Here is a 115,343-nt window from a genome sequence, read left to right as displayed (position 1 = left end):
TCGTTTTATGGTACCACTGACAGAGGTGCTAGCACTAAACCTTTTAAGTCATTTATCTCATGTTTTACCACTGCCTCACTTAATACACCATGTCCCACGATATCATTATCTATAAGAGCCACGATTTCCAATTCTTGATTGTCACTTGGTAGGTCTCTCATTCTTTCGACTGATATTACTTCACCATTATGACCATGATCACTTTGCTCAAAAGCCTTAATAATCACTTCTTTAACGTGTTTATCATCTTCAGTTTGGATTGTTCTTAACTTCATTGGTTTAACACCTTGATTTAAAAACAAATCTTTTTTGAAATGATGCCATTCATTTTATTTGCTGACGAATTTGACCACAAAAATACAACTTTAGTTGGATATCCTCACATAAATTTAAGTATAAAATAGATAATGTAAGAACAATATAACCAAAGGAGATTGATCACATGCTTATTACAACAACAGAAAATATCCCTGGAAAAAACTATGAAATCATTGGCGAAGTATTTGGTTTAACAACAAATTCTAAAAACGTGGTTCGCAATATCGGTGCCGGCCTTAAAAATATTGTCGGTGGAGAAATCAAAGCCTACACTGAAATGCAAGAAGAATCTCGTGAATTAGCAATTCAACGATTAAAAGAGAACGCAAAAAATATGGGAGCTGATGCGATTGTGATGATGCGTTTTGATTCAGGCTCTATTGGAACTGATATGCAATCAGTTGCTGCTTATGGTACAGCGGTCAAATTTATATAACCATTCCCACTATGACAATAAACACAAAAAAACTTGCAACCAGTTTGGCTGCAAGTTTTCTTTTTTTAATACATTTCTAAATATTGCTCGCGTTCCCATTCAGAAACTGATTGACGGTAAGCATCCCACTCCATACGTTTTGCTTCAATAAAGTTATTGAAGATATGACTTCCTAATGCTTCTTTAACCATTTCATCGTCTTTCATTGCCTTAATAGCATTATGTAAAGTAGATGGTAAGTCAGTGATATGTGCGGCTTCGCGTTCTTCTTCCGTCATCACATAAATATTACGATCCACAGCTTTAGGTGGATTAAGTTTACGTTTAATCCCATCTAAACCAGCTTGTAATAACACTGCCATTGCTAAATAGGGATTAGCCGTTGGATCAACTGAACGTAATTCTAAACGGGTTGATAAGCCACGAGAACTTGGGACACGTACTAATGGCGAACGGTTTTTACCACTCCATGCCACATAAACAGGTGCTTCATAACCAGGTACGAGACGTTTGTATGAGTTAACAATTGGGTTACATACGGCTGTATACCCTCTAGCATGTTCTAACAAACCACCTAAGAAATGATAAGCAGTTTCACTTAATTGATCGTCACCATTTTCGTCAAAGAAGGCATTTCCTTGCTCGTTAAATAAAGACATGTTGATGTGCATGCCACTACCAGCAATGCCATGCAATGGTTTTGGCATAAATGTAGCGTGTAAGCCATGTTTTCTAGCAATGGTGCGAACAACTAATTCAAATGTTTGGATATTGTCACACGCTTCCACTGCATCAGCGTATTTAAAATCAATTTCATGTTGTCCTGGTCCACATTCATGGTGAGACGCTTCTACTTCAAATCCTAAACTTTCTAATTCTAATACAATATCACGACGACAATTTTCACCTAAGTCAACTGGCGCATAGTCAAAGTAGCCACCTTGGTCATTTAATTTTTTCGTCGGGTTACCATTTTCATCTAATTTAAATAAGAAAAATTCAGGTTCAGGTCCAATATTAAATCCAGTAAAACCTAATTCTTTCATTTCTTTCATAATACGTTTTAAGTTACTACGAGGATCTCCAGCAAAAGGTTTGCCGTCTGTTCCATAAACATCACAAATCACACGGGCTACTTTTCCTTTTTCACTTTCCCATGGAAAAACCATCCATGTGGCAAGATCAGGATATAAATACATGTCACTTTCTTCGATACGCACAAATCCTTCGATGGAAGATCCGTCAAACATCATTTTGTTGTCTAAAACTTTATCTAATTGGCTAATTGGAACTTCTACGTTTTTAATTCTACCTAAAATGTCAGTAAACATTAGTCTTAAGAATCGAACATTTTCTTTTTCTACAACTGCTTTGATTTCTTCTTTTGTTGAATAATTTGCCATTGTTTTCCACCCTTTTAATTAAAGTTTTAACACCTAGTATCTGTTAAAGCGACTTTCTTTCATTAAATCATTGTATAAAGCAATCCGGATTTTTTCTTCTGATAATTTTTCCTGTTTTCTTTTTTCCTTATCAAAAGATGCTTTAATGTCTTTAATGGTATACCCATCGTCTAACATGTCTTTTATGTCCAGTAGAAGATCAATATCATTGAGAGAAAATAATCGATTGTTTCCTTCATTTCTTTCAGGATGAATTAATTGTTGTTCTTCATAGTAACGAATTTGCCTTGCAGTCAGTTCTGTTAGTAACATCACCGAGCCAATCGGAAACACAGATTTACTACGTTTTAAGTCTCTTTTATTCATTTTTCTTCTCCTTTCATAAAAGGTTAAAAACAGGATAACAATAAAAAAAAAGAAAGTCAATTAATCATGTTAGATTATCTCACACAATTAACTAACTTTCTAAAAACTTTAGAAATAGATACTATTGACTGCTTCACAGACGGCAATTTTAACATGTTCATACGTTAATCCACCTTGAACATACAATTGGTATGGTTCTCTTATTGGCCCATCAGCTGTTAGTTCCAAGCTACCACCTTGCACAAATGTTCCAGCAGCCATAATCACATCATCCTCGTATCCCGGCATATATGAAGGGATTGGCAAAACATGTGCGTCAATTGGTGAACATGTTTGAATGGATTGACAAAAGGCAATCATTTTTTCCTTATCATTTAATTCAATCATTTGAATTAAATCCGTGCGTTTATCGTTCCATTTTGGTGTTGACTCCACATCAAACTTTTCTAATAATCGCGCGGTAAAAATCGCCCCCTGAATGGCTTGACTGACGGCATGTGGTGCTAAGAAAAATCCTTGTAGCATCTCATGTGTGCTATAAATCATCGCACCACCCTCACCACCAACTCCAGGCGTGGTTAAACGATACGATACCTTATCAACTAAGTCTTCTTTTCCGACAATGTATCCACCCGTTTTGGCAATACCACCACCAGGATTTTTTATTAGAGAACCTGCCATAATATCTGCCCCAACATCAGTTGGCTCGATTTCTTCAGCAAATTCGCCGTAACAATTATCAACAAATACCACCAAATTCTCATCAATTTGCTTAACAAATCGAATCATCTCACCAATTTGTTCGACAGTAAATGATGGACGAGAATCATAACCACGTGAGCGTTGAATGGCGATAACTTTTGTTTTATCAGAAATAGCTTCTTTTATTTTTTCAAAGTCCACCAAGCCATTTTCTTTTAATGCCACTTCTTTATACTCAATGTTGTATTCTTTTAACGACCCAATGCCATCTCCAGCGACCCCTATCACTTCAAGCAATGTGTCATAAGGTGTGCCAGTAATGTAAATCAATTCATCATTTGGACGAAGCAAACCAAATAGAGTCGTCGAAATCGCGTGCGTGCCTGAGACGATATGTGGTCTCACTAACGCTTTTTCTGCATGAAATACTGACGCGTAAACTGCTTCTAATGCATCTCTTCCAATATCATCATATCCATACCCCGTTGATGGGACAAAATGACTTTCTGATACGTGATGTTCTCTAAACGCATCTAACACTTTTGCTTGATTAGCTAATGCAACATCTTGCATTTTTTGACGTTCTTCTAATATATCTTTATCCACCTCTTCGATGGTTTCTACTAACTCTGGATGTAACTTACCACTCCAACTCATCTTCACTATCCCCTTTTTTCCATCGATCAACATTTTTTGCGTACCCGATTAATTCATATTCATTCAAAGATTCATCATATTCATAACTTTCCAATAACGTCGCATCTTTTAATTGATTAAAATCTTTCATTTCTGCTGGTGAATAAAACAAATGGTACTTGGTTAAGTTTTCTTTTAAAAATGTCATAATATCTTGTGTTAATTTCTCTTTATCCTCTAAGCGTCTAGCTGATACTAAACAATTTGGAAAGAGTGTTGGCACAAATTCTGTTTCCAATAAATCCGCCTTATTGTAGACAGTCAGCACTGGAATATGGTCCATATCCAACTCATGCAACAATTTTAGTACGGTTTTTTCTTGCTGGTCACGATTAGTTGACGTCACATCGACTACATGAAGTAAAAAGTCCATGGCTTTACTTTCTTCAAGAGTTGATTGAAAAGCTTCAATTAATTGTGTCGGTAAATCTTGAATAAACCCAACTGTATCAGTCAATGTCACCTGTGTTCCTGTTGGCAATTCCCATTTTTTCGTTAATGGGTCAAGAGTCGCAAATAATTGATCTTCTGAATACGTATTTGCTTTCGTCAACAAATTCATAATAGTAGATTTCCCGGCATTGGTGTAGCCAATCAAGCCCACTTGCATGGTGTCAGATTCTTGACGTTTTTTACGACTTCTTTCGCGATGTTTTTCAATTTCTTTTAACTCTTGTTTAATCTGTGTCATTTTAAATCGGATGTGACGTCGATCTGTTTCAAGTTTTGTCTCCCCTGGTCCACGTGTCCCAATACCCCCACCAAGACGTGACATACTGGCTCCTTGTCCACTTAATCTTGGTAAAAGATATGACAACTGCGCCAGTTCAACTTGCAACTGACCTTCTTTTGATTTTGCTCTTAAGGCAAAAATATCTAAAATTAATTGCACACGGTCAATCACTTTTACTTTCACGGCTTCTTCAATCACAGCTGTCTGTCTAGCAGTTAACTCATGATTAAAAATCACCATGTCCGCATCGGTTGATGCCACAAGTGCTTCAAGTTCGACTAATTTTCCTTTTCCAATAATCGTCCGGCGATCAATCGTTGGTCTTTTTTGTGTCATTGTCCCAACGACTTCACCTTGTGCCGTCTGTGTTAGATTTTCTAATTCCTTCATTGATTCGTCAAAATAATAAAAATTTTCTTGGGTTTCAACCCCCACGGTTACAACGCGTTCTATCATGCCATTCCTTCTTTCTTATCCAACCACTTAGAAACATCCTCTTCTAGTTTACTCATATTGGTCTCCTCTAAAACAATATCCCACCACTCAACAGGCATTCGATTTCTAAACCAAGTCAATTGGCGTTTAGCATACTGTCTTGAATGTTGTTTCACTTCCTCCACTGATTTTTCCAGTGAACACTTTCCTTCAAAATAAGGAAAAAATTCTTTGTAGCCAATGCCTTGACTTGCTTGTGGGCAATCTAACTCGTAGACCATCTTGGCTTCATCTAACAAGCCTTCATCCATCATGATGTCAACTCGCTGATTGATTCTATTATACAAAACTTCTCGATCAGTGGTTAACCCAATCAGTTTCACATCAAACGAACTTTTTGACAGATCCATTAAATCAATCTGTTGTTGCTCACTGATACTTTTTCCCGTTAAATCAAACACTTCCAACGCACGTATCACCCGTTTTCGGTTATTCGGGTGAATCGTGTTGGCCCCTTTTGGGTCGATTGTTTCTAGTTCGTGCCATAATGCTTCATTAGATAAGTTTTCAGCAAACTCTTCCCATTTTTTACGACTTTTCTTTTCATCATCACTTAACTCAGATGAACCTAAATGAAAATCATAAAGAAGTGACTGAATGTATAGACCTGTGCCACCTACTATAATAGGCAATTTATTTTGTAAGGCTAATTCATTTATACACTCTGTTGCATGACATTTAAATTCATGAGCCGAATAGGTTTCTGTTGGTTCCTTAATGTCAATTAAATGATGTGGCACGCCTTGCATCTCTTCTGTCGTTACTTTCGCTGTGCCAATATCTAATTGTTTGTAAACTTGTAGTGAATCCCCACTAATAACCTCGCCATTAAAGCGTTGACTTAGTTTGACTCCTAGAGCCGTTTTTCCAACTGCAGTCGGCCCAACGATAACAAGAACTTTTTGTTTATCCATTATCTCTTACCTCTAATGCTTTTTTAGGAAAATCTGTGAACATCCCTGCCAAATGGTGCTTCATACAAAATTGCATATCGGCTTCTTTATTCACTGTCCACGGTCTAATCGTTTCAATGTCTGTCGTTTGATCCATATGTCGTTTCAACCATCGAATATCTGGATGAAAACTATTTATCCCTCGTTGTTTATCTAACCATGCAACATCTCTTTGATTTCCAAATGAAATAAAGGCTGTTTCATAAGTATCATCCAGTGCTTTAAGTCGTCTCACTGTATCACGATTAAAACTAGATAACACAACTGTACAAGACAAGTCAGCTTGTTCCAAAGCTCGCAACACTTTTTGTTCGATACCTAAGTATTCTACTCTATCTGTTTTTAATTCGATATTCAACAACCCACTAAACCGATTATGTTTTAATAAATTCAAAACTTCTTCTAATGTTGGGATTCTTGTATCTTTGTATTCTTCAGCAAACCAAGATCCTGCATCTAGTTCTTTAATTTCTGCTAAAGTTAAATCCTTTACCCACCCTTTTGCATTCGTGGTTCGGTTTAATTTTTCATCATGAATCACAACCAACTTACCATCACATGTTAACTGAACATCTAATTCGATTCCATCTGCCTTTACATCAATGGCTTCTTGAAACGCCGATAGTGTGTTTTCCGGATGCGTTCCTTTACTTCCTCTATGTGCGATTACTTTTATCATTTTATCACTTCCATTCACTTCCAATTTTACCATTTTAAAATGAAATTAATAGATGTTGTATGCCTTATCACTAGATTTTTATTATAAAATGCGTATAATAAAGGTATAAATTCAGATAAGGACGTGAGGTACTATGAAGAAATTTTCAAAAGGATTTTTAGCAGGAACTGCAACCACTTTAGCCGCTTTAACAGGTATGGCTTTAGGCGTTAAAAAAGTTCTAATTGAACCAATCGAAGAAAAAGAAGAATTAATTGAAGGTAACCGTAAAAAAGCAATGAGAAAAAGTAGAGCAAGATAGTATTATTTGACCAAAAAATAGCTAATGTTATTTTTTGGTTTTTTTATTACCACCGAAAGGAGTTTTTTACATGACTATTGAAGAAATCAAACAAGAAATCATCTCAGACCCAGAGAATAAAGAATTTACCGATAAAGGATGGCAACCCATCTTTATGGCTTATCCTGAAGCAAAAATTTTAATAATTGGACAAGCGCCTGGTATTAGAACGCAAGAAAAAGGACAAGTCTTTCACGATAAAAGTGGTGCAAAACTACGTGAATGGATGGGTGTAACAGACGACATATTTTATAATTCAAAACAAATTGCCGTATTGCCACTTGATTTTTATTTTCCAGGAAAAGCAACTCATGGTGACTTACCACCTAGAAAGAATTTTACTGCAAAATGGCACCCATCTTTAATTGACTGCATGCCAAACATTGAGTTAACTATTCTTATGGGGACATATGCTCAAAAGTATTATTTAAAAGATAAAGCGAAAAAAACATTAACCGAAACAGTTTTTGCTTATGAAGAATACTTACCAACCTATTTCCCTATTGTCCACTCATCTCCACTAAATTTTCGTTGGTTTGCCAAACATCCAGAATTTCAATCAGATATTGTTCCCGTTTTTAAAGAACACGTCCAACAATTAATAAAATAGTTAATAAATCTTCATAAAAAATTCATTGTTATAAATATTTTTAGCATTATACTCATAGTATATTTTATTTAGGAGATAACAATATGTGTACATCAGTTAGTTTTAATGGAAACCATCATTATTTTGGACGAAACCTTGATTTAGATTATACATTTAATCAAGAAGTCGTCATTACACCTAGAAATGTCGTGTTTGAATTAAGAAACGGGCAAACTTTATCCTCTCATTTTGCGATGATTGGCATGGCTGTAATTTCAGATAACTACCCACTTTATTTTGATGCGACCAATGAAAAAGGCTTGAGTATCGCTGGATTGAACTATCCTAAAAACGCTTTTTATCAACCAGATAAAAAGACAGAAAAAAGTATCGCATCTTTTGAGTTGATTCCTTATGTGTTGTCTCAATGTACCACCATTGATGAGGTTAAATCACTTTTAGATGATCTCATTATCACCGATGTGGCTTTCAGTCCTGAGTTTCCAAACTCTCCACTGCATTGGATCATTGCTGATAAACATGCTGCTATAACAGTTGAGTCTGATAGAGATGGTTTACATGTCTATGACAATCCTGTCGGTGTTTTGACAAACAATCCACCATTTCCCACTCAACTATTTAATTTAAACAACTACAGACATTTATCTTCTAAAACAAGTGCGAACTTATTTGCACCAGAACTAGATTTAGATATCTACAGTAATGGTATGGGAGCAATTGGTTTGCCAGGAGATTTATCCTCTATGTCACGTTTTGTTCGTGCAACCTTCACTAAAGACCACAGTCTAAAGTTTCAAACTGTGGAAGAAGATATTAATCAGTTTTTCCATATTTTATCTTCTGTGTGGCAAACAAAAGGGTTATGCGACGTTGGCGAGGAACACTATGAATATACTATCTATTCTTCTTGTTGTGATACAGATACAGGCATTTATTACTATAAAACCTATAATAATAGCCAAATTAGTGCCGTTTACTTGCATCATGAAGACCTTGACGCCTCAGATTTAATCCATTATCCATTAGTAACCAAAACAAGTATTCATTCAGTCAATTAAAAAAGATGTCGGACCTTTCCGACATCTTTTTTTAATTATTTTTTCTTTGTCTTACCTGTCCAATTCATATAGCCACCTTTTAAGATATAGATATCTTTGTATCCTTCTTTTTTTAGTAAACCAGCCATATAAATTGCCATACTAGTACGATTGTCATATAAATACACAGGAGCGTCTTTACGAATAGCCAATAAATATTCTTTATGAGCTCTAGCAATTGTATAAGGAACACTTCTTGCTCCTAAAATATGCCCACGATTGTAATCTTCTTTTTCTCTGACGTCAATCACTTGAGCTGTTCTCATCGTTTCTTGAAACTTGTCTTGTTCAATCCACTCAGCTGCTCTCTTTCGTTTAATAAAAAAGAATAATTTATATAAACCATAACCAATAATAACAATAAGTAATATAATATTTAACGTTGCAAAAAAACTCACAGGGCATTTACCTTTCTTTAATTAATTATTTTTCTTCTTTAAATTTTAACGCAAGAGATGCTGCACCAATCACACCAGCTGAATTTCCTAACTCTGCTAATTTTATTGAAGTACTTTTTGTGACTTGTGGGAATGTAAACTCTTCAAAATAATCTTGAACTTTTTCTAATAAGAAATCTCCAGCTGCGGATACACCACCACCAATGACAATCTCTTGTGGGTTAAGCATATTTCCAATATTACCACAGGCTAAACCTAGATAGAAGCACACTTTATCCACAACTAATAAAGCAAAGTGATCATTGTCTTTAGCTAAGTCAAATACATCTTTACTTGTCACTTCTTGTCCATCATCAATCATTGTTTTTAATTTTGAATCACCAGAGTATTCTTCACTTAACTCTCTGGCTAAACGAACCACACCTGTAGCTGATGCCACAGTTTCAAGGCATCCTTTTTTTCCACATGTGCAATCAAATCCTGTTGGATCTACTGTTAAATGACCAATTTCTCCAGCTGCCCCTGCTACGCCATGTAATAATTGCCCTTCTGCGATAATCCCGCCACCTACACCTGTTCCAAGCGTAATGAATGTCACATCAGGTGCATTGTTTCCAGCACCTTTCCATCGTTCACCAAGTGCTGCAACGTTTGCATCATTGTCTAAATCAAACGGAATACCAAATGTTTCTTCCATTGGTTTTTTTATTTCTTGAAGCGTTGACCAGTTTAAATTATAGGCGCCAATCACCGTTCCTTTTTCTTTATCGACTGTTCCTGGTGTTCCCATACCAATTCCGATAAAATCAGATGCTGTCATGTTATATAAATCTAGTCTGTGTTTGATGGACTCAATAATATTTGGAACAATATGAGCTCCATCATCTTCAATATTTGTTTCCACACTCCATCGTTGTTGGATGTCACCATCTTCAGTTAAAATCGCTAATTTTGCTGTTGTTCCACCCAAATCAATTCCAATTAATTTATTTTTCATTATTGTCCCTCCTGATAATCTTCTTCAAGATGATGTTCATGTTTTAAAACAAGCATCGCCTTTACGTATTCCTGTTTATCAATTAATCCGGCTTCTTCAAGTTGTTTTAATTCAATCATCATTAATTCAATATCCCATAATCTATTTCCAACATAAATAAAGATACCAAATCGTTTAAATAACTGTTGTACATCATACATTGTTCTCAATTTTCACTACCGACCTTATTATACAGATAAGTACCAGATATTCCTAGTCTCGTCTGAATTTATTTTTATTTTATCTACTAAATCCTTTATAAAAACATCCTACGAACAATACGACGAAGAAAACAAGTGCTATCACACGCTTTTTCCAATCAATGTTTTCATTAAAACCTAATCGACTAGACGGTACGCCAACGACCATCATCACAAGTAATCCACCTAATGCACCACCAAAATGCCCCATAATATCCACACCTGAATCAAATAAATTCATAACTAAATTCATGAGTATAAGAAGAGTCATATTGCGTGACATGTATTTAATACCAGGATGATGTTTATAAATCTGACCTAGAATAATAAATGCCGCAAAAATTCCAAAAAGTGACGTACTCGCTCCTGCTGAAATAGAATTAGATGAACCAAAGGCAAAACTCCATAAATTACCAAAAATTCCACTTAACATATAAACAAGGAAAAATCGAGTGTGACCAATTAAAGGCTCTAAAATACGGCCTACAAAATATAGTCCCAACGAATTTAATAATAAATGGAAAAAACCAATGTGGACAAAAATAGGCGTCACAAGTCGCCAAAACTCGCCATCTAAAATAATGGCTGCATGGGTCATAGCACCAAATTGATATAATATTCCCACATCTTCTGATCCAGAATAAATCCCTTGTTTTATACCAACAAGTTCCATCAAAATAAACACCACTATTTGAATGGCTAAAAACGTATACGTAAAGTATGGGCCTCTTTTGAAATGCATCCAATAACTTGTATTATATTCCCTCATAAAGTTCCCCCTTATGTGCACAAATTAATGCATCAACTAACTTATCATGTTCTTCTATTTCTAATTCTTCTAATAACTGTTCATCAAAAACCAAACTAATGGTATGACCTTTAAAATCAGTTAAATATCGGTCATAAAATCCGCCGCCATAACCTATACGTTTGCCTTCTTGTGTAAATCCCACCCCTGGAACAATCATCAAATCAATTGATTTTTTATCATAAAATTGACTGTCAACTGGCTCATACACGCCAAATGGTGTTAATTCTAACGCAACGTCATCATGATAGGCATAAAAATCCATCTCACCACGCTTTTTTGTTTTCGGAATAACAATCGTTTTTCCTTCTAAAAAAGCTTGATTCATCAATTTTATTGTATTAAATTCATGCGTCATTGGGTAAGTCGTGGCAATCACATTTGCTTGTCTCCACTGGTCAGTTTCATATAAACGAGACAGCATATCCTCTTCTAAGGCATGTTTTTTATCTTCTTGTGTTGCTAGATGCTTTAATTTAGCCAATATACCTTGTCTAATCGCTTGTTTCATCTCAACACCCCCTTAAACAATATACCAAAATATTATAACACAAGTTATTTGTAAACTTTATCTAAATAGTCTATTAAAAATATTTTGATGCAAACATTATAATTTTTTAAAAATTTTTAGTAAGACATCAAGACTCTCATTAAATTCTTTCATATCTTTTTGAGTTAAACGACGAGACAAGTCCTCTTTTAAATCTGTGGTATCAAATGGATTTTTTTTCAAATACATTCTACCGTTTTCTGTAATTGAAACATGCGTAACACGCTTATCTTGTTGGCTCACTACTTTTTCAACAAATCCGTGTTCGAGTAATTGATTAATAATACGCGTGGTTTGTTGTTTCCCAAAATAAAAATCCGTCGCTATTTCTTTCATCGTAAGAGAGTTGACTTTTGTGAGTCCTAATAAACAATAATAACTTTCATACGTAATATTCAGTTCATTTTTTTGTTTGATTCGTCTTTCGACATTAAAATGCCAATATGGTAATAGTTTTAGTAATTTATTTGAAATATCATCCATTTTTCATCCTCCTAAATTGACTTTTTTATCCTCTTCATGATACCTTATTAGTACATATTTATGTACTAATAAAATGGAGATGACTGATTCATGCTAACTAAACTAACCACACATATACAAAAAAATTTTCATAACAATTTGATTGATTATACGAGTAATTTACTTTTTATCTTACTATTTACACTGATTTTCGGTCAAGAAAATCTCCTTCCCATTGTTGCGTTAAGTGTTGGATTTTTAATGTTTCCAAAAATTAATTTTGGTGTAAAAGATAGCGTTCTGACACTCACCAACTTATTACTCTTTCCTTTAGGTGGGATCGTATCCCAATTGCCACATGATAGGCCACTTGGTTTATGTGTTATTTACGCTGGGTTTACGTTTCTGATTTTATTATTAACTGCTGAACCCATTGTTTTTCAGTATTCAATCCCTTATTTAATAAATTTTTTATTCTGTCAGGCAACACCTGTAGAGTCATCAAATGCACTAAACCGAATCATTTGTTTACTTGTAGGAAGTATTGTACTAAGTGTATTAGCTACTAAATCAACTAAAAAACAACCTTTAAGCAACTCACAACTTACACTAAAAGAACAAATCACTCGCTCACTAACACATCCTTTTTATTTGTTCAAGATGACGTTAAGTGTCTCAATAGCGATGACAATTGCGATTTTACTCCATGCACCTAAGCCACTTTGGATTAGTATTGTGGCGATGTCATTGACTGAAATTCATTTCAGTGAAACGGTCAAAAAAACACGCGAACGCATTATTGGAACAACGTTTGGCGTGATTGTCTTTTATTTGTTTTTAGTTAAACTAATTCCAACACCTTATGCCATTGTCTTTATTTTAACAGTAGGATTCATCAGTTACTTTTTAGTTGACTATCAACACAAAACGGTTGTTAATTCGATTGCTGCCATGAATGCAGCACTCGTTATTTTCCCAAGTGGTATCTCGATTGCTAACCGATTTATCGGATTATTTATTGGAATCGTAATTGCTATGATAGTCGCAATGATAGGTCACGTGCTTCAAAAACTAATCATAAGATAGAGAAAAGCTACAGTCATTATCAAAATGGCGTAGCTTTTTTAGTTTATTTACTCTTCTCTTTTCTCATTTGCTTACTTCTAAGTTGACCACATGCTGCATCAATATCAGAGCCAAATTCTTGTCTGACCACACAATTAATGCCATTTTTCTTTAAGATATCATAAAAAGCCAATGTATCTTTTTTTGTACTTCGTTGATACAAGTCATGTTCTTCCACTGTATTATAAGGAATCAAGTTGACATAAGTGAGTTTTTTCTTATCTTTCAATAAGTCTGCCAATTGTTGGGCATGCTCTGGTGTGTCATTAACCCCTTGAAGCATAATGTATTCAAACGTGATACGACGATTGGTTTCTTTTAAGTAATAATCCACTGCATCCATTAAACGCTCTAATGGATACGCTCGATTAATTTGCATGATAGATGTGCGTGTGTCATTATTTGGCGCATGAAGTGAGATAGCCAAATTAACTTGTAAGCCATTTGTCGCAAACTCCTTGATTTTTGGTACAAGACCACTCGTTGAAACGGTCATATGTCTTGCTCCTATTTGTAACCCTTTTGGATCATTCATAATGTGTAAGAAGTTCATAACATTGTTATAATTATCAAACGGCTCACCAATTCCCATGACCACAATATGACTCACCCTCTCGCCTTGCCCTTGTTTGTCTAGGTAGTGCTGCACTTTCATAATTTGAGCAACAATTTCGCCTGTTGTTAAGTTACGTTGTTTTTTTAGTAACCCACTCGCACAAAACGTACAACCAATGTTGCACCCAATTTGTGTCGTCACACAGACAGACAAACCATACGCTTGACGCATCAACACTGTTTCAATCATATGATGGTCTGGTAACTCAAATAAATATTTTATCGTTCCATCTTGACCTTCTTGAACGACTACTTCTTTTAAAGGATCTAATACAAAATGTTCTTTTAATAATTCAATTGTTTGTTTTGATAGATTACTCATCTCTGAAAAATCAGTCACTCGTTTTTCATATAACCATTGCCACACTTGGGCTGCTCTAAATTTCTTTTCACCATTTTTCACAAACCAGTCAACAAGTTGAGGTTGTGTAAAATCATAGATTGATGGTTTCATTATTTATTCCTCTTTTCTACTTTGTACACTTAATCACTATATAGGATTTAAGTCTAATTTGCAATGACAAACTCACTATCCATGCACAACAAAAAAAGCAAAAGAACGAATTGTTCTCTTGCTTTTACTTTATTGATTTATAGCATGTAATGCTTGTTTACTTAATTGTTCTAATCTCTCTGATAATGCTTGAGCCGTTTCTTGTGAATACACAATCGTTTCAACTGGTGTTGAAACAAAATCAAGTAATTTCACAGCTTGCCATGTATCTCCTTGCTTTTCGATTGTGATCTGTGGGTGTACACTTGTTGCCCCACACGCATCCGCAACTAAAAAAGCAACCTCATAAGTAGTCTCATCTAATTTTCTTAAACGATAATACCCATCATGAATAAACTGTTTGTCTGCTGATAAATGTTGTGTCAACACATCCATTTCTTCTTGTGTCATATTCACACGCCTCCTTTATTAGCCTTGATTAGTTAGTAAAGTTATCAAAGTAGCCTTGAATAAAGACAATCGGTGTTCCTTTGTCTCCACTACCTGACGTTAAATCTGATAATGAACCGATTAAGTCAGTTAATTTTCTAGGTGTTGTTCCTTGTGCTTCCATTAATCCTGTTAAGTCATCTGCTTTTGAATCAATGTGTTTTTTGATGGCTTCTTCTAATGCTGCTCCACGTAAGTCAGAGAAGTTGTTGTCTGCAAGATATTTTAACTTCACTTCATTTGGTGTGCCTTCTAAACCTGATGTGTATGCAGGAGACACAACTGGGTCAGCTAATTCCCAAATTTTTCCAACTGGATCTTTAAACGCGCCATCACCATAAACCATGACTTCCACTTGTTTACCAGTCAACTCTTTTAGTTTACGTTGGATATTATCCACTGTTTCTTGCGAGTTTCTTGGAAATAATTTCACACCATCGTCTGTTGATTTGTTTGAACCAAGTAAGCCATATTGCTCGTTAAAGCCACTTCCATCAACCGATTCAGATAAGACATCGTCCAATGTGTACACTTTTTCCGCACCATTTTGTTCTAAGATGCGTTTTGTACGGTAACGTGTGTGAATATCACATGTTAAGATATTTTTTGTATAAGATAAAATCGTTTTAGGCTTTTGAGAGAAAATGACTTCACACTCAGCACCTTCTGCTGCGATTAATTCTTTATAGTATTCAATATAGTCAACACCTGTAAAGGTATGTTTTTGATAACCAAATAGCTCTCTAAATTCTGTTTCAGTTAACGTATCTGTCCAAGGATTCACTCCTTTTTCATCTAATGCGTCAAGTGAAATCAAATGATTTCCCACTTCATCTGATGGATAACTTAACATTAAGACAATTTTTTTGCTTCCTCTAGCAATACCACGTAAACAGTTTGAAAAACGATTACGGCTAAAGATTGGGAAGATAACCCCAACTGTCTCATCATTAAATTTTTGACGAATATCTTCTGCAATTTGATCAATCGATGCATAATTTCCTTGAGCTCTAGCAACAATCGATTCTGTTACAGCCACAATATCTTTGTCTTGAATTGAGAAGTTTCCTTCTTTAGATGCTTCAATGACACTGTCAATAACGATTGATTCTAAATCATCACCTTCATTAATAATTGGACAACGTAATCCCCTTGATACAGTTCCAATGATTCTTGACATAATTTTACTCTCCCTCATGAATACAACTCATTTTTAATTTAGTTCCATAAGTACTATACAGTGTTTTAAGCGACAAGTAAAATTTAGACGCTAGAAAAAATAAAAAAAGATGATTAAACGGGTATTTAATCATCTTTTTTACTTTTAATTGATTAAGTCTTTAGCCAATACAAAAGTATAATCTTGGCTTTTTAAAAACTTAATGACATTTTCCAAACTATCTGCTGAGTCTTGATGGATGTCATGCATCAACACAATACTATGAGGCTGTAATTCTTTTTTAACTTCCCCTAGAATAGCTGTAGGATTATGTGTTTTCCAATCTAATGTATCGATATTCCACAACGCAATGGACATATTTGGCTCAACTTTTGTCACACGCTCATTATATGCCCCATATGGTGGACGAAGAAGCGTTGGTTTTTCACCTGTTAGTTTTTCTATTTTTTGATTGGTTGAATCAATTTCTTGCTTGATACTTGCTTCATCTAATTTCGTTAAATCCTTATGATCATAAGTATGGTTCCCAATATCATGTCCTGCTTCATGAATTTTTTTGACAACATCTGGGTAAGTGTCAACCATTGAACCCAACATAAAGAACGTAGCCTTAATATTGTATTTTTTTAACGTATCTAATATTTGCAATGAACTGGTATTGTTTGGTCCATCATCAAACGTTAACGCCACTTTTTTATCATCGTTTAAAAGAGTTGGATCATTTTTAATAACCTCTTGCTCTAGAAGTGATAACTGACTAGCATACGTTTTTTTGAGTTTATCATTTTTTAACTCGCTAACTGCTTTATCTAACTTTTTATATTCATCAGATGACGGAACAGTTTTAATCTTATCTTTTTGAATATAAGTTGCCATCTCTTTATCAAGGGTTGCTAACGCTTGATTTTGAGTCGTCACTTCTTTCAGTCCTTCTTCAAGAGCTGACTTTTGCTCATCTTTTGGTAAAGCACTTACCTGTGATGTTAAATCATCCTGTAGAGTAGAAGAAACACTTTTTGTCATGGCTAGATTTTTAACCAACGTATTTTTTCTAAAGGGTGTTGTACCAAAGATATCCCTCATCTCTTGAGAGACTTTGATTTTATGTTGAACCAATTGAATCGCTTTTGAATCTTTTTGCAATTCAGTTAACAACTGACTTTTTTGATGCTTTACTTTTCCAGAGATATTAGAAATCTCATCCACTTTTTTGATACTTGTTTCAACCTGTTCTTGCGCTTTATTGGATGTGATTAATAAATCTTTGCTAGTAACATAGTTTTCTAACGTATTATGAGCAAGCGAATTTAGTGACTCATCAATCATCTTTTTTTCACTTGTCACACTAGCCAATGTTTGTGATGCTTTTTTATCTAACGTCATACGTCGAACTAAAAAAACGACCTCTACAACCAAAATAAGTAATAAAAAAATTAATATGAATTGCTTTTTTCTCTTTTCAGCCAATTTTAAAATCTACACCTTTCTAAATATACCAGTTCTATTCTAACAGTAATTCTAAAAATTGTTTATTATTTTCCCGACTTTCTTACAACAAAATACGTAGGTTTACTTTATTTTATCAAAATTACATAACATTTTATTACTTTTTGTTCATTTATTTAAATATTATCACTTTTCATTTTTTAATATTAACAATCAAGTGACCAGTTAAACAGTTATGTTTCTGGTTAAGATAACATGAATTATCCAACTATCAATACAAATAACGGCACTTTTTTTAAATAACTATGATAGAATAGTGAGGCATAAACTATCATGAGTAGGAGGAATTTATAATGGACATTCAAGATTATATGAAAGAATTTATTGATACTTTTTATGACAATATACATACCATCCAACAAGGAAAACCAATCGATATTATTCCAGAAAAAACAATCAAACAATTACAAACTTTAAACTTTACTGAAGAAGGACGAGACCTATCTAGTTTACTCACAACTTTAGAAGAAAGTGTCTATCCTTTTAGAAATGTTAGTGAACATAAACGAAATTTTGCTTTTATTCCTGCACCCGTTGTTGATATTTCAAAATTAGGTGACTTATTTGAATCATTTTATAACCCAAATGCTGCAGGATTTTATTCTAGCTCTGGAACAGCTGTCATCGAAGAAGAAATGATGGCTTATTTATGTGAAAAAGCTGGATATAATCCCAAAAAAGCAAGTGGCACATTTTTATCAGGTGGTTCAATGGCCAATCTAAATGCCACTATAGCTGCCAGAGATAAATATTTATCGTTAGATGACATCACAAGAGGTGTGGTTTATATTTCTGATCAGGCACATCATAGTGTCCATAAAGCACTTCACGTGATTGGTATTCCAGATGAAAGAATTCGTCGTGTAAAAACAGATGACCAATTAAAAATTGACCCAACAGTACTACAAGAAACAATCAAAGCTGATAAAAAGAATGCATTACATCCATTTATCGTCATTGCGACAGCTGGAACAACAAATGCGGGGGTGATTGATCCATTACCTGAATTGGCTAAAATTTGTAAAGAAGAAGATATATGGCTGCACGTGGACGGAGCATTTGGCGCATCGGTTTTATTATCAACAAGTCACACTCACTTACTTAAAGGGATTGAACAGGCTGATAGTATCACGTGGGACGCGCATAAATGGCTCTTCCAAAGTTACTCTTGTGCGATGTTATTAGTAAAAGATAAAACCGATTTATTGCGAAGTTTTAGTGAAACGCCTGAGTATTTAGAAGATGCTTCTGAAAACGAGCACATCAATACATGGGATTTAGGACTTGATTTATCTCGTCCAGCTCGTGGCGTGAAGCTATGGTTATCTATACAAGCACTTGGAACGAAAAAATTAGGTGACACGATTGATTACGGAATCAAACTAGCTGAATACACTGAGTCTGTCGTGCGAAACACACCAAAACTAGAGATTATCACACCAGCTCAAACAGCGATTCTGAACTTTAGATATCACCGTGAAGGCTTAAGTGAAGAAGAATTAAATTCATTCAATACAGCCCTTTCAAATATGATTGCTAATCAAGGTTTTGCTCAAATTTTGACAACAAAACTTCAAGGGAAAACGGTATTACGTATGTGTACCATATCGCCTGAAACGACACAAGAAGACATTGATAAAACAATCGAACACATTTCTTCTTGTATAGAAAAATTAGAAACTAACTAAAAAATAAGCCGAACACGATAACTTAAAACGTCGTGTCCGGCTTTTATTATTCAATTGATAAGAGTTGTAGATGATTGACTCCTGTTAATTTTTCTAGTTCTGCTAAGAGTTCATTCACTGACACTGATAGTTCTTTAATATCAATCCCCATCACAACGGTTGCTGTATCTTGAATGGGAATATTTTGATTAATGGTTAACACATTTCCACCTAACTCTGACAGACGGTTTAATACAGAAGACAACAAGCCTTTTTTATCGGTTAAGTTAAATGAAATGAGTGTTTTTCTGATTTGTGCCGTTTTATCAGCGACAAACACATGGTCTTTGTACTTGTAAAACGCACTTCGAGATAGGCCAACTTCATTGACAACCTCACTCACATGTTTAAAATCTCCTGAATTTAATAATTTTTTTGCTTCGATTACCTTTGAGAAAACCTCAGGTAATACGTCTTGATTGACGATTAAATAGTTCTGTGACATACTTCTGCTCCTTTATAGTCCACTGATAAATCAAGAGCCTTCCATTTATGTTTCAACGTGCTGAGTGATATGTTTAATCCTTTCAAGTCAACTTGTGACGTGAAAACGCCCATTAATGTTGAGCCACTACCAGAAATATAAAACCCTTTTGCTCCTGATTCTTTTGCGATATTTTCTACTATATCATATTCGTCAATTAATGTTTTGCGGTATGGCTGATGAATGCCATCATCTAAAAATTTATCCAAATTAGCCGCATCTCCTGTTTTTAATGCGTCTAATAAAAACAATAATTTTGCTTGATTGGCTACCACCGTTTTTAGTGGATAACTTTCAGGTAACGCTCCTCGTGCGACTGATGTTTCCAACGTAAAATCGGGAACAAAAGCTACAAATTGATACGACTCATCAACTGGATAATGTTGGAAAAAAATATCGTCATTCATTTGATAAGAGGCACTTAATCCACCTAATAAAGCAGGTACCACATTATCAGGGTGCCCTTCAATTTGAGTACAATACTTCACCAACTCATCTTGGCTTAAATGAAGCTGATGCAACTCATTGGCTGCTAACACACCTGACACGATACACACTGCACTACTACCCAAACCGCGTGCAAATGGAATATCACTATCTATCTGTAATTTAATTGGTGTCACAGGTCGTTTTAAGTCATCTAGCACGTATTTGTATGACTGATAAATTAAATTATCTTCTGTCTGAAACGCCACAGGACACCCTGTAATCTCCAACTTGTCTGATAATTCAACCTCGCACTCACCATAAAACGTCACAGCTAGCCCTAATGTGTCAAACCCGACACCGACATTGGCAGATGTTGCCGGAACTTTAATACGAACCATTATGACTCACCTACCTGTTTAATAATAATATCCTTCATCTCATCAATATCAATGACTTGATTATGTAAAATTGGCGCATTTTTTAAGTCTTTCAACTGACGTGGCGCATAGACGTTTGTTTTTTCTTCTAACTCATCAATTAGTTTGAATTCATCTTGTGAGCTATCAATCGCAAGTTCTGGAATGTCTTTACTCACTTCTTGAACAAATTTGTATGGAGAGGCAGTTGATAAAATCACGGTTTTTTCTTTCTTTTCAGGGCTATTTTCTAATACGTAAGATGCCACTGCTGTATGTGGATCAAGTAAATAACCTTTTTCGTTATACACTTTGTCAATTTGCTCAGCCACTTGTTTATCCGTTGCATATCCCGTTCCAAATGTTTCTTGGATCGTGTGTAATAAATTATCAGAAATTTTGAATTTCCCTGTCGTTTTTAATTGAGTCATCAAGTCAGCAACGTAATTTGCATCCCCTCCACTTAAATGAAACAGCATTCTTTCTAAGTTTGATGAAATTAAAATATCCATACTTGGTGAGCTGGTCTTTTTAAACTCACGATTGGTGTCATATTCACCTGTTTTTAAGAAATCATATAACACGTTGTTTTCGTTTGAGGCACAAATGAGTTTATTGATTGGTATCCCTATTTGTTGTGCGTAATATCCGGCTAAAATATTACCAAAGTTTCCTGTCGGCACAATGTAGTCGATCTTTTCACCTAGTTTAATCTCACCTATATTAACAAGTTCTACGTATGACGCAAAATAGTAAACCACTTGTGGAATCAAACGACCAATGTTTACTGAGTTCGCACTAGAGAATTCAATGTGATGCTCTTTTAGTAACGCCACTAATTCTTCATCATGAAATAAACGTTTCACATTACTTTGCGCATCATCAAAGTTTCCGTTAATTGACACAACTGACACGTTTCCTCCATCTTGTGTTTGCATTTGTTTTTCTTGAATGGTTGATACCCCGTTATTGGGGTAATACACAATCATATCAACTAACGTATCATTTTTAAATCCTTCCAAAGCAGCTTTACCAGTGTCACCACTTGTGGCGGTTAAAATTAATCGTTTGTTGGTATTATTTTGTGTTTTTGCTGATAAGTTTACTAGTTTTGGTAACAGTGATAAGGCAACATCCTTAAATGAACACGTTGGCCCGTGGAATAATTCTAAAACATAATCATCGCCTACTTTTTGTAGTGGCGTGATTTTTTCATCACTAAATATGTTTGTATAAGCCTCTTTCACACATTTTTTGATATCATTTTCTGAAAATTCATTGAAAAACTGATTGATAACCAGTGAGGCAATCTCTTGATAGTCCTTATCTAAAACAGTCGATACATCTAAATTCACATCATCTAAGTTAGGCAAGACAAACAATCCTCCATCAGGACTTAACCCTGCTAAGATCGCTTGACTAGCGGAATAGTTAATTGTTTCGTTTCTTGTACTTTGATATTTTTTTTCCATCGTAACACTCCTTGTCTTTCATTTTAGTCTATGATACAATGTTCACCATATAAAAACAAGTGTATTTTACAGGAGGACTTATTATGAAAATTGCAATCCTTGGTTTTGGAACAGTTGGTTCAGGTGTTTATGAAATTTTACAGCAAAAAAATTTAGCAAAAAAATTTAGCGTGGAAAAAGTATGGTGTCGTCCAAATGACACAATTGACATTCCAAAATTTTGTTCTAATATCGAAGACATTATAAACGATAAAGACATTGAACTGGTTGTCGAGGTATTAGGTGGCATTGATGTGCCGTTTGATTTAATCTCTCGCATGTTAAAAAGTAAAAAACATGTGGTCACTGCAAATAAAGCCGTTATCGCAAGACATTATGACGCATTAACTGATTTAGCAAAAGAAAATGGTGTGTCACTTAACTTTGAAGCAAGTGTTGGTGGTGGGATTCCATGGATTAAAAACGTGGAATTAGCTTCCAGAATTGATGCTATTTCAAAATGCTATGGTGTTTTAAATGGCACATCAAACTTTATCTTAGATACCATGTTAAAAGAAGACCAAGATTTTGATGATGTATTAAAAGAAGCCCAAGATTTAGGTTACGCAGAATCTGACCCAAGTGCAGATATTGATGGTTTTGATGTCTTAAACAAATTAATTATTTCAGCTAGAAAAGCATTCAATAAAAAACTCGATCCAGATGATTTCTTTGTTCACTCAATGAGACAAATCACAAAAGGCGATATTCATTACTTCAAACAAAAAGGCCATATTGTAAAATACATCGGTGAAATTACGCATGACGAAGGGGTTATCTCGTTACATGCTGTACCAGAAACATTTGCAGAAGCGACGATTCCAAGTAACAATAATATCGCTAGTCTTGAAGGAAAAACAATTGGAACATTAAAATTCTACGGACAAGGTGCAGGTAAATTACCGACCGCTAATGCCGTTGTGCAAGATATTTTAGATATTTCAAAAAATATTTCTTATATTGATACTGACAACGTTGAAAATAATGATATAATTGAAAAAAAAATAAATCGCTATACATTCTTTATTCGAACAAACGAAACAATTGATGATGCGCTAATTAAAGAAAAAGATGGTGATTATTTCATTACTCATCCTATTACATTAGCTGACATCAAAAAACAAACACAATTAAATGATCCTCTGATTGTAAGAGTGATTACTCAGGAGGATTGGCATGATTAAAGTAACAAAATTTGGCGGAAGCAGTGTTGCGAATGCCACTCAGTTTAAAAAAGTTAAAAACATTATTGATAGTGACCCAACCCGTACTGTTGTGGTCACAAGTGCCAGTGGGAAAGAACAATCAGATGATCATAAAATGACTGACTTATTATATTTATGCTATGAACATAAACGATATGGGATGCCATTTGATGATTTATTTCAAATGATTCGTGATAAATTAACTAGAATTGAGAGCGAACTTGATTTAACCTCTAATATCTCTGAAGATTTAGACTTTTTATATGCTAAAATGCAAGATTCTATTGATATAGACTATTTAGTCAGTCGTGGTGAATATTTAACAGCTAAATTATTAAGCAATTATTTAGGATTTAAGTTTGTTGATGCAAAAGACATTATCATCTTTAAACCAAATGGCCAAATTGATGAAAAACGCTCATGCAAAGCCATTCAAAATCATTCTGATAAAATCGTCGTACCTGGTTTTTATGGGGCTTATCCTGATAAGTCCATTCACTTGATGTCTCGTGGTGGCAGTGATATTACGGGAAGCTTTTTAGCTAGCGCAATGGATGCTGTCTGTTATGAAAACTGGACAGATGTGTCTGGTATTTTAAAAGCCGATCCAAGAATCGTGAACAATCCAAAACAAATTGAAACCATTACCTATGAAGAATTACGTGAATTAGCCTACATGGGAGCTAATGTTATCCATGAAGAAGCGGTTAATCCTGTTAGAGAAAAAGGGATTCCTATTCATATTTTAAATACAAATGATCCTGATAATCATGGGACAGTAATTACAGCTAAAGACGAACAAGAAAAGCGTCAAGCAATCACTGGTATTACAGGTAAAAAGGATTTTTCCATTATCACAGTAGTGAAATCCCATATGTCCAATGACTTTGGTACCATCAGAAAAGCATTAGAATGCATGGAAAAATACCGTATCATTGTTGAACATATTCCAACTGGTGTGGATTCATTTTCTTTAGTGGTTGAAACAGCAAAATTAAAACCATTTTATTATGAAGTTATCTCTGATTTAAAAGCGAGTACACAAGCAGATAAAGTCAGTGTCATTCACGATTTCGCCCTTATTGCGATTGTGTCTCGTTTTATGAAAAACAAAACAGGTATGAGTGGTCGTTTATTTAGCTCTCTTGGAGAGCAACACATCAATATCTCACTGATTTCTCAAACAAGTGATGAGTTGACCATTATTATTGGGGTCAAAAATGAAGATTACAATACAACCATTCAAACTATTTATTATGAATTTGAAGGAGACGATAGTTTATGAGCGAGTTAACTGTAGCAATTTTAGGAGCCACTGGCGAAGTTGGAAAAGAGATGTTAAATTCTCTGTTAGAACGCCAGATTCCCATTAAAGAATTAAGATTATTTGCCTCTAAACGAAGTACTGGACAAAAAGTTGCGTTTGGTGACAAAGAATTAGTAATCGAAACATTAACAACAGACTGTTTTGAAGGAATTGATGTTGTCTTATGTGCGTTAGATGACGATATTGCTCGTATCTACCTGCCTGAAGCCAAAAAACAAGGTTGTTTAATTATTGATAATTCAAGTATTTATCGACTAGATGAAGACGTACCTTTAGTTGTACCAGAAGTGAACCCTGATGATATTTTTACCAATCAAGGGATCATTGCAAATCCTAACTGTTCAACAATTATTGCACTTGTTGCCATTGCCCAACTACACAAAAAAGCCACTATCAATTCAATGATTGTGTCAACTTACCAAGCTGTTTCAGGTGCTGGTAAACAAGGGATTGAAGAACTTGAAACTCAAGTCGTTGATATTTCTGAAGGAAAAAGTGTGACTCCTCATGTCTTCCCTTATCAGATTGCCTATAATTTAATTCCGCAAATTGGTGGATTTAATGCTGAAGGGCATTCAAGCGAAGAAATGAAATTACAAAATGAAGGACGTAAAATCCTCCATCATCCAACACTTGATGTAACATGTACATGTGTGCGTGTTCCTGTCGTTCGTTCGCACTCAGAAGCGATCACTCTTTTCTTAGATAATGATTTGAGCGTTGAAGAAGCCCGTCAAATCATTAGCGAAACTGATGGCGTGAAGTTAGTCGATGACTTAGACAACCAAGGTTACCCAATGCCACTTGATACATCTAACCAAGATTTAGTTTATGTTGGGCGTATCAGAAAAAGTAAAGTCGGTAATCAATCAGTCATAACTCTGTGGTGTTGTGGGGACCAAGTAAGAAAAGGTGCTGCAACAAATGCCGTACAAATTTTAGAACACTACATAAAGCATTCTAACTAAACATACTGGCTTGTGTTTGTAAAGATAAAGAGATTTGACTAATTCATGATTTTATTTTGCCGAGTTTGTACTATCATAATAAAAGAGGCTGTACACTAAATCGTGTTGATAGATTAAATTCTATCAATGCGTTTTTTTATTTGAGGCATAGAAAAGAGGCATTCTTATTGGTAAAATTAAGTCATCTATAACTAACATTACAAAGGAGAATACTCCTATGGATAATAGTACAAGAAAACTACTCAATTTAACAGATGATTCTCTTATTTTTAATGAGGATTGGTTGTCTCGCGAAGCGAGAAACAACCGCTCTGTTAACATGATGACAGGAAGATTAGTGAATAAAGATAAGCAATGCCAGAAATGTGGATGTTATCAATCCGTTAAAAACGGAACGTATCAAACCATCAGTCAATTGCCTGAAGTTGAACGTCGCCCAACTTATCTGAAACTTCACAGAGAACGTTACCTTGCTTCTACTTCTCTAGTAGATGACTATTGTCACATTTCTAAACAGCTTAAATACCAAATTGCTTTTGACTTAAAAGAGAATCAATCATGTAAAAAAATCGCAGCATGCCACAGTGTCTCTGAAGATACTGTTAAACGTGTGTTAGTCTCATTTACGAACAATCAGCAACCGAATGTTAATTTCTTGCCCACGGCTCTTTGTGTAGATGAGTTTAGCTCTACTTTTGATTGTCATGCTGGAATGAGCTTTATTTGTGCTGATGCGACACCTAAAAAAATAATCAATATCTTACCTGATAAAAGATGACATAAATTGGTTTCTTACCTTATGAAGTATTCCAAAAAATCACGTTTAAAAGTAAGATTTTTGGTCATGGATATGAATGCAAGTTACGGTCAACTATTAAAAACAGTCTTTCCAAACGCCGCAATCGTCACAGATCGATTTCATATCATTCAACAGATTAACCGCTCTTTCAACACCTTAAGAATAAAAGAAATGAATCAACTAAAACACCACAATCAAGAGGAAGGAAAGCAGTATCGAAGATTAAAGCGTTATTGGAAACTCCTTTTAAAGGACAGCTCTGAATTAAACTATAAACACTTTTATTATCGTCCTTTATTCAAGAGAAATGTGTCATCTACCGAATTGGTAGATGAGTTACTTTCTTATAGTTCTCTATAAAAAAAGCGTATCATTTTATCCAAGAATTGAAGTATGCTTATAGAATCAACGATTATGTCTTATTTTTTGAGCGATGTTCAAAGATACCTGTTGAATTACCAAAGTATGTTAAAGATAAATTCAAGATATTTGGTAAGTTCTCCCAAGGAGTCATGAATGCCTTTAAATACTCCTATTCAAATGGTTTCTTAGAAGGCATTAACAATAAAATTAACGTGATTAAACGTGTGACCTATGGCTATCGAAACTTTCTACTATTCAAACGACGTATCTTTTTGATTCAAAATAAAGTTTTTCAGGTTAATTAAAAAAGCGAGAGAATTTCTTCCCTCACTTCAATTAATTCTATTTCATTTTTGAGACTTTTTCATCAATATTATTGTCCATCAACACGATTTGACATAGAGCCGCAAAAACCACAATCTTAATTGATTGTGGTTTTCTCTTTAAAAGAAAGTTGAAACAAGTGCTAGAATGGCTAAACCACCTTGTGTTAAAATAATCTTTTTATCACTTGTTAAACTACCATATAAAGCAACTAAAATTATATAAACTAATAATACTCGACTAATTTCAAGTGAAGCCTTTGATAAAAATACACTATACAACAATCCTACACCAATTAGACCATTATATACCCCTTGATTTTTAAATAAGGTACTTACAGAATTTCTTTTCAATTCTTCTTTTGTCATATTAAAAACTCTACTCGTTACACCTGATGTAGTTGCAAAAGTCTCTAGATACATGATATAGAAAAATTCCAAAGCAACAAATACGATTAAAACAGTTGAAATTATAGACATCTCTATTCCTCATTTTCTGTGATAATTAATTCTGTTTTCTTCTCAGCATATTCTGACATTTTTCCAAATAAGTTTATTAATAGTGGATTTTGGTTATGTTTATCAATTGATTCTTGGTTTTTCCAATGTTCAATCATCACAAATTGATTTTTCTTTTCCACTGATTCATATAAATCATATAGCAAGCAGCCTCCTTCCAATCGTGTAGAAGCAATTAAAGGTACTATATCCGCTAAAAAATCTTCTCTTTTATCATTTTTTACATAAAAATTTGCTTGTATAATTTTCATTTTTCTCCCTCCTCTCATTTAAATTCAGTGATTTTTTCAGCAGCCAATCGAACAGAAGTATATCCAGCTTCTTTCTCTTTTCCGATAGATAAAATCATTACTGGTACATATCTCTCTTTATCTAACCCAAAAGCTTCTGCTAACTGGTCAGACTCGAATCCTCCAATTGGATTCGTTTCATATCCATGTGCCCGAGCAATGAGCATGAATTGCATCGCAACTAAACTTGAATCAATTTTTACTACATCATTCATTTGTTCTTTAGTAAAATTTTTGTAATATGGAATAATTGCAGCCAATTGTTGGTCTCTTACTTCAGCTGGCATTTTACCTTCTTCAACTGCTTGGTTGTAAATATCTTCCCCTAATTCATAGCATTGCATGTCACCAAAAATCAAAACCATTGCTGAGGAAGTATCATTTTGCTTTGTATTAAAACGAATTAATGGTTTTAGTTTAGATTTTTGTTCATCACTCTCAACAACGACAAAACGCCAAGGTTGCATATTCACTGATGATGGTGCAGTCGTTGCTTCTTGAATCATTTCAAGCATTTCTTCATGAGATATTTTTACTGTTTCATCATATCCACGAACAGACTTTCTTCCAAATATAATTTCTGAAAAATCATTGTTTACCAAATTTTTTGACATATTCTTTCCTCTTCCATTTCATATTTACAATTTTTAAAAACCAATTTATGCTATTACGCTTTTTATGAGTCTTCATTCTACTCATTTCTCTCTTTATTCGTAAAATCAACTACAATTTTCCTTTTCACACGTCCGCTGCTTATTTCTTTCATAGCAGTATTAATCTCTGAAATAGGGTAAATCTTTTGAATTGAAATAATCAATTTTTCCGATTCAACAAAAGAACGATTTTTTGATGCTTTTGCTATATCATTTTCACCAACAACAACGTATTCTTGGAAAGCCCCTGTCATCGGTGTTCTTCCGTATACAGAATCACCTACTCTAAATTGTGTAATTTTTGAATCCACAGCTTCTATATCGCCTGAAAAATCATGCCCCAGTGTCAAGCGCATTGAATAACGCAAAACAAATTTTGCATCACCATTGCGAATTCTGTAATCAACTGGATTCAAACTTGCTGAATGAACTTTGATTATTATACTATTCTTAGACAGTACAGGTTTTTGTATTTCATTCAAAAAAAGTTATTCTTGCTTTCCGTATTGCTTTATTTGATACGCAAACATCTGTCCTCTCCTTCATTCGCCAATCTAATTTCCTATATTTATTTCACTAATTTTGTTAATAAATTTAGTAGAGTATTTTCTTCTTCCTCATTCAATGGCGACATCATCGTTTTATTTGGATGACTAAATTCTCTTTCACAATGTTCCAGTTCTTTTGTTGCCTTCTCTGTAATTCTAACAACAACTTCTCGATTATTATTTTTGTTTCTTTCACGTATAACATAATTTTTTTCTTCTAAAATCTTTAAATGTCTAGTGACCGCAGCACTATCTATTTTCAACTCATTTTGCAAATTTGTTTGCGAACACTGTCCATTCTCTTTCAGAAACAACATTAATTCATAACGTGTAATACTAAATCCTGTTTCTTTTTCAAATTTAGTAGTCATTTCTTGATTGGCAAGTTTAAGTTGATATAATAGTTTGCTAAATTTTCTTAAATTCATCTATTACTCCTTTCATGTGTGATTAATCAATAGTTGACCAGTCAAATGTAACTCATTTTTAATACTTTGAAAAGTAGTTTGCTTAAATTAACTCTAAAATTTATTCATTATTATCAAATCAAAACCTCCAGTGTGAACTGGAGGTTTGTTCTTCGGCTGAAAGCCTCTTTTCCCGGCCTAAGCCTAAAAGGCTTACCGAAGGGTTTCCCCTCGTGCACCACGTTTACTCGCTAATCCTAAAAAGATTAGCTATTATTTCTTTTTATTTTTTTCTCCAGTAAATGGATCACATTCTTCAAATAATGTAAGCTGATCTGCTACATAATCTTCTTGAATTTGATTTCTTATGTATTCTTCAATTTGCCTTTTATTTCTTCCAACCGTATCTACATAATAACCTCGACACCAAAATTTTCTGTTTCCATCACGATATTTTAGCTCTGCATGTCTATCAAAAATCATTAAACTACTTTTTCCTTTTAAATAACCTATAAAACCAAAAACACTAAGTTTAGGTGGAATGCTTACTAACATATGTATGTAATCCTTACAGGCATTAGCTTCTATGATTTCAACACTTTTATTATATTCTCCATAAATTATTTGGCGTCTATACTTTTGTGCAAAAACTATGTGATACTTACATTTCCATGTTGTGTGTGATAAACTTTGAGTGTCCTTTTTCATAAGGAACCTCCTTGTGATTTGATAGTTTGTGGTCGGGAAAACAAGCCTATCTTATCATTTTAAGAGGATTTTTTAATGCCGCGCTGGAAGCTTTTTAGAACCACCCGCATAGCAGGTGGTTTTCAATACATATAAAAAAGATGATAAATCTGAGATTACCCTCAAATTCATCATCTTATAGATTTAACTCATCAGTCCTATTTGACAAAGAGCCGAAAAAACTGGTTGTCACGTCAAAAATAACAACCAGTTAAATAATTATTTATGTTCTTTAATCCATGATTCTACTGAATCAATTGCTGATTGTAACCCTTCTGGATTTTTACCACCCGCTTGAGCCATGTCAGGACGACCACCACCGCCACCGCCAACAAGTGGCGCGATTGCTTTGATTAAATCACCTGATTTTAATCCTTGATCATTCATCTCTTTTGTCATACTGACAAGTAAGTTAACTTTCTCGCCTTGTACTAATCCTAAGACTAAAATATCAGATAGTGATTTTTGTTTCCATTGGTCAGCTAATTGACGTAATTGGTTCATGTCTTTGACAGCGACTTTTGACGCAATATAAGTCACGCCATCTACTTCTTTGATGTCCTTAAACACATCTTCTGCTTCAGCGTTAGCTAATTTTGCACTTAATTGTTCTACTTCTTTTTGTGCTTGTTTTAATTGTTCTTGTAATTGTTCCACACGTTGAACAGTATCTTTTAGTTGAGGTGCTTTAACACATTTAGCTACTTGACGGAGTAATCCTTCTTCTTCTCTAAAGGTTTCATAGGCTTCTTTACTTGTCACAGCTTCGATACGTCGAACACCTGCACCAATTCCTGATTCAGAAACAATTTTGAAAACCCCAATATCAGAAGTGTTGCTTACATGAACCCCACCACATAATTCGATAGAGTAACCATCAACATTTACCACACGAACATTTTTACCATATTTTTCACCGAATAGTGCCATCGCGCCCATCTCTTTTGCTGAATCAATATCTGTTTCAACTGTGACAACTGGTAAGTGTGCCCAAATTTTTTCGTTCACGATTTCTTCCATTTGTTTTAACTCGTCAGGAGTCACTTGTTCAAAATGAGTAAAGTCAAAACGTAAATAACCTGGTGCAACAAGTGACCCTGCTTGATTAGCATGCTCTCCCAATACATCTTTTAACGCACGATGTAATAAGTGAGTCGCTGTATGATTTTTTGTGATGCGTTGACGTAATTCTTTATCAATCACTAATTGATATGTGTCGTCTGTTTTTAATTCACCAAACACTTCCACTTGATGTAATGATTGGCCATTTGGTGCTTTTTTAACGTTTACCACATTGGCAACCAAATCACCTGCTGCATTATAAATTGACCCTTTATCAGCCACTTGTCCACCCATCTCAGCATAGAAAGGTGTTTGACCAAAAATTAATTGCGCATTACCTTCAGTTGTCGCCTCTTTAATCTCATCATCTTGGATAATCACCATTAATTTAGCATCCACTGTGTCTTCCGTATAGCCCACAAATTCACTCACTACTTTAATATCAGTTAATAGAGAAGATTGAACAGACATTGACTCTTCTTTCGAACGAGCCGCACGAGCACGATCTCTTTGAGCCGTCATTTCGACTTCAAATCCTTCGTGATCCACACTTAATCCTTCGTCTTGAGCCATCTCTTCGGTCAATTCTACTGGGAAGCCATAGGTATCATATAATTTAAAGATATCTTTACCGGATAAAACAGTTTGATTAGCTGCTTTCATGTCTTTGATTAAGTCGCTGATAATGGATAAACCATCATTAATTGTTTCGTGGAATCTTTCTTCCTCTGTTTTGATGACTTTTTGAATAAAGTCTTGTTTTTCGACAATTTCTGGGTAATAACTTTCCATAATTTGTCCAACAACAGGCACTAAATCAACTAAAAAGGCTTTATCAATTCCTAGTTTTTTACCATGCATCACCGCACGACGAATCAATCGACGTAAGACATAACCACGCCCTTCATTTGATGGCAACGCCCCATCGCCAATTGCAAATGATACCGCACGAATATGATCAGCAATGACTTTGAAAGACGTATCTGTTGCGCTATCTTTACCATATTCTTTGCCATCAGACATTTTTTGAGTTGCTTCAATGATTGGAATAAATAAATCTGTTTCAAAGTTTGTTTTAGCATCTTGGAAAATAGACACCATACGTTCTAATCCCATCCCCGTATCAATGTTTTTATGTGGCAATGGTAAATACTCATTGTTTTCAGTATGATTAAATTCTGAGAATACTAAGTTCCAAATTTCTAAATAGCGTTCATTTTCGCCACCTGGGTAATTTTCTGGGTCATCTTCTGCCACATCATTGTATTCTTGTCCTCTATCAAAAAATATTTCAGAGTTTGGACCACATGGACCAGCCCCAATATCCCAGAAGTTTTCTTCTAATTTAACAATAGACTCTTTTGGTAAGCCGACTTCTTCATGCCAAATACGAAATGCTTCTTCATCATCAGGATGAACCGTCACATATAATTTATCTTTATCCAAACCAAACCATTTTTCACCTGTTAATAATTCCCAAGCCCAATGGATCGCTTCGTTTTTAAAGTAGTCTCCTACTGAGAAGTTTCCTAACATTTCAAACATCGTATGATGACGCGCTGTTTTCCCAACATTTTCAATATCATTAGTACGAATACTTTTTTGAGCGTTAGTAATTCTTGGATTTTCAGGTACAACAGACCCATCAAAATATTTTTTTAATGTCGCCACACCAGAGTTAATCCATAACAAGGTTGGATCATCAATTGGGACAAGAGAGGCACTTGGTTCAATTTTATGCCCTTTTGTTTCAAAAAAATCTAAAAATAATTGTCTAACCTGACTACTTGATAATTGTTTCATTCATATTCCTCCTAAAAATAATAAAAAAGCACCCATGCAGTCAAGGACGTTTACCGCGGTACCACCTTGATTGCAATGATGCTTTGACAGTCATTACCTCTTTTACTTTCTTAACGCGAAAACACGTGATAGGTTACTATCAAAGTCATAAGGGAGCATTTTTAAATTAGTTGCACTCTCTCACCAAACAAGCGCTCTCTGATTCATTTAATCATTTAAAAATATGTCCTTAAGTTGCATATAAATTATAATGAAAAAACCTCTACCTGTCAATGCGTCTTACCTATTTTGGCAGATACTTCGCTAAAAAAGTTTCGATTGTTTTTTTGTATTCTTCCGGGTGTTTTTTTAACGAATCTGCATGTTTTGCTCCTTCGAAAATAACTAATTCTTTCGGTCCTTTTGTGGCATTATATACCTCATAAACCATTTCTTTGGGAACAAAATCATCTTGATCTCCATGGATAAATAACATTGGTAATCTATTTTTTTCTAATTGTTTGACAGCACTCGCTTCACTAAATGAATACCCAGCACGAAGTTTCGTGTAACCAGAAGCTAGTGGAATCATTGGAAAAGATGGCAGATGAAACATATCGTTTAACTGAAAAGCCAATTCATTGTTTACTGAATCATACCCACAATCTTCAATGATGACCTTCACTTGCTCTGGTAACTTCTCACCACTTGTCATCATGACAGTTGCTGCTCCCATGCTTAAACCATACAGAACAATGTCAACCTGTTCACCATATTCTTTTATCACTGTGTTAATCCACTTCACATAATCGTTTCGATCTAACCAGCCAAATCCCACATATTTTCCTTCACTCTTCCCATGAGCACGATTATCTGGCACCAATACATCAAACCCATCATCATAAAACAGTTGAGCATATTGCCCCATAAGATCACTTTTCCCCATATAGCCATGTGCTACAATCGCAACTTTTTTACTTGGTGTATCATGTGTGACTTTTTTAGCGACTAACTTTAATCCATCATCACTGTTTATTGTCCATTCACTTAAATGATTTGCTGAAAACTGCCAATCTTTGTCAATTTTTTCTTGTTTTACGTCATTAATAAAATCTTTTTTCCCTGCTACAACTGCATAGTTAAATAAATAATTAACTCCTGTACCTAACCCTATAATAATTACAATAACTAGAATCACTAGTCCATAAATTAATACCTTTTTCATACTTACCTCCAACATTCAGATAGTAGTATGATACACTGAAACTATCTATTTGAAAAGGAGAGAATCATATGATTCAAATTGTCTTTAATAACGCCCCTTGGAACAAAGCTGCTGCATTTTATTTAAGAACACTGGTCTTCGTCCAGGAACAAGGCATATCCTTAAAATCTGAATTTGATGACCTCGATATCGATAGCACCTTTTATCTAGTCATCTATCATGATAAAAGTCCTGTTGGAACGATTAGATACCAACAAGATGACGAGACTACTTTACGTCCAGATAGGTTATGTGTCCACAAAATGATGCGTAAACAAGGACTTGGTAGGCGACTCATTTTAGAGCTAGAACAAATTGGTAAAAAACAACACTGTACGCTGTCTCGGGTTCATGGTGAAAAGCAAGCCATTGGTTTTTATCAAAAATTAGGTTACCAAGTGGTCTCTGATGAATTCATCGAAGATGGTATTATCTGTGTGTTACTAGAAAAAGAACTCAACTAAACACCCCTTCAGTTACTAAATAGCTGAGGACGTCGTATTATTCTTTTACTCTATGTTACTTCACATACCAGATAACTATCGCACTAATCATAAGGATAACTAATTCACTTATAAATAGTAGAATATCATTCTTTTCACCAGTGTTTGGTAGACTATTATGGGACTTATTATTTAAAGTATTGGTAATAATGATGTGACCAATATTCGTGTCATTCACACTTTTTGTATAACCTGGTACTTTCCTTATTTCTTTCACTGTATAATCAATTGTTTTTCCATTTTCTTTTTTGACGAATTTGTTCCATGTACATGTCCAACGATTGCCCTCATTCAATTCAACAGCTTCATCACTTTTCTTACCATCTGCATAGAGTTGAACTTTAATGCTCGTTGGGCGTGTATTGTGTTTATCTTGATTATCTTTCCAATATTTTGTCACACTAATATCAATATAATAAAGGTATTTGCGTGTTTTTTAATTATTTTTGCATGCATTTTTTTAGAGTTCCTTGTGAATTTAAAAACATAAAAAAGAGTTATGTCAAAGTGACATAACTCTTTAACTAAACATAATTTAATTTTATAAAAATTCTCCATAAACCTCATCAACTGATTTTTTTTCATCAATAACAATATATAAATGACCATTTTTAGATATTTTTGTTGTTTGATGAACATTATCTAATCCTTCTTGACCAGGTGTCTCTTTATCTTTATATGGGAAGTAAATTAAATCACTTGTTCCATCATCAAAAACAATATCCATTTTTTCAATATCTTGATATTTTGTCGCACGTTCAAACATACCTGACTCTAATCCACCTAAGTTAATGTCATCTGTTTGGACATGATCTGCTTCACTTAAAATCTCAATTTTAAACCCTTCACATGGTCTAATTTTTTGAAAATCACTTCCATTGATACGTCCATAACTTGTTGATACTTTACTAATCCATAAATCGCCAATGCATTCACGGTCTATTGTCCATGTTTCACCATTTCTGAAATAAAATTTAAAACCTGTCATTGTTTTTGCCATAAATGATCTCCTCTTTCCAATTAGAAACTTATCATCTTTCTTACACATTTATTGTAACATGATTAATAAAAAAAATAAACAACTTTATTAATCTTTTCACAAATTATATCTATTACTATTTAATACGTTCCATAAATGTCATGGTATTTACTTTAACACGAGTATGCTTTCCTGTAGCTATCAATCTATCTTGGTCATATGCTTTATAAGTAAAATGAAAAGATTTTTCATCAGATTCTTTCAATGTCGCAATGATTTTAATTAATGCCCCTGTTATGGAAGGTCGCATATGATTAATGTCAATTGAAGAGCCCACAGAGGTATATCCTGTTTCTAAATCTTTTTCAATAGCATTCATGCAAACATTCTCAACCATTGCAATAAGACCAGGGGTGCCTAATACATTCAATGTTCCTGATCCTAATTCTTTTGCTGTGTATCGTTTTGTGACTTCAAATATCATGTCATAATCCATCTAATCCACCACCATTTCGTTGATATTTTTTAATAACGTGGCTTTATCATTTTCCCAATGGCCATTCAACACTTGTTTTTCACTAAATGATAAAACATTTCCTAACCAAGGTCCTGGCTTTTTATTAGTAAATGATAAAATATCACGACCTGAAATACTCAAATCAGTCATTGATTTAATAGGTAATTGATCATATGTTTCTAAATACAATGTTTCATCATTTGACAAGCTAAAGAAGGCTCTTGCTTGTTCAACTAAAGAAATAACTTCTACCCCTGCATCATATAAAGATTGAGCATCCCAGTCTTTTTCCAAACGATGATTATAATACGTGACTACTTGACTAACCACGTTAGATAAGTGTTTTGATGCTTTCCATTTTGTAAAAAATGATTTAATCTTTGTCTCTTTTAATGCAATTAATAGGCAACTCCAAGCTAATTCTTCACTTGTTAACAACATCGTAGGGTTAACATCTGAAAAACTCATCAACTCATCTTTTTTATTCGATAATTCTGGGCAACATTTATAACAATTTGTTTCAACGAAAGGACGTAATCCTTTTTTCCGATGGGACCCCATTAACAATTTAACCCATTCAATATAAATGCGTTCAATGGCAATTTTTTCGAGTAATAAATGATTTTTGGCTATCGCCTCTTCTGTTTTCACTTCAATATTAAAATCTAATTGACTAGCAAATCTCAAGGCGCGCATCATTCGAAGAGCATCTTCACTAAACCGTTCATCAGGATTCCCGACTGCTTTAATCTCTTTTTCATGAATGGATTCGATGCCTTCAAATAAATCGACAATCTCTCCATCAAGTGTCATAGCTAAGGCATTCATGGTGAAATCACGTCGTTTTAAATCTTCTTCAAGAGTTCTAACAAACGTCACCTTATCGGGTCGTCGATAATCCTGATAGGTTGACTCCGTACGAAATGTGGTAATTTCATATTGATCTTGATGATATAAAACAAGGACTGTACCATGTTCAATACCAACATCAATTGTTCGTGGAAATATCTCTTTAATTTCTTCTGGAAACGCACTTGTTGCAATATCAACATCATGAATGGTCTGATGTAGAATCATATCTCTGACACTTCCACCAACAAAATAAGCTTCATAGCCATGACGATTGATTTCTTTTATGACTGGTAACGCTTGTTTAAATTCGATTGGTAACTCATTTATTTTCATTTTTATCAACTTTCTACTTCATACTTTTTCCCTCATCCACTCGTTCAAAGCGATGACTATCTCTAGCATAAAACTTTTTCATGTTATCTTCAAATACTTTTGTTAAATCAATGTCTAAAGAATTCGCCATGATTAACAGAACAATGAAAACATCGCCTAATTCTTCTTCTACTGTTTTTGGCTTCTCAGTTAATTTTTTTGGTTTTTCTCCGTAGTAATGATTAATCTCTCTAGCTAATTCTCCCATTTCTTCGGTTAATCTTGCCATTTGAGCAAGAGGGGAAAAATAGCCTGTTTTAAATTGTTGGATGTAATCATCCACTTCTTTTTGCATTTGAGTTAACTTCTCTATTTTTTCCATGACAAACTCCTTTTAAAAATATTCCAAAATACACCTAGTTTTTATTATCTGTTGCCCTTGTTGCCCTCCTTAGACAATAATGATAAGATGAAACTAAATGATGTAAATATGGTTTTTGGGGGCAAACTATGCGTATAAACAGGCAATTTTTTATTAATTGTATCATGATTTTTATTGGAGCGAGTATTTTTAGCTTTGGTTTGGTTAATTTTAATATAGCAAACAAGTTAGCTGAAGGCGGGATGACGGGAATTGCATTGATTGTCTATAATCTTTTTCATGTTGACCCTGCACTGACTACCCTTATTTTAAATATTCCGCTTATTTTGGTTGGACTAAAGTTACTCGGATTAGAACCACTTATTTTAACATTAGTCGGTTCCTTATCCTTGTCATTAAACTTGTGGGTTTGGCAAAAAATACCTTTAAACATTTCTGTTGATAACGATATTTTAATTGCCGCACTTCTTGCAGGGATTTGCGGTGGAATTGGTAGTGGAATCGTGTATAAATATGGTGGGACGACTGGTGGAACAGACATTATTGCTCGTATCATCGAGAGACGTTTAGGTATGACGATTGGACGATCGTTGTTTACATTAGATATATGTGTCTTACTGTTGTCTCTAAGCTATTTATCACTTAAAGAAATGATGTACACGCTGATTGCTGTCTTTGTATTCAGCCGAGTGGTGGATTTTGTACAAGATGCGTCCTATGGTGCTAAGGCCGTTTTTATTGTCTCAGACCATGATAGACAAATAGGCGATACCATTATGAAAGAATTAGATCGCGGTGTAACCTATATTAATAGCGAAGGTGGCTTTTCAAAAGAAAGTAGACAAATGGTTTATTGTGTTGCAAGCATTATTGAGATGAGTCGTATCAAAGAAATTTGTTATGAAATTGATCCGCGTGCCTTTATGACTTTTTTCAACATCAATGAAGTCTCAGGAGAAGGCTTTACTTATAAAGAATTGCAAGAGTTACATGAACAAGCAAAAAAACAAAAGTAAGGGAGATTATCCACCACTTTTGTTTTTTCTTTTTTGGTATTCATCTGACCAATAAATAAACTCTTGTTGATTGTTTGAGTCAATCGCATCATTTATTTTGGTTAATAAATATTCCTCTTCTTTTTCGGATTGTTTTTGTTTAAAATCGTTTTCTATACGATGAAACATCTCTGTTGGAATCAAATCAAACGCACTAAGAAACGGATTATCTTCTGTGACTGTTTGATACAATTGATTGAATTCACGATGTTCGAAATAAACTTCGATGTATAAGGTATCTTTATAATTCATTCTAATCTCATGAAATATTTGTTGGGCATCAGTAAAAGGCTGGGTTTCTTTAAATAAAACGAGTCCATCCTGATTTTCCCTTGTAGCGGCTATCACAAGACCTCTAGGCGTTTTATCTGCTTGTTCAACAAACACGACGCGATTAAGTATGGCATCATGATTAAGTAAATAATTTAAAATCCAATAAGCTTCTTTTTCTTTTAGCGTAATAGTTTCCAATAGCCAGGTGATAAAGGCTCGTTTGTCCTCTAAATTAATCATATTCTTCACTACTCTTCCAACATTGTAACAATCATCAAATCATCTGGAACCATTGTCAAATAGGCTTGTAATACCTCTTTTGATTTGTCTAATTGTCCTTCTTCTCGTAAAAAGATACCATAATCTTTTAAGAAATCAGCGTCAATATCCATATATGGATGAGCTAACTCATAATATTTTTTCGCATCTGCATACTCTTCTAAACCATTATAAGCTTGTGCTAAGTACCAATAGGCTTCACCTTGATCTAAAATATCTAATGTCGAAACTAAATGGATGGCTTCTTCATATTCTTCCTCTTTCAATAACAGTTCAGCTAGTTTTAGTTTTGAAATATCACTATCTAATTCCAATGAGATAACTTCTTCTAAATACATTTTTGCCTGGTCTTTTTGATTTAGTTGATAAGATGCTTCTGACGCTAAATGATAGACAGACACATCATAAGGATTAACATGAATTCCTTTTTCAGCTACTTCTAATGCGTCATCATATCGTCCTTCATCAAACAGGATTTGTGCCAATGGGTAATAAACTTGATTAAATTCAGGATTCATCTCGCTAACTTTTGTTAAAAGTTGAATACTGCGTTCATTTTCTCTAATTTGATAGTAACAAAGAGCCAACTGAAACAATCGCTCCACTGTTTCAGATTGTTTAATAGCAGATTCTAAAAAGGTCACTGCTTCTTCATACTCCCCAATTCTTGACAAAGATACTCCTATACGCTCATCTAAATCAATTGGCGACTCAAAGGTTGGGTACGTTTCTTTTATCATCTCATACGTTGTAATAGCATTTTGATAGCTTTCAGTTGAGAAATATAATTCTCCTAGTGCTAAATCAATCAATGGCTCATTTGGCAGTATCGTTTTAGCTTCTTTTAATTTTTGTTCGCTCACTTCAGGAATGTCCATCATTTGATAAATATCGGCTAACGTCAATAAGCTTTGTGCGTATAATTCGCTGCTTGGCTTAATTTGTTCTAACCATTCAAACGCCTCTTCTAGCTTATCTTCTTCAATCGCAATTTCTCCTAAAGATATTTTCAAACTATCTTCATTAGGATAAAGAGTCAACAAATCTTTAAACAACGTGCTCGCTTCTTCAAGAAAGCCTAGTTGATACAAATTATCTGCTAATTGTAATTTTTCTTCTGGTAAATCCTGTGACAAAGCTTCATTAAAATAAACCGTCGCTTGAGCTAAGTCTCCAGATGATAATGCTTCTAACATTTGTTTACTATATGACATATTTTTTCTCCTTCATCTGTGATGTTCTATTTTTTTTGGAAAATAGAAGCAATGGCAACAATAATAATGGCTCCTAAAATAGAAGGAACCAACGCCATACCAGCTAATTGTCCTCCCCAATCATCACCAAACATTTTTTGTCCGATTGCAGAGCCTAATAACCCTGCCACAAGGTTAAATAAGCAACCTTGTGAGTCTTTTTTTCCTGTTATTAATGTTGCAACTGCACCAATAATACTTCCTACGATTAATACTGAAATCCAATGCATCATAATCACCCTCATTCTATTTGTCTAATCCATTCTATCTGATTTCTATGTTTTTTCCTAGAAATTCGTTTAACTTTATAAAAAAAAGCAAGTATCAAAAATTCGATACTTGCTTTAACAGTTTTATTTAACTGCATCTTTTAACGCTTTACCTGGTTTAAATGCAGGTACTTTACTTGCAGCGATTTGAATTTCTTCACCTGTTTGTGGGTTACGTCCTTTACGGGCAGCTCTTTCACGTACTTCGAAGTTTCCGAATCCGATTAATTGAACTTTTTCACCTTCAGATAAAAATTCTTGAATTGAAGTAAATACAGCGTCTACTGATGCTGTCGCATCTTTTTTAGTTAATCCAGTTGCTTCTGCAACTTTTTCGATTAATTCTGCTTTATTTGCCATTATTAATTTCACCTCCTCGAAAAAGATTCGATGTTTTATGTGACATCATGTTTTCTAAATCATGCTTTTGAATCACTCAATAGGCATGAGTAGAAATATTCGATTACAATATTTCTTAAACAAAGATACCATAAGAACATTGATTTAGCAAGGTTAATCAAAGAAATGATTGATATTTTAGCTTTTTTAATTTTTTTTGCAAAAATAAAAATAGTATGTTAAAATAATCTATTTTCTTCGTCTTGTAAGGATTCGAATAGGCGTTCCTTCAAACTCGAAAGCACGTCTTATTTGATTTTCTAAAAATCTTGAGTAAGAGAAATGCATTAATTCTTCTTCATTAACAAACACAACAAAGGTGGGTGGTTTGATGGCAACTTGTGTCGCATAAAATATCTTCAAACGTTTCCCTTTGTCAGTCGGTGTTGGGTTGATTGCCACTGCATCCATAATCACATCATTTAAAATAGATGATGGAATACGTAATGTTTGATTTTGACTCACTGTCTCAATGATTTCAGGTAATTGATGCAAACGTTGTTTTGTCTTAGCTGATACATAGACTATTGGGGCATAATCAAGGTATCTGAATTCAGAGCGAATGTCTTCTTCAAATTCTTTCATCGTATGATTGTCTTTATCTAATGTATCCCATTTATTGACGACAATCACAATACCTTTCCCTGCATCATGAGCAAATCCGGCAATTCGTTTGTCATACTCACGGATTCCTTCTTCTGCGTTCAATACAACTAATACCACATCAGAGCGGTCAATCGCACGCATTGCACGCATCGCACTATATTTTTCCGTATTTTCATAGACTTTACCTTTTTTTCTCATACCAGCAGTATCAATCATGATAAACTCTTGGCCAGTATTTGAGACAAAAGACGTATCAATCGCATCACGTGTCGTTCCAGCAACGTTAGAAACAATTACTCTATCTTCACCTAGCATGGCATTAATAAGAGATGATTTTCCAACATTTGGTCGACCAATCAAACTAAAACGAATAATATCGTCTTCTTCCTCAGCTTCAACTGGTTTAAAATGTTTAATGGCTTCATCTAACACGTCCCCTAAGCCAATACCGTGACTTCCTGAAACAGGGATTGGTTCGCCTAATCCAAGTGAATAGAATTCATAAATATCACTACGCATTTCAGGATTATCTACTTTATTTACTGCTAAAATGACTGGTTTATCACTTTTATATAATATCTTAGCCACATATTCATCCGCATCAGTGACTCCTTCACGACCACTTGTCACTAAAATAATCACATCTGCTTCTTCAATAGCTATTTGAGCTTGGTGTTTAATTTGATCCATAAAAGGCTCATCACTCATCTCGATTCCACCAGTATCAATAATGCTAAATTCACGTCCCAACCATTCAGAATGGGCATAAATTCTATCACGAGTGACACCAGGAACATCTTCCACGATAGAAATTCTCTCTCCAGCCATACGATTGAACAGGGTTGATTTTCCAACGTTTGGACGTCCAACAATCGCTAGTGTAGGGATTGACATAGTCATTCCTCCTTTATCCTTTTACTTTTTTATTCTTATGTAGTTTAACCCGAAGCCACGGTTGGTGCAAGGTAAATGTCAAATAATTCATAAAAAAAGTCAGCTCGTAAGCTGACGTTTTTTTATTTACCTGTTAAATCTTCACCTAACACATCACCTAATGTAAAGCCTGTTGACTCTTCTGGCATAACATAATCGTCTTCTTCTACAACTACTTCGTCTTCTTTTTCTTGTAGGGCTTTAATACTTAGTCCAATACGTCTATTTTCTTCAGACACATCAAGTACTTTCACTTGGACTACGTCACCTTCATTTAATTCTTCATGAGGTGTTGCAATATGTTTGTGTGAGATTTGAGAAATATGAACCAATCCTTCAACGCCTGGTAATACCTCAACGAATGCCCCAAACGTTGTCAATCGTTTCACTGTTCCTTCCAAGACTGAACCAACACTTGCTTTTGATTCAATATCATCCCATGGTCCAGGCAATGTTTCTTTAATTGACAATGACACACGTTCTTTTTCTGGGTCAACGCTTAATACTTTTACGGTCACTTCTTCACCAGAAGTTAAAACATCGGATGGTTTTGACACATGAGCATGTGAAATTTCAGACACATGAACTAATCCGTCCACTCCACCTAAATCAACAAAAGCTCCAAAGTCTGTTAAACGAGCCACTTTACCAGTCACCACGTCACCGGCAACTAATTTACCAAAAACTTCTTCTTTTGCGTTTGCTTTTTCTGCTTCTAATACGGCTCTATGAGAAAGGATTAGACGGTTTTCTGATGGTTCAATTTCAACAATTTTAAACGTTAAGGTTTGACCTTTGTATTCAGAAAAATCTGATACAAAGTGATCAGATACCATTGATGCAGGAACAAATCCTCTCACTCCAACATCTACCACTAACCCACCTTTAACAACATCTGTGACAGGTCCTTCGATTAGTTCACCATCTTTAAATTTATCTTCAATTTCTTGCCATACTTTACGTGCATCTAAGCGACGTTTAGACAATAGATAACTACCATTTTCTTTGTCTTTTCCAATTTCAGAAATAACAACTAAATCCATAATATCACCAATTGAAACAACGTCTGTGACGTTTTCCACTGGAATCGTTGATAATTCTTTTAAAGGAATGACACCTTCAACTCCAGCACCGATAATGCCAACAACAGCTTGCTTATTATCATCAACGGCTAAAATTTCACCTTGTACTAAATCACCAACTCTTACATCTTGAACACTTTCAATTGCATCTAACATTGTTTCATCTGCCATAATATCCTTATCCTCCTAAGCAACACTTACTTGATTTTTACTACTTACTTATATTCTACATAAAATAAAAAGACTTTACTAGTATTATCTATTATTTTGAGATGAAATTACCTTTTTAAGTTCATTTTCTATAACTTTTACAACTTCTTCTATAGATAATCCTGTTGTATCCACTTTTATTGCGTCGTTTGCTTGAACTAAAGGAGACTCTTTCCGATGTGAGTCGTAATAATCCCTATCTTCTATTTCTTTTTGTAGTTCGTCTAGGCTTGTCATAATGCCTTTTGTTCTATTTTCTTTATAGCGACGTTCCGCTCTTTCTTTAACACTTGCAACTAAAAATATTTTTAAATCCGCATCCGGTAATACAACCGTTCCAATATCTCGACCATCCATCACAATATTTTGCGAAGCTGATATATTTTTTTGACGATTAACTAATTCGTGTCTGACTTCTTTAATAGCCGCCACTTCAGACACATGGTTTGTTACGTCTGGCATACGAATCGCATCTGTTACATCCACTCCATTAGCATAAACATGTTGAATGCCTTCAACATAATCAAAAGAAATGTTTAGATGAGATAAAGCATTCATTAATTCGTCAGTGTTTTTTAAATTAATTTTATGTTCTAAAGCATGATACGTCACAACGCGATACATTGCGCCTGTATCACAATAAATATATCCCATTTTTTTGGCTAAAATTTTTGCTACCGTACTTTTTCCAGCAGATGCTGGTCCATCAATTGCCACTTGAATCTGTTTACTCATCGACGTCTTTCCTCTTCCTTTTTACACTAATCAAAAAGCCGCCCTAAGACGACTTAAATGATTATTATTTCACTCTGATTGCTTGCCCTGGTTGGACATTTTCAGCTGTCACACCTGGATTTAATTGATAAAGTTGGTCTAAAGTAATACCAGCTTCTTGAGAAATTTTCCATAATGATCTTGTGCTATCTCCTTGACCATATGACACAGTTCCACCACCAGGGGTTTGAGATGCTGGTTGACCTTGATTTTGTGTATTAGTTTGATCATTTTGATTTTGCTCTGTTTCATTTTGAGTAACTTGACCTCTTGTTGATGGGTCATTTTTAGGTACTTCCACATCACTAAATGTTTCAGAAGTGCTTTCTACAGTAGTAGATGAAGATTCTGTCATTTCAGTACTAGATTTTGCTGACTCGGTTGATTTTGTTTCAGATTCTTTTGTAGTACTACTACTAACAACACTCGTTGAACTAGTTGGTGATGCCGTTTTCCCACTATTTAAGTTTCCACTCATTTGAGAATAAATAATGGCACCAGTAGGAATTAAGACAATCAAAAATAATATCACAATAATACTGACTACAAACCAGGTTCTTTTTTCAGATTTAGAACGTCTATTAGTTCTTGAACCATCATCTTCATATATTTCTTGATCCCAAGATTCTTGCTCGTTTAATTCTTCTTTTTTATCTTCTGTTAAATTATTCTTATCCTTACTCAAAAATACTACCTCCTCAAAATATCTGAAACCATTTTATCATAATTAGCACAATATGTCGCTCTAAAACCTTAAAAAAAACATTTTTTCTAATTTATCTTGTGAATTTATGAATGTTCCTACTTTTTTTTCTTCTGTTCTAAACACATTGATATCAGGTTGTTCATGTTGGCAATTATCACAACAATTCTGCTGTCCATTATCTTGGTATTCACCAAAATAATGTTGTATTAACTCACGCCTACAATGGTTGCTCTGACAATATTCTATCATGTTATAAAGGTTTAATTCATGTTGTCTCTTCTTTCTCATTAAGTTTTCTTTATAAAAAAGCCACCCTTGATGGGTCATGTCAATTTGATTCAACCATTTTTTTTGTCCTTCAGTCATAGCTAACTCAAATAGTTTTCGTTCTTCAACAGATTTATTTTCTAAAAATAATAAATCCTCTTTTTCTTGATATGTTTGCTCCTGCAAGAAAAAATGAATCTGTTCATCACCAGGTTGGTATAAAATTAAAGATAAACTTTGGTGACCGTCTCGACCCGCACGACCTGATTCCTGAACAAAATTTTCTAAGCTATTTGGTAAATGATAATGAATCACAAATCGAATATTCACCTTATTAATTCCCATGCCAAATGCACTCGTTGCACACAATACACGTACCTCGTCATAAATAAATTGCTCCTGAATTCGAATACGATCATCATTAGACAAATCAGCATGGTAGCTTTGTACGGTATAGGGAAGCCTTTGGTTGAGCCATTCAGCCACTCTATCTGCTTCTTTTTTACTAGAAAAATAAATGATTCCCGGTACTTGTTTATCCGCCAAAAAAGACTCTAAGTAAAGGAGTTTATCATCTGTTTCAACTACTTGGTAGTAAATATTTTCACGATTCACCGACTCACAAATCTCGACATACTGATTTTCTTCAAATAATTGCTCACAAATATCTTTTTTCACTTCAGCAGTCGCCGTAGCAGTCAATGCTAAAATCAAAGGATTTCCCAATTGATTTTTAATCGTTTTTAACGCCAAATAACTTGGTCTAAAATCATGACCCCATTGGGAAATACAATGTGCTTCATCAACAACAAGTAAACTGATATGTAATAATTTAAAATACGCGAGTATATCAGGTTGGCTTAAGGATTCTGGACTGATAAAAATAAAACGATAGTGATTGAGATGAGTTAATACATATTTTTTTGACCGTTTTTCTAATAAACTATTTATTGCTATAACTGATTTTTCACCTTGTTTTCTTAAAAGGGATACCTGATCTTCCATTAAAGAAATTAGAGGAGACACAACAATCGTTTGTCCATTATTTTGATAGTAACTTGGAAATTGATAACACAAAGATTTTCCAGCCCCTGTTGGCAAAATAGATAGAGTTGATTGTCCATTTAAGATAGACTCAATAGTTTCTTTTTGTCCCTGATGAAACAGGTCAAATCCAAATCTTTGTTTTAAAAATTTATCTAATGCCACTACTTACCCCCCTTTTTTTCCCACAAATAAAATTGATAAAACTTAAACTCATAAAATGTTAAGGTCGGTATCTTTGAGACGACTTGCGAATACTTCCAACTCTTATAATTGGGGTATTCTTTAAGATAATCTTCTAAGTGTTGACACACTTCTTTTGGTATGTAAGACATGTATTCATCAGACGGCTTACTCATATTTATTTCAATAAAATGATCCATAATAGTGCTTTCCTTCAGACGTCTCATATGTGCCACTTGTTTAATAGTATGCCCTTTTGATAGTAAATAATCCGTTAAATCAACTGTATCTTGCTCTTTTTCTTTTTCTACCATATCAACTAGCGAGTTCATCAATATATAATAATCACAAGAGTCATTTATCTGTATCAACATTTTATGAAGTGCACTTTTATAAAGTAGATACGCATATACTTTATCATAATTTTTTTGTAAAGCTAACTGGGACAGCGTATAACCAACCACCTCATGGCCAACTAATTGTCCTACCAACATATCTTGCTCCTCTTCAGTTAAGTGTTTGATTAATTGCTCCCATTCGCTAAAAAATTCTTTTACTAGCTGATCACTATTATGTTGAAATAACCATTGTTTGACTTGTAACTGGTGTATAGGATCATTATCAATTGGTAAATAATCTGCGTTCTGATAGCTTTTATAAGAAATAACCTGTGACACGAACAATAAACGTTGCCAAAAGACGTCATCATATTTATAAAAATGAAATCCTTTGATAGAAAGTTGAGACAATACGTTATATTTTAATATGTCTTTACCCTGATTCGTTATCTTAACCAATTGACTATCCATTTGCTGTAGATGACCCTTTTGAATCAGCGAATGAATACTTGAATTAAATTGCGACTTAGATAATTTAGGAAACAAACAAAAATAATCTAGTAGAGTGTATAATTTTCCGTAACTCAAAACAGAGGTTGTTTTCTTACCTTTTAAAAGATGGTACAATGTAGAGTAGCGCATCACCTCACCTGATTTAAAACAATATAATATCACATCTTCTATGAACAAAAACTATCACCTCAAAGGAGTTTTTTTATGCTATGTAAAATTATACCAGAAAAATGCATTGCTTGTGGCTTGTGTCAATTAAAAGCACCAGATGTTTTTGATTACTATGACAATGGCATCGTACGATTCAAAGACAGCGATCAATTAGACATTAATTTTAAAGATCCATTACCTGAAGAAATATTATCTGCTTATCAAAAGTGCCCTACTCGTGCTATTGAATTAAAAAAATAAACCTACCAGCTTTCTGAAATGAAAGCTGTAGGTTTTTTTAATTCGGTAATACTTTTAATACTTCTGTTGCTACTAGTTCACTAAAATATTCCCCACCATTTGGAACCAAATGAATACCATCTTCATCAAACCACTCTCTATGACCTTCTGCATAAGATTTCCAATCAATCAAATGGGCATTATCATATTTAGCAGCAGCCTTAGCTAACGTATCATTTACAGATGCTTGCCAAGGTCTATCAACTAAAGTATTGACAAAAAAGACTGGCCTATTACCAATTTGCTGCATCATTTTATCAATATCACTTTCTTTAAAACTACCATTTGTACCTAAAACGACTAATACCACGTCACCAAGCTGTTTATTTTTATTTAACTTTTCAAAAATCTCTTGACTATCAACTAATTGACGACCAACTTCTGCGTCAATATGACTCTTTGGAAAATAAGTTTGTAACTCTGGTGCAGCGCTTAGTAACACAGAATCTCCTACAGCCCCCAGAGAAACTTTAGCAATTTTCTCTTTTTGAACGGAACTAAGACCTGAAGGTGAGTTTGTTTCTGAACTATCAGACGTTTCTGTTGTACTTGTTTGTTCACTACTCGATGTATTGGTCTTTGACGCGGATTTTTTTTCACTCGATTGAGATAATTCTTTGTTATGTTGCTCAACAGCCTGTTTATTTTGCTCTAATTTCCTTTGAAGCGCAACAGCAGAATCCATTTTACCTGATGGCGAAACAGCGACGCCATATACAAAGGTTCCTAAAAATAATACTAGTACCACTAAAACAGGAACATTTTTTTTGAAAAGTGATTCAATTAACCCAATCAACTCTTTCATAGTACCAATCCGTCTTAAACGACCGACTAAACGATACGTTAATTCAGATAACATACCAATGATTACTAACTGAGTCACGCCATGCATGAGAGCATTTGTTCCATCCCATTTTAGTTGATCTGTATACACAACCATAACAGGTAATTGCCATAAATAAATTTCATAACTTCTAGAGCCTATCCAACGAATGATTGGATTAGTTAACGCGTTACTAAATCCTTCTATTTCGACAATTAATCCTAAAACAATCATTGCAATCACACTAAATAACAACATACCACCACGATAAACAAAAGCATTATTATCAGAATAAAGAACAAACGACCCTGTTATTAAAATAAGTCCAGTGATAAAAACTAATAGTTTTTTTCCAAAATGAATTGAGGTTATTCTTTCTTCTTGCGTTCTTAATAAAAAAGCTAAGGATGACCCTAACATGACCGAAAAAAGTCGCGTATCTGTTCCATAATAAATGCGATTAATGGATTCTGGTGTATAAAATGTCATCATCAACACAGCCGATAACCCAGTGATAAATAAAATAAATTGATTTATTTTTTTATAATCTTTTACTTTATACAATAAAATCGCTAAAATAATGGGCCAAAATAGATAAAACTGCCCCTCAATCGATAGAGACCACAAATGTGTAAAAGGTGACTCATTCGAAAAACGATCGAAATAAGAAAAACCATTCGCTATCTGCCAAAAATTATTAACATTAAATAAACTCGAGGCAATAATTGCTTTAAAATTTAATAAGTATTTGCGAGAAATAAATGCAAACACACTTCCTGTTACAATAAAGAGAACAATTAAGGAAGGATAAATTCGCTTGACTCGTCTAACATAAAAATCGCTAAGTTTAATTTTTTGTCTATTTTCCCACTCAAATAGGAGTATGTCTGTCATTAAATAGCCTGAAATGACAAAAAATAAAGGAACTCCTAAAAAACCTCCTGATACCGATTGGGGCATCAAATGGTATAGGATGACCCCGATGACTGCGATTGCCCTTAAGCCATCAATCCCTTTGATATATTTTCTTTTGCGCATGTTCATACTCCTCTATAAAAAAACGATATATAACATATATTAAATTAAGTTTACAAATATTTCAAACATATTTGTCTAATTTTTATATTTTCTTATAAACTATTTTAGCGATAACAAAAAAACAACCATCATCTGGTTGTTTAATAACTTAATTTCTAACTTTTTTTGCGAGTCTTTTTTCAAGTACTGGTATGACTTTTTTGTAAACAACAAAGAATGCCACCCCAACTGCTGTTCCTTTAATAAGGTTAAAAGGAATAATACCGTAAAGAATCATGGTTGCAATAGACATACCAAAATCCATTCCCAATACATTTAGATAAAATGGTGTAATAACAAAATAGTTTGCTACACTCATGAAAATTGTCATTAAAACTGTGGCATACATAATGCCTTTAATTAAATTCTTATTTGTATGTTGTTTCTTCATTAAGCCATAAATTGGCAACAAGTAGCATACTGTTGCTAAAAATCCAGCTCCGTTACCGATTAAAGCTCCTAGATTTCCACCACTTGTGATGAAATTTAGCGTTGAACGAATAAATGCTACTAAAATACCACTAACTGGACCATATAAAAATGTGCCAATTAAAATTGGAATGTCACTAAAATCTAATTTTAGCCACCCAAATACTGGTAAAATTGGTATCTCAAGAAACATTAAAAGATACGCAATCCCCGCCAATAATGACAGTGTCACCATTTTTTCTGTCTTACCTGTGTTCATAAGAAAATCCCCCTATTCAGGACCATCCCCGGAAAAGACTTGGATCAAGTACACAAAAAAACTGCTTTCTTGCCGTTTACGCGCACAAAAAAACAGTGGTTTACTTGATTGTATACTCAAATAAGCCCTATCTTCTTTACTCCAGACTCTAACTGTCGGTATTGGAATTTCACCAAATCGGCCATTCATCATAAGATAAATGGTTCGTGGACTTTAACCACCGGTCGGGAATTACACCCTGCCCGTGAAGACGACCTTTAATATTTTTATAAGTTTATTATATCTTAATTATTTAAAAAATCAATAAAAACTTACTCTTTATTAGCCAAAACATATAACTGACTCACTTCTTTTCTAGTCAGCTCTCTGTAATCACCAGGATTTAACCCAACTAAATCAAGCGTTCCAACTTTTTCACGTTTTAATTTCATAACAGGTAAATTAACTGCAGCTAACATATTTTTTACCTGATGATTACGACCTTCATGAATAATCAATTCCACAACTGACGTTCCTTTTCTATGATCAGTTGATAGCACTTTAAATCTAGCTGGCGCCGTTTTTCGCCCTTCAATACGAATACCATTGCGTAATGGTTTTAATGCCTCTTTTGTTGCAATACCCTTTACTTTTGCTACGTAAACTTTATCAATCTCATGTTTTGGATGCGTCAATAAATTGGCAAACTCGCCATCATTAGTCATTAATAATAAACCAGATGTATCATAATCTAGACGTCCTACTGGGAAAATACGTTCAGGTACTCTTGTAAAGTAGTCATTAACAACTGGGCGATCTTTATCATCTGAAACAGCTGAAATGACATTTTTTGGTTTGTAAAATAAATAATAAACTGGCTGTTCTTGATAAATTGGGACTCCATCAACTTCAATTTTATCAGATGGGGTCACTTTAATACCTAATTCTGTTACTTTCTTTCCATTAACTGTTACACGCCCTGCTTGGATTAATTCTTCTGATTTCCTTCTTGACGCCACACCACAATGTGCCATCACTTTTTGTAATCGTTCCATTCTTTTCACTCTTCTTTCTTCTCATCAAATTGCTCTTTAAATCGGTCAAAAAATAAATTGGTTGACTCATTATCTTCATCTAATTCTTCACCCAACTCATGAATATCTGGTAAATCATCCATACTTTTTAATCCAAAATAATCAAAAAAGTAAGCCGTTGTTCCGTATAAAATTGCTCGTCCAGGACCTTCTACTCGTCCCTTTTCTTCGATCAACTGTTTATGTACTAATCGTTGGATTGATCCAGAACTTTGAACCCCTCTAATCTGTTCAATTTCTGAACGAGTAATGGGTTGCTTATAAGCAATAATAGCTAACGTTTCTAAAGCTATTCTTGATAATTTTTGATTAACAGATGACTGTGCGTAATGTTTTAATAATTCTGCCATTTTCTTTTTAGTTGTCATCATAAATCGGTCGCCGACTTCTAAAATAGTCAACGCACTGCTAGTATCTATATCATATTTTTCTTTTAATTCTTCTACAGCTTGATAAACGTTTGCCGTTGTTTCTTGTGTTAGATGACTTAATTCGCTCATACGAATGCCTTCTTCACCTGAAACAAATAATAGTGCTTCAATTTTCTGAACTAACATCTGTTGTACCTTCTTTTTTATAAATCTTAATCATATCATCGCTACTTGATTGTTTCACAACCAATTCTCTATTTTTTATTAACTCTAATATAGCTAAAAATGTCATAACAATTTCTGAGCGTATATAATGAGTAAATAAATCTGTAAATAACACGGACTCTCCACTAGATAACTTCTCTATCTTAGACATCACAAAACCAATGCGATCATCAATTGTATAATCTTCCATGACTATATTTGTCTCAAGTGGTTCCATCTCTTTAGCTCGCCTCAACACATCATGTATCGCTAAAAATAAATCAATGGTTGTTATTTCATTTGGTTCAAGTGGCACTGCTTCTTTTTGATACATAGATAAATCAGTGACTTCTTTCGTAAAATAATCCCCACGTTCTGTTTCCATTTCTTTAAGCACAGTGGCAACATACTTAAATTTTTTATAATCAAGTAATTGCTGAACCAACGCTTCTCTTGGATCAACTGCTTCGAATTCACTATCTTCGTCCAGCTCTATGACTTCTTGCGGTAATAACATCTTACTTTTTATCGACATCAAAGTAGCTGCCATTACTAAAAATTCCCCTGCAATTTCCAAATCAAGCGTACGCATCGTTTGAATGTATGTCATATATTGCTCTGTAATCTCAGCAATTGGAATATCATAAATATCTATTTCCAAAGTTTTAATCAAATGAAGCAGCAAATCAAGTGGCCCTTCAAAAATATCCAATTTTACCTGTAATTCTTCCATTTTGTCCCCTCACGCTCTTGGAAAGTGCTCTTTATACACGTCTGCCAAACGTTGTTTGCTAATATGTGTATAAATTTGTGTGGTTGAAATATCTGCATGTCCCAACAATTCCTGAACAATACGTAAATCAGCTCCATTTTCTAATAAATGAGTGGCAAAACTATGACGTAACGTGTGTGGTGTTACATCTTTAGTAATACCTGCCTGACTCACGTAGACTTTTAAATTTTTCCAAATACCTTGTCTGGAAAAACCTTTCCCTTGATAATTTAAAAATAAAAAATCATTTGAAAGATCTGTTTTATTTTTAATTGACAGCTCAGGTCTAGATTCCTCTAAATACCTATTAATCCAATGAATTGCTTGATCCCCTAAAGGAACAATTCGCTCTTTATCCCCTTTTCCTAACGTTTTTAACAACCCGATAGATAAATGCAAATCACTCAATGTTAATGTAATCAACTCTGTTACACGAAGCCCAGTCGCATACATCACTTCTAAAATTGCTCTGTCTCTTATGCCTAATATCGTTGTCGTATCAGGGGATTCTATAATTTTTTCGACTTCTTCTATGGATAATGTTTTAGGCAACGTTTGTCTTTTTTTCGGCGTATCAATATATTGCATAGGATCTGATTCAGTGTAGCGTTCTTGACGAAGAAATTGATGAAATTTTCTCAAACTTGAAACCATGCGAATGATTGTCGTAGATGACTTTCCAGACTCTTTTAAATAAGTCAAAAAATCCATCATCACAAACCGATCAACCTCATCTATTGAAGAAATATTTTTTTCAATTAAGTATGCTTGATACTGGTTTAAATCCCGTTGATAACTCACAATGGTATTTTGTGACAAGCCACGTTCAATTTTTAAAAAATATAAATAGTCTTCAATGTATGTTTTCATAACGAGCCTCCAGTCAATAGTAATTATTTTAACAGTTTTTAATGGCAAATACTATCTTTAAAATATCATGCGAATTTTTTTATTTTACATAGACATTTCAATCGTTAAATTATACAATAAACATATTGGTCAAATGGAAGGAGGATCAGAGGTGTTTCCAAAGAAAGAAACATATAAAAACATTGAACTATTAGATTTTTTAAACATAAATAGTCAAAATTATACAGATGAATTTGAACTTATTTATCAACATAAAAAAACATACTTTTATCTGTCATTAATTTTTGTCATACCTGTTTCTCTCATTCTCACAATATTTGTTATGGTTGACTTCCCATTTCCTTGGTGGTCTGCTCCGATATTCCTAATCCTTTTTTCTATTATGGGATTTTTCTTTATATCAATGCCTATCTACCAATCATTTATAAAAGAATGTAAAGAGGCAGAAAAATACGTTGGTCAAAAAGTTGATGAACATTTATCTGAACTTGCTAAACAAGAATTTTTCAGTAAAGACGCTAAGGTAAAACGTTTATTAAATCAAGAGTTTGAACTTATTGCGTTAACAAGTGCCACAAGAGATGATCTCAATATCATCTTAGAAAACCAATCGCTTACTACAGCAACCTGCCCAATCATCAACAAAAACAATCCAGAATACAAACAATCTAAACGAATTTTCTATGAAAAAAGGCCATTAAATCCTGTTATTATGGTGAAACTTAATCTAATAAACAGAACAACCAAAAAACTAACAAAACAAATTATTTTACCAATAGAGTTTGAGTTAGTCAGAGGATTGGTCAGTGAGCAAATTATTTTTTTTGAAAAAGAAAATTACCTAGTTAACCCATCGATTCATATTGATGCTGACAATTTTAAATTTCTCTATGTTCCTAATAGAGAGGATTTTTTAAGAAGGGAGCATCCGCCACTTTATATAGAATAAAAAAAACAAGTGATCTATTTATTAGAATCACTTGTTTTTTTTTGGCAAGCCTGACAGATACCATGAAAGGTTAGGCGATGATCTGTTACTTTAAAAAAGTAACGATTTTCGACTATCTTTTCAACCTCACCTAATAAATCCTCTTCAATTTCATCGATATTTCCACATTCTAAACAAAGAAGATGATGATGAAAATGTTTGGCACCTTCTTTTCGCATATCATACCTTGCTAGACCATCATTAAAATTCACTTTATCTAAAATACTTAATTCTGTCAACATTTCAAGCGTACGGTAAACAGTCGCTAAACCAATATCAGGTGTTTTTAATTTCACGAGCATATAGATTTCTTCAGCCGATAAATGATCTTTCTCATTTTCTAACAACACTTGTACTGTGGCTTCACGTTGTGGTGTTAGTTTATAGTTTGCTTCATACAATTGATCTTTTATCCGTTGTAACGCAAGGCTTTGCTGTTCCATAGTAGCTTGCACATCCTTATTTATAATTATTATCATTTAAAAACCAAATGACCTTATATAGATTATAATTTATCTAATGTACAAAATCAACCTATTCTCAATTAGATGTTTCATCTTTTATTAGGTATGTCTTACCATCTTTTTGAGTAATTCTTTTTTCTTTCATCAATGAGCCTAACGCTCGTTTAAATTGACCTTTACTGATAGCAAAAGTTTGTTTGATTTCCTCTGGTGTTGATTTATCACTAAATGGAATCATGCCATCTTTAGAACGTTCTAAAAATGTTAAAATCATTTGTGCATCATCAGAAATAACTTCATACGCTCTTGGTTTTAAAGACATATTTAGCATGCCATCTGGACGAACACCAATCACTCGGCCTTCAACAATTTGTCCAAGTCTAGGTTCTTCGTATCTCTCAGATGGATGAATAAAGGCCACATAATGGTCATCTGTCAAGACAAACGTTCCCACCATTTTTAAGCGATACACCACCCCCGTAATATTTTTATTTTTCATTGTTTCTTCATCCGCTGCTTTTGACATAGCTAAAAATGTCATATCATCTGCTAAATTAGCCCAAAGTCTTGCTTTTTCATCAACTGATAATCTCACTAATAATTTATCGCCTTTTTTAGGCCATAATGGTTTCATCTCTGGTAATTCATCAAGCGACACCACGACTTCTTTATCTGGCAATCCAATATCAACAAACACGCCTAAGTCACGTCTTGAATCAACTACTTCAGCAAATCCAAATTTATGTTGTTGAATATCTGGAATATTAGTCGTAAAAATTCGATCATGTTTTTGATTTTCATATCCAAACCCTTCTACTATGTCTCCTATTTTAAACTCGCCTTCAGATTTATTTAAATGAAATGTCACACCATTTTTTTGCACAAAAAACAACTGATCGTTTTCATCAATAATTAATCCGCTCCACACACTACCTATTAATTCTTTCATGTATTCTGTTCATCCTTTCGTTGTTCTCACATTATATCATAATTTATTCATTAGTTTATTAAAAATTCCAATCAAACTTTTTCTTCAATCGATTTAATCTGTTTATTAATACTGTAATAGAGTAAATAATCCCTACCATGAGCTATTTGATTTCATCATATGTTATAACGTACATAACAAAAGAGATAACTGAGTCACTGCTCAATTATCTCTTATTTTTCTGGTAATTCTTTTTTCCACATTAATGATAAAAAACTAGTTATTAATAAAACAATTGCTGACACATAATATGGATAAAAATGATTGATATCAAATAACATCCCTGAAGCCATTGGTCCTAATATATTTCCAAAACTGGTAAAGGTTGAATTTAATCCATTCACTGTCCCTTGTCTATCTCCTGCATGTTTAGATAGGTACGTTGTAATACCTGGTCGCAACAAATCAAACGCTAAAAACACAACAAAAGTGGATAATACAACAACCCATTTACTATCGGTGAAAGCTATAACACCAACGAATATAGCGCTCGCAAAAAATGACACTCGAATTAATCCGACCTCACCAATTTTCTTGATAATGCCATCAAAGAAAACGACCTGACAAATTAAGGCTAATACCCCACTAACTGTAATAATCGCAGCAATTTCTGATGTACTAAAATTAAAATTGATTGTTGCCATAATACTATAGATGGACTCAAATGATTGTAAACCAAATGATGAAATTAAAATCACGATGAACGGAAATGTAAAAATAGGATCTTTTAAAATATCCATAACAGAACCTTTTTCTGCAACTTGACCATGTACTAATTGCTTCTTAGGCTCTTTTAAAATTAACATTGTCATAATAAACCCGATAAAAGATAAGAGAGCTGCCGCAAAAAAAGGCACTCGCATTCCAAAATGAGCTAAAAATCCACCAACTCCGGGTCCAATAATAAATCCACCACTAATGGCGGCAGACACTAACCCCATAGCTTTTGGACGTTCTTCAAATGTTGTGACGTCTGCTACGTACGCGGTAACAGATGGCATGATTAGTGCCGCAGCAATCCCACCAAGTCCACGAGAGATGTACAACCAACTAACGACTTGGCCTAAACCAAAAATTAATTCAGATACTGCAAAGATTAACATACCAGCTGCAATGATTAATTTTCGACCGACTTTATCTGATAAACTACCCGCGATAGGCGACACAATTAACTGTAAAACAGCAAAAACAGAAATCATCAATCCCATTGTTGAGCCAGATAAATGCATATCTTCTTTTAACATTGGCATAACCGGAATAACTAAGCCAGCTCCTAAAAACACTAAAAATAGATTGGAAATGGCTAAATACATCATATTTTTTTTATTTGTCATATGTTTTCTCCCTTCTAAAAGTCTAATCTAAACCATTCTACACACCACTAAAAAAAAAAGCCATAGTTATTTAAAATATTTTTTTAACCCGCTTTTTATACACGTAGACAAATAAAGAGCAGGAGCTAACCACTCCCACTCTTATTGTGTCAAACACTCATCATTTACTCATTAAATAGTTGTTTCGCCTGCATAGATAAATCCTTGGCGTGAATCAACTGTTAACACAGTACCACTTGAGATAAGTGATGTTGCATTTTCAACTCCAACAACAACTGGAATATTTTCCGCAATTGCCACAACCGCTGCATGGCTTGTTAATCCACCTTCTTCAACAACAAGAGCTGAAGCTTTTTTAATTGCTGGCATATACTCTTTATCGGTTGTTTTTACAACTAAGATTGCATCTTCTTCCATAGCATCATTTGCTTCTTGAGCTGAAGTTGCTACAACTGCTTTAGCAGAAACGGCTGTGTCGCCAATTCCTTGTCCATCACATAATTTAGAACCAATTAACTGAATTTTCATTAAGTTAGTTGTTCCTTTTTCACCAATAGGCGCACCAGCAGTAATGATAATCAACTCTCCTTCTTTAGAGAATCCAGTTTCTTTAGCAATTTTAGTTGCTAAACTAAACATCTCATCAGTTGAATCTGGTTTAGTTGTAACAGTTGGGAATACGCCCCAGTTTAATGCTAAACTTCTGGCCACACGGTCAGTAAATGTTGCGGCTACAATATGAGCTTTTGGACGATATTTAGAAATCATACGTGCAGTATGTCCAGATTGAGTTGCCGCTACAATTGTTTGGATATCTAAGTTTTTCGCTGTATGTCCAACTGCTTGACCAATTGATTCAGTCATATCAGTTTTTTTATGTAATTTAAGAGCATAAGCATCACGATCTGTTAAATCAGCTTCTGTACGTACTGCAATATTTCTCATTGTTTTAACTGCTTCAATTGGGTATTCCCCAGCAGCTGTTTCACCAGATAACATAACAGCGTCAGTTCCATCATAAATTGCATTCGCCACATCACTTGCTTCTGCACGTGTTGGACGAGGATTTTTTTGCATAGAGTCTAACATTTGTGTTGCTGTAACAACTGGTTTACCTAAAGCATTACATTTTCTAATCATTTCTTTTTGTACAACTGGTACATTTTCAGTTGGAATTTCAACACCCATGTCACCACGTGCAACCATTAAACCACTAGATACTTTTAAGATATCATCTAAGTTATCAATACCTTCTTGGTTTTCGATTTTAGAAATAATTTGAATATGTGTCGCATTTTCTTGTTCTAAGATTTCAGTAATTTCTAATACGTCACTTGGGCGACGAACGAAACTTGCTGCGATGAAGTCAACATCGTTTTCAATACCGAAACGAATATCAGCCGCATCTTTTTCAGTGATACCAGGTAAGTTAATACTTACATTTGGTACGTTAACACCTTTTTTATTTTTCAATACACCTTCGTTTAATACTTTTGTGACGATTTCTTTGTTAACTGAATCAATTTCGATTACTTCTAAGTCAATTAATCCATCATCTAAAAGGATGTGGCTTCCTACATGAACATCATCAATTAAACCTGGATATGTAATTGAAAATTTTTCTTTTGTTCCTTCCACTTCGCTCATTGCAATACGAACAATATCCCCAGTAGTTAATTCAACAATGCCATCTTTCATATTATGCGTACGAATTTCTGGACCTTTTGTATCTAGTAAAATTGCAATTGTTTTACCAGTAATTTTTGCTGCTTCACGAATGTTTTTAATACGTGCTCCATGTTCTTCAAAGTCTCCATGTGAGAAGTTTAAACGAGCAACGTTCATCCCTGAGTTCATTAATTCAACTAATGTGTCTACAGATTCACTTGCTGGACCGATTGTACAAACAATTTTTGTTTTTTTCATGTAAAAAACGCTCCTTAGTATTTTTTATTTGTATTAGAAAGAGATTTGATGATTTAGATCATACAAACTCAAATCTGGCTGATGTTTCTTTTGTTCTAATGTTTCAATGATATCATTTGCTACAACTTCATTGTTTACAGAACCAATACATAATCCACCTTGACCATTTTTTAGTAAGTCAACCGCAAATCCACCGAATTTACTTGCTAAAACACGATCACGTGCTGATGGAGATCCTCCACGAACAACATGTCCCAACACCGAAACACGTGCATGAAAATCACCATACTCTGCTAATTGATCAGCGAATTTATGACCAGACATCACACCTTCAGCTAAAACAATTAAACAATGTTTTTTACCGCGGTCACGACCTTCACGAATTTTTTTAGCAACTTGTGCCATATCAAAATCATGTTCTGGGATAATGATATCATCTGCTCCACCGGCAACTCCTGCCCATAAAGCGATATCGCCAGCATCACGTCCCATTACTTCAATAATAAATGTACGTACGTGAGATGTTGCAGTATCACGGATTTTATCCATTGCATCTAATACTGTATTAATTGCTGTATCAAATCCAATAGTGTAATCAGTCATTGGAATATCGTTGTCAATTGTTCCTGGAATACCAACAGCTGGGAATCCACGTTTTGTTAATGCTAACGCACCATGATAACTACCGTCACCACCGATAACAACTAAACCTTCGATACCGAATTTGTTGAGTTGTTCAATTCCTTTAAGTTGTCCTTCTTCTGTTGCAAACTCTGGGTAACGTGCTGAATACAACACAGTTCCTCCACGTTGGATGATATCCCCCACATCTGGAACATCTAATTTACGAATATCACCAGCGACTAAACCAGCAAATCCATAGTTTATACCATAAACTTCCATACCTTCATGAATCGCTTTACGTGTTACCGCACGAATAGCTGCATTCATACCAGGTGCATCTCCACCACTCGTCAAAATAGCGATGCGTTTCATAGTCATAACCACCTTTACTAAGTTGTACTTACTTTTGTATTTTTTATTATGTAAAAAATACTTAAATCCAAAGACTATTCTACCATTATTTTTATGAAATGTCTTCGCCTATCCTGTAAAAATTGAAAAAAAATTGAAAATACATTTTTTCTTCTAATGTTTTTTTAAGAAACAGGTTACTTAAATATGATCATTCCTTCACCTAATAAAGAATGGACTTCTTTCATTAAGTCTGGTGTATTATTTACCCAATATGCTTGGTTTAGCAAGGTGTTTTTCCCTTTATGACGAAATACTAAAATAACAGGATTTTCACCATGATGTGATAATAACACACTTTGTAAATCTGCTAACAATTGGTTTTTGTCATTTTCAGGTGTTATATTTATGAAACATTTCATAATGCCTTCCATATCCTTAGCTAATTCAACTGTATTGGCTATAATTTGCCATTCTTGATTATACTTACTTTTTTCTACCTTACCACGAACAACATACACCTCATGTTCACTAAGGATAGATTGTACACTTCGATAAATAGCCGGAAACAATGTAACAGATAATTTTCCAGTTTGATCAGTTCCTTCTAAAAATGCCATGGATTCACCTTTTTTGGTACGTATCTTTTTAATACTAGATGAATAAAGTAATACTGTCACTTCTTGATTTGCCAACAAATCTTTAGCTTTTACTATAGGAAGATTAACTAATTTACTTGTATAAAAATCAACCGGATGAGCAGACACATAGGTACCTAAATAGTCAACTTCTTGCTCTAATTTTTCTTCCACAGTAAAATCTTCACATATTTCCTTCTTCAAGGTTAACACATCTAATAAATCTGCGCTACCACCACTGTATTCAATATTTTGTATCATACTATCTAGGTCAATCATTAATTGTTTACGATTTTGATGCAATCTGTCAAATGCCCCAATATAGATTAATGGTAAAATATTCGCTTTCTTTAACCACTTGCCATTCAAACGCATTAAAAAATTTTCTAATGATTTAAACGGGCCATCTTCTTTTCTGACTGTCAACATGTGTTGAATGAAATCTTTACGAATCCCTTTAACTGAAGAAAAACCATAGATGATTGACCCTTTATAAAAGGTAAAACTGTATTCACTTTTATTAATATCTGGAGGAATAATGATTAAACCAGCCTCTTTTGCTTCTACGATGTATTCAGTCATTTTTGCTGGATTATTTTTTACTGAGTGCAAAATAGCTTGGAAAAATGCGGTTGGGTAATGCACTTTTAAATAAGCCATCTGATAGGCAATAACTGAATAAACTACCGCATGGGACCGATTAAACCCATAATTAGCAAAACGTTCAATGTAATCGTACACTTGCATTGCGACGTCTTTTGTATAGCCTTGTCCCACTGCCCCACTGACAAAATGCTCTCGCTCAGTATCAAGTACGTCTTTACTCTTTTTACTAATCGCTCGGCGTAGAATGTCTGCCTCTCCCAAACTAAATCCTGCCATTTTTGAAGCTACTTGCATCACCTGTTCTTGGTAAACAATCACGCCATATGTATAGCCTAATATGTCTTTCAAGCTATCATGTGGGTAATGAATTGCTTCAATACCTTTTTTTCTCTTAACAAACGTCTCAATGTTTTCCATTGGTCCAGGACGATAGAGGGCATTCACTGACGCGATATCTTCAATAGATGTCGGTCCTAATTTACGCAGGACATTCTTAATTCCTTTTGATTCAAATTGAAACACACCAACAGTATTTCCTTGTCTAAATAGTTCCAACGTTTTGTCATCGTCTAAAGGGATATCTTCTAAAGACAAGGGCCTACCTGTCTGATATTCGATAGATGACAAGGCGTTTCCAATAATAGATAAATTTCTCAATCCTAGAAAATCCATTTTTAATAAACCAATTTCTTCTACTTCTCCCATAGCAAATTGCGTTAATGGAATACCATTGTTTCCTTCTTGTAATGGAATTAAGTTTGTTAAATCTTGATCACTAATCACGACTCCTGCCGCATGAGTCGATACATGCCTAGGTAACCCTTCAATCCGTTTTGCCGTATCAAATAATAATTTGTTTTTGTAGGAATGCCCTACTAATTCGCGTAACGTCTTTGATTTATCATATGCTTCACTTAATGTAATCTTCAAATCTTTTGGAATAGCATTTGCCCATTTGTTCGCTTCATTTTGTGACAAACCAAAAACTCGACTCACATCTCTAACAGCCATTTTTGCTGCTAAAGTACCAAACGTAGCGATTTGCGCAACACGGTTTTTACCGTATTTATGATTAACATATTGAAGTAATTCTTCCCGTCTATTATCAGGTATGTCCATATCAATGTCAGGCATGGTGTAACGTTCTTTGTTTAAAAATCGTTCGAATAATAACTGATACTGAATCGGATCAACATTGGTTATTTGTAATACATAAGACACAAGAGATCCTGCAGCTGATCCACGACAGGCAGTCACGATATGATGATCTCTAGCATATTTCATCACGTCCCACACAATTAAAAAATAATCATCGTATCCCATCTCATGAATGACGTCTAACTCCATATTCAAACGTGCTTGATACGTTTCATTCACTTGACCATTTAAGCGACATGATAACCCCTCTTGGCATAATCTACGTAAATAGGTATCAGCCTTTTCATTATTTGGAACTGGAAAACTTGGCAATAATTTCTGTTGTAGTGGGATCTGTAAATCAATGGATGACACAATCGTTTCAATATTTGACAAAGCCTCATCTAAATTTTTTTCATGATACCATTTAGTAAAATCTGTTGCTTGAGGTAAATAATAATCACCAGATAATTGTTCAAAATCAAGCGATATCAGCTCTCCACTGTCAATGTGTTCTAACACTGCGACAGAGAAATCATCACTAGGATTTAAATACCGAACATCTTGTAAAGCAACTGGCGGTAGATTATATTTTTTATAATAATAACCCCAAAAATCTCGTTCTTCCTCTTTCAATCGCGAAACATTTATACCACCATAAACATCACAGTGCTTTAATAGTTCTAGTAATTCTATGGTTCTTTTCTCCATTTGCTCACTGCTTGTCGCTTGTTGCAATTGATATAACTCATTCTTTTGCCAAGGTAGAATAGCAATCAAGTCATTTAAATCATGAAATGCATCCCTTAACGAAAAGGATTCTCGCCTTTCAGTCATCGACTTTTTTGTTGCAATTTTCATTAAATGATGATATCCAGACAGATTTTTAGCTAGAAGTATGATCTCTGCTTCCGTTTCTTCTGTTGTTTTATAGGTTAACGTCATTCCAATAATAGGTTTGATGTGTTGTTTTAAACATTCTTGATAAAAAATAACGACACCATGAAGGGTATCAATATCTGTTATTGCTAAACTTGTATAGCCACGATTTTTAGCTTCATACACAAGTTCTTCAATGCGATTGGTACTAGATAATAATGAATACTCTGTTCTAACTTGTAACTGTCCCAAATTCATGAAACCCCTCCATTAATTTTCTTATTTTAGTATACCATAATAATCCGTTCCCTCTTTATAAACTAATCTAGGAATCCTTTACTTTTAAAGTAAAGATTGGTAAACTAATTCTTGAAAAGAGGTGCATTAAACATGGGAAGAATTGTTGTTTTTATCTGGGCAATTTTATTAGGACAAGTGGTTAGTTATATTGGTGGCGCACTTCATGGTGTGACTGATTATAACTTCACTGGAACTGTGATTGTATCTTTAATTGCTTGTGCCATTGTTATGCTTATTGGTGAAGTGGCAGCACCAAGCAATACAAAAAAATCTAAAAAATAAAAACATGTAGGAGAATTTTTCTCTTACATGTTTTTTATTTAACGCTTAAATTCATTAATCAACTCACGTATTGATAATTGATGCTTAAAATTAAAAAAACTAATTGTAATATTCATTAAAATCAATAAACTTGTTGCAATGAAGACCGAACGATAACCAAATCCATTAGCAACAAAGGAACCAACCATTGGTCCTGCAACTTGTCCCATACTGGTAAACATTTGGTTAAAACTAAAGATACGTCCAACTCCATTCATCGGTGTAATTTTACTAATTAAGGTATTCACAGACGGCATCAATGCACCTGTTGAAAAACCTAACAGAAAACGACATACCCCTAACTGAAAGGGCGACTGAACAAATGACATAGGAAAAATAAATAAAAATGATAAGATCAATCCACCTAACAAGACATATTGACTCCCAATTCTATCTCCTAATTTCCCTAAAAATGGTGCCGAGAAAAATTCAGATACACCTGCTACAGACACTATTAAACCACTAACGAACAAAATATTACCTGTCTTTCCACCAAGTTCTCTGACATATAGTGTTAAAATAGGACTGATACTTGTCATCCCTATTTGAATAATGGCAGTTGTAATAAATAAACCAATTAATACTTTAGGATGCTTAATGCTTTTAAAAACTTCTTTGGTAGATACCATGTCTTTTTTTTCAACTGGCTCAAAGTCTTCATGGATAAAAAAGATAGTTAATAAAGTCGTCATAAATAAAATACTTCCTGTTACTAAGAAAACATTTTTTATCCCCACTGTTTGTGCTAATAAGCCACCAAGTGATGGGCCAATCAAACTACCTGCTACAGCACCAGTAGCAAGAGTTCCCAAAGCCATACCATTTTTGTCCTTTGGTGCTTGGGAGGCAATCATTGCCGTAGCATTTGGAACATAACCAGATAATAAGCCATTACAAAACCTCATAAATAACAACCAAAAAACATTTGGAACAAACGCCAATGAGCCCATAGTAACGGTCATTCCTGCTGCAGCTCTTATCATCATTAACTTACGCCCTTTTCTATCTGCTAGACTCCCCCACAGTGGAGAAACCATTGCAGCCGATAACGCCGTTAAACTAATAGATAATCCTGCATAAAATTCCACTTTATTACTAGGTGCACCTAATTGTTCAATGTATATTGAAATAAATGGCATCACCAAACTATAACTTGCGCCTGTAAAGAAACAACCAATCCATGCAATATACATGTTTCGCTTCCAGTCAACTTTCATCGAAATTATATTCACCCTTTCATTTATGCATATACATTATACTCCAATGTTCTCTAAATGAAAGTACATCGTTCATTTATTATTTATTTTATCAAAAAAAATTTACTATTTAAACATAACTTAAATAATGATTAATTTATCCTATTTTTTATCTATCATATCAAGTTGAATAGATTGTATTGATTTCTCAATTTCTTTTAATTCTTTTTTTATTTTTTTCAGGTGATCCATTTTCATTTGTTGTTTGTATTGATCATACAATTTAGCTTCTGTTTTTGTCATGTCATTATAAAATTTTTTTCTTGTTAAAGCCATTTTTCTCATCACCTCACCCATATCATACGATACTCACTATAGTTAATCTATATAATAAACTCACATTTTATATTAAATATTGGTTAAAAAAACCTCTAAAAATTATTAGAGGTTTTGTTTATTTTTAAATGTCTTAATAACAAAGAAACTACTGACAAGTAACAAAACAAATAGAGAAATTAATGCTACTTTCGATCCAGTACTTGTTCCTTGAATAAAATTGCTTTTTCCTGATTGGAATAACCCAACCACAATAGCCACAAATGAGGTTGAAATAGCCCCCATAAATTGTTGTAATGTACTAAAAACAGCATTCCCATCATCTTGTAAGTCTTCTTTTATAGAAGATAATCCAACTGTCATGACATTACTATAAGACAACCCAACACCAATCATAAACGTGACATGAGATAAAATAATTAAGGCAATGTTTCCTGTTTGAATGACCATAATTAACATTAACCAACCTAAAATTGCAAATAATACTCCCACACCTATTGGCTTTTTAAAGCCTAATTTATCTAATATTTTTCCTGAAATCGGTGCAAATAACGCACCGACTAACGCACCTGGAAACATCATCATTCCCGCCTTAGATGCTGGAACCCCTTGAACGATTTGAATAAAGTTTGGTAAAACAAACGATACACCGAGTAACAGAATTTGATAAACCAAAAATGACATCAAATAAATAGTGAACCGTGCATTTTTAAAGACAACTAAATTAAGCAATGTTTTTTGTTTATTTGTTTTATAGAATAACCATGCACTAATTAATCCAACCACTAATGCTACCCATCCTAACGGTTGTTCTAAATAACTAAAGAACATCAATAATCCAGTAAACATCACAGATAAATAAAGAACGGCTTTAGCATTAATTGAATCACTCACTGATGTGTCTTCTTCTGGAATAGCATATAAACCAACCAATGTAGATACAATTAAAACCGGGATCAACAACTTATAAATATAAGTCCAATCTAGCGTTGTTGTTAGGACTCCACCATATGTGGGTCCCATCGCTGGGGCAATTGATGTTGTTAAATTACCAATTCCTATCATCATTCCTCTTTTTTCCATTGGAACTTTTGTTAAAATGATATTAAACATTAATGGCAATGCAATCCCTGTGGCAATCCCTTGAAGTACTCGCCCAACAAGTAGCGTGATAAACCCACCAGCAAAAGCATCAACCACAACACCAACTAAAAATAATATACTTGAAACCGTAAACAACTTACGACGACTGATATTTTTAATTAAATAAGATGATAGTGGTACAACGATTGAGATCATCAACAGATAAATGGTTGTCACCCATTGTACTTGTGATGTTGAAATACTAAAATCTTCCATTAACGTTGGAAACGTCACGTTCATTGCTGTTTCAATTAACACTCCCGAAAAAGCCATCATACCAGTTGCTAGAACAGCTAAATTAACATGAAATTTCTTTTCTGACATAAAAATTCCCTCCATTTTTCCATAAAAAAAGCGAAACTTATCCTTAAAGATAAATTTCGCCTCTCTATCGACACAAGTTAACCTTGTGTTATCTGTACGATTTATTCCGTTATCAGTTTAAAAAAAAAAACGTCACTTGTCAACTAATAAAAGTAAAATAAACTTAAAATGAATTGACAATAAAATCAAATACACCTTTTTCTTTATCATTTACATTATATGAAAAATCTGGATGCCACTGTACACCTAGTATTTTATGATTATCGGAAGATGATTCGATTGATTCTACCACACCATCTTCGCTGACTGCTGTTATTTTCAAATCATTGCCAATTTTGTTGATACTTTGAAAATGAAACGAATTAACTGTGGCTTTTGCACCATAAATGGGTGTTAAAACACTATCCTTCTCAAAGAAGATATCATGTGTAGCAATCCATCGTTCAATAGGGGCTTGCATATGGCGGATTGGTTCTGGTTGACGCAAACTTAAATCTTGATGCAAAGTTCCGCCTAAGTAGACATTCAATAACTGCATGCCACGGCACACACCAAAAATAGGTTTTTTCTGCTTAATCGCTTCTTCTATAAGAGCTATTTCAAATAAATCTCTTTCTAATAAAGAAAAGGCCTCACTCGATTGATTAGAGGAATAAAGCGATGGTGAGACATTTTGTCCTCCAGTCAAAATTAATTTATCAACCAAATCAATATAAGTTTTAGCTTCTTTAGGTTGACTAATTGGTAAAACAAGGGGAGTTCCTCCGACCTCTTGAACTGCACGAACATAGCCGGCCGGTAAATACGAAATTGGTAAATGATGCAATGTTTCTCCTGCATCAACCACTTCATTAGCTGAAATCCCTATAATCTTTTTCATAATATTCCCCCATTTATGTGTATTTCTGTTATTTTAGGGAATTTAATGGACATTGTCAATTAAAATTGTTTTGACTATAGATTGGTGTGAAAGATTCCAAGTCTTGTGGCAAAATAGTTTCATCAATTTTTGTCACAATTTTTTTCTTTTTAACACTGTAATAAAAATATTCAGTATCATCTGAAGATAATTCAATTACTCCAACATAACGACCTTTGATATCGTAAATAGCCAATGATAGCTCATCAAGACTCTTTTTATCCAGACCATAGTCTTCCTTGACTTCTTTTTTCTTCTCTATGTCATATCCATCAATTTTAGTCATCAAAGCATTCTTCACTTCACCATATAAGGCTTTATCCCCTGTTGTTTTATTACCGCATCCAACTAAAAGAAACAGTCAAAATAAAACAATGATTAAATAACGTTTTTTCATAGTTACCTCCAATAATGAACGTTTTCATTTAATACATCATATTTTTTAAAAATAAAGTGGCTATTTTTTATTTTTTTAGTTTATTTTAAGTTTAGTAAGGTACGATATCATTAATCACCAAGGTAATAAAATACCCAAATAATAAATAATAACTAGAGAAAGGAAGTGGGTTTTATGAAAGAACTACTTTTTTTCCTATTGCCATAAAACTTATTCATCTAAATGTTTTATCTCTTTGTTTAATCCTAATATTGTTTTTAGTAAATAACTATTGCCTACTAGGACAACAATACCAATTAAGTAGTGAGTTTTTATTAAAGAAATAATCCCCAAAATCAAAAAAATAAAACACATAATCCACATGAAAACCACATATTGTTTCAGCGTCTTTTTTAAATTCATTTTTATCTTCTCCATACCTACTCCAAGACCTATTCCAAAACCACTTAAGCATTGTTTTTTTGTGATTTACCTAATTATATCGTAAACTAGCCCATTGAAAAACCTTTCAAAAGAAGCTAATTAATTTTCATAAATAAAACTCTCAACGTTCTTTTGTATTGTCAATTCTAACTAAGAATTGTTTAAAATAGCGATTGCATCTATTAACACGACTTTTTTATTTAAACATCGATTGTAAAATTAAGCTAGACAACTAAAAAAAATCATTTGTGATACACTCAAATTGTATTTCCGACAAAAGAAAACAAGAAGAGCAATCACAATTGACCTATACATAACTTACTACATCCGAACTCGTTTTAATAGAATTATACTACTATCAAAAGAAGAAAGTAATTTCTGTCGCTAAACAATTGAAACGCTCTAGACAGACTATTTATAATGTCTATCACGCATCATCTATCCTTGAGTATTATCAACGATACAAAACGAATAAGAAAAATTGTGATAGACGTTTTAACTTTTGCCCCCAGTTGTTGATAAAGGGGCTTTAATAATCATGAAGACATTATGATTCTATAGTCATATCTCTTTTCCTTAGAACAATTCTTCATAATTGTTCCTCTTCAAGTTTTATTTAGATTCATTAATTCAAAAAAATGGCTTTAAGATTCATTGCTTTTTGAGAATGAACCACCTTCAATAAAACTAGTGTAAATATGTTCATCTTCAGTTTCTTCACCTTTAATCAGATTAATTATTTTTTCAGCAGCCAGCATTCCCCAACGCTGTTTTGAATAAGATATCGTTGCCAATCTTGGCTGTACAAAACTACTTATTTCAATATTATCAAAGCCTATCAAGCGAATATCTTCCCCAATTTTATAAGGTGTTTCCTTAAAATATTTATAAACTCCAACTGCCATCTCATCATTAAATGCAAAAATATCAATAGGAATTTTAGGTTTTCTTTCCATAATTGCTTTTGCCGCTCGATACCCTGACGGTTCTGTAAAATCCCCTAAAATAATTTCATAATCGATACCAAAAAGTTCCAATTCTTTAGTACTTGCTTGCAATCTTTCTTGACTATCATATCCTTGTTTTGGTCCTGATATCAAAAACATTTTTTTAGTTTTACACTTAATTGCTCTCTCGATTGCTAAAGTTGCTCCACCTTTATTATCTAATAATACTTTGCGAACATTTTTATGCGAAATCAATCGGTCTAATATTACCAAATAATGCCCACGATCGGCATACTGATTTATCTCTTTGTTATTAAATGTCCAATCTAAAATAATCGCTCCATCAATCATTCGTTCAGGAATAAACAAATGAGATTTACTACCACTACAAACAATCATTTCGTAATCGTAAGTTTCTAATCCTTTCTTTATCCCATCTAAGAGTTCTCCATAGAAACTACCCCCATAATCCGCTAGGTAAACACCAATTATATTTGTTTGCTTTCGTTTCAGCGTCCGAGCAGCCATGTTAGGAACGTAGTCCAATTCATCGGCAATTGCTTGTATTCTTGCTCTGGTTTTTTCCGTGACTTTTGGACTACCATTCAATGCATAAGAAACAGTCGAAATTGACACTCCTGCTCTTTTTGCAATATCTTTAATCCCTACCATGCTGTCTCACCCCCTAACAATAAATCTCTAATATATTTTCCTTTTTATTCAAATTAGTCAGTAACTCTTCTCGACTAACATCCAATCCTCCTAATCGATAAGGATTTTCTTCCCATATTGTATTAACTTTTTTCCCATTAATCATAACTTTCGATTGATTCGTATTTAAGTGGAAAATTATCCAAATATCTTTGCCAAACAACTGGTATTTCATCTTCAATCCATCTAACTTCGTTGGTAAAATTGGATCAAAAACTACTCGTTCAGCATCTTCACGAACACCTAAAATATTTGTCAATAATTGATTCAAATAAATACCTGGTCCACTAGAATAAATACGCCATCCACCTTTTACTCCGACGCTACCATCTTTTAATTTAGAAAAATTATCTTGCGCGTCATAACGCGTTTTAAAATCACCATCTGAACTACTAAAATATACATTTGATTGACGTATTTCAGCATTTTTTACATATTCTTTAATTTGAACTGGGTTTATCACATTTAGAGCATGCCATGTTTCATCAGTTTTTCCTAATTTAGCCATTGCCTCAGCGAAGCGAATGTGCGCATGTACATACTGTAGCCCAATTTCACGACCAAAATTTGAAGCTTGCTCAGCACGTTTAAAATTTGTGCTAACGCCACTTTTATAAGTAGCTGGACGATTCATTAATCGTACCCCATCCGGAAATTGTAAGTTTTCTTTAATAATTTTATAATGATGTTCTGCTTGTTCTTTTGTTAATAACTCGGCAATAATACTACGTGTCATCGGCAACAGACGGTACTTAATACCTGTTCTTTGATCGGATGGATGAATCATATTTTCCACATGACTACTATCTTCCATATAAACAAAACCAGGAATCGTTTCACTTGACAAAATATAATTTTGAAAATCTTGTTTGATATTTTCTACTAGTTCTTCCAAATGATTACCGTAAGCTTGATCATATTCCTTAAGTAAACCACTTAGTTTATGGATAACTTGATAGGTCAAAGCAACTGTCCAACTACTTGACATGTGTTTTTTTAATTTACTATCATAGGGTTGTAATGTGTCGTCCCAATCACCATCACTATAACAGGATAGATAGGTACCTTCTAAAAAATTATCTTCAATGAATTTAATCTCTTTTTTGATATGATCAAATAAAGTATAAGTTTGGGATGTTTTTAAATATGTATCTCTATCTGTATAAGGAATTTTTTCATCTAATATGGTAAAATCTTTCGTCTTAGCTAAATAATCCGCAACTATTTTCATTGGCCAAACAATAACATCACCATGACTTTCATCTGCTTTTTGTTTTTCATAACGATCAAACATAAACCATTGAGGCCAGTTTCCATCATTTTTAAATTGATTTGCATATACATTTTTTATAATAGAACAGACAATTTCGGGTTTATTTACGGCTAAGAAAAATTCAGTAGGTCCTTGCGAAACATCTCGAGTTCCCCAAGCTGCACCTCCATACTGTTCTAATCCATGTGGAGATAAGTAATGTATCAACATATTATGTGTATACCATCGAGATAAAATATTCATTGAATCCATTGAATATTTTTCATGTATTAATAAAAAATTATTCAATAAATTATTAATAAACATCATATAGTGCGTATCTTCAGTTTGTAGTGTTGTTGATAAATTTTGATAAGGATCTCCAAATAATGTTCCTTGTATATGTATTGAAAATTCTGTTTGATTCTCAATAACAAAAGTTGTTAATACTTTTGGCGACTCATTTGATAAAAACACCCCTTCATCAGTCAAAGCAAACGGCTTATCTATTAAGAAATAATATGTCAAATCAGGATATTCTTCATGAATAACTGAATCATTTGTAGACTTTATTGTTACTAATTCAGCATCTTTAACAATCTCATATGTCGGGTTTTCTTCCTCATCATTCATTATTAATTGATTCGTAACTGCAAATGTATAGAGCATTTTATTTAGACTTGTTATAACTGTACGAATTTCTTTTGTGTCACACAACGTATATGTTACAACCTTAATTATATCATTATCTAATTTGTAATACCATGTAGCTGAGTTTAATCCCATCTCAAATGCAGATGGCATTGTTAAAATTCGCCATTGGTCATTTTCCTTAAGATAAATACGTTGACCAGATTGTTTCATAATATTTAATGAGTTCCTACTATTACTCATTAATTTATTCATACTAGTATTTCCTAATACAATTTGGGAATTAAATATCCCATACATATAAACAGTTGTGCTTAATAATGGTTTATCGATAGTTAAATCTGTTCCACTTATCAAAATATGTCCATGAGCGCGTTCCATTTCTATTTCTTTTTCTCTGAACACAACATGATGATAATTATCTGTAAAAAAAGATAGAACTTTTCCTTCTTTTTTTTCAACTAAGTTTTGTTTCGGAAACAATGAATTAATTTCTTTATCTGATAAAGATTTACCTGTTATAGGAAATCCAATTTTCTTCGTATTTACTATTTTTTCAGGTGACTTTGACGAACATTTTAACTCATCATATCTTTTTTGAATATCTTCTTGAGATACAATAGGTGTTTCAATTGCTAACTCTTGATTCGAAATCGCTACCCCATAAAACACTACTGTTTTTTCATCTTCTGTTAAAGAATATTTTTCAGTCTGTAGAGCAATATATGCAAATTCGTACTGATAAACTTCATTGTCTAATATTTTTTGGAATAGTGCTTTAGGTTTGTTGGTTTCTTTATATTCTCGTCCGAAAAACTGATACCCATCTGTAGAGAACCCAATTAGATTATTCAGACTTCCTTGTTCAATCACTGGGAATTTTCCTGCTTGCGGTTGATTTTGCCTAGAAGTTATAATAATTTTATTTTTCTCTTTAGTAACATAATGGTCTATATATTGAGATACATAAGCTTCATTCGCTTGAACAACTCCTTGTGTTGCTAATCCAATATCTTGTCCATAAACTATATCTACTTTTTGATTTGAACCTTTTAACTTTATTTGCCAGAACCAAGTTCCAGAAGATGACATTAAAAAGTCTACACGATAAGAAACACCTAAAAATTCCCCTACCCAAAATAAACTCTCATCACTAGAATATAAAATACTCGTCGAGTTTGAGCCAATCATTGGTACGCTTTGTATTCCATTTTTTTCATAAATTCTTAAGTACAATTGGTTACAGCTACCATCAATATAATTTCCATGTAATTGATTAATCATTATTTCTTGATTGCTAATTTCATAGATATCTCCTGTTTCTAAAAATGAGACTGCTGTTCCATTCTTTTTAAAAATTCGTTTATTGTGAGCCATATAAATCTCCCTATCTCTATTTCACTAATTTAAATTCTTGGGTTTGTACGTCTACACTACTTGAACCAACCATTACTTCAAACACTCCGCCATCACTTGAATATGTTTGATCGCTATGGACATATCGTAATAAATCTTCTGTAATTTTAAAAATAACTTTCTTTTTCTCATGTGCGTCTAAACAAACTTTTTTAAAGTCTTTTAATTCTTTTACAGGACGAACTACTTCTCCAACTTTATCACAAATATATAGCTGAACAATATCTTCTCCTGATTTATCAGATTTATTTTCAACAAGAATAGAGGCTTGAATAATTCCATCAGATGTTAGCTCGTTTTTATCTAACTCAAATTTGCTATAAACAAAATTACTATAGCTCAAACCAAATCCGAATGGATATTTTGCAAAATTTGATACATCTAAATACTTACTTTGATATTTTTCATCTGTATTAAGAACATAAGGTCTGCCTGTATTATCATAATTATAATAAACTGGAATTTGTCCTACAGTTTCAGGAAAAGACATACTCAAACGACCACTTGGATTATATTCACCATATAAAATTTCAGCTAGAGCCGCTCCTCCTTCTGTACCTGGGAACCAAGCTTCAATAATTGCTTTAGCTTCGTCTATTCCTTGTAAATCTAAAGGACGTCCATTATATAAGGTAACAATAATATTTTTGTTAACTTTTAATATTGATTTAAATAAGTCTAATTGTGCTTGTGGTAAACGAATATCACTTCTACTAGAGGCTTCACCACTCATCCAATCCTTTTCACCTAATGCCAATACCACTTTATCAACTGTTTTTGCTAAAGTAACAGCTTCTTCGATTGCCACTAAGCTAGGTGTAAAATAGTCAAAAACTTCTTTTCCTGCTACATACTGCGCTCCTAACTTTTCAATTCCTGAAATTAAGGAGATAGCTTCTTCTTTTCTTCCTTGCCATGACCAGACCCCTAGTATGTCATTCGAATTAGCGGCTGGTCCAATAATCGCTACTTTTTCTGTTTTATTTAAAGGTAAAATACCATTATTTTTTAATAAAACCATAGATTTTCTAGCAACATCTTTCGCGACTTCACGATGTTCATTTGATAAAATAACTTCTTTCTCTAATTCTTCATCTGCGCCTCGATGAGGATTTTCAAATAAGCCTAAATCATTCTTCAATGTTAAGATACGTAAGACTGCTTCATCTAATAAAGATACGTCAATTATTTTTTCTTCAATTAAATTTTTTAGATTTTCTGTATAACAGGTTGTCATCATTTCAATATCTACACCAGCTTTAATAGCAAGCTCAGCTGCTTGTTTTTTATCCTCAGCTACACCATGAGGTATTAGTTCTTCCACTGCACCCCAATCAGAAATAACAACTCCCTCAAAACCAAATTCTTTTCTCAACACATCTCTAAACAACCATTTATTTCCCGTTGCAGGAATTCCATCAACAGTATTAAAAGATGTCATTACAAGTTTCGCACCTGCATCTAATGCAGCTTTATATCCTGGTAAATAACTATCTCGTAATTGTCTTTCTGACATATTTACTGTATTATAATCGCGACCACCAATTGCTGCTCCGTAAGCTGCGAAATGCTTTACACAAGCAGCTATACGAGAAAAATCATTTTTTAGATTTTCACCTTGGTAACCTTTTACAAAAGCTTCAGCAAAGCTGCTATTTAAAAATGGATCCTCTCCTGTCGACTCCATAACACGTCCCCAACGAGGGTCACGAACCAAGTCTACCATAGGCGAAAAAGTTACATGTAGACCAGAAACTGCGGCTTCTTTTGCAGAAATTTCTGCTACCTTTTTAGCCACATCTATATCCCAAGTACTACCTATACCTAAAGGTATTGGGAAAATCGTACGATAACCATGAATAATATCAGCCATCAATATAGTTGGAATACCTAAACGATGATTCTCCATATATTTTTTTTGCACACGGATGGCTTCCGAAGCCCCTGAAACTCCTAGTGTCGTTCCTGCATTATTGATATTTTCATGCGATAACCCTAAATTTGATATAGGTCCTGTTTTTTCTTCAGCTTTTTCAGAATAAAATTCTGCAGCTAATTGAAGCAATTGCCCTATTTTTTCATCGATTGTCATTTTTTCTAATAATTCATTTAATTTGCTAGTTTCCATTAAAAAACCACCTTTTCACTCAATTAGTAATTCTGCCTCTAACGGAAAATGATCGGAAGGAAATCGTCCATCACAAGAATCCGTCAAGCAGCTAGTTTTTTTAGTAAAAAATCTTTTAGTATAAATATAATCAATTTCTTCTAATTCATCCCAAGTCATTGTATAATCAAAATTTTGATATGATCCTTTAGGTCCAATATGCCCTTCTTGAGAGTGTTCTTTTATATTTACAAATAACCTTTCAAGATAATAATGAATTCTCTCATTTGGTTTAGCATTAAAATCTCCCATCATAATCGTTGGATAGCAAATAATTTTTTCTAATAAATAATCAATAATTATTTTCATACCTTCATAACGGGCCGTTTCTGAAACGTTATCCAAATGAGTATTAATTAATAAGAACTTGTTCCCATCTGCATTTTCTAATATAGTCCATAAACAAATACGAGAATACTCTGATTCTGGATGAATACTAGGTTTGTCAGGGGTCAGTGATAGCCAAAAAAAACCTGATTCCACTAGTGAAAATAGCTTTGATTTAAAATAAATTCCTATTCCTTCACCTAAGCCATTCCCATCGCGTTTAGCTGTCAGTGATGTATACTCTTTTAATTTTTTTAAATCTGTTATTTGGTTAGGACGAATTTCTTGAACACAGAATAAATCCCAATTATGACAACTAATCAAATTCAATACTTTTCCTGCACGATATTTCCACTTCCAATCCTGATCGTAGTCTGTATCAACTCGTAATTATATGTAGCAATTTTCATGCAAGTGTCCCCTTTATATTTCGATAACTAATCGTTCCCCTATTTCATTCCAGAAATATTGAATCCTTGTAAAATATACTTTTGGAAAATTGAAAATACAATCAAAATTGGAATAACCATAAATGTTGCACCAGCCATTTGTAAAGCATAATTTGTACCGTGTTGACCTTGTAGTAATTGTAATCCAACTGATAATGTATAGTATTTTTCATCATTTGCAACAATCAATGGCCATAAAAATGAATTCCAACCACCAATAAATGTCAAAATCCCTTGCACAGCTAAAATTGGGCGACTTACTGGTAACACGATCTTAAAAAAGATATACCATTCACTTGCGCCATCCAACCTAGCTGCTTCTATCATTTCATTGGAAATGTTACTCATAAACTGACGAAAAAGAAAAATACCGAAAGCACCTGCTAAACCAGGTAATATAATCCCTAATAAAGTATTAGTTAAACCTACGGAATTTAGCAGTAAATATACTGGAATCATTGTTACTTGACCTGGAATCATCATTGTTGCTAACACCATTAAAAAAAGCTTGTTTTTTCCTTTAAAATCATATTTAGCAAAACCATAACCAGCCATCGCATTCAATAGTAGTCCTACAAAAGAAAATGCAGTAATTATTAATGTGTTTTTTAAATAAACTCCAAAATTTAACCTAATGAATAGTTCTTTAAAATTATCGAGAGTTGGATTTTTTGGTAATAGTGTCGGAACGATTTCGTTAATTTCTGCATTCGTTTTGAATGAAGAAAAAATCATCCATAGGAAAGGAAAAAAAGTCATTATTCCCATAACACCTAGGAGAATACCGATAAAAACCTTAAAACTCATTTGAGCATTTTTATGTGATTTCATTTAATTTTCTCCTTATTCTTCATTTTCTTTCTGCTTTGTTTGAAGTTTCATTTGAATACTAGTTACTAAAATAATGACCGCAAATAAGATTACAGATCCTGCTGCAGCATAACCAAATTTATTATATTGGAATCCACTTTGGTAAATAAATAATGCAACTGATAACGTACTATCTAATGGACCTCCTTTTGTCATTACAAATGGTTCATCAAAGAATTGGAACCAACCTATCAACGTGGTAATAGTCACAAAGAAAATTGAAAACTTTAATAAAGGAACGGTAATTTTTATTATTTGTTGCCATTTACTTGCACCATCAATCTCTGCGGCTTCATAATATTCTTTTGGAATCCCTTGAATAGCAGCTAGAAATATTAACATATTCAAACCAATCGCTTTCCAAACAGCTATAATTATTAATGACAGTTTCGAAGTACTAGGGTCCGTTAACCACATAACGGGCGCAACATTTAAATATGACAACAAATGATTTAATAAACCAATTGTTGGATTATATAAATACATCCAAACGACAGAGACTGCAACAGTATTAGTGATTGAAGGACTATAAAAAACTAAACGCATAAATGAGAAAAACTTATTTTCCCCAAAATTGATCATAATAGCTAAAACCAATGAAGAAATAATAACCAAAGGTACGCCAATAAGTACATAATATCCAGTATTTAACATCGCTTGACCAAACGTTTTATCTGTAAAGATATTAAAATAATTATCTAATCCGACAAAGTTAATCCTAGAAAAATCTGCTAATCCTGCTAAACTTAAATCCGTAAAACTAATAATTACTGCAATAAAAATAGGGATAATTGAAAAAATTAATAATAATGTAACTGCTGGAGCAATAAAGAAATATGGTGCTTTTGTTTTTCTCACTTATTTTCCCTCCTTAAAAATAAGAAAGTGAAATAGAATTGTATACACTTATACTAATTCACTTTCTTTATATAATATAGAGCCATTCAGATGCTGATTGTGATTTCCTTTTACATTTATTATTTAATTAGTTCAACGGTTTGATTATTCAATTCATCCATTGCTTTTTGGATATTTTCTCCTTTTACTAGTACCTGTTCCCATTGCTTCAAGAAGTTCTGAGAAATTTCATCCCACTGCTTCATTAAAGGCATTGGTTGAGAGTTATTTAATTGTTTTCCAAATACTGAAATTAGCGGATCACTGGTAAATACATCTGAATTCCACGCATTTTTATTAGTTGGTAATGAGTTGGTATCTTCAAAATACTTTGTTTGATTTTCTTTTTTAGTAATATATTCAATCAATTTCATTGAATCTTCTTTTTTCTTAGAAGTACCGAATACGGATAAATTGGCACCTCCCGTTACTGACATATTATTTTTTGGACCTTTCGGTAACTCTGCCACTCCCCATTTGCCATCTAAATCTGGAGCAGCTTCCTTAATACTGTTAATCATCCAGGGACCACTAATGAACATAGGAATAATTCCTTCTCCCCCAAAACTTTGACCTATTTCTAATCCTAAATCAGTTTTAGGTGAAATACCATCTTGTACCATATTATCTAAATATTTCAATGCATCGACCATGTCTGGCTTATTAAACACCGGCATACCATCTTTATCGAATAGTTCAGAACCATTTTGACGAGCAAACATAAAACCAAAAGTTGGCTCTTTTTGTTCTACTCCAAATCCATATTTATTTTCACCTCGATTTGCTAATTTTTTACCTGCATCTTCTAATTCTTCCCATGTTTTAGGAGCATTTTTATAACCAACACTTTCTAGTAGATCTTTTCTATAATATAGGGCACGAGTTTCTGTATACCATGGAACACCATAGTATTTATTGTCGAATTTAGTCGTTGCAACTGAACCATCAAAAAAATTATCAGGTTTCATGGTTTCACTTTTATTGACCTCGTCAGTAATATCCAATAAAGCCCCTGCATCTACAAATTCACTCATCATAGTTGTTCCCATTTGTACAACATCTGGACCCTGTTTCGAAGCAACTGCTGTTAAAAGTTTATCCCTTGACGTTGACCAAGGAATACTTTGAATTTTAACTTGAATTCCTGTCTCTTTTGTAAATTCTTCAACAATGGGCTTGATTCCTTCATCTCCATCTCCCATATTCCAAAAAACCAATTCATCAGATTTGCTTTCTTTATTACTACCACATGCTGTCATCATGCTTCCTACTGCTAATAACGTTATACCTAATAAGCATATATTTCTCCATTTTTTCATACTGATTCTCCTTAAGCATCCTTTAGTGAAACGTTTCTATAACGATATTATAATTGTCTTTTTCTAAAAAAGCAAGCGTTTTCTGTTCAATATCAACTAATAAAATAAGTTTTTTTATGATTTTTTATTTTTATCGAAAAAAAGTTTCACTAAATTGCCATTTTTTACACAATTACAAAAAAAATGGCTCTATAATTTCTACTACTAAAACATTCAGTTCCGTGAGAACAATTTCATTAGATCAAGAAACGGTAGACATATTAAAAAAATGGAAAATAGAACAAGCAAAGTTTTTCTTACAATATGGTGTAAAAAACAAACAAAATCTAGTTTTTTCTGATTGGAAAGGCAAAGTAACCACTCACCCTAATATTAATGGTAGGTCAAGACGACTGGCTGAGTATGCTGGTTTACCTTGTATTGGATTGCACGGCTTTAGACATACCCATGCAACCTTGTTATTTGAAAGTGGTGTGAATCCAAAAGAAATACAACACAGATTGGGTCATTCTGATATCTCTATGACACTGGATACGTACACTCATATAACATCACAGACCGAAAAAAAAAAAAACATAAATACACTGATTCAGCACTTTGGTTTTTAATCCCCATCTACGTCAAAAAATTTTTTTGAAAATAAAAAAAGCTGTACCCTTTGGTGCGCAAGGGATACAGCAATCATATAAAACTATTATTTTGTTTCACGGTGTAACGTCACTTTACGTTCACGTGGACAATATTTTTTAACTTCTAAACGTTCAGGATTGTTACGTTTGTTTTTGTTTGAAAGATAATTTCTTTCTTTACATTCTGTACATTCTAAAGTAATATTTACGCGCATTATGTTTCCCTCCGAAATAAATTAGATATTCAAGTATCACACTTGACACTTGAATATCATATCATGTTTTATTTAAAATTTCTAGTCTTTTTCACAAATTTGTTAAGGATTTCTCCTTTACAGTTTTAAATACATAAAATTCACTTATTGTTTATTATACTCTTCATTATAGGCATTTATGACTTCTTTTAATATCAAACGATTAGTTGCCATGTTATCATCACTAATTTGGGGAATCATCACACTAACCGCCACTTTTGGATCATTATAAGGTGCGTAACCCACAATCGTACTATTTATAACGGATACTGCTTGATTTGTTTTCGGATCAACTGCAAATGTTTCAGCTGTCCCTGTTTTTGCTGCAATTGGAAGACTCGCTCCTTGTAGTTCATTCCCAGTTCCCATTGATCCATTGACAACTTGATACATTCCTTCTTGAATAATATCAAATTCCTCTTCTCTACCTTCAATTTTACTCATTACTTTTGGTTGAATCAATTCTTTCTCTTTTCCCAATTCACCATTCTCACTATTACCATAAATTCCTTTTACTACATGAGGCGCGTATCGTGTTCCACCATTAGCCACTGTTGACACATATTGTGCCAATTGAATAGGTGTATATGCTTCATAGTTACCAAAAGATAAATCCAATGCACTGGCCATAATACCAGGAATATACTTCCCATCTTTATCTTTATAATTTTTATTCAACACACCCACAGATTCTTGGGGAATATCGATCCCTGTTTTTGTTCCTAAACCAAATTCTTCGTAGGTTTTTCGTAATTTATCAAAAATACTAGTATCGACAGGTAAAGACATCCCTGGAACGTACTCAGCTCCCATCATGCCTAATGCAATTTTCATCATGTAGACATTCGAAGAAACTTCAAGTGCTTGTTGTGTTGTTAACGCAATAGATGAATACTGATTGAAAAGAGACGTTTTTCTCGTTCCATCACTAAAAACTAATGGCTCATCAATAAAGGTTTGATTGCCTTTAATGACCCCATTTTCATAACCAGCCATTACAGTAGCCGCCTTGATAGAAGAACCTGGTACAAAAGCTTTATTGATGGTTCCTAATGTATCATCTACCAATTCCCCAGTTTCTGGATCTTTACTAAGACCTACCATTGATAACACTTCACCATTGTTTGGATTAGTAACTACCACATATACTCCGGGAGAATACTGAGTTTTTCCTGCCTGTTGAAGTGATTCAAAGTGACGTTTAGCAATTTCTTCTACCTTATGTTGAAAATCAAGGTTAATTGTCAGCATTAAATTATCGCCTTTTTCACTTGCTTTCACTTCTTTTTTCGACACAATTTTTTGATCTTTATCAGTCATAACTTCGGCTTGCCCTTTTTTACCTTTTAACGTGTCTTCATATGATTTTTCAAGATAACTTAACCCTACACGATCATTTCGTTGATAGCCTTTTTTCAAATATTCATCAATCTCATCTTCAGGTAACCCTTGTTTCTCAGTTGATACCGTTCCAAGAATGGAACGAATTTGATCTTTTTCAGGATAGTCTCTCTCCCAATCTGTTCCAGCAGATAGTCCAGAAATAGCCGCTGTATTTTCCCCAACTTTTGCAATTTCTTCAGGTGTCACATTATCATTTTTTATTGTGACAGGTTCCAAGGCTGCCGCACCATTGATTCGTTTGAAAATAGAGGCTTCTTTCATTTCTTCTTGATTAAACTTAATCTCACTATCTTTCACCTTATCAACGGTTTTCGTATATAAATCACTATTAGACAACTCTTGCCCATTTGCGTTTACTTTGTCAGAAACAGTCAATCGTTTTTGTGCCTCAACTAGATTTTCTGGCTTAGATAACCAATAATCTTTTTTATCTCTATCCGTTAACTTATCTGGTTCGATATCAATTAATTTGACAATATCTTGACTCACTTTACGAATGTCATTTGCATTCATTCCTGCTGATCGAGTAAACAGAATTGCTTGTGTGGCTTTATTTCCAACTAAAACATTTCCTTTTGAATCATATATATACCCTCTAGGTGCTTTTTCTTCAATAATTTTCTTTTGACCATTTGAGACAATTGCTTTATATTTTTCTTGATTTTTAATTTGTAAATCAGATAATTTCACAATTAACATAGTGAATAATATAAACACAATAAAAAACAAAATATCTAGTCTGATGGGGACATGAGATTTCGTTTTTTTTCCTCGTTTGTTTTTACTGAATAAAAAATTCCCTTTATTTCTTTGGCTCATTGATTGATTCTCCTCATTAATGGTCGCGTAAAATACCCCCATTATTATACTATCAAAATAAAGTATCTCACTGTTAATTATTTTTTTCAATGAAAAAAAGACGCTTTGTAAAATTTTTAATATTTCTTTTTTGTTCTAAAGAAAAAGACTGGTGAACAAGATCATTCATCAGTCCCTTTGGTGGTGTTACGATTGATGGCGTTGGTATGTCTCAAAATCATGTGGGTATGGATTATCATCGTTAACAGTGCCTTCGCTGGTACTAACAATATTCCACTCTCCCCAATCAATATAAGGAAAATAAGTATCTCCTTCAAATGTTGATTGAATCAACGTACGATATAATACATCAGTGTAAGGCAAGAATGTTTTATAAATCTCACCACCACCAGTGATAAAAGTAATCCCATCAAATTCTTCGGCATATTTCAATACATCATCTACCGAATGCATGACAATCGCACCATTCCCATCATAAGATTGGTCTGATGTTAACACAATGGTTTGACGATTAGGCAATAGATTTTTACCCATTCCTTCAAACGTTTTCCTTCCCATCACAATCGTATTATTTTCCGTCATTTGTTTGAAAAATTGTAAGTCATCTGGTAAATACCACGGTAATTTATCATCTTTCCCAATTAAACCATTTTCATCTTGAGCCCATATTGCTGCTATCATATTTCTTTATTTCCTCCCAAATTTCCCCTACACCGCAATCGGTGCCTTAATACTCGGATGTGGCTGGTACCCTTCAATCTTGATGTCATCCATATCAAAATCAAACACTGATTGTTTTTCTTTATTTAACCAAAGTGTTGGTAACTCTCGTTGTTGTCTTGAAAGTTGTTCTGTCATTTGCTCGATATGATTACTGTACAGATGAGCATCCCCTAATGTATGAACAAACTCTCCCACTTCAAGATTCGTTTCATGTGCAATTAAATGTGTTAATAAAGCATAACTTGCAATATTAAACGGAACACCTAAAAAGACGTCTGCACTACGTTGATACAATTGGCAACTTAATTTTCCATCTGCTACATAAAATTGAAATAACGTGTGACATGGTGGTAAAGCCATCGATGGCACATCTTCTGGATTCCATGCTGACACGATTAACCGTCTAGAGTCTGGAGTGTGTCGAATCATATCAATCACATCTTGTAATTGGTCGATGGTGTCTCCTGTTGACGTTTTCCAACGACGCCACTGAGAACCATAAATATTTCCTAATTCGCCATATTTTTCAGCAAATTCATCATCCATTAACATTTTTTCTCTAAAAGAAGTCATCTCTTTTTGATACGCTTGATTGAATTCTTCATCTACTAAACATCGACGACCAAAGTCGGTCATGTCAGGTCCTTTGTAGTCTTCACTTTTGACATATCTCTCAAAAGCCCATTCATCCCAAATATGGTTGTTATTTTCTAACAAATATTTAATGTTTGTATCACCTTTAAGGAACCATAACAATTCACTTTTCACTAAAGAAAATGGAATACGTTTGGTTGTCAACAGAGGAAATCCTTGACTTAAATCAAAACGCATCTGGTAACCAAAAAGACTTTTTGTCCCAGTACCTGTACGATCAGTCTTTTCATGACCTTTATTTAATATCTCTCGGCCTAATTCTAAATATGCTTCTTCCATAATTACCCCTCAAACAATGATTTATTAATCAGCAAATTCACTAAGATATTCCCATCTCTCAAGTTTGTCTTCAAGAGTTTGTTCGGTAGTTGTTAGTGTCGCTTGCAAATCTTGTAATTTTATAGCATCACTACTATTGTCTAACATTTGTTCGTTCAATGACTCAATATTCTCTTCTAATTGGGCAATTTCTTCTTCAATTGTATCCCATTCAATTTTTTCTTTATAAGTCAATTTCTTTTTCTCACCATCATTAGAGACTACTTTATCAACTTTTTTAGTTGTAGTTGATTTAGTAGTTTTCTCAACTGACTCTTGCTCACCTGTCTGCTCAACATAATCACTCATTGAGCCATAAAAAGTTGTCATGTCACCTTGTCCTTTAAAAATGAGTAACTTGTCCATTGTTTTATCTAAAAAATAACGATCATGACTAACAGCAATAACTGCACCCGGAAAATCAGACAGATAATCTTCCAAAATAGTTAATGTTTCGACATCTAGATCATTCGTTGGCTCATCTAATAGTAACACATTTGGTTGTTGGATTAAAATGCTAAGTAAGTACAGACGGCGTTTCTCGCCACCTGACAATTTACTAATCAATGTCCCGTGCACATTTCTTGGAAATAAAAATCGCTCTAACATCTCTGTGACACTAATCACTGTACCATCTTGTTGTTTTACTTCTTCAGCAATTTCTTGTAAATAAGAAATAATGCGTTTGCTTTCATCTAATGTATCATTCGTTTGGGTATAATACCCGATATTGACTGTTTCTCCTAACTCAATCACACCACTATCCAACGTTAAATTCCCAGCAATAAGATTTAGCAAGGTTGATTTTCCAGAACCATTTTCTCCTGTAATGCCTAATCGTTCATTAGCTTGGACTAACAACTCAAAGTCTTTTAAAATAACTTGATTAGCTATTTTAAAATTAGCATGTTCTATTTCAATGACTTTTTTACCTAATCGTTTTGTACCAACTGAAAATTCTAAGTTTCCCTTATCACTTGAACCACTTACTTTATCTTTCAAATCATTAAAGCGATTAATTCTAGCTTGTTGTTTCGTGCCACGAGCTTTTACACCAGCTCGCATCCAAGCAAGTTCTTGCTTAAATAGCTGTTTATTTTTGTGTAAGCTTTTCTTTTCTTGTTCTTCACGTTCTGCTCGTTGCACTAAATAAGCTTGATAATTTCCTGTGTATTCGTGTAATGTTCCGTTAGCTAATTCAAATATTCGATTCGTCACACGATCTAAAAAGTAGCGATCATGCGTTATCACGATGAGTGACCCTTGATAATGATTCAGATAATCTTCTAGCCATTGAATGGTTTCATAATCTAAATGGTTGGTTGGTTCATCTAAAAGAAGTAAATCAGGTGATTGGATTAAGACTTGTGCCAATCCTAGTCTTTTTTGTTGGCCTCCAGATAGCTCTGATACTTTTTTATCTAAAAATAAAATGCCTAATTTATTTAAAATGGTTTTAGCACTTGTCTCAGCTAACCAAGCATCTTCTTTATTCATTGCTTCTTCAGCTTTTTCGTAAGCTTTTTGTACTGCTGGATTTTCTCCATCTTGTGCCAAATCAACCAATGCTTTCTCATACGAACGAATAGCTTTCATAACAGGTGTATCATCATCAAAGACAGCATCTAATACTGAAATATCTTCAGAAAAGATGGTATCTTGCGAAAGATAACCAATTTTATAATCATTTGGGTAATCAATCGATCCCTTTTCTGCATGATCTTTTCCTGATAAAATCTTAATCAACGTTGATTTACCTGTTCCATTAATTCCGATTAACCCAATACGATCTTTTTCTTTTATTAAAAAAGAAACATTATCTAATAATTGCTTTGTTCCATAATTTTTATCTAAATTATCTGCTCGTAAAAGCTTCATCTGATCACCCGTCTCTATTTAATCCTAATCAGTTTATCAGATTTATCTTCCCTTCACAAGTTGATATCGTATGGGGTACTTGATAATATAAATGATAAAAACACTTCGCAGAAAGTATTTTATGACTTTCTGCGAAGTGTTTTTATTTATTAATTTGTTTCAATTAAACCATATTTACCATCTTTACGTTTGTAAACAATGCTTGTTCCATTTGTTTCTGCATCTTCAAAAATAAAGAAGTTATGACCTAACATGTTCATTTGTAAGACTGCTTCTTCACTATCCATAGGTTTTAATGATAAACGTTTTGTTCGAACAATTTCTAAATCTGGTTCGTCATGTTGTTCTGTAGAATTATTGGGAGAAAATACCATTTCTTTGGTTACATCTAAGGCAGTCTCTCTTGATTTACGATTAATTTTTGTTTTGTACTTTCTAATTTGTCGCTCCAACTTGTCGACCACTAAGTCAATGCTTCCGTATAAATCTGGAGAAGTTTCTTCAGCTCTAAGTACTAAGTATGGTAATGGAATGGTTACTTCCACTTTAGCATTTTTATCAGAATACACTTTTAAATTAACATGTGCTGTTGATTCCGGCACATTTGTAAAATATTTTTCTAATTTGCCAATTTTTTTCTCTACATATTCTCTTATGGCTTGAGTAACTTCAATGTTCTCGCCTCTTACATTGTATCTAAACATAACTATTACCCCTTTCATCTATCACTAAAACTAAAAAGATAAGAACGTTTAAAACTTAATTTAATCCCCTTATCTTCCCACCTTTATTATATCGAACTTATCATAAAATGACAAACACTTTGATAGAAAACGCTTCATTATTTTCACCTTGCTAAGGAAAACGTTATGACTTTTTTAGCATGTTTACTCAAAAGATAACGTTTTGCCTGCAATATCGTACTTCCTGTTGTGTAAACATCATCAACTAAAATAATCGTTTTTTGATAAATAATATCTTGGTCAGATTGATTTAAGTAAAACGGATGAATCGTTTTAAGTCGTTCTTCTTTTGTTTTGCCTGATTGTTTTCTCGTGTGTCTTCTTTTTTTTAATATCGACTCATAATCAACATATGCATCTTCCAACAGTGCTTCCACCTGATGAAACCCACGATCAGCTAATCGTTTTTTAGATAAAGGAATGGGGATAACCATATCATAAGTCAACTGTTTAAACACTTGATTAATATCAGAACTAAAAGCTTTTGCTAGTGTACGATTTCCTTGAAATTTATAACTGGTCATAAATTCACTCATAGACTCATTGTACTCATATAAGGCATGATGTGGCTCTAAGATTATTTGGTTTTTTTCCCAATATAAACAATCTTCGCATACAGTTTTTCGTGACACTTTCCGACAATAGATACATCTCTTTTCAAGCAACGGATTAATTGGCTGAAATTGACTATGGCATTTATCGCAACAATGATTTTTAACCTGACTACCTAATAACAGTTCTCGAAATGTTACTTGGTTCTTTAATACCCCGTGACACAACACACACTTCATCTCTTAGCCTCTTTATTCATTTGTTTTATTTCTTTTATAGCTGATACCATGGCCTGATTTTTTCCTTCATGCAAAAAGATGACGTGTCCGGTCGGATAATTCACACTTCGGCCCACTCGTCCTGCAATTTGAACTAAACTCGCACGATTAAATACTCGATGATCCGCACACACTACCATGACGGAAATATTTTTAAATGTAACCCCTCGTTCTAAAATCGTTGTACTTAGTAACAGATCAATCTTCCCTTCTCTCATTTGTTTCACCACTTGTTCCCTAGTATCAGATGATGCATGTACCATTGCGACCTTTTTTTTCTGCCATATTTTCTTAACAACAGGATAAACCATAGACATTAAAGCAATATCCGGAAAGAAAAGAATATAAGATTGATCACTTGCTTCTATTTCCATCCTCATTTTTTTAGGCAATTTTCCTTTTCGTAAATTTATGGCTAAATTCCGACAATAGATTGTTTTAGGAACAGGTAAGTCTTGTCCATGAAACCGTTTAGCTAACATACTTTTTTCCGTATTAGAATAATGTTCTAGTCTTGGATTACTCGTAGCAGTTAGAAAAACAAAACATCCCTTTTTTTCTAATGACTGTTTTGCTACATACTGTAATTCATCAGAATGAACATAAGGAAACGCATCGGCTTCATCTATAACCAATACATCAAAATAACGATAAAAACGCATAAGTTGATGTGTCGTACAAATAATGAAAGATGCGCCATTATATGTTTGAGAAGAATGGCCATATAACAAATTGATTGTCGTATCTTGAAATGCCTCTTTCATTCTGGGATACAATTCTAAACACACATCAATGCGTGGAGTGGCTATTCCAATAACTTTTCCATCTGTCAACACTTGTTCTATTAAAGGAAATAGCATCTCTGTTTTACCAGCCCCTGTCACTGCATGAACAAAATGATGTCGTTTACGACGGTAAGAATCTAATATTTCTTGAGAGATGCATGCTTGCTGTTTAGTTAGTTCTCCTTGCCAAAAACAATGTGTTTTTTGTGACGTTTTTCGAGGGCTTTTTGGGATACGATATAAAACATCTTCACTTGTCACCCTTCCCATATTAAGACAATAATCACAATAAAAGCCACCATTTATCTGACAAGAATCTTGATTATTGACATGTCCACAACGACGACAGGTAATATCTTTTTTACTATACGTCATCGCTTTAACTTTTTTTATGCTGTTATCCTTTTTTAAGTATTTTCTTAATGGATGAGGTATTTCTTGTTTTAATAACTGACGTCCCTGCAATGTTTTATACAATATTATCTCCTCCTATAAATAATCTACGCATTATACTAGTGACTCACTTTTAAATAGACTATAATAAGGATAAATTGGATTATAGAAAGGGTATAATTATGAAGAAAAAATTTGTTATTGAATCTTTAGATGGTAATACAGATTTAAATGGTATTATCTGGCATAATTCCACTAAAAAACCAAAAGCAATCTTACAAGTCGTACATGGGATGGCAGAGTACGTCGAACGATATGACCCATTAGCGCGCTATTTATCTGCTCATGACATCCTAGTCATTGGACACGATCACCTAGGTCATGGTGAATCAGTGGATATGGATAATCCTCTACATGGTTTTTTCTGTGAAGGTGACAGTGCCTCTATTGTAGTGGAGGATACTTTTCAAATTACCCAATATGCAAAAAGTCGTTATCCGGATACTCCTTTGTTTATTTTAGGTCATAGTATGGGATCTTTTGTGGTGAGAAACTATTTAAAGAAATACTCACATCTTGTTAAAGGCGCTATTTTAATGGGATCAACTAACCGACGCAAAGAGATAAGTTTTGGGGTTAAAATGGCGAAAGGATTGAATATAGTCTCTCCTAAGACAAAAAATCCTGCCATGGATAAATTATTGTTTGGTTCATTTAATCAAAAGTTTAAACCAGCTCATTCTCCTTTTAGTTGGCTCTCTAAAAACCCTGATAACGTCGAATCTTACGAACAAGATGAACAGTGTGGGTTTATTTTTACAAATAATGGATTCTATACACTTCTTTCTCTTATGGATGACGCCACAAAAAAACATTGGTTTATCACCATCCAACGTGATTTGCCAGTGTTAATTATTAGCGGCGAAAAAGATCCTGTTGGAAACTATGGAAAAGGCCCTAGAAAATTAGCTCTAGAATTGAGTGACAATTACTTTAAGGATGTCACGCTTCGCTTATATAATGATTTAAGACATGAAATATTAAATGAAAAAGAATCGTTAGATGTCACATTAGATATTTATGATTGGATACGTCACCGACTATAGAAAAAAGCATGACTTTTCTATTATTGAAAAGTCATGCTTTTATTCTAATCTTTTTCTTTAAAGGTTGATAAAATATCATCTAGACCTTGAATAGTTGCTTCTTTTGGATTCTCTTCACTTGTCCATGCACCAAGGTTAATAAAATAATCAGGTGTTTCTACCAAATAAATTCGATAGGTTAAGACACGATTTTTATTATCTTTCATTTCAACACCAAGATAATAGGCATCCCACCCATTTAGTTCTTTTTTTTCTGGTTCAATCACAACAGTCGCGTTAGCATCATTTAATTTTTTTAAATAGTCTGTTTTATAATCCTCTAACGTCTTATTTCCTTTTTCTTCAAATCCCGCAGACATAAATGACTTAGAATCTTTGTTTCCCAATAAAAAAGCAATCGACTTATCACTGTTTGGAAATTTACGCCAACCATCAAGCATGTTAAACTGATATTGATGATGATCATATTCTAAGGTATAAACAAGTTTATCTTTTTTATTAATGTCACTTGTCATATCTGTACTTGAATCATGTGTGGTGTCATTCTTTGTAGATGTACAGGCACTTAAGACGAATACCATGACTAACACTAACAACCCTATTCGTTTTTTTTGCATAATCATTCTCCTTTTAAAACATTTTACTAAATTAATTTTTTGGGGGTTACCTATATGCTATTAAATTACTATACCATAAAACAAGATGGCGATTATGAAATCGTCATAAAAAAATCGTCTTTTATCTGCCACTTAAGGCGAATAGAAACAGAAGATGAAGCAAAAGAAATCATTCAACAAATCAAAAAAAAACATTGGAAAGCTAATCATAATTGTGTCGCTTACGTTCTTGGAGATAAACAAGAAATCCAACGTTCAAGCGATGACGGTGAACCAAGTGGAACAGCAGGTGTCCCGATGCTTGAAGTGTTAAAGGTAAAAAAACTACGAAATGTTTTAGCTGTTGTGACAAGATACTTTGGTGGTACAAAACTTGGTGCTGGTGGCTTGATTCGTGCTTATAGTTCATCTGTTTCTGAAGCCATTGAGCACATCGGGTTAGTCGAAGGAAAATTGCAACAAGAGATGATTGTGACAGTGGACTATTCCATCCATGGTAAGTTAGAACATTTTCTAACTAATCACCCCGAATACACCCTTAGCGACACTGAATTTAGCGATACAGTTACCTTACACATTATGGTAGATGAAGTCAGTGTGACAACTTTTGAAGAAAGTATTACAAACCTACTGAATGCTCAATTTTCATTAAAAAAAGGGGCGTTAGACTACTGTGAGGTTCCAATAAATAAATCCTAGAGCACTACTGCTCCAGGATTTATTTTTTATTTTTCTAAGTAAAACTCAAAACGCTCACCTGCGTATTGACTTCTAACGTATTCAAACGGTGTGCCATTATCAAAATAAGATACTTGTCGTAAACGTAAGACTGCATCGCCTTTTTTCAATTCTAAATAATGTGCGATTTTTTCAGACGCATTTAGCGCAGATATCGTTTGAGAAGATTTTCCAATCACTCCATGTCCTTGACTAACCATTACGTTATATAAAGAACGTGTGATTTCCTCTTTACTAAAATCTTCAATCAAATGATGAGGAATGCTTGCTACTTCAAAACAAATTGGTATATCATCTGAATAACGTATTCGTTCCATTTTTAAAATCTTTTGATCTTTTGTCAATCGTAGTTTTTCCATTTCACTGGAGCTTGGTGCAGTCACAAAGTAAGACAATGTTTTACTAGAAGGTTGGCTTCCCTGAGAACGAATAATATCTGAAAAACTAGTCGTTCCTATCATCGTCTCTTGTACTTTTTGCCTTGCAATATATGTACCGGAACCAATTTTTCTCTCCAGTATTCCCTCATCTGCTAACGTTTGAATAGCCTGTCTTAGTGTCATACGACTCACGCCAAATACTTCAGACAATTCCCTTTCAGAAGGTAACCTGTCACCAATCTTCCAGATACCATCTTCTATTTCTTGTTTTATCTTATCATGTATCTGAATATAAACAGGTAACTTTGGAGTCATTTATTCACGTCCTTTTAAATGTCATTATCTATATTATAGCTATTTTTATAATCAATGACAACATTATATATCATAACGAAATAAAATAGAAAAAAGGAGTAGTTCCCTACTCCTAATAACTTAATGACTAATTAATAATGATTTTTTGCACGCCATTTACGTTGATTTTGCTTCAATTTTTTAGTTTTAGTTGGTGCATCGTATTCTTTTGTTGGAAATACCATTTGAGCTTTGTCTTTGATAGTTTCCATTACTTCATTGCTCGATAAAATGTCACGATATTCTAGAATTTGAGATACTAATTTTTCAGATAATTCGCCCATGTGATTAAATCTCCTTTATAGTTAAGTTAATACACCTCTATCATACCACAAAAGAAAATAAAAAAAAATCTAACACCGATTTCAGTGTTAGATAATACTGGGCTAGCTGGATTCGAACCAACGAGTGACGGAGTCAAAGTCCGTTGCCTTACCGCTTGGCTATAGCCCAATAAGAAATGGAGGGGGGCAGATTCGAACTGCCGAACCCGAAGGAGCGGATTTACAGTCCGCCGCGTTTAGCCACTTCGCTACCCCTCCGTATCAATCAAGTTTATCAACCCGACTTCCATATAATAACTAATTTCAAAAAAAAAATCAAGTACTTTTTTAAATTTTTTTAATTATTTAAATTCCAATATTTTAATGCTTCTTCGTAGGCATCGTCTTGTGTTTTGTATACACCTAAAATACCATCTGTTGTTTCAACTTCAAATTTTTTATCTGACAATTTTGTTACTTTTCCAATGACTTTTTTTCCAATTAACAATTCATCATGAGTTGATAATTCTTTAATTTCAACTTCAACTGGTTTATTTTTTTTCATCTGTAATATTTCAGTCCTTTCATGCATCGAACTCATATAGGATACCATATATTTTTGCCTTTGTTAAGAGAAAAAGAAGCTTTTTAGCTTCTTTCAGTCTCTAAACACATAATAACATCATACTGATTGTCAATTAGTGATTTTTCTAATTTAGTGGCATTTTTTTCGACAACTTGTATCACGATAATAACATTCTTTGTTTGACGATACACAATAATCTGAACGATATTAAATTTATCTTGAGCTAATACTTTCGTTAAATCAGCCAACACACCAGGATGATCGTCTTTAATTGAAATCGCAACACGCGTCCCATTCTCTCCATAACCAGTAATAGCTAAAAAGGCACCAAATGCATCTGTACTAGTGATAATACCTTGAATAGTCCTGTTAACATCCACAACAGGCAACACACCAATATTATACTCACGCATAATCTTGATGGCTTCTTCAATAAATTCATCGGCCTTGATAGTATGAACGTCTTTAATCATCACATCGGCTACAGTCATTTTATTTAACAAATAATTCACTTCATACACGCTTAAGCTGGTTGCTTTTGACGGCATCGCTTCTTGAATTGTTCCTTCAGTGACCAATCCAACTAATTGATCGTCTTTTACAACTGGCAAACGGTGAATATTTTTTTGTTTCATTAAGTCCATTGCTTGAAAAACAGGTGTTTCAGGGGAAGTCGTAATCACTTCTGTTGACATATAGTCTTTTACTAACATAACTCTATCCTCCTAAATAAGCTTTCTGTACTTCTTCACTTTCTAATAACTCTTTACCGCTTCCTTTAAGCACCACTTGACCTGTTTCTAATACATATCCTCTATCAGAAAGTTTCAACGCCATATTGGCATTTTGTTCGATTAAAAGAATGGTTGTTCCTTGTTTGTTAATCCGTTCGATAATATGAAAAATCTCACGAATAAAGATAGGTGCAAGTCCCATTGATGGTTCATCCAGTAATAATAAATCTGGTTTAGTCATCAACGCTCGCCCCATAGCAAGCATTTGTTGTTCTCCACCTGAAAGTGTTGCGGCATCTTGTTTTAATCTTTCTTTCAACACAGGGAACGTTTCAAAAATATAATCTAAAATTTCTTTTTTCTCATCATGATTATTATGAATAAAGCCACCAAGCTCTAAATTTTCCATAACAGTCATCCCCGCAAAAATATGACGACCTTCAGGCACTTGAACTAAACCACTTTTCACAATAGCTGGAGCTGACTTTTTCGTTAGATCTTCATTATTGAATGTCATCGAACCACCTGAAGGTTTAACTAATCCTGATAAACTTTTTAGAATAGTCGTTTTCCCAGCTCCGTTAGCCCCAATTAAACTAACTATTTCACCCTGATTTACTTCAAAAGACACATCTTTTACTGCCTGAATCATGCTATAATGCACAGATAAATTTTCAACTTTTAACATTACTGTTCACCACCTAAATACGCCTGAATAACGCGTTTATCTTGCTTAATTTCTTCTGGTGTCCCTGAGGCAATCAATGCCCCATACTCTAATACATAAAGTCTCTCACAGACTTCCATAACTAACGACATATCATGTTCAATCAAGACAATAGTCAATCCAAATTCTTTTTGAATTCGTTTGATTAATTGGGTTAATTCTTCAGTTTCCTGTGGGTTCATCCCAGCTGCCGGTTCATCTAAAAATAAAATGCTCGGTTTTGTTGCTAACGCTCGGACGATTTCCAAGCGACGTTGTTCCCCATAAGGTAAATTTTTCGCTAAGTTATCTTTCTTGTCTTCTAATTCAAACAAACCTAATAATTTCGTTGCTTCTTCTATCATTTTATCTTCTTTTTTATAAAAAGAAGGCAAACGTAACATACCAGATAGTACACTTTCTTTAGCATTAGCTGTCATAGCAATTAATACATTATCAAGAACTGTTAGGTCTTTAAATAAGCGAATATTTTGAAATGTTCGACTAATACCTAATTGCGCAATTTTAAACGGAGAAATACCATTTAACGTCATTGTCTTACTATCATGTGTTAATTCAATACTTCCTGAACTTGGTTCATAAACACCTGTAATCAAGTTAAAAAGCGTCGTTTTTCCCGCTCCATTTGGGCCGATTAAACCAATCAACTCATTATCACCAAAATGTAAATTTAAATCCTGAATGGCAGCTAATCCACCAAAATTCTTTGTCAAATGACTAATGTTTAACTCAGACATGTTGTTTACCTCCTTTACTCAATAATTTTTTCACTGAAAATTCTTTTGTTCCTAATAAGCCAGAAGGTTTGAAAATCATGATGATAACTAGAGCAAACGCATAAATTATCATACGAATGGCACCAAAATCTTGTAAATACATATTCAATACACCAAGTAAAACGGCCGCTACAACAGTTCCTGTCATGCTTCCAACTCCACCAAATACTACGATGATTAGAATATCGATTGATTTCATAAAATCAAAGTTCCCTGGCACAATCGTTTGAACATAGCTTGAATACATTCCCCCAGCAACGGCTGCGGTCATGGCACCAATCACAAAAGCAACCACTTTATACTTTGTCACATTCACACCCATAGATTCTGCTGCGATTAGATTCTCTCGAACAGATAACGTCGCACGTCCTGCTGCGCTATGAATATAATTTGTCATCAAAATCAATGTGATACAAACAAATAAATAAACCATTGACCATGTTACAAAAGGAGGAATACCAAATAATCCGGCTGGACCATTAGTGATTTGATCCATATTCATAATCAATGAGCGAATAATTTCAGATACACCTAATGTTGCAATGGCTAAATAGTCACCAGAAAGACGCAGAGTTGGAATACCAACTAAAAGTGCCACAATTCCTGAAAGAATACAACCTAAAACTAATCCAATTAAAAACCCAACAATTGACGGCATCTTTATTGTCATAATTGCCGTTGTATAAGCTCCAATCGCCATAAATCCTGCATGTCCCAAAGAAAATTGACCAGAAATACCAATAACCAAGTTAAGTCCAGCCGCTAGAATAATGTTGATACCAATCATTACTAATGTTGTTTCGACAACAGGTGACATCAATCCAGTCGAGTAAGTGATTGCCAGCATCGCAAAAATAACGACCATTATCGCTAACCAAATCCCATTTATTTTCAATCGTTCTTTCATTGTTATCACCTACACTTTTTCCTTAATATTTTTACCTAATAATCCAGATGGTTTAACAAGTAATACAATAATTAAAATCAAGTAAACGGCTGCATCTCGATAAGCTGTAAACCCTAAAGCACTCACGACCGTTTCGATGATACCGATCGCAAACCCACCAAGTGCGGCACCTGGAATAATCCCTATTCCACCAAACACGGCAGCGATAAACGCTTTAAGACCAGGAGCAACACCCATCATTGGGTCTATACTATTATAGTAAAGACCAATTAATACACCACCTGCAGCAGCTAATGACGAGCCAAGTGCAAAAGTAAATGAAATGGTATAATTTACATTTATCCCCATTAATTGAGCTGCTTCGGGATCAACACTTGCTGCACGCATGGCACGCCCCATTTTTGTTTGTTGCACGATAAATTGTAATAACAGCATTAAGAAAATTGACGTTGCGATAATCACGAGTTGAATTTTACTAATTTGGCATATGCCTAAATCATAAGTTATATTTTTCATTAATTGAGGATAAGGTTTTGTATCTGCTCCCACGAAATAGATCATTAATGATTGTAGTAAGAATGATACCCCTATTGCTGTAATAAGCGCTGCAATACGTGTTGAATTTTTAAGTGGACGATAAGCTAAAAATTCAATCAACATCCCTAAAATCGCACAGATAATCATAGATGTTAAAAGTGTTAAAACTAAGCCAAAACCAAAGTTATTAGCCACATAGTACCCAATAAAAGCACCAATCATATATATTTCACCATGAGCAAAATTGATTAACTTTATAATTCCATACACCATTGTATACCCTAGGGCTAATAGTGCGTAAATACTTCCTAATGAGAGTCCATTGACTAATTGTTGAAGGACATTCATTGTTTCTCCTCCTTTTGAAAAACCAAGGAACTCTTGTCCAGTCCCTTGGTTTTCATGATTTTTTACGGATTTACCACTTCTGCTGTGTTTTCTTCGCCTTTTTCAAGTCCGATTACAACAGCTGGTTTTTTCGGATTATGATTTTTATCCATTGTCATGGTACCTGTCACACCTTCAAAGTCTGTTAATGTTGCTAAACCTTTTGTTAATGCTTCACTTGTATTTTCTTTTTCAGCTTCTAAAGCAGCTTTAACCATGTAAACAGAATCATATGCTAACGCATTAAATGAGCTTGGTGTTTTACCATACTCTTTTTTAAATGTCTCAATAAATGTTTTTACTTTATCTGAAGCAGGTGCTTTTTCAGAAAAATGAGCCGTATAGTAGATATTACTCATATTTTCATCACCAGCAATATCAATTAATTTAGAATCTGAGAATCCATCAGCCCCGATAATTGGCTGTTCAATTCCCATTTCACGTGCCTGTTTGATGATTAAACCAGCTTCTTCGTAATAGCCTGGTAAGTAAATAAAATCAAAATCTTTGTCTTTTATTTTTGTTAGAATGGCTTTAAAATCTTTATCTTTCGCATTAAATTTTTCATCAGCCACAATGTCACCTTTAAATGTCTCTTTAAATGATTTAGTTAATCCTTTTGCATAATCACTTGATACGTCTCCAATGATCACTGCTTTTTTCGCTTTCAAATTATCAGTTGCATAGTTAGCTAAGATAACCCCTTGGAAAGAATCTTGAAAGCATGTTCTAAAAATATATTCTTGAACTGTTCCATTATTTACTGTAATAGAATCATCGGTCCCAGATGGTGTGATAATTGGGACTTTGGCTTTTGTTGCGTTTGGACTAGCTGCTTTTGTCGCACCGGATGTTGCTGGACCGATCATTCCAATGACATTGTCGCTTGTTGTTAAACTCGTTGCAATTGTTGCTGCTTCGGCCGTATCACTTTTATTATCTTTGACAACTAAATCAATTTTCTTACCGTTAATCCCACCGGCTTTATTGATTTCTTTCACTGCAAGTTCGGCACCTTCTTTTTCTTGGTTACCATACCCAGCAGCTGCACCAGATAATTCCATGTTTAAACCAATTTTGACTGTATCAGCATCTTTTTGTGATTTCGTATTTTGAGCAGTTCCTCCACCCGGTGTTCCACAAGCAGATAACAATAACGTTGCACCCATAAGCATTCCTAGAATTTTTTTCATTTTACTTTCCTCACTTCTTTATTAGAATTAAATAAGTTATTTATTAATATAAGTTAATATTAAATATAAGTCAACAGAATTTTCAGACAATTCTAAAATAAAAAAATAGACCGTTAATAAAAAAGGTCTAAGTTAACTTTTAAGTCATTTATTTTTTTCTCTTTTATATGGTCCACGATATGTCTCATCTGGATTTTTCCTGATGCTAAATGTTGGTGGTACATAGTCAATGCCACCTTTAACAAAAGGGTGACATCTTAAAATACGAGCCGTACCCATGATAAATCCTTTAATCGCTCCATGATAATTTACCGCATCAATCATATACTGAGAACACGTTGGATGATAACGACAACTTTTAGGAAATAAAGGAGAAATAAATTTTTGATAAAAACGAACAGGTAAAATGATAATTTTTTTCATCATATCTTCCTAACAATTTAAAAAATAACCACCAACATAAGAGTTGATGGTCATTAGTTATTTTACAAAATCTAGTATATGGTGCCATGTCGATGGATTAAAGGCATCACTTGATTGCCCTTTTCCAACATAGACATACCCTATAAAAATACCTAGGAAAAATAATCCAATCAATAATAGAATCACAAAAATAACTAGCATCAATTGTATGACTACTCTTTTAGTTATTGAACTCAATTAAATTTCCTCCTTCATTATAGAGCTTAACTTACTACTTCTGCCATTGATTCATGAGCAACATCTTCATCAACTCTTTCGATTGTTGCACCAAGGTTGGCTAATTTTTCATGGAATTTATAGTATCCACGGTCTAAATGCTCTAATCTAGTCACTCGTGTTTCATCTGTTGCAACTAATCCAGCAATAATCAGAGCTGCTGCTGCACGTAAATCTGTTGCACTAACTTGTGCTCCTTGAAGCTTTGGAACACCACTAATATAAGCCACACTATTGGAAATACGGTATTTAGCACCCATACGTTGTAATTCGTCTAAATGTTGGAATCGATTTTCAAAAACAGTTTCTGTTAACACACTATCCCCTGAGGCTAATACCATCAAGACACTCATTTGTGCTTGCATATCTGTTGGAAACCCAGGATGTGGTAGTGTTTTAATATCCGTTGGTTTCAAATATTTTGGTCCAATGACACGAATCCCATTTTGTTCATTAATAATATCTACACCCATTTCCACTAATTTAGAAATCAGCGGACTATTATGTTCTGCCACAGCATCTTCAATAAAAACATTTCCTTGCGTTGCAGCTGCTGCTACCATAAAGGTCCCGGCTTCAATACGATCCTGCACCACGCTATGCTCTGTCCCGTATAAATCAGTTACCCCTTCAATGCGAATCGTTTCTGTCCCAGCACCAACGATTTTAGCTCCCATTTTATTTAAATAGATGGCTAAATCGACAATTTCAGGTTCTCTTGCAACATTCTCAATCACTGTTGTCCCTTTTGCACGGACAGCAGCCATCATAATATTTTGAGTGGCACCCACACTTGGAAAGTCTAAATAAATTCTGGCACCAACTAATTCATCAGCAACAGCTTCAATGTATCCATTTTGTTGCGTAATTTTAGCTCCTAATGCTTGAAACCCTTTCAAATGTAAATCAATTGGTCGTGTTCCAATTGCACAACCACCAGGCATGGCAACTTTAGCTCGACCAGTACGAGCTAAAAGTGGTCCCATCACAACAATAGAGGCTCTCATTTGGCTAACATATTCAAATGGGGCTTCTGTTTCTAATTCTTTTGTTGCATCGATTTTAATCGTGTTTTCTTCTTCAATAAATTCGATATCTGTATTTAAATACTTAATGACATTATTCATTGTAAATACATCAGACAAAATTGGCGCATTGGTAATAGTTGTTTTTCCTTTATTAGCAAGTAATGCTCCCGCTAAAATAGGCAATACAGCATTTTTTGCTCCTTCGATTTTAACGCTTCCTTCTAGGCGATTTCCACCGCGAACTGCTATATATTCCATTAATTTTTCCCTCCATAAATATAAGGAACTTATTACAAATCCTAATCAGTATACCATGATTTTATGGAAAAAGAAATTCATTCATATTTTCCTAATAATTTTCTTAGAGAACCATTCCCTCAAAAAAATTTCGCACTAGAAAAATTACTTCTAAAAAGAAGTTACTCACTTGAAACCCAATTGCTACAGATAAAAAAACATATGCTAAACGGATTTGTCTATCATACTGTACTCCTTTTTTAAATAGAACATCAAGTCGCAACGAATTTAACGTCCAAAAGGTTAAGTAAATAAAAATAAAATGGCTCAAGATCCTAACTAACGCATCAATTCCAAAAACTGACATATCCTCACCTCCACTTTCATTATAAAAGAGAAGAAGGTAAAGAAACAAATGTTTCTTTACCTTCTTTTATTCGCCACATTAAGCCGATTTAACGCTCGATAGAGTGCTATTTCAGCCCTAGCCATATCAATCGATTGATTTTGCTCGTTTTTAGCAGCTTCAATTTTTTGTTCTGCACGCTTCTTAGCTTGTTCAGCTCGTGAGATATCAATATTTTCTCCTGTTTCAGCACTGTTAGCAACAATTGAAACCACGTTGTCACGCACTTCAATAACGCCACCATTTACTGCAACCCAGTCGTTAACATTTTCTTCTCTATCAATCCGTACAGCATCAATTTTTAAAGGGGCAATCAACGGGCAATGTTTGGGCAAAATACCAAGCGAACCTGCTTGAGTATTTGCAACCAAAAATTTTGCTTCGTGCTCATAAATCAATCCATCTGGCGTAACAATATTAACCATAAAGGTACTCATAATGACTTTCCCTCCTTGTTAGTAGCCCATTTTTTCTGCTTTTTCAACTGCTTCTTCAATGCGCCCAACACTTCTGAAGGCTTCTTCAGGTAAGTGGTCATATTCGCCGTCTAAGATTGCTCTAAATCCTCTAATTGTTTCATTCAATGGTACATAGCTACCAGGTTGTCCTGTAAATTGCTCAGCCACGTGGAAGTTTTGTGATAAGAAGAATTGGACACGTCTAGCACGTCCTACTACTACTTTTTCTTCATCACTTAACTCATCCATACCAAGTATCGCAATAATGTCTTGCAATTCTTTATAGCGTTGTAATAAACGTTGCACTTCTGTGGCCACTTTATAATGTTCTTCACCAACAATATCTGGCTCTAAGGCACTTGAAGATGATGCCAACGGATCTACCGCTGGATAAATCCCTTGTTCTGTCAAACGACGTTCCAAGTTAGTTGTTGCATCTAAATGCGCAAAGGCTGTTGCTGGAGCCGGGTCAGTATAGTCATCGGCAGGAACATAAATCGCTTGAATTGATGTGATTGATCCATCTTTTGTCGAAGTGATACGTTCTTGTAACTGTCCCATTTCAGTTGCTAACGTTGGTTGGTAACCAACGGCTGAAGGCATACGTCCTAAAAGAGCTGACACTTCAGAACCTGCTTGAGTAAAACGGAAAATGTTATCAATAAATAGTAACACATCTTGTTTTTCTTCATCACGGAAATATTCTGCCATAGTCAAACCAGTTAAAGCTACACGCATTCTGGCACCAGGTGGCTCGTTCATTTGTCCAAACACCATGGCTGTTTTTTTGATAACACCAGATTCCTTCATTTCAAAGTAAAGGTCGTTACCTTCACGTGTACGTTCACCAACACCGGCAAACACTGATAACCCACCTAATTCTTGAGCGATATTGTTAATCAACTCTTGAATTAACACTGTTTTACCTACTCCGGCACCACCGAACAGTCCAATTTTACCACCTTTTAAGTAAGGCGCTAGTAAATCGATAACTTTAATTCCTGTTTCTAATATTTCAGAGTTTGTACTTAATTCATCAAAAGCAGGTGCTTTTGCATGAATACTATCTCTTTCAATTTCGTCTCCAATAGGTTCACCTAAGTCAATAGTTTCACCTAATACGTTAAAGACTCTACCCAATGTTTCAGGACCAACTGGAACACTGATAGGACCTCCTGTATGAAGAACTTCCATTCCTCTTTGTAGTCCGTCTGTAGATTCCATTGCAATTGTTCGAACGATTCCATCACCAATTTCAAGAGTTGTTTCTAACACAACTTTATCTTTACTTCCAGCTTTATAAACGATTAACGCATCATTTATATCAGGTAATGCTTGGTCTAATGGAAAAGCCACGTCAACAACGGGACCAATGACTTGGGCTATTTTTCCTACTTTCATCTCAACAATTCCTCCCCGTCATTATTCTAAAGCAGCTGCTCCACCAACAATTTCTGTGATTTCTTCTGTAATGGCTGCTTGACGTGCTCGGTTATAAGAAATGGTCAAATCATCAATGATATTTGTCGCATTTTCTGTGGCACTCTTCATAGCAGTCATGCGGGCAGCGTGCTCTGCAGTTTTAGAATCTAAAACTGCTCCATATATTAAACTTTCAGCGTAAAGGGGCAGTAACGTATTTAAAATAGCGTCTGCTGAAGGTTCAAGAGTATACTCTTGTTCGTACGTTTCAGCTTCTTTAGCATCTAAGTCAACGATTGGTAAGATTTTTTCTGCTCTAAACGATGAGGATAGTGTATTAACATGATGGTTATAACATACATACAATTCATCAAACATCTCACTATTATACATTTGTAAAGCAGAGTTTACGATACGTCTTACCTCACTATAACTTGGGTAGTCGCTTAATCCTCTTAATTCATAAGCGACTGGTAAATCACGATGCTTGAAGAAATCTGAACCTGTTCCTCCAATAGCCATTAACACCACATTCATGCCGTCTTCTTCGTCTTTTTTGATGATTTCTAACATGTTTTTTAAAATTGAACTGTTATAACCACCTGCTAAACCTTTATCAGAAGTTACTACAATATATCCAACTGTTTTAACTGGTCGAGCAATAAGCATTTGCTGATACATTTCCATCTCTTGCTCAAAACCAGAAAAATCAGAATTATCTATCGCAGTTAACTGTGAAGAAGCCAAATGAGTTGTCATACTTCTTACTTTAGAAGCATACTCTTGAAAGCGTCTTGATGATTGTTCAGATTTCGTCAATTTAGAAGCTGCGACCATTTGCATGGCACTTGTAATTTGACTGGTCTTTTTTGTTGAAGCTATTCTCTTCTTAATATCAATAAGTGAGCCGCCCATGTTCAATCACCACTTTCTAAGATTGTTTTACTTCATCTGCAACAGAGAATTCACTAGAACTAAAAATTCCTTTAAATTCATCGATTGCTTTATCCATATCTTCTGGATTTGGTAATCCTTTTGTTGTACGGATCGTATCAAAGATTGCTGGATAGTTATTATCCACGTATTCAAATAATTCACGCTCAAAACGTAAAATATCTACTACAGGAATAGTATCCAAAAATCCATGAGTCAAGGCATAAAGAATTAAGACTTGTTTTTCAACAGCCAATGGTTCATGCACATTTTGTTTTAGTACTTCAACAGTTCGTTTACCACGGTTTAATTTAGATTGAGTTGCCTCATCCAAATCAGAACCAAATTGAGTAAAGGCTTCTAACTCACGGTAACTTGCCAAATCAAGACGAAGTGTACCTGCAACTTTTTTCATTGCTTTGATTTGAGCAGATCCCCCAACACGTGATACTGATAACCCAGCATCAATCGCAGGACGAACACCTGAGTAGAACAAATCACTTTCTAAGAAGATTTGTCCATCAGTAATAGAAATAACGTTTGTTGGAATATAAGCAGAGATATCTCCCGCTTGTGTTTCAACAAATGGTAAGGCAGTCATTGATCCGCCACCTAATTCATCACTCAATTTCGCTGCTCTTTCAAGTAAACGAGAATGTAAGTAGAATACATCTCCAGGGAACGCTTCACGACCTGGTGGACGACGTAATAGTAATGAGATTTCACGATAAGCTGCTGCTTGTTTTGATAAATCATCATATACGACTAATACGTGTTTTCCATTATACATAAACTCTTCACCCATACTTGCTCCAGCATAAGGTGCTAAATAAAGTAATGGGGCTGGTTGTGATGCACTGGCAGACACAACAATTGTGTAGTCCATTGCACCATATCTTTTCAAGATTTCAACTTGGTTACGTACAGTTGATTCTTTTTGACCAATTGCAACGTAAATACAAATCATGTCTTGATCTTTTTGATTTAAGATTGTGTCAATCGCAATGGTAGTTTTACCAGTTTTACGGTCACCAATGATTAACTCACGTTGTCCACGTCCAATAGGTACTAATGCATCAATTGCTTTCCATCCTGTTTGTAGTGGTTCTGATACTGATTTACGAGCCATAACACCAGGAGCTGCTGCTTCAATTGGTCGTGTTTTGGTTGTAGCGATTTCGCCCATACCATCAATAGGTTGTCCTAAAGGATTAACCACGCGTCCAATTAATGCTTCACCAACAGGTACTTCCATAATACGTCGTGTACGTTTTACTTTGTCGCCTTCACGTATTTGTTCAAAATCCCCTAAAATGATAATACCGACACTATCATTTTCTAAGTTTTGAGCCATACCATAAACACCATTATCAAATTCCAATAATTCTCCCGACATGGCATTTTCTAATCCGTAAGCACGAGCAATACCGTCACCAACATAGGAAACTGTTCCAACTTCATCTACTGTTAACGATTCTTCGTATTTAGCAAGTTGTTGTTTAATATGCGAACTAATTTCTTCCGCTTTTATACTCATGTATCTCACCTCTCACCTTGTCGTTAAACATAAACATCAAGCCAATAATTTAGCATGAATATTATTTAATTCTGTTCTCACACTTTGATCAATGATTCGATGTTCTGATTCGACAATCATTCCACCCATTATGCTTGGGTCTAATTTTGGTCGTAAAACAACTTTATTTGCATGAAATTGTTTTGCCAAACGTTTTTCTAAGTCATGTCTTTGTTCAAGTGATAATGCAACAGCTGTGGTTACATTTACTACAATGATACCAAATTGATCATAATAAAGATGCTCATACTCATCAATAATATCAAGCATTTCATTCATACGACCATAATCATAAACCGTATGGATAAATTTGGCCAATGTATCACTAAAACTATTTTCTAAATCTTTTACAATATTCACTTTTTCAAAAATGGATAAACGATCATCTGATAGTATATCACCTAAATCTGGTACTTCATGATAAATTTCTCTAAGTTGTAATAATTCTTGGTAGATTTCATTTATCATATTTAATTGAGTTGCTTCGGTAAATAACGCTTTACCATAAGTTCTTGCGACACTAAATTTCTTATTCATTGTCATCAACTCCTAGCTTATCAATACTTGATTGAACCAACTCTTGATGAGCACTAGCTGACAATTCCTTTTTAAGTATTTTAGAAGCAATTTCAATAGATAAGTCTGCGACTTCTTTTTTAGCATCCGCCAATAAACGTTCTCTTTCAAGACGTAAATCTTCTTGGGCTTGTTTTTTCATTCTTGTTGCATGTTCTTGAGCTTCTACAATAATCGCATGAGCATTATTCTCAGCAACATCTTTTGCTTGAGCAATAATACTTTGTGCTTCAGTACGAGCTTCTTTTAATTCCACTTCTCTTTGTTTGGCTAAATTAGCAGCGTCTATTTTTGATTGTTCTGCACTATCAATATCGCCAGCTATTTTGTTTTCTCGTTCGTCTAACATCTTTGTTAGAGGTCCCCAAGCAAATTTCTTTAACGCTAATAACAATACAAGAAATGAAACAGAGACAAATAAAATGGTACTAAACGTTGTTTGTCCAGAACTTGCAATCACTAATTGATTCATCATGTGATTACGACACATCCTTCCCTGACTTTCATTTAATTACAACTTTTTAACCCTTGCTTGTATATGTTATTTAAATAATAATAATAAGGCAATAACGACACCAATGATAGGGATCGCTTCAATTAAGGCAACCCCAATAAACATAGTACTTCTTAATTGACCTGATAATTCTGGTTGACGTGCCATTGATTCTAATGTTTTAGAGATAACTTTACCATTACCATAACCTGCTCCGATAGAAGCTCCTAAAACTGCGATAGCTGCTGCAATATATTGCATAACAATTCTCCTCCTAAAAATGTTTTTATACGTTTACTTATACTTCTTCTACTTCTACTTTATGTGAGATATAAACCATCAATAAAGTAGCGAAAATAAATGCTTGAATTCCACCAATGAAAAGCGAGAAGGCTTGCCATATCACTTCAAGTGGCAGAGCCAAAATAAATTTCGTTGGACTACTTGATCCTAACCCTGCAATTAACGATAGTAACACTTCACCTGCAAAAATATTACCGTAAAGACGTAAACCAAGTGTTAATACATTAGTAAATTCTTCTATTAACTTGATTGGTAATAAAAAGCCGACTGGTTTCATATAACTATTAACAAAGTAACCTTTAACACCTTGTTTTTTGACCCCATAATAATTAGCCAAAATAATCGCAATAAATGCGAGTGTCAAAGTTACGGTTGGATCAGCGGTTGGGCTCTTCCATAATGATACATCACTTGGGAATAAAGTCACTTTTGTAATGAGTCCTAAAGTATTTGATACTAGCACAAACATGAAAAAAGTAAATGCCAATAAATGGTACTCTTTTACTTCGTTCTTCTCAACGTTATCACCTACGATACCACGAACAAAGTCAACAAGTGCTTCCATGACATTTTGTTTACCAGTAGGTTTAAGCTTTAAGTTTCGTGTACAAAAATACACTAATCCAAAGACAATCAAACAAGTTAATATAGTCATACTTACGACCGTTCCATCAAATGTTAAACCTCCAATGGTAAACAACCAGGATTTTTCTTCCACCACATTTCACCCCTTTTCTTCTCAATATTAAAACAAATTCAGAAGTTTTTTAGCTTCTGTAACAGTGTATGAAAAAATGTTTTTTGATACATACATTTTTCCACATAGGAATACATCGATAGACTGTTACTATCGAAACTATAATACCACCAAATGATAAATAACACAAAGTAAATCAGTAGAATTCTCACAACTTTCATACAAAAAAATTGACAAATGAAAACTTGGTTAAAACATACTCAAAATAATGAAATTTAACCTCTTTGTTAATCCAGTTGTTTTTAAAAAGTCTTACTTTACCCCCCTAATTAGTCACCTCCATAAAAAAAGTATAAAGACACCTTCCAAAATGATTATCTTTACACAAAGAATTAAACTTTGATCGTTTGATAATCCACTTTAGCAAGTGTCATCAGCTCAGAAATACCGAGCCTGTATAAGGAACAACATCCTTATGTCTCCCCATGCTAACATGCTTAGTAAAAAAAAAGACAAACAACGACTAAAATGTACGTTGTTTGTCTCTCAAAGCTCGGTTAATTTCACGGTTCATATCTTTTCGTTTTAAATCTTCTCGTTTATCATATTGCTTTTTCCCTTTTGCTAACCCTAGTAACACTTTAGCAAAACCATCTTTAATGTATAGCTTCAACGGAATCAACGTCACACCAGGATTTTTCATTTCTGTTTCAATTTTGATGATTTGTTTTTTATGAAGTAATAATTTCCGTGTTCTTAATGGGTCATGATTAAAAATATTCCCTTGTTCATAAGGACTGATATGAACATTCATTAAATAGGCTTCACCATTACGAACTCTAGCAAAACCATCTTTTAAGTTAACACGGCGTTGTCTAATGGATTTTATTTCGGTTCCTTGAAGCACAATACCAGCTTCAAAAGTCTCAAATACTGCATAATCATGACGAGCCTTACGATTTTGAGCAATTAAATTTCCTTCACCTTTAGGCATGAGTCATCCCTCACTTTTTCTTTTTCTTCGGTTTTTTATTCACAGATTTATAAAAAGGTTTTTTACCATTCTTGCCTTTTTTTCCCTTTTTAGAATCATCTGATTTGCCAAATGATTTTTTTGGATCTTTGCGTCGATTTGATGAAGATGACTTTTTATTTTTTTTCGGTAATTCAATTTTTTCGGTCAATGGTTCAGCTGATAACAAGTCAAAATCAATTTCTCGTGTGTCAACATCCGCTTTAGTTAATTTCACACGAACTTTTTGACCGATTTTATATACTTTACCTGTTCGCTCACCAACAAACGCCATATGAGTTTCAATAAAATGATAATAATCATCTTTCAACTGATTAACATGAACTAATCCTTCTATTGTATTAGGTAATTCTATGAACATACCAAATTTAGTAATAGATGTGATAATACCATCAAATTCTTCGTCAACTTTATCTTGCATAAATTCTGTTTTCTTCAGTTTATCGGTTTCACGCTCAGCTTCAACTGCTCGTCGCTCCATTTTAGAACTATGATCCGCAATATCTGGAATTAACTCATCCCATTTTTGCTTGATTTTATCTGTTACTTTTTCTTTTTCATATGACTTAATTAATCGATGAACAATTAAATCAGGGTAACGTCTAATTGGTGAAGTAAAATGGGTATAGTCATCTGCGGCTAATCCGTAATGACCCACTGGATCTTCCGAATATTTTGCTTGTTGCATACTGCGAAGTAACATCATACTCACAACCGGTTCTTCTGGTCGTCCATTCACTTGGTCTAACACTCGTTGCAGCTCTTTTGGTGATACCGCATCTTTTTTCCCTTTTACCATGATACCAAAATTTGTCATAAACTCTAAGAAACGCTGAACTTTTTCTTCTTTTGGATGCTCATGAATACGATAAATAAATGGCAATTGTTTATCCGTATAAGTCTTCGCGACTGTTTCATTTGCAGCTAACATAAAGGACTCAATTAGTCTTTCAGCTGCTTTTCTTGTACGTAATTTTATATCTACCGGATGACCTTCTGCATCTACCACAATATAGGCTTCTCTATCTTCAAACGAGATTGCCCCACGATTTGCTCGTTTGCTCTCTAGAATTTCGTGTAACTCATTCATCAAATGAAACATTGGAACAAGTTTACTATATTGTTTGATTGTGTCATCATTCGTTCCTTCAATAATATCATTCACTTCATCATAGGTCATTCTAGCCGTTGAATGAATCACTGTTTCAAAAATATCATGTGAGACGACATCCCCCTCACCATTTATTTCCATTTCACATGCCATGGCTAAGCGGTCTACATTTGGATTAAGTGAACAAATACCATTTGATAATTTTCTAGGTAACATTGGAATCACACGATCAGTCAAATACACACTCGTTGCGCGATCACTTGCCTCAGCATCTAACGGGCTATTTTCTGTCACATAGTGTGACACGTCTGCAATATACACACCTAAAAAGTAATTGCCATTGTCTAATTTCTCAACCCGAACGGCGTCATCTAAATCTTTTGCTTCCGCTCCATCAATTGTCACAACTACTTCTTTTCTTAAATCCACCCGATGCTGTAACTCACTTTCTAATACTTCATCTGGTAATTCTTCTGCTTGTTTTAATGTGGCTTCATCAAAGTCAGTAGGAATTCCTAGCTGTAACACAATCGACAAAATATCCATTCCTGGATCATTTTTGTGGCCAACCACTTGTTTTACTAATCCTTCAAAACTATTAGTATAGCCAACTTCAGGATAGTGCGTCACTTCGACAGCCACGACACTCCCATCTTCAGGTAAAATCCCTTCCGAAGCAATAAACACTTTGTAACGACTTAGTTTTTTATCTTTTGGTGTTACCACACCATAAAGACCCGTTTCTTGCTGCTCACTTTCTGTAAAGAGTGTAAAAATACCTACTATTTGGCTGATGCCTCGCTCAATAATTTTAACTACTTTTCCTTCTGGTGCTTGGTCTTCCAATGGATTACCTGCTTTTAATATCTCGATTTCAACTTTATCTCCTTCAAGAGCATAACCAGTCTCATCTCGACTAATAAAGACATCTGAATCCTCTCCCTCAACCGTAACAAAGCCAAATCCTCGTTCATTTGAACGAAACACGCCTTCAAGAACCGTTTCTTTTGTGACTAATTTTATTTTTCCTTTTTGATTAAACGTCACAAGTTGCTCTCTTTCCATCTGAGCGATAGCTTGAACTAATTCTTTAAAATCATTGCTTTTTTGTAAATCCAGCATTTCTGCTAATTGTTCGACTGAAAATGACTTTTTTTTACTAGAGGTCATTGTCTCTAAAATTGTTTCTTTTAATGTTTTTCTCATACTTCCTCCTATTCCCATGATAGTTTTTGAATAAATTGAACCACATCTTGTTCAAATTGAATTTTATCATGGCTCACTGTGATGACATGAGTGCTATTTGGATACCAATGGACTTCAACAAACGCCTTTTTCATACCTCTTGCTGCATCATAAACGCCTTCTGCACGCACCATTTCATCTTTGGCTGATTGTGCGAGAAAAATTGGTTTTTCTACATCAGATAATCCGTCATAAACGGTTTGGACTGTTCCACTGATATCCTTTAGTTGAGTATCTAAAGGCTCTTTTATCGTATCAATTTTTTGTGTTTTTTCTTCTACTGAAAGATTTAATTGATCATAACGGTATTCACAATATTTCAAAAAATTAGGGTAAATATTGGTTGTATCCGTTGGGTCAAGTGGAGAAGAAAATGCTCCTCCACCAACAAATAAATCAGGATAAGTTTCAAGCAACTTCATTGCAAATAATCCACCCATTGATAAACCAAATACAGCAAATTGTGTATGTCCTTCTTCTTTTAAAAAGTCTATCGCACGCTTAGCATCTTGCCACCATACATCAGACGTTTGTTCTAAAATATCCATTGGATCATTTGTCCCATGACCTGTAAACATTGGAGCATAAACAGAATAACCTGCTCTTTCAACTCTTCTAGCTAATGCTCTGACATCATTTGAACTCCCTGTATAAGCATGGAATAATAACACAGCTTTATTGCTTACTTTTGAATAAAATGGTTCTATTTTCATTTATTTAACTCCCTTCAAACATATCTGCTAAGTTATTATAACAATAAAAAAATCTCCTGTCATAACAGGAGATACATTAACATTATTTTGATGACAAATACGCAAGCGCAATAGCCACTGCAACCCATGCAATACCCATAACCGTTGTTGCACGTTTCATAAATGCTTCAAACCCACGAGCTTTTGTTTTACCAAATAATTCAGTTGCACCACCTGAAAACGCACTAGCAGCACTATTTTGCTTACTTGGTTGCATCATCACAGCAATAATAATTAAAATGGATAAAACTAACATTAGGGTTAATAGAAATTGATACATATTAACTCTCCTTATCTTGATCTCTAATCATCTGTTCAATTTTATCATACCTTTTTCAATAATACCAGTGCGAAACAAACAGAAGATTATGCCATCTTACCGCCTACCGCATAGTTTCCTTTTGTCATATCAGAAATAACAATATGCACATTTTCAGTTTTGGCTCCAGTATTTTTAACAATGGCTTCAGTCACATCTTTTACTAATGCTTCTTTTTGTTCTAGTGATCTTCCTTCTAATAATTCAATATGGACAAGTGGCATATTAAAACACTCCTCTTATTCTTTTACCCTATTATAACAAATTTCCTTATGATAAGTCTAAAATTTCAAAAGGACAATATTGTTTCTATTTTCGACCTATTAACCTTATTTTTAACTAAAAGTAATGATAGTAAGCCAAACAAATAGATTTTAACGTTAACTCTCACTATACTCATACGTGCATTAAACATCAAAAGGAGAGACACCATGAAAAAAACATTACTTATTTTATCTACATCTTTATTACTTATTTTAGGTGGTTGTACAGGCGAAAAGAAAGCAACTGAATCAAACAAGAAACAATCAGATGAATTAGTGGTTGCCACATCTGGCACACTATTTCCAAGTTCATACTACAATGATAAAAATGAACTCACTGGTTATGACATAGAAGTAACAAAAGAAATTGGGAAACGACTAAATAAAAAAGTAACCTTTAAAGAATTTAACGTTGATGGGATGCTATCAGCTGTTCAAACCAATAAAGCTGATGTGGCAGCAAATGATTTTTCAATCAATAAAAAACGTGAAGAAAAATTTAGCTTATCAGAACCCATCAAGTATTCATTCGGTAGCATGGTTGTTAGAAAAGAAGATAATTCAGGTATTGCCTCGTTAGACGACATAAAAGGAAAAAAAGCAGCCGGCGAAGCGTCTACTACCTACATGAAAGTTGCTGAGTCTTTAGGTGCTACCTTAGTGAATTACGACAACGCAACAAATGATCAATACATGACTGACTTAGTTAAAGGGCGTACAGATGTCATCTTAAACGATTATTATTTACAAAAAATGGCTGTTGCTGCCCTACCTGATATGCCTGTCAAAATTTTAGAAGATGTTTATTTTAATCCGTCATCTTCAGGACTTGTTATAAACAAAGACAATGCAGCATTAAAAAAAGACATTGATTCAGCAATTTCTGACATGAAAAAAGATGGAACTTTAGCAAAAATTGCCACATCTTTTTATGGTGAAGATATTTCTAAAAAGCCATCTGTCACCATTTCAAAAACAATTGAGGTTGAATAACCATGATAATTGATACAAAATTAATGGTTGAGTCTATCCCCTTTGTATTAAAAGGATTACCTTATACTTTATTAATCAGTATCGCCTCATTTTTTCTAGGGAATATTCTAGCGAGTGTGATTTATTTATTACGATTACTCAATCACAAAGTAATCAACCAATTTCTAATTATTTACTCGTCATTTTTTAGGGGTATTCCTGCTATTGTCTTACTTTTTGCCTTATATTTCGGTTTACCTATGCAACTAAATCCTATTATAGCAAGTATTCTGTGTTTTGGTTTGACGAGTAGCGCTTTTTTATCTGAAATTTTTCGTAGTGCCATGAGTAGTGTCAATCAAGGGCAATGGGAAGCATCAAAAGCTCTAGGTATGAAAAAATTGTTAATCATTCGAGAAATCATTATGCCTCAAGCCATCCGAATTGCCATTGGTCCTATGAGCAACGTCGCGATTGATTTAGTGAAAGGCTCTTCTCTAGCAGCAATGATTACGGTATCTGAAATTTTTCAGCAAGCAAAAATCATTGGTGGAAGAGAGTTCAATTTCTTATCCATGTACTTTTTAGTCGCCTGTATTTATTGGCTACTTTGTATATTAATTGAAAAAATACAATATGCTTTAGAAAAAAGATTTCCTATACTTTCTTAATTCTCTTAGCTATCGTAAAAAGCATGTCCTAAAAACTAGGGCATGCTTTTTATTTATTTTAATTTTAATCTTAATCCTAACATTGACAATAACATTCCTAAACTCATGATAAACAGATTTGATTTTTTATCAGATGTTTGTGGGAGACTTTTTTGTGTCTTCGTTTTTGTCTCAACTTGTTTTTCATCCACTGTATGATGACTGATAGATGTTTTTATCTGATTATTTATAGAAGTACCCTGTTGAATTTGTTCGTTTTGGCTTGATGATTTTACTTCTCTTGGTGTTTCCACTTCACTTGGTGTCTCCACTTCTCTTGGTGTCTCCACTTCACTTGGTGTTTCTACTTCACTTGGTGTTTCTACTTCACTTGGTGTCTCCACTTCTCTTGGTGTTTCTACTTCACTTGGTGTTTCCACTTCACTTGGTGTTTCCACTTCACTTGGTGTTTCTACTTCACTTGGTGTTTCTACTTCACTTGGTGTTTCTACTTCACTTGGTGTTTCTACTTCACTTGGTGTTTCTACTTCACTTGGTGTTTCTACTTCACTTGGTGTTTCTACTTCACTTGGTGTTTCTACT

General features: G+C 34.0%; 125 protein-coding genes, 2 tRNA genes, 2 pseudogenes and 1 riboswitch. Of the genes and pseudogenes, 23 read left to right on the top strand and 106 right to left on the bottom strand.

Annotated features, from left to right (window positions below):
• Positions 1-5: 5 nt before the first annotated feature.
• On the bottom strand, positions 6-275 hold the full coding sequence (locus AC37UB_RS01020) for a GNAT family N-acetyltransferase (protein ID WP_242094430.1): 270 nt from the start codon (positions 273-275) through the stop codon (positions 6-8).
• Positions 276-442: 167 nt separating this feature from the next.
• Here AC37UB_RS01020 and AC37UB_RS01015 point away from each other — a divergent pair, with 167 nt between their 5' ends.
• Entirely contained in the window at positions 443-754 is a 312-nt protein-coding gene (locus AC37UB_RS01015) for a heavy metal-binding domain-containing protein (protein WP_117972182.1), read from the top strand.
• A gap of 65 nt (positions 755-819) precedes the next feature.
• On the opposite strand, the gene glnA is transcribed toward AC37UB_RS01015, so the two are convergent.
• From glnA to AC37UB_RS00985, 6 genes are all read right to left on the bottom strand, one after another.
• Positions 820-2,157 (bottom strand): type I glutamate--ammonia ligase, encoded by a 1,338-nt coding sequence (glnA, locus tag AC37UB_RS01010; RefSeq protein ID WP_117972181.1) that lies wholly within the window; start codon positions 2,155-2,157, stop codon positions 820-822.
• Positions 2,158-2,190: 33 nt separating this feature from the next.
• Positions 2,191-2,523 (bottom strand): MerR family transcriptional regulator, encoded by a 333-nt coding sequence (locus tag AC37UB_RS01005; RefSeq protein WP_117972180.1) that lies wholly within the window; start codon positions 2,521-2,523, stop codon positions 2,191-2,193.
• Positions 2,524-2,631: 108 nt separating this feature from the next.
• The gene (locus AC37UB_RS01000; RefSeq protein WP_117972179.1) at positions 2,632-3,882 is read right to left on the bottom strand and encodes a methionine gamma-lyase family protein; all 1,251 of its coding nucleotides are present in this window, start codon (positions 3,880-3,882) and stop codon (positions 2,632-2,634) included.
• Positions 3,866-5,110 (bottom strand): GTPase HflX, encoded by a 1,245-nt coding sequence (gene hflX / locus AC37UB_RS00995; RefSeq protein WP_117972178.1) that lies wholly within the window; start codon positions 5,108-5,110, stop codon positions 3,866-3,868. The genes AC37UB_RS01000 and hflX overlap by 17 nt, the downstream gene beginning before the upstream one ends.
• The gene (miaA, locus tag AC37UB_RS00990; RefSeq protein WP_117972177.1) at positions 5,107-6,063 is read right to left on the bottom strand and encodes a tRNA (adenosine(37)-N6)-dimethylallyltransferase MiaA; all 957 of its coding nucleotides are present in this window, start codon (positions 6,061-6,063) and stop codon (positions 5,107-5,109) included. The genes hflX and miaA overlap by 4 nt, the downstream gene beginning before the upstream one ends.
• On the bottom strand, positions 6,056-6,781 hold the full coding sequence (locus AC37UB_RS00985) for a glycerophosphodiester phosphodiesterase (RefSeq protein ID WP_117972176.1): 726 nt from the start codon (positions 6,779-6,781) through the stop codon (positions 6,056-6,058). Before AC37UB_RS00985 ends, miaA begins: the two co-directional genes overlap by 8 nt.
• 133 nt (positions 6,782-6,914) lie before the next feature.
• Here AC37UB_RS00985 and AC37UB_RS00980 point away from each other — a divergent pair, with 133 nt between their 5' ends.
• The 3 genes from AC37UB_RS00980 to bsh all read left to right on the top strand — a co-directional run bounded on the left by AC37UB_RS00980 (position 6,915) and on the right by bsh (position 8,789).
• Positions 6,915-7,082 carry a DUF3042 family protein gene (locus tag AC37UB_RS00980; RefSeq protein ID WP_490685171.1) on the top strand — a complete coding sequence of 56 codons (168 nt, stop codon included), beginning with the start codon at positions 6,915-6,917 and terminating at the stop codon, positions 7,080-7,082.
• A 70-nt stretch (positions 7,083-7,152) separates the two neighbouring features.
• Complete coding sequence (locus AC37UB_RS00975; protein ID WP_490685170.1) at positions 7,153-7,731, top strand: uracil-DNA glycosylase family protein; 579 nt, start codon at positions 7,153-7,155, stop codon at positions 7,729-7,731.
• Between the two features lie 83 nt (positions 7,732-7,814).
• Positions 7,815-8,789: a choloylglycine hydrolase gene (bsh, locus tag AC37UB_RS00970; RefSeq protein ID WP_490685169.1), complete on the top strand. Its 975-nt coding sequence runs from the start codon at positions 7,815-7,817 to the stop codon at positions 8,787-8,789.
• A 35-nt stretch (positions 8,790-8,824) separates the two neighbouring features.
• Here bsh and AC37UB_RS00965 read toward each other — a convergent pair whose 3' ends face one another.
• From AC37UB_RS00965 to AC37UB_RS00940, 6 genes are all read right to left on the bottom strand, one after another.
• Positions 8,825-9,226: a rhodanese-like domain-containing protein gene (locus tag AC37UB_RS00965; RefSeq protein ID WP_117972172.1), complete on the bottom strand. Its 402-nt coding sequence runs from the start codon at positions 9,224-9,226 to the stop codon at positions 8,825-8,827.
• Between the two features lie 25 nt (positions 9,227-9,251).
• Positions 9,252-10,223 (bottom strand): ROK family glucokinase, encoded by a 972-nt coding sequence (locus AC37UB_RS00960; protein ID WP_117972171.1) that lies wholly within the window; start codon positions 10,221-10,223, stop codon positions 9,252-9,254.
• Complete coding sequence (locus tag AC37UB_RS00955; RefSeq protein ID WP_117972170.1) at positions 10,223-10,432, bottom strand: YqgQ family protein; 210 nt, start codon at positions 10,430-10,432, stop codon at positions 10,223-10,225. The genes AC37UB_RS00960 and AC37UB_RS00955 overlap by 1 nt, the downstream gene beginning before the upstream one ends.
• A gap of 70 nt (positions 10,433-10,502) precedes the next feature.
• Complete coding sequence (locus AC37UB_RS00950; RefSeq protein WP_233519144.1) at positions 10,503-11,231, bottom strand: rhomboid family intramembrane serine protease; 729 nt, start codon at positions 11,229-11,231, stop codon at positions 10,503-10,505.
• Positions 11,218-11,781, bottom strand: coding sequence for a 5-formyltetrahydrofolate cyclo-ligase (locus AC37UB_RS00945; protein WP_490685168.1), 564 nt, complete (start codon positions 11,779-11,781; stop codon positions 11,218-11,220). The genes AC37UB_RS00950 and AC37UB_RS00945 overlap by 14 nt, the downstream gene beginning before the upstream one ends.
• A gap of 96 nt (positions 11,782-11,877) precedes the next feature.
• Positions 11,878-12,303: a MarR family winged helix-turn-helix transcriptional regulator gene (locus AC37UB_RS00940; protein ID WP_490685167.1), complete on the bottom strand. Its 426-nt coding sequence runs from the start codon at positions 12,301-12,303 to the stop codon at positions 11,878-11,880.
• Between the two features lie 90 nt (positions 12,304-12,393).
• Between AC37UB_RS00940 and AC37UB_RS00935 the strand changes: the two genes are divergently transcribed.
• Positions 12,394-13,368 (top strand): FUSC family protein, encoded by a 975-nt coding sequence (locus AC37UB_RS00935; RefSeq protein ID WP_117972167.1) that lies wholly within the window; start codon positions 12,394-12,396, stop codon positions 13,366-13,368.
• Positions 13,369-13,411: 43 nt separating this feature from the next.
• Here AC37UB_RS00935 and rlmN read toward each other — a convergent pair whose 3' ends face one another.
• From rlmN to AC37UB_RS00915, 4 genes are all read right to left on the bottom strand, one after another.
• Positions 13,412-14,479, bottom strand: coding sequence for a dual-specificity RNA methyltransferase RlmN (rlmN, locus tag AC37UB_RS00930; RefSeq protein ID WP_117972166.1), 1,068 nt, complete (start codon positions 14,477-14,479; stop codon positions 13,412-13,414).
• Between the two features lie 126 nt (positions 14,480-14,605).
• Positions 14,606-14,926, bottom strand: a complete 321-nt coding sequence (locus AC37UB_RS00925; RefSeq protein WP_117972165.1) for a hypothetical protein — start codon at positions 14,924-14,926, stop codon at positions 14,606-14,608.
• A gap of 28 nt (positions 14,927-14,954) precedes the next feature.
• Positions 14,955-16,145 (bottom strand): coenzyme F420-0:L-glutamate ligase, encoded by a 1,191-nt coding sequence (locus AC37UB_RS00920; RefSeq protein ID WP_117972164.1) that lies wholly within the window; start codon positions 16,143-16,145, stop codon positions 14,955-14,957.
• A 144-nt stretch (positions 16,146-16,289) separates the two neighbouring features.
• Positions 16,290-17,612, bottom strand: a complete 1,323-nt coding sequence (locus AC37UB_RS00915) for a polysaccharide deacetylase family protein (RefSeq protein ID WP_490685166.1) — start codon at positions 17,610-17,612, stop codon at positions 16,290-16,292.
• A gap of 332 nt (positions 17,613-17,944) precedes the next feature.
• Here AC37UB_RS00915 and AC37UB_RS00910 point away from each other — a divergent pair, with 332 nt between their 5' ends.
• Positions 17,945-19,339: a pyridoxal phosphate-dependent decarboxylase family protein gene (locus tag AC37UB_RS00910; RefSeq protein ID WP_117972162.1), complete on the top strand. Its 1,395-nt coding sequence runs from the start codon at positions 17,945-17,947 to the stop codon at positions 19,337-19,339.
• Positions 19,340-19,385: 46 nt separating this feature from the next.
• On the opposite strand, the gene AC37UB_RS00905 is transcribed toward AC37UB_RS00910, so the two are convergent.
• Genes AC37UB_RS00905 through thrC form a run of 3 tightly spaced genes read right to left on the bottom strand, consistent with a single transcriptional unit; the run spans position 19,386 to position 22,179 of the window.
• Complete coding sequence (locus tag AC37UB_RS00905; protein ID WP_117972161.1) at positions 19,386-19,823, bottom strand: ACT domain-containing protein; 438 nt, start codon at positions 19,821-19,823, stop codon at positions 19,386-19,388.
• A complete protein-coding gene (thrB, locus tag AC37UB_RS00900) occupies positions 19,805-20,689 on the bottom strand; it encodes a homoserine kinase (protein WP_117972160.1) in 885 nt (294 codons plus the stop codon). Before thrB ends, AC37UB_RS00905 begins: the two co-directional genes overlap by 19 nt.
• Positions 20,689-22,179: a threonine synthase gene (gene thrC, locus AC37UB_RS00895; protein ID WP_490685165.1), complete on the bottom strand. Its 1,491-nt coding sequence runs from the start codon at positions 22,177-22,179 to the stop codon at positions 20,689-20,691. Before thrC ends, thrB begins: the two co-directional genes overlap by 1 nt.
• A gap of 83 nt (positions 22,180-22,262) precedes the next feature.
• Between thrC and AC37UB_RS00890 the strand changes: the two genes are divergently transcribed.
• The 6 genes from AC37UB_RS00890 to AC37UB_RS00865 all read left to right on the top strand — a co-directional run bounded on the left by AC37UB_RS00890 (position 22,263) and on the right by AC37UB_RS00865 (position 27,185).
• Positions 22,263-23,402, top strand: a complete 1,140-nt coding sequence (locus AC37UB_RS00890) for a homoserine dehydrogenase (RefSeq protein ID WP_118249529.1) — start codon at positions 22,263-22,265, stop codon at positions 23,400-23,402.
• Positions 23,395-24,708, top strand: a complete 1,314-nt coding sequence (locus tag AC37UB_RS00885) for an aspartate kinase (protein WP_117972157.1) — start codon at positions 23,395-23,397, stop codon at positions 24,706-24,708. Before AC37UB_RS00890 ends, AC37UB_RS00885 begins: the two co-directional genes overlap by 8 nt.
• Entirely contained in the window at positions 24,705-25,718 is a 1,014-nt protein-coding gene (locus AC37UB_RS00880) for an aspartate-semialdehyde dehydrogenase (protein WP_117972156.1), read from the top strand. Before AC37UB_RS00885 ends, AC37UB_RS00880 begins: the two co-directional genes overlap by 4 nt.
• Positions 25,719-25,935: 217 nt before the next feature.
• On the top strand, positions 25,936-26,496 hold the full coding sequence (locus AC37UB_RS00875) for a transposase (RefSeq protein WP_490685164.1): 561 nt from the start codon (positions 25,936-25,938) through the stop codon (positions 26,494-26,496).
• Between the two features lie 66 nt (positions 26,497-26,562).
• A complete protein-coding gene (locus AC37UB_RS00870) occupies positions 26,563-26,877 on the top strand; it encodes a transposase (RefSeq protein ID WP_370448220.1) in 315 nt (104 codons plus the stop codon).
• 26 nt (positions 26,878-26,903) lie between these two features.
• Positions 26,904-27,185 (top strand): transposase, encoded by a 282-nt coding sequence (locus tag AC37UB_RS00865; protein ID WP_370448219.1) that lies wholly within the window; start codon positions 26,904-26,906, stop codon positions 27,183-27,185.
• Between the two features lie 138 nt (positions 27,186-27,323).
• On the opposite strand, the gene AC37UB_RS00860 is transcribed toward AC37UB_RS00865, so the two are convergent.
• The 8 genes from AC37UB_RS00860 to AC37UB_RS00825 all read right to left on the bottom strand — a co-directional run bounded on the left by AC37UB_RS00860 (position 27,324) and on the right by AC37UB_RS00825 (position 34,436).
• Positions 27,324-27,683 (bottom strand): DUF1304 domain-containing protein, encoded by a 360-nt coding sequence (locus tag AC37UB_RS00860; RefSeq protein WP_117972155.1) that lies wholly within the window; start codon positions 27,681-27,683, stop codon positions 27,324-27,326.
• Between the two features lie 2 nt (positions 27,684-27,685).
• Entirely contained in the window at positions 27,686-27,973 is a 288-nt protein-coding gene (locus AC37UB_RS00855) for a putative quinol monooxygenase (RefSeq protein ID WP_490685163.1), read from the bottom strand.
• Between the two features lie 14 nt (positions 27,974-27,987).
• Positions 27,988-28,626, bottom strand: a complete 639-nt coding sequence (locus tag AC37UB_RS00850) for a nitroreductase family protein (protein WP_071456997.1) — start codon at positions 28,624-28,626, stop codon at positions 27,988-27,990.
• 77 nt (positions 28,627-28,703) lie between these two features.
• Complete coding sequence (locus AC37UB_RS00845; RefSeq protein ID WP_117972154.1) at positions 28,704-29,147, bottom strand: alcohol dehydrogenase catalytic domain-containing protein; 444 nt, start codon at positions 29,145-29,147, stop codon at positions 28,704-28,706.
• A gap of 86 nt (positions 29,148-29,233) precedes the next feature.
• A complete protein-coding gene (locus AC37UB_RS00840; RefSeq protein ID WP_117972153.1) occupies positions 29,234-29,641 on the bottom strand; it encodes a MarR family winged helix-turn-helix transcriptional regulator in 408 nt (135 codons plus the stop codon).
• A 252-nt stretch (positions 29,642-29,893) separates the two neighbouring features.
• A complete protein-coding gene (tnpA, locus tag AC37UB_RS00835; protein ID WP_242094411.1) occupies positions 29,894-30,328 on the bottom strand; it encodes an IS200/IS605 family transposase in 435 nt (144 codons plus the stop codon).
• A 258-nt stretch (positions 30,329-30,586) separates the two neighbouring features.
• Entirely contained in the window at positions 30,587-33,232 is a 2,646-nt protein-coding gene (gene alaS, locus AC37UB_RS00830) for an alanine--tRNA ligase (RefSeq protein ID WP_490685162.1), read from the bottom strand.
• A gap of 283 nt (positions 33,233-33,515) precedes the next feature.
• Entirely contained in the window at positions 33,516-34,436 is a 921-nt protein-coding gene (locus AC37UB_RS00825; protein WP_490685161.1) for an alpha/beta hydrolase, read from the bottom strand.
• Between the two features lie 68 nt (positions 34,437-34,504).
• Here AC37UB_RS00825 and AC37UB_RS00820 point away from each other — a divergent pair, with 68 nt between their 5' ends.
• A complete protein-coding gene (locus AC37UB_RS00820) occupies positions 34,505-34,939 on the top strand; it encodes a GNAT family N-acetyltransferase (protein WP_117972149.1) in 435 nt (144 codons plus the stop codon).
• Between the two features lie 55 nt (positions 34,940-34,994).
• On the opposite strand, the gene AC37UB_RS00815 is transcribed toward AC37UB_RS00820, so the two are convergent.
• The 5 genes from AC37UB_RS00815 to AC37UB_RS00795 form a co-directional block, all read right to left on the bottom strand.
• Positions 34,995-35,378, bottom strand: a complete 384-nt coding sequence (locus AC37UB_RS00815; RefSeq protein ID WP_158559336.1) for a Cna B-type domain-containing protein — start codon at positions 35,376-35,378, stop codon at positions 34,995-34,997.
• Between the two features lie 141 nt (positions 35,379-35,519).
• Positions 35,520-35,978 carry a hypothetical protein gene (locus AC37UB_RS00810; RefSeq protein ID WP_117972147.1) on the bottom strand — a complete coding sequence of 153 codons (459 nt, stop codon included), beginning with the start codon at positions 35,976-35,978 and terminating at the stop codon, positions 35,520-35,522.
• Positions 35,979-36,093: 115 nt separating this feature from the next.
• Positions 36,094-36,453: a thioesterase family protein gene (locus AC37UB_RS00805; protein WP_117972146.1), complete on the bottom strand. Its 360-nt coding sequence runs from the start codon at positions 36,451-36,453 to the stop codon at positions 36,094-36,096.
• Entirely contained in the window at positions 36,454-37,659 is a 1,206-nt protein-coding gene (locus tag AC37UB_RS00800; RefSeq protein ID WP_490685370.1) for a CCA tRNA nucleotidyltransferase, read from the bottom strand.
• A gap of 13 nt (positions 37,660-37,672) precedes the next feature.
• Positions 37,673-38,020 (bottom strand): nucleotide pyrophosphohydrolase, encoded by a 348-nt coding sequence (locus AC37UB_RS00795; protein ID WP_117972144.1) that lies wholly within the window; start codon positions 38,018-38,020, stop codon positions 37,673-37,675.
• Between the two features lie 128 nt (positions 38,021-38,148).
• On the opposite strand from AC37UB_RS00795, the gene AC37UB_RS00790 reads away from it, so the two are divergent.
• Entirely contained in the window at positions 38,149-39,036 is an 888-nt protein-coding gene (locus AC37UB_RS00790) for a YitT family protein (RefSeq protein ID WP_117972143.1), read from the top strand.
• 6 nt (positions 39,037-39,042) lie between these two features.
• Here the strand turns inward: AC37UB_RS00790 and AC37UB_RS00785 are convergent, their stop codons facing one another.
• From AC37UB_RS00785 to AC37UB_RS00740, 10 genes are all read right to left on the bottom strand, one after another.
• Complete coding sequence (locus tag AC37UB_RS00785) at positions 39,043-39,588, bottom strand: YpiB family protein (RefSeq protein ID WP_117972142.1); 546 nt, start codon at positions 39,586-39,588, stop codon at positions 39,043-39,045.
• A gap of 8 nt (positions 39,589-39,596) precedes the next feature.
• Entirely contained in the window at positions 39,597-40,841 is a 1,245-nt protein-coding gene (locus AC37UB_RS00780; protein WP_490685160.1) for a tetratricopeptide repeat protein, read from the bottom strand.
• A gap of 26 nt (positions 40,842-40,867) precedes the next feature.
• Positions 40,868-41,110 carry a GlsB/YeaQ/YmgE family stress response membrane protein gene (locus tag AC37UB_RS00775; RefSeq protein WP_117972759.1) on the bottom strand — a complete coding sequence of 81 codons (243 nt, stop codon included), beginning with the start codon at positions 41,108-41,110 and terminating at the stop codon, positions 40,868-40,870.
• A 123-nt stretch (positions 41,111-41,233) separates the two neighbouring features.
• Complete coding sequence (locus tag AC37UB_RS00770) at positions 41,234-41,509, bottom strand: non-specific DNA-binding protein Hbs (RefSeq protein WP_071457044.1); 276 nt, start codon at positions 41,507-41,509, stop codon at positions 41,234-41,236.
• 228 nt (positions 41,510-41,737) lie between these two features.
• Complete coding sequence (gene der, locus AC37UB_RS00765) at positions 41,738-43,048, bottom strand: ribosome biogenesis GTPase Der (RefSeq protein ID WP_117972140.1); 1,311 nt, start codon at positions 43,046-43,048, stop codon at positions 41,738-41,740.
• A gap of 122 nt (positions 43,049-43,170) precedes the next feature.
• Positions 43,171-44,340, bottom strand: coding sequence for a 30S ribosomal protein S1 (gene rpsA / locus AC37UB_RS00760; RefSeq protein ID WP_117972139.1), 1,170 nt, complete (start codon positions 44,338-44,340; stop codon positions 43,171-43,173).
• 84 nt (positions 44,341-44,424) lie between these two features.
• Positions 44,425-45,114, bottom strand: a complete 690-nt coding sequence (gene cmk / locus AC37UB_RS00755) for a (d)CMP kinase (RefSeq protein WP_117972138.1) — start codon at positions 45,112-45,114, stop codon at positions 44,425-44,427.
• Positions 45,115-45,178: 64 nt separating this feature from the next.
• A complete protein-coding gene (locus AC37UB_RS00750; RefSeq protein WP_241698914.1) occupies positions 45,179-45,838 on the bottom strand; it encodes a LysM peptidoglycan-binding domain-containing protein in 660 nt (219 codons plus the stop codon).
• A 60-nt stretch (positions 45,839-45,898) separates the two neighbouring features.
• The gene (locus AC37UB_RS00745) at positions 45,899-47,335 is read right to left on the bottom strand and encodes a RecQ family ATP-dependent DNA helicase (RefSeq protein WP_490685159.1); all 1,437 of its coding nucleotides are present in this window, start codon (positions 47,333-47,335) and stop codon (positions 45,899-45,901) included.
• Positions 47,335-48,333 (bottom strand): YpbB family protein, encoded by a 999-nt coding sequence (locus AC37UB_RS00740; protein ID WP_490685158.1) that lies wholly within the window; start codon positions 48,331-48,333, stop codon positions 47,335-47,337. The genes AC37UB_RS00745 and AC37UB_RS00740 overlap by 1 nt, the downstream gene beginning before the upstream one ends.
• Positions 48,334-48,408: 75 nt before the next feature.
• On the opposite strand from AC37UB_RS00740, the gene AC37UB_RS00735 reads away from it, so the two are divergent.
• A complete protein-coding gene (locus AC37UB_RS00735) occupies positions 48,409-48,615 on the top strand; it encodes a ferredoxin (protein WP_117972134.1) in 207 nt (68 codons plus the stop codon).
• Between the two features lie 37 nt (positions 48,616-48,652).
• On the opposite strand, the gene AC37UB_RS00730 is transcribed toward AC37UB_RS00735, so the two are convergent.
• The 6 genes from AC37UB_RS00730 to xerD all read right to left on the bottom strand — a co-directional run bounded on the left by AC37UB_RS00730 (position 48,653) and on the right by xerD (position 54,532).
• Positions 48,653-50,515, bottom strand: a complete 1,863-nt coding sequence (locus AC37UB_RS00730) for an acyltransferase family protein (protein WP_490685157.1) — start codon at positions 50,513-50,515, stop codon at positions 48,653-48,655.
• Between the two features lie 148 nt (positions 50,516-50,663).
• The gene (locus tag AC37UB_RS00725) at positions 50,664-51,242 is read right to left on the bottom strand and encodes an ECF transporter S component (RefSeq protein ID WP_490685156.1); all 579 of its coding nucleotides are present in this window, start codon (positions 51,240-51,242) and stop codon (positions 50,664-50,666) included.
• A gap of 125 nt (positions 51,243-51,367) precedes the next feature.
• Positions 51,368-51,498: riboswitch (FMN riboswitch) on the bottom strand.
• A 55-nt stretch (positions 51,499-51,553) separates the two neighbouring features.
• Complete coding sequence (locus tag AC37UB_RS00720; RefSeq protein WP_117972131.1) at positions 51,554-52,276, bottom strand: pseudouridine synthase; 723 nt, start codon at positions 52,274-52,276, stop codon at positions 51,554-51,556.
• A gap of 5 nt (positions 52,277-52,281) precedes the next feature.
• The gene (scpB, locus tag AC37UB_RS00715) at positions 52,282-52,872 is read right to left on the bottom strand and encodes an SMC-Scp complex subunit ScpB (RefSeq protein ID WP_490685155.1); all 591 of its coding nucleotides are present in this window, start codon (positions 52,870-52,872) and stop codon (positions 52,282-52,284) included.
• Complete coding sequence (locus tag AC37UB_RS00710; protein ID WP_490685154.1) at positions 52,853-53,623, bottom strand: segregation/condensation protein A; 771 nt, start codon at positions 53,621-53,623, stop codon at positions 52,853-52,855. The genes scpB and AC37UB_RS00710 overlap by 20 nt, the downstream gene beginning before the upstream one ends.
• A gap of 9 nt (positions 53,624-53,632) precedes the next feature.
• On the bottom strand, positions 53,633-54,532 hold the full coding sequence (gene xerD, locus AC37UB_RS00705; RefSeq protein WP_490685153.1) for a site-specific tyrosine recombinase XerD: 900 nt from the start codon (positions 54,530-54,532) through the stop codon (positions 53,633-53,635).
• Positions 54,533-54,683: 151 nt separating this feature from the next.
• On the opposite strand from xerD, the gene AC37UB_RS00700 reads away from it, so the two are divergent.
• Positions 54,684-55,481 (top strand): hypothetical protein, encoded by a 798-nt coding sequence (locus tag AC37UB_RS00700; protein WP_490685152.1) that lies wholly within the window; start codon positions 54,684-54,686, stop codon positions 55,479-55,481.
• A 14-nt stretch (positions 55,482-55,495) separates the two neighbouring features.
• Here AC37UB_RS00700 and fur read toward each other — a convergent pair whose 3' ends face one another.
• The 6 genes from fur to dnaE all read right to left on the bottom strand — a co-directional run bounded on the left by fur (position 55,496) and on the right by dnaE (position 64,725).
• Complete coding sequence (gene fur / locus AC37UB_RS00695) at positions 55,496-55,963, bottom strand: ferric iron uptake transcriptional regulator (protein WP_117972126.1); 468 nt, start codon at positions 55,961-55,963, stop codon at positions 55,496-55,498.
• 97 nt (positions 55,964-56,060) lie between these two features.
• Positions 56,061-56,933, bottom strand: coding sequence for a CvfB family protein (locus AC37UB_RS00690; RefSeq protein ID WP_117972125.1), 873 nt, complete (start codon positions 56,931-56,933; stop codon positions 56,061-56,063).
• Positions 56,934-57,145: 212 nt separating this feature from the next.
• Positions 57,146-58,306 carry an MFS transporter gene (locus AC37UB_RS00685; protein WP_117972124.1) on the bottom strand — a complete coding sequence of 387 codons (1,161 nt, stop codon included), beginning with the start codon at positions 58,304-58,306 and terminating at the stop codon, positions 57,146-57,148.
• A 171-nt stretch (positions 58,307-58,477) separates the two neighbouring features.
• Positions 58,478-60,232 carry a pyruvate kinase gene (gene pyk, locus AC37UB_RS00680; RefSeq protein ID WP_117972123.1) on the bottom strand — a complete coding sequence of 585 codons (1,755 nt, stop codon included), beginning with the start codon at positions 60,230-60,232 and terminating at the stop codon, positions 58,478-58,480.
• A gap of 33 nt (positions 60,233-60,265) precedes the next feature.
• Positions 60,266-61,228, bottom strand: a complete 963-nt coding sequence (gene pfkA / locus AC37UB_RS00675; RefSeq protein WP_117972122.1) for a 6-phosphofructokinase — start codon at positions 61,226-61,228, stop codon at positions 60,266-60,268.
• A gap of 176 nt (positions 61,229-61,404) precedes the next feature.
• The gene (dnaE, locus tag AC37UB_RS00670; protein WP_490685151.1) at positions 61,405-64,725 is read right to left on the bottom strand and encodes a DNA polymerase III subunit alpha; all 3,321 of its coding nucleotides are present in this window, start codon (positions 64,723-64,725) and stop codon (positions 61,405-61,407) included.
• Positions 64,726-64,857: 132 nt separating this feature from the next.
• Here dnaE and AC37UB_RS00665 point away from each other — a divergent pair, with 132 nt between their 5' ends.
• Positions 64,858-65,049, top strand: coding sequence for a YjzD family protein (locus AC37UB_RS00665; RefSeq protein ID WP_117972120.1), 192 nt, complete (start codon positions 64,858-64,860; stop codon positions 65,047-65,049).
• Between the two features lie 38 nt (positions 65,050-65,087).
• Here AC37UB_RS00665 and AC37UB_RS00660 read toward each other — a convergent pair whose 3' ends face one another.
• The 6 genes from AC37UB_RS00660 to AC37UB_RS00635 all read right to left on the bottom strand — a co-directional run bounded on the left by AC37UB_RS00660 (position 65,088) and on the right by AC37UB_RS00635 (position 69,805).
• Positions 65,088-66,305, bottom strand: coding sequence for a multidrug efflux MFS transporter (locus AC37UB_RS00660; protein WP_241698905.1), 1,218 nt, complete (start codon positions 66,303-66,305; stop codon positions 65,088-65,090).
• A 141-nt stretch (positions 66,306-66,446) separates the two neighbouring features.
• Positions 66,447-66,620 carry a hypothetical protein gene (locus AC37UB_RS00655; protein WP_158559330.1) on the bottom strand — a complete coding sequence of 58 codons (174 nt, stop codon included), beginning with the start codon at positions 66,618-66,620 and terminating at the stop codon, positions 66,447-66,449.
• A 105-nt stretch (positions 66,621-66,725) separates the two neighbouring features.
• On the bottom strand, positions 66,726-68,087 hold the full coding sequence (locus AC37UB_RS00650; protein ID WP_241698904.1) for an MFS transporter: 1,362 nt from the start codon (positions 68,085-68,087) through the stop codon (positions 66,726-66,728).
• Positions 68,088-68,250: 163 nt separating this feature from the next.
• Positions 68,251-68,970, bottom strand: a complete 720-nt coding sequence (locus tag AC37UB_RS00645) for a gamma-glutamyl-gamma-aminobutyrate hydrolase family protein (RefSeq protein WP_117972117.1) — start codon at positions 68,968-68,970, stop codon at positions 68,251-68,253.
• Between the two features lie 52 nt (positions 68,971-69,022).
• Complete coding sequence (locus AC37UB_RS00640; protein WP_490685150.1) at positions 69,023-69,292, bottom strand: hypothetical protein; 270 nt, start codon at positions 69,290-69,292, stop codon at positions 69,023-69,025.
• 321 nt (positions 69,293-69,613) lie between these two features.
• Positions 69,614-69,805 (bottom strand): hypothetical protein, encoded by a 192-nt coding sequence (locus AC37UB_RS00635; protein ID WP_490685149.1) that lies wholly within the window; start codon positions 69,803-69,805, stop codon positions 69,614-69,616.
• Between the two features lie 362 nt (positions 69,806-70,167).
• Here AC37UB_RS00635 and AC37UB_RS00630 point away from each other — a divergent pair.
• Positions 70,168-70,317 (top strand): annotated as a pseudogene (locus AC37UB_RS00630) (IS30 family transposase); the annotation flags it as partial.
• Positions 70,318-70,470: 153 nt separating this feature from the next.
• Here the strand turns inward: AC37UB_RS00630 and AC37UB_RS00625 are convergent.
• From AC37UB_RS00625 to AC37UB_RS00595, 7 genes and pseudogenes are all read right to left on the bottom strand, one after another.
• Positions 70,471-71,445, bottom strand: coding sequence for a LacI family DNA-binding transcriptional regulator (locus AC37UB_RS00625; RefSeq protein WP_490685148.1), 975 nt, complete (start codon positions 71,443-71,445; stop codon positions 70,471-70,473).
• Positions 71,446-71,458: 13 nt separating this feature from the next.
• Positions 71,459-74,764, bottom strand: coding sequence for a GH36-type glycosyl hydrolase domain-containing protein (locus AC37UB_RS00620; protein ID WP_490685147.1), 3,306 nt, complete (start codon positions 74,762-74,764; stop codon positions 71,459-71,461).
• A gap of 16 nt (positions 74,765-74,780) precedes the next feature.
• Complete coding sequence (locus AC37UB_RS00615) at positions 74,781-76,931, bottom strand: glycoside hydrolase family 3 N-terminal domain-containing protein (protein ID WP_490685146.1); 2,151 nt, start codon at positions 76,929-76,931, stop codon at positions 74,781-74,783.
• Between the two features lie 15 nt (positions 76,932-76,946).
• Positions 76,947-77,707: pseudogene (locus AC37UB_RS00610) on the bottom strand (endonuclease/exonuclease/phosphatase family protein).
• A gap of 39 nt (positions 77,708-77,746) precedes the next feature.
• Positions 77,747-78,577: a carbohydrate ABC transporter permease gene (locus tag AC37UB_RS00605; protein ID WP_490685145.1), complete on the bottom strand. Its 831-nt coding sequence runs from the start codon at positions 78,575-78,577 to the stop codon at positions 77,747-77,749.
• Positions 78,578-78,589: 12 nt separating this feature from the next.
• Entirely contained in the window at positions 78,590-79,474 is an 885-nt protein-coding gene (locus tag AC37UB_RS00600) for a carbohydrate ABC transporter permease (RefSeq protein WP_490685144.1), read from the bottom strand.
• A gap of 119 nt (positions 79,475-79,593) precedes the next feature.
• Positions 79,594-80,832 carry a sugar ABC transporter substrate-binding protein gene (locus AC37UB_RS00595; RefSeq protein ID WP_490685143.1) on the bottom strand — a complete coding sequence of 413 codons (1,239 nt, stop codon included), beginning with the start codon at positions 80,830-80,832 and terminating at the stop codon, positions 79,594-79,596.
• A 116-nt stretch (positions 80,833-80,948) separates the two neighbouring features.
• Between AC37UB_RS00595 and AC37UB_RS00590 the strand changes: the two genes are divergently transcribed.
• Positions 80,949-81,440, top strand: a complete 492-nt coding sequence (locus AC37UB_RS00590) for a site-specific integrase (protein WP_490685369.1) — start codon at positions 80,949-80,951, stop codon at positions 81,438-81,440.
• An 86-nt stretch (positions 81,441-81,526) separates the two neighbouring features.
• Here the strand turns inward: AC37UB_RS00590 and rpmG are convergent, their stop codons facing one another.
• The 8 genes from rpmG to AC37UB_RS00550 all read right to left on the bottom strand — a co-directional run bounded on the left by rpmG (position 81,527) and on the right by AC37UB_RS00550 (position 90,346).
• The gene (gene rpmG / locus AC37UB_RS00585; protein ID WP_071457069.1) at positions 81,527-81,676 is read right to left on the bottom strand and encodes a 50S ribosomal protein L33; all 150 of its coding nucleotides are present in this window, start codon (positions 81,674-81,676) and stop codon (positions 81,527-81,529) included.
• 144 nt (positions 81,677-81,820) lie between these two features.
• A complete protein-coding gene (locus AC37UB_RS00580; protein ID WP_490685142.1) occupies positions 81,821-83,938 on the bottom strand; it encodes a peptidoglycan D,D-transpeptidase FtsI family protein in 2,118 nt (705 codons plus the stop codon).
• Between the two features lie 186 nt (positions 83,939-84,124).
• Complete coding sequence (locus tag AC37UB_RS00575) at positions 84,125-84,619, bottom strand: dihydrofolate reductase (RefSeq protein WP_117972114.1); 495 nt, start codon at positions 84,617-84,619, stop codon at positions 84,125-84,127.
• A 27-nt stretch (positions 84,620-84,646) separates the two neighbouring features.
• Positions 84,647-85,594, bottom strand: coding sequence for a thymidylate synthase (locus AC37UB_RS00570; RefSeq protein WP_117972113.1), 948 nt, complete (start codon positions 85,592-85,594; stop codon positions 84,647-84,649).
• Positions 85,595-85,618: 24 nt separating this feature from the next.
• Positions 85,619-87,511: an ABC-F family ATP-binding cassette domain-containing protein gene (locus tag AC37UB_RS00565; RefSeq protein WP_117972112.1), complete on the bottom strand. Its 1,893-nt coding sequence runs from the start codon at positions 87,509-87,511 to the stop codon at positions 85,619-85,621.
• 149 nt (positions 87,512-87,660) lie between these two features.
• Complete coding sequence (gene hpf, locus AC37UB_RS00560; protein WP_117972111.1) at positions 87,661-88,215, bottom strand: ribosome hibernation-promoting factor, HPF/YfiA family; 555 nt, start codon at positions 88,213-88,215, stop codon at positions 87,661-87,663.
• 143 nt (positions 88,216-88,358) lie between these two features.
• The gene (locus AC37UB_RS00555; RefSeq protein WP_490685141.1) at positions 88,359-89,045 is read right to left on the bottom strand and encodes a ComF family protein; all 687 of its coding nucleotides are present in this window, start codon (positions 89,043-89,045) and stop codon (positions 88,359-88,361) included.
• Positions 89,042-90,346: an ATP-dependent helicase ComFA gene (locus AC37UB_RS00550; protein ID WP_490685140.1), complete on the bottom strand. Its 1,305-nt coding sequence runs from the start codon at positions 90,344-90,346 to the stop codon at positions 89,042-89,044. The genes AC37UB_RS00555 and AC37UB_RS00550 overlap by 4 nt, the downstream gene beginning before the upstream one ends.
• A 98-nt stretch (positions 90,347-90,444) precedes the next feature.
• Between AC37UB_RS00550 and AC37UB_RS00545 the strand changes: the two genes are divergently transcribed.
• Complete coding sequence (locus tag AC37UB_RS00545; protein WP_117972108.1) at positions 90,445-91,368, top strand: alpha/beta fold hydrolase; 924 nt, start codon at positions 90,445-90,447, stop codon at positions 91,366-91,368.
• A gap of 44 nt (positions 91,369-91,412) precedes the next feature.
• Here the strand turns inward: AC37UB_RS00545 and AC37UB_RS00540 are convergent, their stop codons facing one another.
• Positions 91,413-91,985 (bottom strand): hypothetical protein, encoded by a 573-nt coding sequence (locus AC37UB_RS00540; RefSeq protein WP_117972107.1) that lies wholly within the window; start codon positions 91,983-91,985, stop codon positions 91,413-91,415.
• Positions 91,986-92,039: 54 nt separating this feature from the next.
• On the opposite strand from AC37UB_RS00540, the gene AC37UB_RS00535 reads away from it, so the two are divergent.
• A complete protein-coding gene (locus AC37UB_RS00535; protein WP_117972106.1) occupies positions 92,040-92,684 on the top strand; it encodes a YigZ family protein in 645 nt (214 codons plus the stop codon).
• Between the two features lie 26 nt (positions 92,685-92,710).
• On the opposite strand, the gene AC37UB_RS00530 is transcribed toward AC37UB_RS00535, so the two are convergent.
• The 28 genes from AC37UB_RS00530 to thmT form a co-directional block, all read right to left on the bottom strand.
• A complete protein-coding gene (locus AC37UB_RS00530) occupies positions 92,711-93,418 on the bottom strand; it encodes a GntR family transcriptional regulator (RefSeq protein ID WP_117972105.1) in 708 nt (235 codons plus the stop codon).
• Between the two features lie 131 nt (positions 93,419-93,549).
• Entirely contained in the window at positions 93,550-93,741 is a 192-nt protein-coding gene (locus AC37UB_RS00525; RefSeq protein WP_117972104.1) for a hypothetical protein, read from the bottom strand.
• Between the two features lie 97 nt (positions 93,742-93,838).
• Positions 93,839-93,910 (bottom strand) — tRNA-Gln (locus AC37UB_RS00520).
• Positions 93,911-93,918: 8 nt separating this feature from the next.
• Positions 93,919-93,999 (bottom strand) — tRNA-Tyr (locus AC37UB_RS00515).
• Positions 94,000-94,078: 79 nt separating this feature from the next.
• Positions 94,079-94,285 carry a DUF2969 family protein gene (locus AC37UB_RS00510; RefSeq protein WP_158559328.1) on the bottom strand — a complete coding sequence of 69 codons (207 nt, stop codon included), beginning with the start codon at positions 94,283-94,285 and terminating at the stop codon, positions 94,079-94,081.
• Between the two features lie 83 nt (positions 94,286-94,368).
• Positions 94,369-95,019 carry a CBS and ACT domain-containing protein gene (locus tag AC37UB_RS00505; RefSeq protein ID WP_241698897.1) on the bottom strand — a complete coding sequence of 217 codons (651 nt, stop codon included), beginning with the start codon at positions 95,017-95,019 and terminating at the stop codon, positions 94,369-94,371.
• 4 nt (positions 95,020-95,023) lie between these two features.
• Positions 95,024-95,728, bottom strand: coding sequence for an ABC transporter ATP-binding protein (locus AC37UB_RS00500; RefSeq protein ID WP_490685139.1), 705 nt, complete (start codon positions 95,726-95,728; stop codon positions 95,024-95,026).
• Positions 95,728-96,504 carry an ABC transporter ATP-binding protein gene (locus AC37UB_RS00495; protein ID WP_490685138.1) on the bottom strand — a complete coding sequence of 259 codons (777 nt, stop codon included), beginning with the start codon at positions 96,502-96,504 and terminating at the stop codon, positions 95,728-95,730. The genes AC37UB_RS00500 and AC37UB_RS00495 overlap by 1 nt, the downstream gene beginning before the upstream one ends.
• A complete protein-coding gene (locus AC37UB_RS00490; RefSeq protein ID WP_117972758.1) occupies positions 96,497-97,450 on the bottom strand; it encodes a branched-chain amino acid ABC transporter permease in 954 nt (317 codons plus the stop codon). The genes AC37UB_RS00495 and AC37UB_RS00490 overlap by 8 nt, the downstream gene beginning before the upstream one ends.
• A 9-nt stretch (positions 97,451-97,459) precedes the next feature.
• On the bottom strand, positions 97,460-98,335 hold the full coding sequence (locus AC37UB_RS00485; protein WP_490685137.1) for a branched-chain amino acid ABC transporter permease: 876 nt from the start codon (positions 98,333-98,335) through the stop codon (positions 97,460-97,462).
• Positions 98,336-98,397: 62 nt separating this feature from the next.
• Entirely contained in the window at positions 98,398-99,567 is a 1,170-nt protein-coding gene (locus AC37UB_RS00480) for an ABC transporter substrate-binding protein (protein WP_117972098.1), read from the bottom strand.
• Positions 99,568-99,711: 144 nt separating this feature from the next.
• Positions 99,712-99,990 (bottom strand): membrane protein insertion efficiency factor YidD, encoded by a 279-nt coding sequence (gene yidD / locus AC37UB_RS00475; protein ID WP_490685136.1) that lies wholly within the window; start codon positions 99,988-99,990, stop codon positions 99,712-99,714.
• 57 nt (positions 99,991-100,047) lie between these two features.
• On the bottom strand, positions 100,048-100,227 hold the full coding sequence (locus AC37UB_RS00470; RefSeq protein WP_117972096.1) for a DNA-directed RNA polymerase subunit beta: 180 nt from the start codon (positions 100,225-100,227) through the stop codon (positions 100,048-100,050).
• A gap of 26 nt (positions 100,228-100,253) precedes the next feature.
• Entirely contained in the window at positions 100,254-101,552 is a 1,299-nt protein-coding gene (gene murA / locus AC37UB_RS00465; RefSeq protein WP_117972095.1) for a UDP-N-acetylglucosamine 1-carboxyvinyltransferase, read from the bottom strand.
• Positions 101,553-101,655: 103 nt separating this feature from the next.
• A complete protein-coding gene (locus AC37UB_RS00460) occupies positions 101,656-101,898 on the bottom strand; it encodes a DUF1146 family protein (RefSeq protein ID WP_117972094.1) in 243 nt (80 codons plus the stop codon).
• A gap of 56 nt (positions 101,899-101,954) precedes the next feature.
• Positions 101,955-102,374: a F0F1 ATP synthase subunit epsilon gene (locus AC37UB_RS00455; RefSeq protein WP_117972093.1), complete on the bottom strand. Its 420-nt coding sequence runs from the start codon at positions 102,372-102,374 to the stop codon at positions 101,955-101,957.
• 18 nt (positions 102,375-102,392) lie between these two features.
• Positions 102,393-103,796: a F0F1 ATP synthase subunit beta gene (gene atpD / locus AC37UB_RS00450; RefSeq protein WP_490685135.1), complete on the bottom strand. Its 1,404-nt coding sequence runs from the start codon at positions 103,794-103,796 to the stop codon at positions 102,393-102,395.
• 21 nt (positions 103,797-103,817) lie between these two features.
• Positions 103,818-104,732, bottom strand: coding sequence for a F0F1 ATP synthase subunit gamma (locus AC37UB_RS00445; RefSeq protein ID WP_117972091.1), 915 nt, complete (start codon positions 104,730-104,732; stop codon positions 103,818-103,820).
• A gap of 16 nt (positions 104,733-104,748) precedes the next feature.
• Positions 104,749-106,287 (bottom strand): F0F1 ATP synthase subunit alpha, encoded by a 1,539-nt coding sequence (gene atpA, locus AC37UB_RS00440; RefSeq protein WP_241698892.1) that lies wholly within the window; start codon positions 106,285-106,287, stop codon positions 104,749-104,751.
• A gap of 36 nt (positions 106,288-106,323) precedes the next feature.
• Entirely contained in the window at positions 106,324-106,863 is a 540-nt protein-coding gene (atpH, locus tag AC37UB_RS00435; RefSeq protein WP_241698891.1) for an ATP synthase F1 subunit delta, read from the bottom strand.
• Positions 106,856-107,377: a F0F1 ATP synthase subunit B gene (gene atpF, locus AC37UB_RS00430; RefSeq protein ID WP_241698890.1), complete on the bottom strand. Its 522-nt coding sequence runs from the start codon at positions 107,375-107,377 to the stop codon at positions 106,856-106,858. The genes atpH and atpF overlap by 8 nt, the downstream gene beginning before the upstream one ends.
• 66 nt (positions 107,378-107,443) lie before the next feature.
• Complete coding sequence (gene atpE, locus AC37UB_RS00425) at positions 107,444-107,656, bottom strand: ATP synthase F0 subunit C (protein WP_071456694.1); 213 nt, start codon at positions 107,654-107,656, stop codon at positions 107,444-107,446.
• Between the two features lie 37 nt (positions 107,657-107,693).
• A complete protein-coding gene (gene atpB / locus AC37UB_RS00420; protein ID WP_117972757.1) occupies positions 107,694-108,416 on the bottom strand; it encodes a F0F1 ATP synthase subunit A in 723 nt (240 codons plus the stop codon).
• A 502-nt stretch (positions 108,417-108,918) separates the two neighbouring features.
• Positions 108,919-109,389, bottom strand: a complete 471-nt coding sequence (smpB, locus tag AC37UB_RS00415) for an SsrA-binding protein SmpB (RefSeq protein WP_117972087.1) — start codon at positions 109,387-109,389, stop codon at positions 108,919-108,921.
• A gap of 10 nt (positions 109,390-109,399) precedes the next feature.
• Positions 109,400-111,745 (bottom strand): ribonuclease R, encoded by a 2,346-nt coding sequence (gene rnr, locus AC37UB_RS00410; protein ID WP_490685134.1) that lies wholly within the window; start codon positions 111,743-111,745, stop codon positions 109,400-109,402.
• An 8-nt stretch (positions 111,746-111,753) separates the two neighbouring features.
• Positions 111,754-112,497, bottom strand: coding sequence for an alpha/beta hydrolase (locus AC37UB_RS00405; protein ID WP_117972085.1), 744 nt, complete (start codon positions 112,495-112,497; stop codon positions 111,754-111,756).
• 82 nt (positions 112,498-112,579) lie between these two features.
• Positions 112,580-112,816 (bottom strand): preprotein translocase subunit SecG, encoded by a 237-nt coding sequence (gene secG / locus AC37UB_RS00400; RefSeq protein WP_117972084.1) that lies wholly within the window; start codon positions 112,814-112,816, stop codon positions 112,580-112,582.
• A gap of 86 nt (positions 112,817-112,902) precedes the next feature.
• Positions 112,903-113,079: a 2-hydroxymuconate tautomerase gene (gene thmT / locus AC37UB_RS00395; protein WP_117972083.1), complete on the bottom strand. Its 177-nt coding sequence runs from the start codon at positions 113,077-113,079 to the stop codon at positions 112,903-112,905.
• Between the two features lie 207 nt (positions 113,080-113,286).
• Between thmT and AC37UB_RS00390 the strand changes: the two genes are divergently transcribed.
• Together AC37UB_RS00390 and AC37UB_RS00385 are read left to right on the top strand one after the other, a co-directional pair.
• Positions 113,287-114,111 (top strand): transporter substrate-binding domain-containing protein, encoded by an 825-nt coding sequence (locus tag AC37UB_RS00390; protein WP_117972082.1) that lies wholly within the window; start codon positions 113,287-113,289, stop codon positions 114,109-114,111.
• A 2-nt stretch (positions 114,112-114,113) separates the two neighbouring features.
• The gene (locus tag AC37UB_RS00385; protein WP_117972081.1) at positions 114,114-114,761 is read left to right on the top strand and encodes an amino acid ABC transporter permease; all 648 of its coding nucleotides are present in this window, start codon (positions 114,114-114,116) and stop codon (positions 114,759-114,761) included.
• Positions 114,762-114,814: 53 nt separating this feature from the next.
• On the opposite strand, the gene AC37UB_RS00380 is transcribed toward AC37UB_RS00385, so the two are convergent.
• A partial coding sequence (locus AC37UB_RS00380; protein WP_490685133.1) for a hypothetical protein occupies positions 114,815-115,343 on the bottom strand: 529 nt, incomplete at its 5' end.

Source organism: Vagococcus changpingensis, from assembly GCF_058211775.1.
The sequence above is the reverse complement of the archived record's forward strand: the minus strand, read 5'-3'. Positions and strand labels throughout refer to the sequence as shown.

What these genes read in the sequence shown, in the direction of transcription:
- rpsA (WP_117972139.1), bottom strand. Translation starts at nt 44,340, where the DNA reads ATGGCAGATGAAACAATGTTAGATGCAATTGAAAGTGTTCAAGATGTA.
- AC37UB_RS00485 (WP_490685137.1), bottom strand. Translation starts at nt 98,335, where the DNA reads ATGAATGTCCTTCAACAATTAGTCAATGGACTCTCATTAGGAAGTATT.
- AC37UB_RS00595 (WP_490685143.1), bottom strand. Translation starts at nt 80,832, where the DNA reads ATGAAAAAATGGAGAAATATATGCTTATTAGGTATAACGTTATTAGCA.
- fur (WP_117972126.1), bottom strand. Translation starts at nt 55,963, where the DNA reads ATGGAACAGCAAAGCCTTGCGTTACAACGGATAAAAGATCAATTGTAT.
- pyk (WP_117972123.1), bottom strand. Translation starts at nt 60,232, where the DNA reads ATGAAAAAAACAAAAATTGTTTGTACAATCGGTCCAGCAAGTGAATCT.
- AC37UB_RS00770 (WP_071457044.1), bottom strand. Translation starts at nt 41,509, where the DNA reads ATGGCAAATAAAGCAGAATTAATCGAAAAAGTTGCAGAAGCAACTGGA.
- AC37UB_RS00950 (WP_233519144.1), bottom strand. Translation starts at nt 11,231, where the DNA reads ATGAGGGAATATAATACAAGTTATTGGATGCATTTCAAAAGAGGCCCA.
- AC37UB_RS00525 (WP_117972104.1), bottom strand. Translation starts at nt 93,741, where the DNA reads ATGGGCGAATTATCTGAAAAATTAGTATCTCAAATTCTAGAATATCGT.
- atpH (WP_241698891.1), bottom strand. Translation starts at nt 106,863, where the DNA reads ATGAATAAGAAATTTAGTGTCGCAAGAACTTATGGTAAAGCGTTATTT.
- AC37UB_RS00960 (WP_117972171.1), bottom strand. Translation starts at nt 10,223, where the DNA reads ATGAAAAATAAATTAATTGGAATTGATTTGGGTGGAACAACAGCAAAA.
- AC37UB_RS00385 (WP_117972081.1), top strand. Translation starts at nt 114,114, where the DNA reads ATGATAATTGATACAAAATTAATGGTTGAGTCTATCCCCTTTGTATTA.
- dnaE (WP_490685151.1), bottom strand. Translation starts at nt 64,725, where the DNA reads ATGAATTTGGGACAGTTACAAGTTAGAACAGAGTATTCATTATTATCT.
- xerD (WP_490685153.1), bottom strand. Translation starts at nt 54,532, where the DNA reads ATGAAAACATACATTGAAGACTATTTATATTTTTTAAAAATTGAACGT.
- AC37UB_RS00820 (WP_117972149.1), top strand. Translation starts at nt 34,505, where the DNA reads ATGATTCAAATTGTCTTTAATAACGCCCCTTGGAACAAAGCTGCTGCA.
- AC37UB_RS00860 (WP_117972155.1), bottom strand. Translation starts at nt 27,683, where the DNA reads ATGTCTATAATTTCAACTGTTTTAATCGTATTTGTTGCTTTGGAATTT.
- AC37UB_RS00710 (WP_490685154.1), bottom strand. Translation starts at nt 53,623, where the DNA reads ATGGAAGAATTACAGGTAAAATTGGATATTTTTGAAGGGCCACTTGAT.
- atpD (WP_490685135.1), bottom strand. Translation starts at nt 103,796, where the DNA reads ATGAAAGTAGGAAAAATAGCCCAAGTCATTGGTCCCGTTGTTGACGTG.
- AC37UB_RS00730 (WP_490685157.1), bottom strand. Translation starts at nt 50,515, where the DNA reads ATGCGCAAAAGAAAATATATCAAAGGGATTGATGGCTTAAGGGCAATC.
- scpB (WP_490685155.1), bottom strand. Translation starts at nt 52,872, where the DNA reads ATGTTAGTTCAGAAAATTGAAGCACTATTATTTGTTTCAGGTGAAGAA.
- AC37UB_RS00985 (WP_117972176.1), bottom strand. Translation starts at nt 6,781, where the DNA reads ATGATAAAAGTAATCGCACATAGAGGAAGTAAAGGAACGCATCCGGAA.
- AC37UB_RS00655 (WP_158559330.1), bottom strand. Translation starts at nt 66,620, where the DNA reads ATGGCTTTAACAAGAAAAAAATTTTATAATGACATGACAAAAACAGAA.
- AC37UB_RS00650 (WP_241698904.1), bottom strand. Translation starts at nt 68,087, where the DNA reads ATGTCAGAAAAGAAATTTCATGTTAATTTAGCTGTTCTAGCAACTGGT.
- glnA (WP_117972181.1), bottom strand. Translation starts at nt 2,157, where the DNA reads ATGGCAAATTATTCAACAAAAGAAGAAATCAAAGCAGTTGTAGAAAAA.
- AC37UB_RS00590 (WP_490685369.1), top strand. Translation starts at nt 80,949, where the DNA reads ATGATTTTTTATTTTTATCGAAAAAAAGTTTCACTAAATTGCCATTTT.
- AC37UB_RS00775 (WP_117972759.1), bottom strand. Translation starts at nt 41,110, where the DNA reads ATGCATTGGATTTCAGTATTAATCGTAGGAAGTATTATTGGTGCAGTT.
- thmT (WP_117972083.1), bottom strand. Translation starts at nt 113,079, where the DNA reads ATGCCACTTGTCCATATTGAATTATTAGAAGGAAGATCACTAGAACAA.
- AC37UB_RS00790 (WP_117972143.1), top strand. Translation starts at nt 38,149, where the DNA reads ATGCGTATAAACAGGCAATTTTTTATTAATTGTATCATGATTTTTATT.
- bsh (WP_490685169.1), top strand. Translation starts at nt 7,815, where the DNA reads ATGTGTACATCAGTTAGTTTTAATGGAAACCATCATTATTTTGGACGA.
- AC37UB_RS00605 (WP_490685145.1), bottom strand. Translation starts at nt 78,577, where the DNA reads ATGAAATCACATAAAAATGCTCAAATGAGTTTTAAGGTTTTTATCGGT.
- AC37UB_RS00510 (WP_158559328.1), bottom strand. Translation starts at nt 94,285, where the DNA reads ATGAAAAAAAATAAACCAGTTGAAGTTGAAATTAAAGAATTATCAACT.
- AC37UB_RS00910 (WP_117972162.1), top strand. Translation starts at nt 17,945, where the DNA reads ATGGACATTCAAGATTATATGAAAGAATTTATTGATACTTTTTATGAC.
- AC37UB_RS00810 (WP_117972147.1), bottom strand. Translation starts at nt 35,978, where the DNA reads ATGGCAAAAACAATGACAGGTTTTAAATTTTATTTCAGAAATGGTGAA.
- AC37UB_RS00555 (WP_490685141.1), bottom strand. Translation starts at nt 89,045, where the DNA reads ATGAAGTGTGTGTTGTGTCACGGGGTATTAAAGAACCAAGTAACATTT.
- AC37UB_RS00530 (WP_117972105.1), bottom strand. Translation starts at nt 93,418, where the DNA reads ATGACTCCAAAGTTACCTGTTTATATTCAGATACATGATAAGATAAAA.
- AC37UB_RS00535 (WP_117972106.1), top strand. Translation starts at nt 92,040, where the DNA reads ATGCTATTAAATTACTATACCATAAAACAAGATGGCGATTATGAAATC.
- hpf (WP_117972111.1), bottom strand. Translation starts at nt 88,215, where the DNA reads ATGTTTAGATACAATGTAAGAGGCGAGAACATTGAAGTTACTCAAGCC.
- AC37UB_RS00840 (WP_117972153.1), bottom strand. Translation starts at nt 29,641, where the DNA reads ATGAATTTAAGAAAATTTAGCAAACTATTATATCAACTTAAACTTGCC.
- AC37UB_RS00635 (WP_490685149.1), bottom strand. Translation starts at nt 69,805, where the DNA reads ATGAATTTAAAAAAGACGCTGAAACAATATGTGGTTTTCATGTGGATT.
- AC37UB_RS00460 (WP_117972094.1), bottom strand. Translation starts at nt 101,898, where the DNA reads ATGTCAGTTTTTGGAATTGATGCGTTAGTTAGGATCTTGAGCCATTTT.
- AC37UB_RS00495 (WP_490685138.1), bottom strand. Translation starts at nt 96,504, where the DNA reads ATGTCTGAGTTAAACATTAGTCATTTGACAAAGAATTTTGGTGGATTA.
- tnpA (WP_242094411.1), bottom strand. Translation starts at nt 30,328, where the DNA reads ATGAAAAAGGACACTCAAAGTTTATCACACACAACATGGAAATGTAAG.
- AC37UB_RS00785 (WP_117972142.1), bottom strand. Translation starts at nt 39,588, where the DNA reads ATGATTAATTTAGAGGACAAACGAGCCTTTATCACCTGGCTATTGGAA.
- secG (WP_117972084.1), bottom strand. Translation starts at nt 112,816, where the DNA reads ATGTATCAATTTCTATTAACCCTAATGTTAGTTTTATCCATTTTAATT.
- AC37UB_RS00875 (WP_490685164.1), top strand. Translation starts at nt 25,936, where the DNA reads ATGGATAATAGTACAAGAAAACTACTCAATTTAACAGATGATTCTCTT.
- AC37UB_RS00690 (WP_117972125.1), bottom strand. Translation starts at nt 56,933, where the DNA reads ATGAAAGAATTAATAGGTAGTGTGTGGAGCGGATTAATTATTGATGAA.
- AC37UB_RS00540 (WP_117972107.1), bottom strand. Translation starts at nt 91,985, where the DNA reads ATGCAAAAAAAACGAATAGGGTTGTTAGTGTTAGTCATGGTATTCGTC.
- AC37UB_RS00625 (WP_490685148.1), bottom strand. Translation starts at nt 71,445, where the DNA reads ATGGTAGGGATTAAAGATATTGCAAAAAGAGCAGGAGTGTCAATTTCG.
- AC37UB_RS00940 (WP_490685167.1), bottom strand. Translation starts at nt 12,303, where the DNA reads ATGGATGATATTTCAAATAAATTACTAAAACTATTACCATATTGGCAT.
- AC37UB_RS00445 (WP_117972091.1), bottom strand. Translation starts at nt 104,732, where the DNA reads ATGGGCGGCTCACTTATTGATATTAAGAAGAGAATAGCTTCAACAAAA.
- AC37UB_RS00615 (WP_490685146.1), bottom strand. Translation starts at nt 76,931, where the DNA reads ATGGAAACTAGCAAATTAAATGAATTATTAGAAAAAATGACAATCGAT.
- AC37UB_RS00455 (WP_117972093.1), bottom strand. Translation starts at nt 102,374, where the DNA reads ATGAGTACCTTTATGGTTAATATTGTTACGCCAGATGGATTGATTTAT.
- AC37UB_RS00975 (WP_490685170.1), top strand. Translation starts at nt 7,153, where the DNA reads ATGACTATTGAAGAAATCAAACAAGAAATCATCTCAGACCCAGAGAAT.
- yidD (WP_490685136.1), bottom strand. Translation starts at nt 99,990, where the DNA reads ATGAAAAAAATTATCATTTTACCTGTTCGTTTTTATCAAAAATTTATT.
- atpA (WP_241698892.1), bottom strand. Translation starts at nt 106,287, where the DNA reads ATGAGTATAAAAGCGGAAGAAATTAGTTCGCATATTAAACAACAACTT.
- AC37UB_RS00620 (WP_490685147.1), bottom strand. Translation starts at nt 74,764, where the DNA reads ATGGCTCACAATAAACGAATTTTTAAAAAGAATGGAACAGCAGTCTCA.
- AC37UB_RS00490 (WP_117972758.1), bottom strand. Translation starts at nt 97,450, where the DNA reads ATGAAAGAACGATTGAAAATAAATGGGATTTGGTTAGCGATAATGGTC.
- pfkA (WP_117972122.1), bottom strand. Translation starts at nt 61,228, where the DNA reads ATGAAACGCATCGCTATTTTGACGAGTGGTGGAGATGCACCTGGTATG.
- AC37UB_RS01005 (WP_117972180.1), bottom strand. Translation starts at nt 2,523, where the DNA reads ATGAATAAAAGAGACTTAAAACGTAGTAAATCTGTGTTTCCGATTGGC.
- AC37UB_RS00890 (WP_118249529.1), top strand. Translation starts at nt 22,263, where the DNA reads ATGAAAATTGCAATCCTTGGTTTTGGAACAGTTGGTTCAGGTGTTTAT.
- murA (WP_117972095.1), bottom strand. Translation starts at nt 101,552, where the DNA reads ATGGAATATATAGCAGTTCGCGGTGGAAATCGCCTAGAAGGAAGCGTT.
- AC37UB_RS00885 (WP_117972157.1), top strand. Translation starts at nt 23,395, where the DNA reads ATGATTAAAGTAACAAAATTTGGCGGAAGCAGTGTTGCGAATGCCACT.
- AC37UB_RS00640 (WP_490685150.1), bottom strand. Translation starts at nt 69,292, where the DNA reads ATGACTAAAATTGATGGATATGACATAGAGAAGAAAAAAGAAGTCAAG.
- AC37UB_RS00480 (WP_117972098.1), bottom strand. Translation starts at nt 99,567, where the DNA reads ATGAAAAAAATTCTAGGAATGCTTATGGGTGCAACGTTATTGTTATCT.
- rpmG (WP_071457069.1), bottom strand. Translation starts at nt 81,676, where the DNA reads ATGCGCGTAAATATTACTTTAGAATGTACAGAATGTAAAGAAAGAAAT.
- rnr (WP_490685134.1), bottom strand. Translation starts at nt 111,745, where the DNA reads ATGAGAAAAACATTAAAAGAAACAATTTTAGAGACAATGACCTCTAGT.
- atpE (WP_071456694.1), bottom strand. Translation starts at nt 107,656, where the DNA reads ATGCAATATATTGCAGCAGCTATCGCAGTTTTAGGAGCTTCTATCGGA.
- AC37UB_RS00500 (WP_490685139.1), bottom strand. Translation starts at nt 95,728, where the DNA reads ATGTTAAAAGTTGAAAATTTATCTGTGCATTATAGCATGATTCAGGCA.
- AC37UB_RS00980 (WP_490685171.1), top strand. Translation starts at nt 6,915, where the DNA reads ATGAAGAAATTTTCAAAAGGATTTTTAGCAGGAACTGCAACCACTTTA.
- AC37UB_RS01020 (WP_242094430.1), bottom strand. Translation starts at nt 275, where the DNA reads ATGAAGTTAAGAACAATCCAAACTGAAGATGATAAACACGTTAAAGAA.
- AC37UB_RS00925 (WP_117972165.1), bottom strand. Translation starts at nt 14,926, where the DNA reads ATGACACAAGAAGAAATGGATGTGTTGACACAACATTTATCAGCAGAC.
- AC37UB_RS01000 (WP_117972179.1), bottom strand. Translation starts at nt 3,882, where the DNA reads ATGAGTTGGAGTGGTAAGTTACATCCAGAGTTAGTAGAAACCATCGAA.
- AC37UB_RS00565 (WP_117972112.1), bottom strand. Translation starts at nt 87,511, where the DNA reads ATGAAGCTTTTACGAGCAGATAATTTAGATAAAAATTATGGAACAAAG.
- AC37UB_RS00870 (WP_370448220.1), top strand. Translation starts at nt 26,563, where the DNA reads ATGGATATGAATGCAAGTTACGGTCAACTATTAAAAACAGTCTTTCCA.
- AC37UB_RS00855 (WP_490685163.1), bottom strand. Translation starts at nt 27,973, where the DNA reads ATGAAAATTATACAAGCAAATTTTTATGTAAAAAATGATAAAAGAGAA.
- AC37UB_RS00735 (WP_117972134.1), top strand. Translation starts at nt 48,409, where the DNA reads ATGCTATGTAAAATTATACCAGAAAAATGCATTGCTTGTGGCTTGTGT.
- AC37UB_RS00505 (WP_241698897.1), bottom strand. Translation starts at nt 95,019, where the DNA reads ATGTTAGTAAAAGACTATATGTCAACAGAAGTGATTACGACTTCCCCT.
- AC37UB_RS00390 (WP_117972082.1), top strand. Translation starts at nt 113,287, where the DNA reads ATGAAAAAAACATTACTTATTTTATCTACATCTTTATTACTTATTTTA.
- atpF (WP_241698890.1), bottom strand. Translation starts at nt 107,377, where the DNA reads ATGATGAATCAATTAGTGATTGCAAGTTCTGGACAAACAACGTTTAGT.
- AC37UB_RS00905 (WP_117972161.1), bottom strand. Translation starts at nt 19,823, where the DNA reads ATGTCACAGAACTATTTAATCGTCAATCAAGACGTATTACCTGAGGTT.
- alaS (WP_490685162.1), bottom strand. Translation starts at nt 33,232, where the DNA reads ATGAAACAATTATCAAGTAGTCAGGTTAGACAATTATTTTTAGATTTT.
- AC37UB_RS00685 (WP_117972124.1), bottom strand. Translation starts at nt 58,306, where the DNA reads ATGACAAATAAAAAAAATATGATGTATTTAGCCATTTCCAATCTATTT.
- thrB (WP_117972160.1), bottom strand. Translation starts at nt 20,689, where the DNA reads ATGGTTCGTATTAAAGTTCCGGCAACATCTGCCAATGTCGGTGTCGGG.
- AC37UB_RS00740 (WP_490685158.1), bottom strand. Translation starts at nt 48,333, where the DNA reads ATGCGCTACTCTACATTGTACCATCTTTTAAAAGGTAAGAAAACAACC.
- AC37UB_RS00405 (WP_117972085.1), bottom strand. Translation starts at nt 112,497, where the DNA reads ATGAAAATAGAACCATTTTATTCAAAAGTAAGCAATAAAGCTGTGTTA.
- cmk (WP_117972138.1), bottom strand. Translation starts at nt 45,114, where the DNA reads ATGAGTAAACAGATTCAAGTGGCAATTGATGGACCAGCATCTGCTGGA.
- AC37UB_RS00570 (WP_117972113.1), bottom strand. Translation starts at nt 85,594, where the DNA reads ATGGAAGAAGCATATTTAGAATTAGGCCGAGAGATATTAAATAAAGGT.
- AC37UB_RS01015 (WP_117972182.1), top strand. Translation starts at nt 443, where the DNA reads ATGCTTATTACAACAACAGAAAATATCCCTGGAAAAAACTATGAAATC.
- AC37UB_RS00825 (WP_490685161.1), bottom strand. Translation starts at nt 34,436, where the DNA reads ATGAAAAAGGTATTAATTTATGGACTAGTGATTCTAGTTATTGTAATT.
- AC37UB_RS00575 (WP_117972114.1), bottom strand. Translation starts at nt 84,619, where the DNA reads ATGATAGCAGCAATATGGGCTCAAGATGAAAATGGTTTAATTGGGAAA.
- AC37UB_RS00850 (WP_071456997.1), bottom strand. Translation starts at nt 28,626, where the DNA reads ATGTCAAAAAATTTGGTAAACAATGATTTTTCAGAAATTATATTTGGA.
- AC37UB_RS00805 (WP_117972146.1), bottom strand. Translation starts at nt 36,453, where the DNA reads ATGGATTATGACATGATATTTGAAGTCACAAAACGATACACAGCAAAA.
- AC37UB_RS00660 (WP_241698905.1), bottom strand. Translation starts at nt 66,305, where the DNA reads ATGAAAGTTGACTGGAAGCGAAACATGTATATTGCATGGATTGGTTGT.
- smpB (WP_117972087.1), bottom strand. Translation starts at nt 109,389, where the DNA reads ATGCCTAAAGGTGAAGGAAATTTAATTGCTCAAAATCGTAAGGCTCGT.
- AC37UB_RS00665 (WP_117972120.1), top strand. Translation starts at nt 64,858, where the DNA reads ATGGGAAGAATTGTTGTTTTTATCTGGGCAATTTTATTAGGACAAGTG.
- der (WP_117972140.1), bottom strand. Translation starts at nt 43,048, where the DNA reads ATGTCAATCCCTACACTAGCGATTGTTGGACGTCCAAACGTTGGAAAA.
- miaA (WP_117972177.1), bottom strand. Translation starts at nt 6,063, where the DNA reads ATGGATAAACAAAAAGTTCTTGTTATCGTTGGGCCGACTGCAGTTGGA.
- AC37UB_RS00920 (WP_117972164.1), bottom strand. Translation starts at nt 16,145, where the DNA reads ATGTCAAGAATCATTGGAACTGTATCAAGGGGATTACGTTGTCCAATT.
- AC37UB_RS00725 (WP_490685156.1), bottom strand. Translation starts at nt 51,242, where the DNA reads ATGAACACAGGTAAGACAGAAAAAATGGTGACACTGTCATTATTGGCG.
- AC37UB_RS00580 (WP_490685142.1), bottom strand. Translation starts at nt 83,938, where the DNA reads ATGAGCCAAAGAAATAAAGGGAATTTTTTATTCAGTAAAAACAAACGA.
- AC37UB_RS00935 (WP_117972167.1), top strand. Translation starts at nt 12,394, where the DNA reads ATGCTAACTAAACTAACCACACATATACAAAAAAATTTTCATAACAAT.
- AC37UB_RS00880 (WP_117972156.1), top strand. Translation starts at nt 24,705, where the DNA reads ATGAGCGAGTTAACTGTAGCAATTTTAGGAGCCACTGGCGAAGTTGGA.
- AC37UB_RS00720 (WP_117972131.1), bottom strand. Translation starts at nt 52,276, where the DNA reads ATGGAACGATTACAAAAAGTGATGGCACATTGTGGTGTGGCGTCAAGA.
- AC37UB_RS00945 (WP_490685168.1), bottom strand. Translation starts at nt 11,781, where the DNA reads ATGAAACAAGCGATTAGACAAGGTATATTGGCTAAATTAAAGCATCTA.
- AC37UB_RS00780 (WP_490685160.1), bottom strand. Translation starts at nt 40,841, where the DNA reads ATGTCATATAGTAAACAAATGTTAGAAGCATTATCATCTGGAGACTTA.
- AC37UB_RS00545 (WP_117972108.1), top strand. Translation starts at nt 90,445, where the DNA reads ATGAAGAAAAAATTTGTTATTGAATCTTTAGATGGTAATACAGATTTA.
- AC37UB_RS00795 (WP_117972144.1), bottom strand. Translation starts at nt 38,020, where the DNA reads ATGGAAAAAATAGAGAAGTTAACTCAAATGCAAAAAGAAGTGGATGAT.
- thrC (WP_490685165.1), bottom strand. Translation starts at nt 22,179, where the DNA reads ATGGAAAAAAAATATCAAAGTACAAGAAACGAAACAATTAACTATTCC.
- AC37UB_RS00800 (WP_490685370.1), bottom strand. Translation starts at nt 37,659, where the DNA reads ATGAAAATAAATGAGTTACCAATCGAATTTAAACAAGCGTTACCAGTC.
- hflX (WP_117972178.1), bottom strand. Translation starts at nt 5,110, where the DNA reads ATGATAGAACGCGTTGTAACCGTGGGGGTTGAAACCCAAGAAAATTTT.